This window comes from Bradyrhizobium sp. 157 (genome assembly GCF_023073815.1).
Lineage (GTDB): Bacteria > Pseudomonadota > Alphaproteobacteria > Rhizobiales > Xanthobacteraceae > Bradyrhizobium.
Genome location: NZ_JADPKF010000120.1, coordinates 110,339 through 225,681, shown reverse-complemented (window position 1 = coordinate 225,681; position 115,343 = coordinate 110,339). Strand labels below are relative to the sequence as shown.

The window sequence follows — 115,343 nt, the reverse complement described above, 5'->3', positions numbered from 1 at the left end:
CGGACTGCCCAGGATTTCGGTCGCCGAAACGCTTGCGGAAAAGATCGTTTCAGTGCGAGCGGGCGCATTACCGGAGGCGACCGCGCACAAATGCGAGGACCTGCTGATCGACGTGGTTGGCCTATGCGTGACGGCGCGGAACGAGGATTACGTCGGAAGTGCGCTGGCCGGTTGCGACGATGACGGTCCCTGCACGGCGATCGGCCACAAGCGTACGCTGAATGCAGCGGGTGCTGCCTTCGTCAACGGCACTGCCGCCCACGGCGAGGATTTCGATGATACTTTCGAGGGTGGTCCGGTGCATGCCGGCGCCGTGATCGTCCCGGCAGTGCTCGCCGCCTGTGAGCGGCACAACCCGGATAGCCGCATGGCGCTGATCGGGATTGCGGTCGGCACCGAAGTGCTGTGTCGGTTGAGTCTCGTCGTGCCCAAGGCCGTTCATAAGGCGGGCTTTCACCCGACTGCGGTCTTCGGCGCGATCGGTGCGGCCGCCGGCGTCGGTGCAGCGCTTGGCTTCAACGCCAGGCAGATCGTCGATGCGCTCGGCGTCGCCGGCAGCATGGCCGGCGGCATCATCGAATATCTCGCCGAAGGCGCCTGGACCAAGCGGCTGCATGCCGGATGGGCGGCGCAATCAGGCATCCGCGCGGCGCTGTTGGCGCGGGGAGGGTTCGTCGGTCCGCGAACGGTGTTCGAGGGCGTGCATGGCCTATTCCATGGCTTCGCGCACACCACCGATGGCGACTATGCCGCGCTGACCGGCGATTTCGGCGCGCGCTGGGTGACGGACACGCTGGCGTTCAAGCCTTATCCGTGCGGAACGATAGCGCAGCCCTATATCGACTGTGCGCGTCGTCTCGCCGCGCGCGGCGTAAAGCCGGAGGATGTCGCCGAGATCGTCTGCGAAGTAGCGGAGGGAACGGTGCACCGGCTGTGGGAGCCGCTGGCCGACAAGCAGCGTCCGCGCAACGGCTATGCCGCAAAGTTCGCAGTGCCTTATCTGCTGGCCACCGGCTTCGTGCATGGCAGCGTCGGGCTCGGTGCGTTCACCGAAAACGCGATCCGCGATCCGCGCGTGCTGGCGCTCGCCGCCAGAGTGAAATTCGTGATCGACCCTGACAATCCCTATCCGAACAACTACACCGGCCACATCCGCGTCACACTCAGAGATGGCAGCGTGGTGGAAGAGCGGCAGCCGTATCTGCGCGGCGGTGCGCAGGAGCCGCTGACGCGGCAGGACGTGACCGAGAAGTTTCTGCTCAACGTCGATCATGGCGGCTGGAGCGCCATGCAAAGTGAAGCGGCGTTGAAACTGATGGCAGGGCTGTATAATGGCCGCATCGATCTTTCCTCATTGCGCGGGTAGCGGCTCATGACCAAAGAACTCGCCGGGAAAGTCGCCATTGTCACCGGCGCCGGCCGCAATATCGGCCGCGCGATCGCGCTGACGCTGGCGGAGGGCGGTGCGTCCATTGTGGTGAATGCGCGCCGCAACCGCGCCGAGGCGGAGGCAGTCGCCCATGAGATCGAGGCTGCCGGCGGCAAGGCCCTGGTTCATATTGGCGACGTCGCCGACGCCGGCGCGGTACAAGCCATGGCCGATGCTGCCGTGAGGCAATTCGGGCGCATCGATATCCTCGTCAACAACGCGGCGCTGCGGCGCGAAAAATCGTTCGCCGAGATGGATTATGCGGCGTGGCGCGAAATCCTCGACGTGACCCTCGATGGGGCGTTCCACTGTGTAAAGGCCTGCCTGCCGGCGCTGCGGAAGTCCGGTGCGGGAACCATCGTCAATATCGGCGGCCTCAGTGCGCACACGGGGGCAAAAAATCGCGCGCATGTGGTGACGGCGAAGGCTGGCATCATCGGCTTGACCCGCGCGCTGGCGCACGACTTGGCCGACGACGGCATCACGGTAAACTGCGTGGTCCCCGGGCTGATCGGCACGCCGCGGCCGAAGGATAAGCCGGAGCCGGCGCATCACTTGACCCATCAGACCATCAGCGGCAATCGAGGCTTGCCGGAAGACGTCGCCGCAACTGTGCGTTTCCTGTGCGGGCCCGGTGCGCGCTATATCAACGGACAGGCGATCCACGCCAATGGCGGTGCTTATTTGGGCGCCTGATGCATGGCTAAAGGCTGTTTTTGCAGACGTACTGCCGGACAAACCCTCTCGGCGATCGCGGCGTTTGATGTTACGTAGAAACGCATGAACCAGCATGCCAAGGTCGACATCCGCCACTCCACCTGTCCGCACGATTGTCCGTCGGCCTGTGCGCTCGATATCGAGGTAATCGACGGGCGCTCGATCGGCCGGGTCCGCGGCTCCAAGCAGCAGACCTATACGGCGGGCGTGGTCTGCGCCAAGGTGGCGCGCTACGCCGAGCGCATTCATCATCCCGACCGGCTGCTCTACCCGATGCGCCGCACCGGACCGAAAGGCTCCGGCCAGTTTGCGCGGATTTCCTGGGATGAGGCGTTGGACGAAATCGCTGCGCGCTTCGATCAGGCCGAACGCGAATTCGGCGCTGAATCCGTCTGGCCCTATTACTATGCCGGCACCATGGGGCTCGTCATGCGCGACGGCATCAATCGCCTGGCGCATGTTAAAAAATATTCGCGCTACTACTCGACGATCTGCGCCAACATCGCCCGCGTCGGCTTCGCCATCGGCACCGGCAAGATCGCCGGCGTCGATCCGCGCGAGATGGGAGTCTCCGATCTCGTCGTGATCTGGGGCACCAATCCGGTGAACACCCAGGTCAATGTGATGACGCATGCCTCGCGCGCCCGCAAGGAGCGCGGCGCCAAAATCGCCGCGATCGACGTCTACAACAACGACACGATGAAGCAGGCCGACATCAAGATATTGCTCCGGCCGGGGACCGACGGCGCCTTCGCCTGCGGCGTTATGCACGTGCTGTTCCGCGAAGGTTACGCGGACCGCGCCTATATGGATCGTTATACCGACTGCCCGGACGAACTCGAGACGCATCTGACGACCCGCACGCCGGAATGGGCTTCGAAGATCTCGGGCGTCCCGGTCGAGGAGATCGAGGCGTTCGCGCGCCTGGTCGGCCAGACCAAGCGTACGTTCTTTCGCCTCGGCTATGGCTTTACGCGCAGCCGCAACGGTGCAACGCAGATGCATGCGGCGTTGTGCATCCCGGCAGTGACCGGTGCATGGCAGTATGAAGGTGGCGGCGCATTCTTCAACAATGCCTCGATCTGGCAGTTCAACGAATCGATCATCGAGGGTCACGACGCGATCGATCCTTCGATCCGCTGGCTCGATCAGTCCCAGATCGGGCGCATCCTGACTGGCGATACCGACGCCCTGAAGGGCGCTGGTCCGGTGAAGGCAATGTTGATCCAGAACACCAATCCGGTGACGGTCGCCCCCGAACAGGCGCTGGTGCGCCGGGGATTTGCGCGCGAGGACCTGTTCGTCGCGGTGCATGAGCAGTTCATGACTGAGACGGCGGTCATGGCCGACATCGTGCTTCCAGCCACCATGTTCATGGAGCATGACGATCTCTATTACGGCGGCGGCCACCAGCACATCTCGATCGGACCAAAGCTGATCGATCCGCCCGGCGAGTGCCGTTCCAACCACGAAGTACTGCAGGGCCTCGGCCGCCGCCTCAATGCCGTGCATCCAGGCTTTGAGATGTCGCCGCGCGAGCTGATCGACACGACGCTGAAGAAGAGCGGCCACGGCGATATCGAGACGCTGGAGGCGGATCTGTGGCGCGACATCCAGCCGGATTTTCGCACCTCGCACTACCTCGACGGGTTTGCCCACGCCGACAAGAAATTCCACTTCAAGGCCGATTGGGCGAATCCTCCGTCCGGTAAGCCCGGCCTGGGTCCGTGGGAGCAGATGCCACCGCTGCCGGACCACTGGATGGTCATCGAGGAGGCGGATGAGGCGCATCCGTTCCGGCTCGCCACCAGTCCGTCGCGCAGCTTTCTTAATACCAGCTTCAACGAAACCCCGTCGTCGATCGCGCGCGAGGGCAGTCCGACCGTCATGATTCATCCCGAGGACGCGGCGTCACTCGGGATTGCAGATGGCGATGCCGTCACGCTCGGTAACACGCGCGGCGAAACGACGTTGACCGCGCGGCTATTCGACGGCCTGCGCCGTGGCGTGTTGGTCGCGGAATCCATTCATCCCAACAAGGCCCATATCGGTGGTCACGGCATCAACATGCTGACCGGTGCCGAAACGGTCGCGCCGGTCGGCGGCGCAGCGTTTCATGACAACAAGGTCTGGGTGCAGAAGGCGACCTCAGCCAGTGGGCGCAAGAGTTAGATCGCTCTTGCAGTCCACCGTCATCCGGCCGCAAATGCGTTGCCAGCACTTGACGAAAAGGCGAGCGGGACAATGACCGACCACAAAAGCGTAATCTGCGAAAAGCGCGGGCAGGCGTACTGGATCACCATCAACCGCCCGGATAAGCGCAACGCCATCAATGCCGATGTGGTCGCCGGCATCGCCCGCGGCTATCGTGACGCGCATGACGACAAGGACGTCCGCGTCATCGTGCTGACCGGGGCGGGCGACAAGGCGTTTTGCGCCGGCGCCGATCTGCAGAACAGCGGCGCTGCCTTCGCGATGGATTATTCGCGACCGAATGTCGATTACGCCGATCTGCTGCGGCTGTCGCAAAACGCCACCAAGCCCGCGATCGCGCGGGTGGGGGGCGTCTGCATGGCGGGCGGCATGGGCTTATTGTGCATGACCGACATGGCGGTTGCCGCCGATCATGTAGTCTTCGGGCTGCCCGAGGTGAAGGTCGGCGTGTTCCCGATGCAGGTGCTGAGCCTGCTGCAGTCGATTGCGCCGAAGCGGCTGGTCAGCGAATGGGCGCTGACCGGCGAGCCGTTCGACGCACACACGGCGCAGGCCGCCGGGCTCCTGAACTACGTGGTGCCGGCTGCCGAGCTCGACGCCAAGGTCGAATGGCTGGTCAGCCGCATAGTCGACAAGTCGCCGACTGCGATCCGTCGCGGCAAATATGCGATGCGGGCGATTGCCTCGATGTCGTTCGACGAGAGCATCGCCTATACCGAAAGCCAGATTGCGCTATTGGCGATGACGGAAGACGCCAAGGAAGGCCTCAAGGCGTTCAGCGAAAAGCGCAAGCCTTCCTGGCCAGGACGGTAATCAGCCCACGCTGGCCTTCAGTCCGGCAGCCTCGATGCCTGCGACGGCGCAGATCTCGTCGTTATCAGAGGTGTCGCCGCTGACACCGACGGCGCCGAGTAGGCCGCCATCACCCTGGATCAGCACGCCGCCGGGCACCGGCACGAGGCGGCCTTGCGCCAGTGCGTTCACCGCGTTCACAAAGTAGGCCTGCTCCTGCGCGCGCTGAAACAACGCCCGCGATCCCATGCCCATCGCGAGCGCGCCGTAGGCCTTGCCGTGCGCAATCTCGGCCCGCATCAGGCTGGTGCCGTCCTGCGCCGCCGTGACCTTCACGCAGCCCCGCGCGTCCAGAATGGTGATCACCAGCGGCTTCAGTTTCTTCTCGACGCCTTTGGCAAGCGCAGCATCGAGAATCTTGCGGGCGACGTCGAGGGTGAGTTCGGCCATAAATGAATTCCTTTGCGATTAGGCGGGATTAACGGTTGGATTGCGCGCTGTCGAGGCTCATCGCAAGCAGACGGGCGACATGAAGCGGTGCACGGTTCGTGCCATCCTTGATCTGATGTCGGCATGAGGTGCCGTCGGCAACGATCAGCGTGGCGGTATCGGCGCGGCGCACCGCCGGTAGCAGCGAAAGTTCGGCCATTTCCATCGACGCCTGATAGGTGTCGGCGCCGTAACCGAAGGCGCCGGCCATGCCACAGCAGCTCGAATCGATGATTTCGACGCTAAGATCGGGAATGAGGCGAAGTGCCTTCTCGACCGGTTTGAACGCGCCGAATGATTTTTGATGGCAGTGGCCATGAACCAACGCTTTTGCCGGCATGGCGCCAAGCGGCAGCTTCAGCCGGCCGGCCTCTGCCTCGCGAACCAAAAACTCCTCGAACAGCAGTGCGTGCGTGCTGACGCTCTTGGCGTCATCATCCGAGCGTAGCGAGAGCAATTCGTCGCGCAGCGTCAGGAGGCAGCTCGGCTCCAGTCCAACAATTGGCACACTCCGCGCGGCGAACGGCGCATAGGTGGCGACCAGCCGGTTCAATTCGTTGCGCGCCTGATCGACCAGACCCGCCGAAAGGAAAGTCCGTCCGCAGCACAGCGGCCGGGCGTGATCCATCGGCCTCGGCAGGTGGACGCGGTATCCGGCTTCGACCAGAACGCGCAGCGCGGCGTCGAGATTTTCCCGCTCGTAAGCGCGATTAAACGTGTCGGCGAACAGCACGACCTCGCGGCCATCTGCCGGACCGAAGGTTTTGGCACCGGGGCGGAAAGTATCGCGGCGGAATGCGGGCAGGGCGCGCTTCGCGCTGATGCCGGCAAACTTCTCGAACAGGGCGCGCAATAGCGGACTGCTGTTGCGCCAGTTGGCCAGCGGGGCAAAGCGGGAGGCGAGATCCGCATAATGCGGCAGATAGCCAACCAGCCGGTCGCGTAGCGACAGGCCGTGCCTAGCCGCGCGTGCGGCCAGCACCTCGATCTTCATCTTGGCCATGTCGACGCCGGTCGGACACTCATGCCGGCAGGCCTTGCAGGACACGCAGAGTTTCAGCGTCTCCATCATTTCATCTGAAGCCAGCGCGTCAGGACCCAACTGTCCCGAGATAGCCAGCCGCAGCGTATTGGCGCGGCCACGCGTGACGTCCTTCTCATTTCGGGTCGCGCGGTAGGACGGGCACATCACACCGCCCTCGAGCTTCCGGCAGGCGCCGTTGTTGTTGCACATCTCGATCGCACCCTGAAAGCCGCCGCCGGCGCCGGGATAAGCCGACCAGTCGAGCGCGGTCTTTAGTTCGGCGACGCGATAGTCCGGCCGATAGCGAAACAGCGAGCGATCGTCCATCTTCGGCGGATCGACGATCTTGCCGGGATTGAGCAAATTGTCCGGGTCGAAGCGCTGCTTGACCTTCCTGAAATCGGCAACAATGCGCGAGCCAAACATCGCTTCGTGAAATTCGGAGCGAACCAGGCCGTCGCCATGCTCGCCGGAATGTGAGCCCTTGTACTCGCGCACCATCTCGAATGTCTCTTCGGCGATGGCGCGCATCGCCTTGACATCCTTCTCAAGCTTCAAATTGAGGACGGGCCGCACGTGCAGGCAGCCTTCAGACGCATGCGCATACATGGTGCCGCGCGTGCCGTGCTTGGCGAAGATGGCATTGAGCCGCTCGGTGTAGTCGGCGAGGTGCGGCAGTGGCACGGCGCAATCCTCGACGAAGGAGACCGGCTTGCCCTCCTGCTTCATCGACATCATCACGTTGAGGCCGGCGGCGCGGAAATCGGCGATGCCGGTCTGCAAGCTTGGCTCGGTGATTTCGACCACACCGCCCCATTTGCGCTGCGGCTTGTCCCAGCCAAAACCGAGATCGGTCATCAGTTCGCCAAGCTGCTTCAGGCGATGCAGGTTCTCGGCTTGATCCTCCTCGGCGAATTCCACGACCAGCACCGCATCGGGATCGCCGCGCACGGCCGTGCTGATGATCGGCTGGAACATTGCGATCTCGCGGCCAAGCGCGATCATGGTGCGATCAACCAGTTCCACCGCAATTGGCCGCAGCTTCACTAGATGCTGGGTTGCGTCCATCGCGTCATAGAAGCTGCCGAAATGGCAGACGCCGAGCACCTTGTTGCGGATCACAGGCCATAGCTTCAGCTCGACCTGTGTGGTGAAGGCCAACGTGCCTTCGGAGCCGACCAAGAGGTGCGCCATGTTATTCGGCGCATTGCGCGGCATCAGCGCATCGAGGTTGTAGCCGCCGACACGACGCTGCACCTTTGGAAACCGCTCCGATATCTCGGCGGCCTCGCGCTCGCCGAGATCGAGCATGTCCCGAAATAGCGCAAGCCCGCTCTGGGGCGAATTCACCCGCGCCAGATCCCGCGGCACCTCGCCGAAATGCAGGAGCGTGCCGTCGGCCAGTGCCGCATCCATCGACAACGTGTTGTCGCGCATGGTGCCATAGCGCAGCGAACGGCCGCCGCAGGAGTTGTTGCCGGCCATGCCGCCGATGGTGGCGCGCGAGGCGGTGGAGACGTCGACCGGAAACCAGAGCCCGTGCTTTTTGAGCTGGCGGTTGAGGTCGTCGAGCACGATGCCCGGCTCGACCACGCAGGTCCGGTTCTCGACATCTAGCGAGAGGATGCGGTTCAGGTGCTTCGAAAAGTCGACGACGATTCCCTCGTTGACCGTCTGGCCGCATTGCGAAGTGCCGCCGCCGCGCGGGGTGACGATCCGGCCCTCGTCCTGGCAAATGGCGAGCGCCCTGAGGGCCTCGTCCATGCTGCGGGGCACCACGACGCCCGCCGGCATGATCTGGTAGAACGAGGCATCGGTGGCATAGCGGCCCCGGTTGAAGGCATCGAAAAACACGTCGCCGGTCAGATTTGACCGCAGGCGTCGCTGGAGGGTCGAGGCGCTTTTCATCCCAAATCCAAAGTGACCCGAGAGGGCTGTTGCAACCCCTCAACGCGATTATGCACTTTGTCTAAGATGAATAACATTATGAATTCATAATGGGCGAGCCTAGCTGCCCGCAGCCGTCGCCGCCGTGCCATTCCGTGCCGCGGCCAAGTGTTCAATGGCTGCGCTTCGCTTGTTGCGCAAATGTTGGAACAGGATGTCGCTCAGCTCGCTTCCGGCGCGGCGCCGCAGCGCATCCAGGATCGCTTCATGCTCGCGCATGGCCTCGCCCCAGCGCTGCCGCTTGCGCGCAAAATTGGCGCAATAGCGGATGCGGCGGATCCGGCCGGCAAAACTGGCGTAGGCCACGCGCAGAGTCTCGTTGCGTGCGGCGGCAACGATGCTCTCGTGGATGCGCTGGTTGACCTGAAAATAGCCGTGCATGTCGCTGTTGAGGTAATGGCCGTACATCTCATAGTGCAGCCGCTCGATCGCGGCGATTTCCTCGTCCGTGATGGCCTCGCAGGCAAGGCGTCCGGCGAGGCTTTCCAGGCCCGCCATCACGTCGAAAAGTTCCTCCAGATCCCGCTCGCTAAGCTGGCGCACCCGTGCGCCACGGTTGGGCAGGAGTTCGATCAAGCCCTCCGCGGCCAGGACCTTGAGCGCCTCGCGCAGCGGCGTTCGGGAGATTCCAAGCATCTCGCAGAGCTGCCGCTCCGGAACGCGCGCGCCCTCTGGAATGTTGCCTTCGACGACATAATCGCGAAGCCGCAACAGGATTTCCCCGTGAAGCGAGACCTCTTGGTGGTCCGCGCCATTGTCGGTGGCTGACTGGGTGATCGGCACCCCGGCTTCGGGAATCGTGGATTTCATTTGCATAACGGTAGTTTGCGAAATCTGCGGCGTCGATGATCTAGATCGAATACCACAATTAGATTGAAAAGGCAAAAAATGAATGCAAAATAGCTTGCCTGTGATCGAGGCGGGCTGCTTTGGGAGGTTGTCATGCGGCAAGGACGGCATTTTCTGCAGATTCCAGGGCCCAGCCCGGTCCCGGACAGGATTCTTCGCGCGATGGACATGCCCGTGATCGATCATCGGAGCGCCCAGTTCGCCGAACTCGGGCGGGCGGTGCTGGAGGGCAGCCAGAAGATTTTCCAGACCTCGGGACCGGTGGTGATCTTCCCGTCGTCGGGGACAGGGGCCTGGGAAGCCGCCATCGTCAACACGCTGTCGCCCGGCGACAAGGTTCTGATGGTGGAGACCGGCCATTTCGCGACCCTGTGGCGCCAGATGGCGGGACGCTGGGGAATTGACGTCGACTTCTTGCCCGGCGACTGGCGCCGTGGCGCAGATCCGGCGGTCATCGAAGAAAGGTTGGCGCGCGACACATCGCATGCGCTCAAGGCGGTGATGGTCGTTCACAACGAAACGTCGACCGGTGCGACCAGCCGGATCGGCGAAATCCGGGCCGCGATGGACCGGGTCGGTCATCCGGCCTTGCTGATGGTCGACACCATCTCCTCGCTGGGATCGGTCGAGTACCGGCACGACGAATGGAAGGTCGACGTCAGCGTCAGCTGCTCGCAGAAAGGGTTCATGTTGCCGCCCGGTTTGGGCTTCAACGCGATCTCGGACAAGGCCCGCGCTGCAGCCAAGACCAACAAAATGCCGCGGTCGTATTGGGATTGGGAGGAAATGCTGAAGCCGAATGTGAATGGCTTCTTTCCCTATACCCCGGCGACCAACCTGCTCTACGGCCTGCGCGAGGCCATTGCGATGTTGCTTGAGGAGGGGCTCGACAAGGTCTTCGCGCGCCATCAGCGGCTCGCCGCTGCTACGCGTGCCGCCGTCAATCACTGGGGACTGGAGGTGCTTTGCGAGGAGCCAAAGGACTTTTCCCCGGTGCTTACCGCCGTGCTGATGCCGCCGGGGCATGACGCGGATCAGTTCCGCAAGGTGGTGCTCGACAACTTCAATATGTCGCTCGGCTCCGGACTGTCGAAGGTGGCAGGCAAGGTATTCCGTATCGGTCATCTCGGCGAATGCAACGAACTGACCTTGCTCGCTGCGCTGACGGGCGTGGAGATGGGATTGTCAGTCGCCGGCATTCCGTACCGGGCCGGCGGTGTCGATGCCGCGATGAAGTATCTGGAGGAGCGCCCGCAAGGCAATTCCCCGGCGCATCTCAAGGTCGTCGGCAGCTAGCTGGCCGCTGCCGCCTGCCCGAGGGCGCTGCTCCAGCCTGCTCCTTATGCATTGACGTGCTGCGTCCGGCGGGCGACAAGCCCGCCAAATGGTGATATTCGAGCGCCTCGAAACGCCTAGGCTAGACCGGGAAGGACGCCAATGACCCTGCATACTGGAAGGCATTTTCTGCAGATTCCGGGACCGACCAACGTGCCGGACCGGGTGCTGCGCGCCATGGATATGCCGACCATGGACCATCGGGGTCCCGAGTTCGCCGAGATTGGTCATGCCGTGCTGGCGGCCATGCAGCGGGTGTTTCGCACCAAGCAGCCGGTGATCATTTACCCCTCGTCAGGTACCGGCGCGTGGGAAGCGGCGCTCGTCAATACGCTGCAACCGGGCGACAAGGTGCTGATGGCGGAAACCGGGCAGTTCGCCGTGCTGTGGCACGGCATCGCCGACAAGTTCAAGCTCGACGTGGATTTCATTCCCGGCGACTGGCGCCACGGCGCCGACCTCGAGCAGATCGAGGCGCGACTGTCGGCCGACAAGGCGCACAAGATCAAGGCCGTGTGCGTGGTTCACAACGAAACCTCGACCGGTTGCGTCACCCATCTGCAGGACGTTCGCAAGATTCTCGACCGCGTCAACCATCCCGCGCTGCTGATGGTCGACACCATCTCTGGCCTTGGCTCGCTCGAATATGAGCACGACGCATGGGGCATCGACGTGTCGGTCGCCGGATCGCAAAAGGGCCTGATGCTGCCGCCGGGTCTCGGCTTCAATGCGATCTCGGAAAAGGCGCTCGCCGTGGCGAAGGCCAATCCCGCGATGCGTTCCTATTGGGACTGGCAGGAGGTCATCGCCATCAACAAGGCGGGCACCTGGCCGTACACGCCGGCAACGAACCTGCTGTTCGGGCTGCGCGAAGCCGTCAAGATGCTTGAGGAGGAGGGCCTCGAGAACGTCTTCGCCCGCCACAAGCGCCACAGCGCCGCCACGCGCGCGGCCATCAAGGTATGGGGCCTGGAAACGCAATGTCAGGAGCAGGGCGCGCATTCGCCCGCGCTGACTGGCGTCGTCATGCCGGAAGGGCATGACGCCGATAACTTCCGTAAGGTCGTGCTGGAAAACTTCGACATGTCGCTCGGCACTGGCCTCAACAAGATCAAGGGCAAGGTGTTCCGGATCGGCCATATCGGACACTTCAATGACCTGATGCTGATGGGCACGCTGTCGGGTGTCGAGATGGGTCTCGATCTCGCAAAGGTACCGCATCGTGGCGGCGGCGTGCTGGCGGCGATGGAAGTGCTCAAGGGACGGGACGTCGTGGCGATGCCCAAGGCCGCCGTCGCCTGAGCCTGTTTGACCGAAACAAAATAGAGAGAGTTGCGATGAACGCTCCGGTAGCTTCGACCGAAGACCTGATCTATTCCGTCGAGGACGGCATCGCCCGGCTGACATTCAACCGTCCGCAGGCGCGCAACGCGCTGACCTTTGCCATGTACGAGCAGATGGCGGCGATCTGCGAGACCATCAACAACGATCGCTCGATCAAGGCGATGATCCTGACCGGCGCCGGCGACAAGGCGTTTGCATCGGGCACCGACATCTCGCAGTTCCGCGCCTTCAAGACCGCGCAGGACGCGCTCGACTATGAGGCGCGGATCGATCGCGTGCTCGGTGCGCTGGAGGCATGCCGGGTGCCGACGATCGCGGCCATCGCCGGTGCCTGCACCGGCGGTGGCGCCGGAATCGCGGCGTGCTGCGATATCCGCATCGGTACCGAAACAACGCGGATGGGTTTTCCAATCGCGCGCACGCTCGGCAATTGCCTGTCGATGTCCAATATTTCCAGGCTGGTTTCGCTGGTCGGCCCCGCGCGGACCAAGGATTTGATCTTCAAGGCTCGGCTGGTCGAAGCGCCGGAAGCGCTGGCGCTCGGGCTGCTCAATGAGATCGTGCCCGATATCGCAGCGTTGCAGCGCCGCGCCGACGAGACCGCGAAGCTCGTTGCGAGCCATGCGCCGATCACGCTCGAAGTCACCAAGGAAGCGGTGCGCCGCATCCGGCGCACATTGACGCGTGACGAGGGCGAGGACCTGATCCTGCGCGCCTATATGAGCGAGGATTTCCGCGAGGGAATGGACGCGTTCCTCAACAAGCGCTCGCCGAACTGGAAGGGCAAATAGGGTATCCACGTTCAGAACCGCCCACTATGGTTTGGCGGCCTTTTTTGCCAATTCCATACCGAGGTCGAGCGCCGCGATACCTATTCTGTCTGAGGGCGTGGTGAGGCAACGTTGATCCATCCACGCGATGATCGCGTCGAAGTCGCCACCACCAACCATGTCCCGCTCGCCGCTGATGTTCAGGCCGCTGATAAATCCGACCAGCCAGGATTCAAAGCTTCCTTTGACCACCGCATTTTTCTTGCGGTTGGTCCAAGCCGTGCAGGTTTGAGAGCCCGCGCCGATTATTGAGGAACCGGCGTCCGCGGCGGTGGCAAGACAAGCCAGGAGAAAACCAATCGCGAACGCTTTCATGCTTTTTCGCCGACCATCATTCGTCGGATCGTAGCACAGCAGGGCGGCTACTTCTTGAGACAAAGACCAACGGCCGGACCGCTGCCGCACTTGGCGCCATCGGGGGCACCGCCGGACGGACAGAACACCGACACCAGGTTTTCATTTGTATCGCAGCCGACCTCGCCACTGGCCTGAACCGACCTGATGGAAGTGCCAGCCGGCCCGGGATCGCCTTTCGGACCGGGCACACCTTGCGGTCCCTGTGGCCCTTGGGGACCCTGTTGCCCTTGAGGGCCGGGCACGCCTTGCAAGCCCTGTACGCCCTGAGGCCCGGCCGGTCCCTGTGGGCCGGTATCCCCTTTCGGTCCTGGATCCCGTCCGCACCCCGCGAGGGTCAGCGCCGCACCCACGAGGGCGGTCATCACAATCCTTCTCATTCAGTATCTCCTCCTGATGCTGCTTGTAGCGGGCATTAAACGGGCCCACTCGCCGCCGCACAACGGAAAAGCGGCGAGATTGAATTCGGCTGTTCGTAGCCGCAGGCCCTCCTACTGGGAAGGATTTGCACCTCATGCGAAAGTCATGCGCGGCACATTGCGGTGCAGCTTGAACTCTGACCGGTTCGCTCGCAAGATGTGGCAACAGACAGATCTGATTTTCCAGGTCTTGCAAATACATAGGGAAGAAACTCGTGGGACAGATCCTCAAAGCTGCGGCCGCCTTGACGGCCATGATCGCAACCACCCCTGCGTTTGCCGCTTGGGAGCCGACCAAGCCGGTCGAAATCGTGGTCGCGGCCGGCGCCGGCGGTGCCTCCGACCAGATGGCGCGGATGATGCAGTCGGCGATCCAAAAGAACAACCTGATGAAGCAGCCGGTGGTTGTATCGCTCAAGGGCGGGGCGTCCGGCGCCGAGGCGCTGATGTACATGAAATCCAGCGACGGCGATCCCAACAAGGTGCTGATCGCCTATTCCCTGATCTACATGCTGCCGCTGTCGGCCAAGATCCCGTTCAACTGGCGTGACCTGACGCCGGTGTCGGTGGTCGCGCTCGACCAGTTCGTGCTGTGGGACAATGCCGACGGCCCCAAGACGGTGAAGGATTTCATCTCGGCCGCCAAGGCGGCGAGCTCGCCGTTCAAGATGGGCGGCACCGGCTCCAAGCGCGAGGACCATGTGCTCACCGTGTTCATGGAGCAGAAGACCGGCGCAAAATTCTCCTATCTGCCCTACAAGTCCGGCGGCGAGGCGGCGACGCAGCTTGTCGGCAAGCACACCGAAGCCAATGTCAATAACCCGTCCGAAAACCTCGAAGTCTGGCGCGCCGGTCAGGTCCGCGCGCTGTGCGTGTTCGACAAGGAGCGCATCTCCTACAAGACCAAGGTGACAGAGACGCAATCCTGGAACGACATCCCGACCTGCAAGGAGGAAGGGCTCGACGTGCAGTACCTGATGCTGCGCGCGATGTTCCTGCCCGGCAAGGTGACGCCGGAGCAGCAGGGGTTCTATGTCGATCTGTTCCAGAAGCTGACCCAGACGCCGGAATACAAGGACTACATGGAGAAGCAGGCGCTCAAGCCGATCTTCCTCACCGGCAAGGATATGCTGAAATTCCTCGAAGAGGATGACAAGCTGAATGCCTCGCTGATGAAGGAAGCGGGCTTCGTCGCGAAGTAACTGGCTTGGTTGTTTTTTTGACGCGTTTTCTTCACGCGAACCGGTGTCCACTTCGCTCGAAAACGCTATGGCAATCGTTACTCCTCCGCGTGGCCGTATCCGGCCATGCGGAGGCGGACCTTCTCGATTTCTTCCTTTGACAGGAGTGGCGGCGTGCCGATCTGCAGGCAGCCGTGATATTGCCGCGCCAGCGTTTCGACCTCGACCGCAAGCCACATCGCCTTTGCCAGCGATGGCCCGATCGCGATCATGCCGTGATGTTCGAGCAGGCAGGCCAGCCGTCCCTCCAGCGCGCGTACGGCGTGTTCGGAGAGCTCCTGGGTGCCGAACGTCGCGTATGGCGCACAGCGGATGGTATCGCCGCCGGCGACGGCGACCATGTAATGCACCGGCGGAATCTCCTTGCCCATGATCGCCAGCATGGTCGAATAGGGCGGATGGGCGTGGACGATCGCCTGCACCTCCGGGCGTGCCTTGAGTATGTCGCGGTGAAAGCGCCATTCGCTCGACGGCCGATGGCCGGGATCGTGGTTGCCGTCGAGATGCATGTAGACGATTTGCTCTGGCTTCATCGCTTCGTAGGGCGTGCTGGTCGGTGTGATCAGCATGCCATCGCCATGGCGCAGGCTGATATTGCCTGACGTCCCCTGATTGATGCCGAGCGCATTCATGCGCAGGCAGGCATCGATGATCGACTGGCGTTTTTCCCGGTCTTTCGTGGTCGGCATTTCGAACCCTCTTGCAGCCCGCGGACAATGCTTGAATATTGCGTCGCAGTATAGTCGAACATGTCTCTAGAATTGCTGACTGGGAGAGGTCATGACGCGCGCCGTGCTTGGCATCATCGGCGGATCCGGCATCTACGACCTGCCGGGGCTGGAGGATGTCCACGAGGAGACGATTCAGAGCCCCTGGGGCGAGCCGTCCGCGCCGCTGATGCGCGGTATCATCGCCGGGCTGCCGGTCGCGTTCCTGCCGCGCCATGGCAAGGGGCATGTACTCTCGCCCTCCGACATCAACTACCGCGCCAATATCGACGTGCTGAAACGGGCAGGGGTCACCGACCTGGTTTCGCTCTCGGCCTGCGGCTCCTTCAAGGAGGAACTGCCGCCCGGCACGTTTGTGCTGGTCGATCAGTTCGTCGACTGCACCTACCGCCGGGAGAGCTCGTTCTTCGGCAAGGGTTGCGTCGCCCATGTCTCGATGGCCCATCCGGTTTCGCCGCGGCTGCACGTGCATCTGGCTGCAGCCGCTGAGGCCGAGGGGATCGCGGCGGTGCGGGGCGGCACCTATGTCTGTATGGAGGGGCCGCAATTTTCCAGCCTCGCCGAGAGTCTGATGTATAAGGCGCAGGGTCATTCGGTGATCGGCATGACCAACATGCCCGAGGCAAAACTCGCCCGCGAGGCCGAGATCTGTTACGCCAGCGTGGCGATGGTCACCGATTACGATTGCTGGCATCCTCATCATGAGGCGGTCACCGTGCAGGACATCATTCGCGTGCTGAATTCGAATGCCGGCAAGGCCAAGGCGCTGGTTGCGCGTCTCGCCCGGGATTTCCCGCGCGAGCATGAGCCGTGCCCGATCGGCTCGGACAAGGCGCTCGACACCGCGCTGATCACGGCGCCGGAAGCGCGCGATGCAAAATTGCTCGCCAAGCTCGATGCCGTGGCCGGAAGGGTGCTACGATCGTGAGGATGTATTCCAGCGGGTGCACGACGCGAAGGGCATAGGACATGAAGGTCGATGGCCGGCATTTTCGCAGCATCTGGCTTGAGCACGACGGCTGGACGGTCGGCGCGATCGACCAGCGGCGATTGCCGCATGAATTCGTGGTGGCGCGCATCGCAAGCGCCGCGGATGCGACCGAGGCGATCCGCTCGATGCTGGTGCGGGGCGCGCCGCTGATCGGCGCGACCGCGGCTTACGGCATGGCGCTCGCCATGCGCACTGACGCTTCCGATGCGACGCTCGATCGCGCCTATGCCATGCTGCTGGCGGCCCGGCCGACGGCAATCAACCTGAAATGGGCGCTCGACGAGATGGCACGCTTGCTTCGGCCGCTGCCGGCGTCGGAACGCGTCGCGGCAGCCTACCAGCGCGCCGGCGAAATCGCCGAGGAGGACGTCGCGATCAACCAGGGGATCGGACGGCATGGTCTGGCGCTGATCGAACAGATCGCGGCAACGAAGCAGCCAGGCGAGCCGATCAATATCCTGACCCATTGCAATGCCGGCTGGCTCGCGACGGTGGACTGGGGCACGGCCACGGCGCCGATCTACCTTTCCCATGATAGCGGTCTGAAGGTCCATGTCTGGGTCGACGAGACCCGGCCGCGCAACCAGGGCGCTTCGCTGACGGCCTGGGAACTCGGGCACCACGGCGTGCCGCACACGGTGATCCCCGACAACACCGGCGGCCATCTGATGCAGCACCACATGGTCGATCTCGCGATCGTCGGCACCGACCGGGTGGCCGCCAACGGCGACGTCTGCAACAAGATCGGCACCTATCTGAAGGCGCTCGCCGCCCATGACAATGGCGTGCCGTTCTATGTTGCACTGCCGTCGCCCACCATCGACTTCAGCATCGACGATGGCATCAGGCAGATTCCGATCGAGCAGCGCAGCACCGAGGAAGTGGCGACCATGACCGGCCGCACCGCCGAGGGCCGCGTCGAGACCGTGCGCGTGGTTCCCGACGGCTCGCCAGTTGCCAATTACGCCTTCGACGTCACGCCGGCGCGGCTGGTGACGGGCTTGATCACCGAACGCGGCCTGCTGCGGCCCGAGCGTGCTGCACTTGCGAGCGCATTCCCGGAGCGCAGCGCTGGACATTGACGCCGGCAATGTCGGCACGTATCCCCGTTTAGGATTGTCGTACCGGGGGTCACCGTCTTCATGTCCAATACCGACATCGAAATCGTCGTCGAGGATCCGACCGCGCCGGAGGCGGACTCGCCCCAGGTGGTCAGCGTTCGCGTGGTCGACGTGGTCGCCTGTCTTCTGCTTCTCGCGCTGGCGCTGACGCTCGGGTACGACAACTGGCGTACCGGAGCCGGCTGGGAATCCACCGGCCCGCAGTCCGGCTACTTTCCGTTCTATCTCTCGATCATCCTCGGTGGCGCCAGCCTCTATGGCCTGGTTGCGGCGTTCCTGTCGCGCCGGGAAGCCTCCGAATCTTTCGTGACGCAAGCGCAGCTTCGCCGCGTGATGGCGGTGTTCGTGCCGACGGTTCTGTTCTGCCTCGCCACGCAATTCCTCGGGCTCTATGTCGCGAGCTTCCTTTTGATCTCCTGCTTCATGCGTCTGGTCGGCAAGATCGCATTGTGGAAGTCGCTGCTCACCGCCTTCGTGTTCACCGCTGCGATGTTCGTGACCTTCGACGTGGCCTTCGACGTCATCATGCCAAAGGGCCCGCTCGAAGCGGCGCTCGGCCGCTAGTAGCGTCGACATGGCCCGCCCCGTCATTGCGAGGAGTGAAGCGACGAAGCAATCCATGCTTCCTCTGCGGCAGCATGGATTGCTTCGCTTCGCTCGCAATGACGAAATGCTTGGGATCATCTGATGGAAGCCATCGGCCTCTTGATGCACGGTTTTGCCGTGCTGCTGACGTGGAAGACGCTGCTCCTGATGATGACCGGGCTGGTGCTCGGCATCTTTGTCGGCGTGCTGCCCGGCCTCGGCGGCCCAAACGGCGTGGCGATCCTCTTGCCGCTGACGTTCACGATGGACCCGACCTCGGCGATCGTGATGCTGTCCTGCATCTACTGGGGGGCGCTGTTCGGCGGCGCCATCACCTCGATCCTGTTCAACATCCCCGGCGAAGCCTGGTCGGTCGCGACCACCTTCGACGGTTATCCGATGGCGCAGCAGGGCAGGGCGGCGGAAGCGCTGACTGCGGCCTTCACTTCGTCGTTCATCGGCTCGTTGGTCGCGGTGATGCTGATCACGTTCCTGGCGCCGATGATCTCGTCGTTCGCACTGAGATTCGGGCCGCCTGAGTTCTTCGCGGTGTATCTGCTCACCTTCTGCTCCTTTGTCGGGCTCGGCCGCGAGGCCAAGCACAAGACCGTCATTTCGATGTCGCTCGGTCTCTTGCTCGCGGGCATCGGCATGGACACCGTGTCCGGCCAGTTGCGCATGACCTTCGGCTCGGCCGAGCTGCTGCGCGGCGTCAACTTCCTGGTCGCAGTGATCGGCCTGTTCGGCATCAGCGAGATCCTGCTCACGATGGAGGAGCGCCTGGCGCTGCGCGGCCACGCCGCCGGCATCTCCTTGCGCGTCGTGCTGTCGGTGTGGAAGGACCTGCCGAAATACTGGGTGACGCTGTTTCGCTCGTCCTTCATCGGCTGCTGGCTCGGCATCACGCCGGGCGGCGCAATTGCCGCGTCCTTTATGGGCTACAACCTCGCCAAGCGCTTCTCCAAGGACCAGGACAGTTTTGGCAAGGGCCGCATCGAGGGCGTGTTCGCTCCCGAGACGGCCGCGCACGCCTCCGGCACGGCAGCACTGCTGCCGATGCTCGCGCTCGGCATCCCGGGCTCGGGCACTGCGGCGATCCTGCTCGGCGGGCTGATGGTGTGGGGGCTCAATCCCGGACCGTTGCTGTTCGTCGAGCACAAGGACTTCGTCTGGGGGCTGATCGCGTCGATGTATCTCGGCAACGTCGTCGGCCTCGTGCTGGTGCTGACGACGGTGCCGATCTTCGCATCCATCCTGCGGGTGCCGTTCGCCGCCGTCGCACCGATGATCGTGGTGTCCTGCGCGATCGGCGCCTATGCGATCCAGAATGCGATCTTCGACATCTGGCTGATGCTGGGCTTTGGCGTCGTCGGTTACGTCTTCAAGAAGATCGGCATTCCGCTCGCGCCCTTCACGCTGGCGCTGGTGCTCGGCAACCGCGCCGAGGACGCGTTCCGCTTGTCGATGATCGGCGCCGGCGGCGATTTGAAGGTGTTCTGGTCGAACGGCCTGGTCGGTTCGATCACAACGCTGGCGATCGTGTTGCTGTTCTGGCCCGTCATCGACAAGGCGTTCGGCAGCGTCACGCGCATATTGCGGCCGGCGAAGGCGTAGGCGTTCGACGCGAAACGGATCGTCATCCCCCGCGAAGGCGGGGGATCCAGTACGCTGCGGCTTATCGGTTCGATCACTGGCGTCTCTGGGATACTGGGTCACCCGCCTTCGCGGGTGACGACAGTTGAGTGTGCGTTCGCGATCTCGCCACATCATCTGTGCGAGTTTTGCCATCAACTTCCCGCCCGCTTCTTCAGAGGGCGCAGGGAAGACCGGGTGCGCGCCGCACCCGCGGTCTCGTGTGCGATTTGCGCAAACAAAAGTGCACACGAGCATACAGGTACAGCGGGAGCATCCCGGCCTTCCCTGCGCAATGGCTTTACGGCTTACTTCGTGCTCTTCCCGGTGAACGGCTTTCTTGCCACCGTCGCCACGCGGAAAACTTCCACGTAACTTAACGCCAGCACCGCGGCGCCAGAACCACACGACTTCGCCGTACGCTTAAGGCGCCACCGTCTTGTGCGCCTTCCACGTCCATCGCATCTCACCGCACGTTCGTGACGATCGCGAGCGCCCCTCATCTGCCGTGAGACGGACGGAGTTATGCAGATGATTTGCCCTGCACGTTAAGCGAAATATTTCTGATTCTTCTTGATTCTGGGCTTGACGCGATTTCTGAAAATCAGAAGTGATTTGCCCGTCGCGTTGTCTTGTCGCAGACCGTTGCATGAAATTGCGCTTGCGCGTGCGGCAAATCAGCCCGCAGTTCGTCAGCTCGTTTCGTTACCTTCTTCAACCCGGCAGGAGCCGCTTCGGCAGGCTGAACGCCAGCCGGCAGAGCGGCAGACTGTCGATTGCACCGTGATCCTCGACCGGAAGCGTGTTGCGGAGATGATGAAGCGCGTCGCGGACGGCGGCCTCGTCCAGTCCCTCGATCAGCAGCAAAGCGGCGAAGGAGCCGTCGTTGCTTCGCATGCCTTTCTCACGGGTCTTGATCGACGTCTGTGCGATGTCGGTGAGCAGAAGCCGCGCGGCGATGATGCGGTCGAGGCCGGCAAGCTCGGCGACAAGCGTGGCGGCGTCCCAGGAGGGTGCGGTGTCGAGGCGTAGGGGAGCGATGATGCCGCCTTGGCCGGTACCGGATGAGGCTGCGACGCGGCCGCCACCGCGCGCGAAATTGCCGAGCCGGGGCATGATGCGTTGCGACCACGGCGTCGGCGCGTTCAGCCGCGCCAGATAATCAGCACCGCCGACGACGCGCTCGTCCTCGAGCTCGTAGAGGATGAAGTAGCGGTTCACCGATGCGCCCAGCGCGCGGAAGATGCGGCAGGCCAGGAAGCCGTTGATGCCGACGCGCTCGGCGGCATGTTCGCGCGTGATCCAGTGCGCCCAGTCGGTTTCGTCCTGCGGCGCCAGATCGCTCCAGATCGCGAGATAGCCGGATCCCTGCATGTCGCGCTTCCTTACTTTGGTCCGATGCGCATGGCGGCCGGAAGGGCCGCGGGCAGTTGGCCGGCCCCCTGCAGTGCGGTCTGCATCGCGATGATGTAACCATAGGGGCCGAGGCCTGCGATCACGCCTTTCACGGCTGCCGAAAGCTTGGAGTGGCGGTGCAACTCGTCACGGGCATGGATGTTGGAGATGTGCACCTCATAGATCGGCCCCTCAAAAATCTTCATGGCGTCGAACATCGCAATTGAGGTGAACGAGTAGGCGGCGGGATTGATGATGAGGGCGTCTGCCGAGGTCCGCGCCGACTGGATCAGGTCGACCAGCTCGCCCTCATGGTTGGACTGGTGAAACGCCAGTTGCGTGCCGGTGAAGGCGGCGAACTCCTCGCAGGAGGCCTTGATGGCGTCGAGCGTGGTCGAGCCGTAGATGTGCGGCTCGCGGATGCCGAGCATGTTCAGGTTCGGGCCATTGAGGATCATGATGCGCATGGAATGCCTTTCACGGGATTGGTGACAAGGCAGTGTAGCGAATCGCGGCGGCATGTCAGCCGCTGGACCGCAATCCCCCTACGGATTTCTGAAGCAGGGCACAAGCCTCACGACGTCATTGCGAGGAGCGGAAGCGACGGAGCAATTCATCTCACCGCAAGCGGATAAATGGATTGCTTCCGCTTCGCTCGTTGAGCTACGGCGGACAAGTCGCGCTCGCAATGACGGTGGAGGCCTACACCACCTTGCGCTGTCTGAGGTCCGCGATCTCGTCTTTCGCAAAGCCGAACTCTGCCAGCACTTCTTCGGTCTGCTCGCCGAATTCCGGCGGGCGAGCGGCCATCCTGCTTGGCGTGCGCGACAGCGTCACTGGCTGGCCGACGAGCTGAATGTGGCGGTTCTCGTCATTCGGCACGTGTTGAGCGATACCGAGGTGCTTGACCTGGGCGTCCTCGAACATCTGGTCGATCGAATAGATCGGGCCGCAGGGCACGCCGGCTTCGTTCAATTCCTTGACCCAGGTTTCCGTCGATTTCTTTTCGGTGAGCTTGCCGATCGCTTCGTTTAGCGCGTCGCGGTTCTTGGAGCGCGCGGGCGCGGTGGCGTAATCGGGGTTGGTGATCAGCTCGGGCGCGCCGATCGCCTGCGCGCAGCGTTCCCAGATCCGCCCGCCGGTGGTCGCGATGTTGATATAGCCGTCGGAGGTCTTGAACACGCCGGTCGGGATCGAGGTCGGATGGTTGTTGCCGGCTTGCTTGGCGACTTCCTTCTCCATCAGCCAGCGCGAGGCCTGGAAATCCAGCATGAAGATCTGCGCCTGCAACAGCGAGGTCTGCACCCACTGACCCTCGCCGGAAACGTCTCGCTCCAATAGCGCGGTGAGGATACCGAGCGCGCAGAACAGCCCGGCGGTGAGGTCGGCGACGGGGATGCCGACCCGCATCGGGCCCTGGCCCGGCGCGCCGGTGACCGACATCAGCCCGCCCATGCCTTGCGCGATCTGATCGAAGCCCGGCCGCTTGTGGTAGGGGCCATCCTGGCCGAAGCCGGAGATGCTGCCATAAACCAGGTGTGGGTTGACCTGGCGCAGGCTCTCGTAGTCGATGCCGAGTTTTGCCTTCACGTCGGGACGGAAATTTTCGACCACTACGTCGGCCTTGGCGGCGAGGCGCTTGAACACTTCGAGGCCCTTCGGGTCCTTCAGGTTCAGCGTCATGGCCCGCTTGTTGCGGTGCAAATTCTGAAAATCCGAGCCATGGCGCGGGCCGCCCGGCTGCTCGCCGCCGCCATCTTCCAGGAGTGCGTCGATCTTGATGACGTTGGCGCCCCAGTCCGCCAGTTGCCGCACGCAGGTAGGCCCGGACCGGACGCGTGTTAGATCGAGCACAGTGAAGCGGGAAAGGGCCTGCGAAGCGCGTGGGAAAGGCATTGAGAAACCTTGGTTTTTTGGGTTTTCGCGGTGGGAAGGGGCAGCCCGACCTGACTTAAACAAATCTGGCGCTGATTTCCAACTGCTTGTTCGGCGCCCCGGCGGCGGCAATCGTTGGGAGCAGCGAGGTCCTTTATTGGATCGGCGAGACGGCCAGCGCGAAGAGCCGGAATCCGACCCGCAAGACTACGGGGTGGGACCGCGGATTCTGCTTTTCGCCGTAATGCACCGTAAAGCAAGCACGCGACAAAGCCTGCTAGTAAACAACCGTTAATAAAGGCGATTCTAGCGTGTGCTTTTGCGATTCTCCCGCAACCGAACGACCTGCCGACAGGCCTGATCGATGAAGAAGAATGACCTGCTTTCCGATGAGATCTGGGCTTTCCAGCCGTTCGAGCCTGGGGCCGGCGAGGCCGCGCTCCAATCTGATCGGACGCACGACATTGAGTTTGGCGATGACGGCGATCCTTACCCGCTGGCGGTTGATGCCGCCAGCGGGTCGAGCGGCGAGGTGTATGCGGCGAAGCCGGTCGCGTCGATCGCGACGCTCGCCAATTACCTCGTCAACGGCTTTTGGCAATACAACAACAACATCGCCCATCACTGGGCTTCCAACACCATCACCTTCAATATCAACGGCCTGAATTCGGCGGAGCAGTTCCTCGCGCTGTCGGCGCTGCAGGCGTGGTCCGACGTTGCCAACATCAGCTTCGTCCAGACCTCCGGCTCCGCGAACATCACGTTCACCCACGATGGTACGATGCAGGCCTACGCCACTGGTAGCTGGTCGGGGAGCGGCGCGATCTCTTACCAGATCATCAACATCAGCACCGACTGGGTCACCACCAACGGCGGCGCCAACGACGGCAAGACCGGCATCGATAGCTACGCCTACCAGACCTACATCCACGAAATCGGCCATGCGCTCGGCCTCGGTCACCAGGGGCCGTACAACGGCAGCGCGTCGTATTCGACCAATGCGACCTACGCCAACGACACCTGGCAATATTCGATCATGTCGTATTTCGGCCAGCACAATTATTCCGGGAGCTCGTACCGCTACGTGGTCACGCCGCAGATGGCTGATATCTACGCCATCGCTTCGATCTATGGGGCGGCGACCTCGACCAGGACCGGCGATACCGTCTACGGCTTCAACAGCAATGCGGGCCCAGTCTTCAATTTCGGCAACTACACTTCGGCGCCGGCGCTGACGATCTATGACAGTGGCGGAAACGACACGCTCGATTGCTCTGCCTATTCGTCGGCCCAGATCATCGATTTGCACTCCGGCGCCTTCTCGTCGGTCGGCGGCCTCGTCAACAATATCGGGATCGCGCTCAGCGCAATCATCGAGAAAGCGATTGGCGGCAGCGGCAACGACAGGCTGACGGCAAGCGACACCGGCTGTACGCTGTCCGGCAGCGGCGGCAGCGATACGCTGATCGGCGGGGCGGGAAACGACAAGCTGATCGGCGGCTCCGGCATCGACAATCTGACGGGCGGGAGCAGCGGCGACACGTTCGTATTTCTGCTGGGCGACACATCAGCCGCGAATGGTCAGCATGACCGCGTCACCGATTTCGTTTCGGGGGCGGATCGCATCGACCTCAGCGGGTTGGATGCTATCAGCAGCACCGGCAGCTACGATCAGTTCAAGTTCATCGCCGTCGCCGCCTTCAGCGGCACGGCCGGCGAACTCAACTATTTCTATAACAGCTCCGCCGGCCTCACGACTCTGCAGGGCGATACCAACGGGGACGGGGTTGCCGATTTTGCGATCGATCTTGCGGGCAATGTTACGATCAATGCGGCCGATCTGCTCGGGATCATCGTTGGTCCTCTCGTGGTCGAATCTGCCGGCGTGACCAGCCTGGCCCAGGTTGGAAGCAACTATTATCTCTACACTTCCGGCGTAGGCCCGCAGTTGAAATACGGCGGCGCGCCTGTGGTTGTGGGGCAGATCGCGGGCTGGGCACCGATCGCGGGAGAAGAAATCTCGGGCGGTTACCAGGTCGTCTGGAAGGCGAACGGGGCCGATCAGTACACGATCTGGACCGCCGACAGCAGCGGCAATTTTGTGTCGTACATTTCGGCGATGTCGGGATCGAGCTCCGTGCTGAAATCGGCCGAGACCACCTTCCAGCAGGACTTGAACGGTGACGGCACCATCGGAATTCCGAGCGTCGTGATCGAGTCGGCCGGCATGACCAGCCTGACCCAGGTTGAAAGCAACTATTATCTCTACAATTCCGGCGTAGGTCCTCAGCTGCAATACGGCGGCGCGCCCGTGGTGGTGGGGCAGATCGCGGGCTGGGCACCGATCGCGGGAGAACAAATCTCGGGTGGTTACCAGGTCGTCTGGAAGGCGAACGGGGCCGATCAGTACACGATCTGGACCGCCGACAGCAGCGGCAATTTTGTGTCGTACATTTCGGCGGTGTCGGGATCGAGCTCCGTGCTGAAATCGGCCGAGATCACCTTCCAGCAGGACTTGAACAGTGACGGCACCATCGGAATTTCGAGCGTCGTGATCGAGTCGGCCGGCATGACCAGCCTGACCCAGGTGGGAAGCAACTACTATTTCTACAATTCCGGCGTAGGTCCTCAGCTGCAATACGGCGGCGCGCCTGTGGTTGTGGGGCAGATCGCGGGCTGGGCACCGATTGCGGGAGAACAAATCTCGGGTGGTTACCAGGTCGTCTGGAAGGCCAACGGGGCCGATCAGTACACGATCTGGACCACCGACAGCAGCGGCAACTTTGTGTCGTACATTTCGGCGATGTCGGGATCGAACTCGGTGCTGAAAAACGCCGAAACCACCTTTCAGCAGGACCTGAACGGCGACGGCGTCATCGGCAACAGCCAGAGTGGAAACGCGATCGAGTCGGCCGGTCTGACCAGCCTGACCCAGGTCGGCAACAACTACTATCTCTACAATTCGGGCATCGGTCCGCAGCTGAAGTATAGCGGCTCGGCGGTTGTCGAAGGCCAGATTTCCGGCTGGTCTCCAATTGCGGGTGAGCAGATCTCCAACGGCTATCAGGTCGTCTGGAAGGCCAATGCGCACGATCAGTATACGATCTGGACCACCGACAGCAGCGGCAACTTCGTGTCATACGTTTCCGCGATGTCGGGATCGAGCACGGTGCTGCAATCAGCTGAAACCACCTTCCAGCAGGACCTGAACAGCGACGGTTACGTCGGACTTCATGCTGCGCCGCTTTTGGCAGGCGGGGCGAGCGTTGGCGATATGTTCTTGTTCGCCTCTGACCTGAGACTTGACGTCGCGAACGTCGTAGGCATGACAGCGCCGGTCCCGGCAGTCGGTGACGAACTGGCGATGCTTCTTCAGGAGGCGCAAAGCCAACAAGCATTCCAGTGGGCCGGGCAGCACTATGCACTGATCCGCTGGGACCATCTTGACGTCGTAGCTCCGACGAAGGCTGAAATCGCCTATCTGAACGCAGACGGCTTCATCTTTCACTAGAACGACAAACAACGCGAGCAAGAATACCGGCGCCCCCTTCCAGCAGACCGGCGTCGCCGGACGTGGCCAATTGCCCCGACGAACGCTTGATTCGACTATCCCTGGTCGCCTAAACTGCCCGTGGAACAGATTCATCAGGCATCCGCCGCGGCCGTCTGTTCCTCATTCATGATGTGGGGCGCGCGCGGGAGCGGATTTTTTGCTACGTGGTCCGCGAGTTCCGACGAGATCCCGCCGCTCGCGACATCTGACAAGGAAGCTGCGTGAGACTGTCAATCGTGACGACCCTCTATCAGTCGGCATCGACGATCGATGAATTTTGCCGTCGTGCGCTGGCTGCGGCCGAGCTCATCACTGATGACATCGAGCTTGTAATGGTCAACGACGGTTCACCGGACGACAGCCTTGCTCGTGCGCTGGCGCTGCAAGGGGCGGATCCGCGCGTGGTGGTCGTGGATCTCGCCCGCAATTTCGGACATCACAAGGCCATGATGACGGGCCTTGCTCACGCAACGGGCGATCACGTGTTTCTGATCGACAGCGATCTCGAGGAGGAGCCGGAGCTTCTCACCGAGTTTCACGAGCGCTTCATGCAGGGCGACTGCGATGTTGTGTTCGGTGTTCAGGAAAGCCGGCGAGGCGGATGGCTGGACCGGGTGGCGGGCGAGCTGTTCTTCTCAATGATCGACGCGCTGAGCGATCAGAAGATTCCGCGAAATAACGTGGTGGCCCGTCTCATGACGCGCGACTATGTTCGTTCGCTCGTTCGTCATCTCGACCGCGAATTCATGATGATCCACCTGATGCAGCTGGCCGGCTACCGGCAGGTTCCCGTCGTCATCCGCAAGCTCGACAATTCGCCGTCCACATACTCGTTCCGCATGCGAACGGAGATGGCGATCAAGTTCCTCACGACCACGTCGACGAGGTTGCTTTATCTGATCCTCTACCTCGGTATCTCGATCTTCGGTCTATCGCTTGCCGTCATCGCCTACTTTGTCGGTCGTTACTTCGCCGCTGGAATAGGCGTGGACGGCTTCACGTCGCAGATTGTTTCGATCTGGTTCCTTGGCGGTCTGATCACGCTGATCCTCGGCATTTTCGGCATTTACATCGCCAACATTTTAGCCGAGACAAAGCGTCGTCCCTATTCGGTGGTCCGCCGCGTCCATCGGGCTCAATCCGAGTCGAAGGTTCGCAAGCTAGGTCAATCCCATTCAGCTGGCGGTGCGGTTGACGCCCATCATCAATCAACATTTGTTGCCGGCCAGGAGCGCAGTTGAGGATCAGAAATATGCCAATGCGCGTTACAGAAATATCCCGAGACGATTTCAACGAATTGGTTTACTCGCGGGCCAGCAAGTTCATGGAGCGCATCAATGCGCCGGAAGCGTTCGTGGTCAAAGGGTTCTATGATTCCGGCCGGATCCGCCAGCTCCGCGATGCGGCTTTTCAAACCGGCATGACGTCTGAAGCAAGCTGGCATCCGCTGCACGATGACTGTCCCGATTATCATCGGCTGCACGACAATTATCCCAAGGCGCACGTCAAGCAGAAGATGCACGCCTTCTACTATCACGGCTGGTACCCGCACAATAAGAACAAGTTCGACTTCTTCTCGGACATCTTTGCGATGAAGAATTTTCTCGCAGGCTACCCAGAGAAAGAGTTCCTCGGCAACATCCCGTCCGAGCGCTATATCGCGCGCGTCAATATTCACCACTATCCGCGGGGCGGCGGCTATCAGGCCGAACACATCGACCCCGTCGGCAAGCATGCGCAGATCCAGACTCTCGTTGCGGCATCCGAATTCGGCCGCGACTATTCGACCGGCGGCGTCTTCGGCCGATCGGCAGCGGGCGCGGAAAAGCAGTATGTCGATCCGTACATGAAGCCCGGCGACATGCTGGTGATGTCGCCCGGAATTCATCATGGCGTTGACCCCGTCGATCCGCATGTGGATTACGAGTGGCGCACCAATGACGGGCGCTGGATGATTCTGCCCATCATCGTGAGTTCGGATTATCCCAATCCGGAGGCTACGAAGCCCGTGCAGGTCGGGGCTGCCACGTGAAGCCGCCAACCGGGCCGGTGATCACCGAGCAGGACCACTTTCATGATCTGAAGAACATCTTCGAGCACGAGGATGTTCACCGCTTCGCGAAAGCCGGCATCGTGCATGTCGGCGCCGATGCTGGGCAGGAAGTGCCGCAATATTTCAGCTATGGTTTCAAGAGCATCATTCTCATCGAAGCAAATCCCGAGCGCTACCAGCTTTTACTTTCAAAGTTCGGGGGTGATCGGCGCATCAGAATCTTCAACTACGCGATTTGCGACAAGCGCGGGACCGTAGATTTTCATATCCACACGAGCCGCTCGGGAAGCACCGAGCCTGCCAGCATTCTCCCGATGAAACGGTTCAAGGAAATCGTGAAGACGCTTCACACCGCAAAAACGATTCGGGTTCCGGCGATTACTCTCGATGCCCTTTTTGAGGAAAACCAGATCGCGTTTGGCGACTACAATTTCCTCAACATCGACATTCAGGGGGCCGAACTTCTGGCGTTCCGGGGCGCCAAGCAGCTGCTCGCTTGGGTCGATGTAATCGTGTCGGAGGTGAACGTCGTGGAAATGTACGAGGATGGCGCCCTGGAGGGCGATCTGGTCAAGTTTCTGGCCCACGAGGGATTTGACAAGAAGCATGCTGTCTATCACACGCTCTATGACGAGAGCTCGACCTTTCCTGCTTGGGGAGAGGGCCTGTTCGTAAAGCGATCGAAATGACGTCGGGCGAACGATGAGCGACGCGAACTCGATCAGAAGCACGGTTGCTGCCTACTATTCGTCCAAGCTTGCAACGTTCGGAGCGACCCCGCAGGGCGTCGATTGGAACAGCGCGGGCTCGCACGCGACGCGCCATCGGCAGTTCCTTCGTCTGATCGGCGGCGAACGGGAGGCTTCCGTCCTCGATCTCGGCTGCGGCTTCGGCGACTTCCTGCGCTTTCTCCGTGCGGAAGGACACCGGGGCGCCTTCGTTGGTTATGACGTGGCACCCGACATGATTGCCGAAGCGAACCGGCTTTATGGTAGTACCCCGAACTGCCGGTGGCGGGTCGGATCTGAACCGACGGAGACGGCGGATTTTGCGATAGCAAGCGGAATCTTCAACGTCAAAGGTGACGTCCCGCTCCAGACTTGGGTTCGCTACGTCCATGACACCATGAATATCCTCGCGCGAGCGGGCCGCCTCGGGTTTGCCTTCAATGTGCTCAGCCTGTCGAGCGACCTAGATCGGCGGCGGGGTGATTTGTATTATGCCGACCCCGGCGAGATGCTGACCTACTGCACGCGCCGCTACGGCCGATCGGTTGCGCTGTTGCAGGATTACGGTCTGTACGAATTCACGATGATTGTGCGACACACCTGAGACTAGTCGCGCTCCAGCGCTGCAATGCCGAAGCCGGCGTCGCCGTAACGCCCGCCATTATACAGCATCATCCGTCCGATCTCGGTGTCGAACACGAAGGGGTAGCAGATCATCGGGCCTTCCCAGCTGTCCGGATCGCGCTCGACTCCGGCCTCGTCGTCCCGGCGCTTCCAGCTAATTCCATCATCCGAGGTCGCCATGCCGATGCGATATCCCCAATCGTCGGCGCGATACGAGTACCAGGCCCTGTAGCTTCCGTCGTTTTCCCGCAACGGACAGAAGCGCGCGATCGCGACTTCGCCGGGATGCTCGAACGTCATCGACTGAACGCCGGCGAGATTCCAGCGGATGCCGTCCGCCGATTCGGCATAACGAATGTCGTATGATGGAAGCGCCTTTTCGTCAGACCGCCGCCATGGCCGCCCGGACTGGTACCACATTCGCCACCGTCCATTTTCAATCAGGACGGCGGGATCTGCGATGAAGACCGGCTCTTGCATGCAGCGGTCGAGGATAGGTCCGTCACTGATCCGCTCGAATGGACGATCCGGATCGCCGCTGGGACGCTCGACAATGCCGATAGCGACATAGAAGCTGACGCTGACGCCACGAGTCCATCCCTGGTAATAAAGGCGCTCGACACCGCCGTGGTCGACGATCCAGCATCCCATTGCGCCGTTGTCATCGAAGCCGCCGAGCGGCCCAGGCAGCAGCAGCGGCCGCTCCGAGGATCGCAAGATCCGGGTCGGATCGCGAATGTCGATGTCAAGCCAACTGACATTCGAGCGGTTTTGCTGATCGCGCGGGCTGAAATAGATCCGGTAGCGATAATCGCCCAATGTTCGTGCGATCGGGACAATGCCGTGGCTGTGCACCCACTCCGAATGTCCTTTCGCAACGAAAATCCGTCCGAGTTTTCTCCACCGCATCAGCGGATCTTTCATATACGGCGCAGGCGCGTGCTGGGCACGGGCGAGCGCTCGGTGCCGCGTGGCGCTATGACGGAAAAATCGGGCTGGTCCTCGAGCACCAGGGCGCCGGCGCCGATCACGCATTTTTTTCCGACGGTGACGTGGTCACGGAACGTCGCGTTGACACCGACGAAGCTGCCCTGACCCACCCTAACGCCGCCGGAAACCACAACATGAGAGGCAACAAAGACATCGTCCTCAATGATCGAGTGGTGGCCGATATGGTTGCCGCTCCACAGCGTGACGTTTGCTCCGATTTGCGCGAAGGGCTGAATTGTATTGTCTTCGAGAATGAAGCAGTTCTCCTTGATCTGCAGGCCGGCAAATACGGTGGCCCGGCTACTCACATAGGACACGAGCCGATATCCGGCTTCACGCCCGGCGGCGACCTTGGCGGCACGCAAATCGTTGATTCCAGAATAGCTGACGGCGACGAACAGGCCGAATTCTTGCGGCGGGAAGGTCTCCGCCAGCCGCTCGAAGGGAATGACCGGACGCCCGCGAAATTTCGTATCCTTAATAAAGGCTTCGTCAACCGTAAAGCCGGCAACATCATATTCGCTGTCATGGGTGAAATAGAAATCGGCAAGCTCGGCGATCTCTCCGTTGCCAAACAAGACGATTTGCTGCATCGCGATACCCCTCAAGCCGACAGTGATACGGGAATCTGTGGGGTCGGGGAAGCGGTCAATGAACGTGGGTTCGCAAAATCTCGGTTGTTTAGGACGTTAATGCATAGCGCGGCGCCGCGGGGCCAGTGTGGAACAGCAAGTCGAGTATCGTAACTGCGTGCTCAAAGCCGCCATGGAGCTGCGTATATTCCGGGTAGCCGTCGTAGCTCATCCATTCCGGCGTGATACCGGCTGACGCGAACAGCGCTTCATCGAAATAGTCCTTGGCCGAGGGGCCGCTGAGATAGCGATCGGCTCCGGCGGCCTGGCATATCGCAAGAAGACGTTCCGTCTTCTCGCCTTGTGCGGGGTAGGCCGCATCGCTCACGATCCGAGTCTTAATTTCAAGCAGCCCGGCGATGCCCGCAAGGAACACGGCATTGACGTCACTCAACCGAGCAAGCTTATCCGCGCGCTCGTACCAGCCCATTACGGTCGGCGCGAACTGCTCGAAGAAGGGGGCGCGCTTATAGGCGAGTTCGATCGCCCGCCAATGCTTGTCTGCCCACGGCTTTTCGATTTCTACTTGGTCGATCGACTGATCAAACCGGCCCTTGGCCTTCACCGGAATGGTGAGCCACTGTACGCCGTTGGCGGTCTTGATCCGGTTGCGGTTGTGCCAGTGCCGCTTCACATATTGCGCACTGTCGTAAATGACATACTCGTCGCAGCGGCCGACTAGATCGAAGAAACCCTTCCACGGGATATAGCAGGACTGGATGATGCAAATGCGCAAATGATAGCTCATCGAGACTGGTGCGGGTTGTTCGAAAAGGGTCTCGACCATCGTGCTTGATCGCAGAAAATGTCGCCGGCCGTTCTATCAGTCAATCTGCAACTCCAGCCGGGCGGCCGTTTCGGGCGATCATGACGACATGGTCGTATGGAATCCGGAGCAGGTCGCTAAAAACGCGGGTTTGAACATCAAAGCCCAAGCCGTTCAACAATCCAAGGTAATCCTCTGGGGTTCTGATATTCATTCCCGAATCCAGCCAATTGAAGAGCCTCGCTACCGTGCGCTGTCCTGAAAGCCAAACGGGGTCCAGCGTGACGAGCTTTCCGTTGTCCTTCAGGAGACGCTTCAAAGACCTGAAAAGAGTGGACGCTTCGTCATCACCAAGGTGGTGAAGAACTCCCGAGACATTTATCAAGTCGAACGCACGTTCTTCCTGCTTCACATCATGGGCGACATTTCCGACGATGAAGCGGCCACGGTCGCCGTACACTTCTCGCGCATAAGCGATATGCTTTTCGTTCAGATCGATGCCGGTGTAGTCGACCGAAGGTAGGTAGGCGAGGACACTTGCGGGGCCACAGCCGACGTCCAGCACCTTCATGCCGGCCTTTGGCTGCAAGACTTCGTCGACATAGCGCGATATCGCCCGATCTGCACCCAGCGAAAACATCAACCCCTTGTAGATCGATGGCATCGTAATCAGCCGGTAAGCGCCTGAAATTCGCTGCGCCACTTCCAGAACCTCCAGTCTGTGCGCTTACTGATGCGCTGATCGATATAGGCGGTGGGCCGGTGATTTATCATCACAATGCTGGCACGAACAGCCCCGTCCCTGGTTCAACGGAACTGGCCCGACATCTGCGAAAGGCCTTGTCGCGCCTGTCTGTTTCGCTGGAATGGGCAGTGCCCGAGCTAGAATAGGACTGCGGCGGCCAAGAGCGACTTCGCCAGGGCAGTTGAGCCAGACTGCCGGGGGCGCGCGGCAGCTAAAAGCGCATTATGCCAGTTCCCTTGAAACGGGGACTATGGATCATCCGAACAGGAAGAGCGGGATGTCGCCCAAGCCCGTCGCGGCCGCATCGCCGGTAATCGCCTCATCAGGACGGCTGAGGGCAAGGCGGCCGCCAAGGCCGTTTCGGCGCCCCACCTCCCGCCAAAGCCACGGCCGGCCGCCAGTTGGTTGGGAATGACCACCCCCCGCGATTGCAGCATCAGCGCGCCCAGGAAAGCGCAGGCGGCCATCCAGCCCGAAGCGGCACGGTGGACCAGTGTCAGAAGCGCGCCTCGCAGGCTGAAGAAATAGGAGAAATGCGGTCCACGGGTCGTTCCGAGCGCGGCATCCGCCGAAGAACCGCGAATCGGGCGGGCCTCTGATTCGTTTCAGTCTAATTTTTCAGAAGCGACGTCAGCACGTCACAGACCCGCTGTTGCTGATCTTCACTCAAGCCACACCACATCGGCAACCTGATGAGCCGTAGTGATAGCGAGGTCGTCAATGCTAGCTCACCATGCGCGCGTCCATAGCGCCGGCCGGCCGGCGATGAATGCAGCGGGACGTAGTGAAATACCGCGCCGATCCCGCTTTGTTTCAGTCCGTCTAGTACAGGCTGGCGATCGATTTCGGGCGCAAGCAGGACGTAGTACATGTGCCCGTTGTGCTGACAATCCGCCGGCACGATCGGCCGGCGCAGCAAGCCTTGCCGTTCGAGCTGTTCGAGCATTTGGTGATAGCGATTCCAGACGTCCATCCGTTCGCGCGTGATGCGCTCCGCCTCCTCGAGCTGTGCCCACAGGAATGCCGCGATGAGTTCGCTCGGCAGGAACGACGAGCCGACGTCCTGCCAGGTGTATTTGTCGACCTCGCCACGGAAAAACCGGCCGCGATCGGTTCCCTTCTCGCGAATGATCTCGGCGCGCTGCGCCAGCTCCTCATCCCGCACCAGGAGGCTGCCGCCTTCGCCGGAGATGATGTTTTTGGTCTCATGAAAACTGAAGCTGCCGAGATCGCCGATCGCACCGAGCGCCCGGTTCTTGTAGCCGGCCATGATGCCCTGCGCGGCGTCTTCGACGATTCTCAGGCTATGACGCCGGGCGATCGCCGCAATCGCATCCATCTCGCAGGAGACGCCGGCATAGTGCACCGGCACGATCGCGCGTGTCCGTGTTGTGATCGCATCCTCGATCAGCCGTTCGTCGAGGTTGAGCGTGTCTTCTCTGATGTCGACGAACACCGGCACCGCGCCGCGCAACACAAATGCGTTGGCGGTCGATACGAAGGTGTAGGAGGGCAGGATCACTTCGTCGCCGCTTTCGATGTCCAAAAGCATCGCGGCCATGTCCAGCGCGGAGGTGCAGGAATGGGTCAGCAGCGCCCTGGCGCAGCCGGTTCGTTCCTCGATCCATCGATGACAGCGCTTCGTGAACGCTCCGTCGCCGGAGAGATGATAGCTGCGCTGCGCCTCGGCCGCATAGATCGTCTCCTTACCGGTGGCATGGGGCAGGTTGAAGGGAATGTAATCTGCTGTCACTGTTTCACTTTGGTGCTTGCCGGGGCGCTGGCCCCTGCTTCGAAGGTGCGCAAATTGGCGGTTTCCGCAGCAGGAATCAACGGCCGATCTCCGCCAGGCTGCGGCGGCGCGAACGCTTTGCGGGGTGAACCCTCGACATCCCGTCCTCGGGCTGATAGCTCGCTCACGATGCCCCGAGAGGTTTTCACCCTTGATCGATGAGCCCGTTGACGTACCTGGCAAAGCCAAGGCTCCGTCGAATCCTCCGGCGCCCGGTCGGGCAGGGCGGCTGTTTGCCGGGTGGTCTGCCAATCTGTTCCAGATGGTTTTGGGGGTTACCCAGCAGGTCGCTCTCATTCCGGTCTTCCTGCATTACTGGACGGGCGATACGCTGGCAGCGTGGCTTGCGATCTTTGCCATCGGGAATCTTGCTTTCATTGCGGATGCAGGCCTGCAATTCCGCGCGATCAACCGGTTTCTTCAATTCAAATCGGGCGCCGACTGCGACGGCCGCACCGCTCGCTTCTACGCCGCGATGCTGCGGATTTACCTCGGGCTGATTGCGGCGTTGACGTTGCCGCTGCTCATGGGGGCGATGTTGCTGGCTCCCTCTGCGGCATTCGGATTCGGCGCGGTTTCACATTTCGATACGGCGTTCGTCGTCATGGCTGCCGGAATGCTGTGGACGGTGCCGTCCAACCTCGTTACCGCGCTGTACCGCGCGCGAGGGCTCTATGGACGCGCGGTGAAGGTGCAGAATGCCGCCGTTCTCGTCGGGCAGCTCGGTCAGCTCGTCGCCATTGTCGCGACCGGAAGCCTGCTGGCCGTTACCCTTGCTTTCGCAGCCGCACAGGTGGTTGCCGCGATCTGGCTCTTGGCGATCGATGCTCCGCGGCAGTTTCCGTTTCTGCGCGCGGCGCATGCAATGCCTTCATGGCGCTGGATCCTCGGACAGCTTCGCAAGGCTGTGCCGTTTGCGGTGGCGGGCGCTACCGATCTGGCGCTGCTCAATCTACCGGTTCTGCTGGTCAGTGCGTTCGTGTCCGATCGCGTGGCTGTCGCGCAGTGGGGGCTTACCCGCGTGGTCGCAGGATTAATTCGTGTCCTCTGCGTTCAGACGACGCTTCCTCTGGCCGCGGAGCTTGGTCACGATCATGCCGTCGGCGATGCGCGCCGGCTGCAGAGCCTATATGCCCGCGGATCGGTGCTGGTGACGCTGCTGGCGGGCGTCGTCGTCTCCGGCCTATTGCCGTTCTGGCAGGATTTCTTCGCGCTCTGGACCCACGGTGTCGTTCCCTACGATCCGGTGCTTACGGTGACGTTGCTGGTCGGCACCGCCGCCGCCGCACCCTCGATCCTCGCGCTGGGTTACGCCAATTACAGCAATCGAGGCGATCTGCTGGTGCGGACCAAAGCACTGCAGCTCGTCATTTTCCTGGTCCTGTCGGCGATCCTGATTCCCTCGATAGGCCTGCTTGGCGCGGCCATTGCCGTCGTAGCCAGCGAGCTGTTGGTCCAGTTCGGCGTGCTGGGGCGGATCATCCTGCGGGACACGTTGCAGCACCCGCTACGGCATGTGTGTTTTCTGGCGGCGGTGATGACCGCGGTGACATTGGCCGGTTGGGCGCTGGGAGCGGTGATCAGGCCGGCGATCCCGCTGGAAGGGGCAATCCGTTTCTTCGTTGAATGCGGGTTATGGCTCGCGGTTGTCGTGGCGGTGGCCAGCCCCTTGTCGATCGAAAGCGTGCGCGTGCGACTGGCCGCGGCGATCCCGCACTGAGCAGGCCTACCTCCAACAAAAAAGCCCCGGATGTTCCGGGGCTTGTTGTCGTTGAAAACATCGCCGGCCTATTCCGGCTTGCCGATATTCACTTTCAGCGTGCCGACGCCGTCGACGCCGCACTCGATCTTGTCGCCGGGATTGAGCTGCGAGACTCCGGCCGGCGTGCCGGTCATGATGATGTCGCCGGCGGCAAGTTTCACCTGCTGCGAAAGCTGCCAGATGATTTCGGGCACGCTCCAGATCAGTTCGGTGAGGTCGCCCTTCTGCGTTTCCTTGCCGTTGACCGTCAGCCAGATCTTGCCCTTGGCGGGATGGCCGATCTTGGATGCGGGCTGGATCGCGGAGCAGGGCGCGGAATAGTCGAAGGACTTTCCGACTTCCCACGGCCGCTCCTTCTTGCGCGAGGCGATCTGCAGGTCGCGGCGGGTGAGATCGATGCCGACCGCGTAGCCGTAGACATGGTCGAGCGCCTTGTCGGCCGGGATATTGAGGCCACCGCTCTTCATCGCGACGACCAGTTCGACCTCGTGATGCAGGTCCTTGGTCAGCGGCGGATAGGGGATCGTGGCGCCGTCGGGCACCAGCATGTCGGCGTGTTTGGCGAAGAAGAACGGTGGCGCGCGCTCGTCATTGCCCATCTCTCTGATGTGCTCGAGATAGTTGCGCCCGACGCACCAGATGCGGCGGACCGGATAGGTGCCGGTCTCACCGACGACAGGAAGCGCGGGCTGCGGGGCTGCTGATATGACGTAGGAGGCTGCGGTCATGAAAAGGGTCTCGGGTTACGGTGGAAATCCGGAGTCTTCTAGTTGAGCATGATCTTTTCGGAAAACCGGTGCCCACTTTTCCGGATCATGCTCTAGCTTTTACGCGGTTGCGCTGACCGGCGCCAGACTGGGCGGACCGGCTTCACGCTGCTGCAGGCGGAAGAACGAGGCATAGCGCCCGCCGCGGCGCAGCAAATCGTCATGCTGGCCACGCTCGACGATCTCGCCGGCCTCAACCACCAGGATGGCATCGGCATGCATGATGGTGTGCAGGCGGTGGGCGATCACGATGGTGGTGCGGTTCTGGCAGAGGTGCTCGATCGCCTCCTGCACGGCTTTCTCGGATTCGGAATCGAGCGCCGCGGTGGCCTCGTCGAGCAGGATGATCGGCGCGTTCTTGATCAGCGCCCGGGCAACTGCGATGCGCTGGCGCTGGCCGCCGGATAGCTGCGTCCCGTGCTCGCCGACCGGGGTGTCGTAGCCGAGCGGAAAGCCCATGATGAAATCGTGCGCGCAGGCGGCTTTCGCCGCCGCCACGATCTCGTCCTGGCTGGCGCCTTCCTTGCCGAAGGCGATGTTGGCGCCGATCGTGTCGCGGAACAGGTAGACGTCCTGCCCGACGTATGCGGTCTGTCGCCGCAGCGATTGTCGCGATACACCGGAGATCGCCTGGCCATCGATCAGGATTTCGCCGCTGTCGACCTCATAGAGCCTCAGCAACAGCGCCAGCACGGTGGACTTGCCGCCGCCGGAAGGGCCGACCAGCGCGGTGGTCTTGCCGGGTTCGGCGACAAAGCTCACGCGTCGCAGCACCGGCTCATTCGGCCGGTAGGAGAAGGTGACGTCGCGAAACTCGACGCGCGCATCGGAGAGTTTCAGCGCAGGCTTGTCGTTGTCGGGCGGCTCGCTCGCCGGGCTGTCGACGATCTCCAGAAGCATCCTGGCACCGACGAGCTTGCTGTTGAGGTCGATGTTGAGCCGCGACAGCCGCTTGGCCGGTTCGGTCGCCAGCAAAAACGCCGTCATGAAGGAAAAGAACTGGCCGGGTGTGGCGCCGAGCGCGACCACGCTGTAGCCGCCATAGAGCAGGCACCCGGCTACTGCAAAGCCGCCGAGCATTTCCATCAGCGGATTGGCGCGGTTGGACACCCGCGCCATTTTGTTGGAGTTACGCTCGACGATCGCGATGTTCTCGTCGATCTGGCGCTGCATGGCTTGTTCCAACGTGAACGCCTTCACGGTGCGGATGCCCTGCAGCGCTTCCTGCATGGTCTCCATGATGTCGGCGCTGCCGGTGAATTGGTGGTGCGCGAGCCCCTTGATGCGCTTCACCAGCTTGCGCAGGAACAGCATCGCCGGCGGCACCACCAGAAGGCCGATCAGCGACAGGATGGGATCCTGCGCGACCATCACGGCGACGAGCGAGATCAGCAGGAGAACGTCGCGCCCCACGGCATTGATCAGGAGCTCCATCACCTCGGTGATCGAGCGGGCGCCCGATGTCAGGCGCGCCAAAAATTCGGACGAGTGCCGCTCGGAATAGAATCCGATGCTTTCGTTCATCAGCTTGGCGAACAGCCGCCGCTGGTTGTTGGCGAGGATGGCGTTGCCAATCTTCGACAGGATCACGGAATGGCCGTAGGTCGCCACGCCCTTGATGAACAGCAGGATCACCGTGACGCCCGACAGCAGCGCGATGCCGAGTACGTTCTTGTCGACATAGGCCTGGTTGATTACCTGGCCGAGGATGTAGGCCGAACCGGCGGTAGCTCCGGCCGCGAGGCCCATCAGCGCGAACGCCAGCAAATAGCGCCGCCAGTAGACGACCCCCTGTTCCATGACGAGGCGGCGAATCAGGATCGCTGCGCCATAGGGATCGTCGGTGATTTTTCTTGTCGGTTTGCTTGGAAGTTCGGTCATCCGCGTTCCATTGACGGCGCCTGGATAGCCCGGCGCGTCAGGGCTGCTGCGATGCCTCCTTGCCTGCTTAGAGGGGCTTTTTCAAGCCAAATAAGCGCTTGATTTCAAGCCGATTCCGCGTGCTGCGGAAGGCCGCCGCGTTCGCTGAACAGTTTCTTTTCCCAAGTCAGCGCGTGGCCGGCGATGGTTTCGAGATTGTCGTATTGCGGCGTCCAATCCAGCACGGAACGAATGCGGCTGGTATCGGCGACCATGGCCATGATGTCGCCGGGCCGGCGCGGGGCATATTGGACCGCGAAATTGCGCATCGAGACGCGGCGCACGGCCTCGATGGTTTCCAGCACCGAGTAGCCGCGGCCGTAGCCGCAGTTCAGCGTGATCGAGCTTCCGCCGCCTCGCAGATATGACAGCGCGGCGCGATGAGCCTCCGCGAGATCGCTGACATGGATGAAATCGCGGATGCAGCTTCCGTCCGGCGTCGGGTAGTCGGTTCCGTACACGTCCACCTTGGCGCGCTGCCCGGTGGCGGCTTCGACCGCAATCTTGAGCAGATGCGTCGCGCCGACGGTCGAGAGGCCGCAGCGGCCGTTCGGATCGGCGCCGGCGACGTTGAAATAACGCAGCACGACATACTTCATATCGTGCGCACTGGCGACGTCATGCAGCATGATTTCGGTCATCAGCTTTGAGGAGCCATAAGGCGACATCGGTCGCGTCGGCGCGTGTTCGGGCACCGGCACCTGGTCCGGATTGCCGTAGACGGCAGCCGTTGACGAAAAGATGAAGCGGCTAACACCGCCCTTCACCGCTGAATTCAAGAGGCTCCGGGTCGTCATGGTGTTGTTGCGGTAATAGCCGAGCGGATCGCGCATCGAATCCGGCACCACAACGGAGCCCGCGAAATGAATGATGCTCTCGACGCGGTGCTGGGCGATCACGCCCTCGACGAGGTTTTCGTCGCCGGCGTCGCCGATGAACAGCGGCACGGGGCGGGGCAAAAGTGAGGAAAATCCCGTGGACAGGTTGTCGATCACGACAACGCTTTCGCCGGCATCCACCAGCGCATGAACCGTATGACTTCCGATATAGCCGGCGCCACCGGTGACGAGCACGGTCATAGGCCACCTCTCCCGATTTGTTGGGACGATGCTAACGGGGCTGCGGTGAAGAGTGGGTTTCGGCGCCGGCGAACTGGCCACTATGCTTAATGTTGCGTATAGGAACTGGCCGAAACGGAGCCGGACGTGCCGATCGAGAACAACTTGGCCAGTGATCTGCAACTGATCGTGCCGAATCTGCACAGGCGCTATTCGGGCGTCACGGCGACCAACCGGATGGTGGCGCCAAAACTTGCGCAGATGTATCGGGCGGCATGGCTCGGACCGCACGCGCCCGACGGCATCGCGCGGATGGGTTTTGCGGATCTTTTGAAATTATGGCGGCGCCGCTCGCCGCTGATCTGGCACGCGCGGCGCAACGACGAGATGATCGTCGGCGTCTTGCTGCGTTCGCTCGGCTGGCCGCTGAAACTGGTCTTCACGTCGGCGGCGCAGCGACATCACACCTGGCTGACGCGCTGGCTGATCCGGCAGATGGATGCCGTGATCGCAACCTCCGAACTGTCGGCCTCGTTCCTCAAGCGCAACGCAACGGTCGTGATGCACGGCGTCGATACGATGCGCTATGCGCCGCCGGCCGACCGCGCATCGGCGTTTGCCGAAGCGAAACTGCCTGGACGCTACGCCATCGGTTGCTTCGGCCGCGTGCGCGCGCAAAAAGGCACGGACGTCTTTGTCGAGGCGATGTGCCGGCTGTTGCCGCGCTATCCCGATTTCACCGCTGTCATCGTCGGCGCGGTCGTGCCGGAGCAGCAGGGTTTTGCCGACGGCTTGAAACGGCAGATCGAGGCGGCCGGGCTGCAATCGCGCATCGTCATCACGGGCGAACTCGAAATCGAGGAAGTGCAGCGCTGGTATCAGCGGCTGACAATCTACGCCTTCACCTCGCGCAATGAAGGCTTTGGCCTGACGCTGATCGAGGCGATGGCGGCAGGCGCGGCGCTGGTGGCGGCGCGGGCAGGCGCAGCGGAGTTCGTGGTCGAGGACGGCGTGACGGGCATGCTGACGCCGCCGGGAGATACTGAGGCGCTCGTTGCTGCATTGGAGCCGCTAATGCGCGATCCGGCGGCGGCTGTTGCGATGGGCGAGCGGGCGCGTGCGCGCGTGCTGGAGAAATTCAGCCTCGACGCCGAGGCGAACGCGATTGCCGCAGTTTACCGCACGCTCGGCTGAGTCACCAGCAGGCGATGCGCGAGGTCGGCCACGTAGGGGGCTTCGATGTCGCGCATGCACCGATGGTCGTTCATGGTGCAGACGGTGCGCTGGCACGGCTGGCAGGCGAGTTCCGTCTTGGTCTGAACGACGGTTGCCGCGAGACCGTTCAACGGCGCCCAGAGGTAAGGGCTAGTAGGACCGAAAATGCCCATAGTCGGCGTGCCGATCGCTGCCGCGATGTGCATCAGGCCGGAATCGTTCGATATGGCGACGCCGGCCGCTGCCATCGCCAGAATGCCGTTGCGCAGGTCGGTGCCGGTCAGGTCGCGGACTTTGCCGCCGCCGGCGGTGACGATGTCCTGCGCCAGCCCCTTCTCGCCGGGACCGCCGACCACCCAGACGTCGAGCCCGCGCTCGATCAACAGCCGCGCGACTTGCGGATAGTACGTCCATCTCTTCGACGCGCCGACCGAGCCGGGCGCCAGCGCCACCGCAGGTCCGGTGCCGAGGCGATTGAGCTGACGCCAGCGGGCGGTTTCCTCGCGGGGCACGACGAGCTGCGGAACCGGCCATTCCGGCGGCAGCGGTGCGTCCGCGGGCAGCGCCAGCGCCGCATTCTTGTCGATAAAGCGCGGCAGGGCCTTTTCGCCCCAGCGTATCCGGTTGATCAGCCCAAGTCTCGCCTCGCCGAAAAAGCCGACGCGCTCGGGGATTCCCGCCAGCGCCGGCGCAATCGCCGCCTTCCAGGTGCGGGGCAGGACTAGGGCGGTTCCATAGCCACGGGCGCGCAGTTCGGCGGCCAGCCGCCTCTGCTTGGCCAAAGCAAGCCGGCTGCGGGGCAGGTCCCAAACAATTCCGCCGCGGACGCCCGGCATATAATCGACCAGAGGGGCACAGAGGGAGGTAACCAGCAGGTCAACCGGGCGATTCGGCCAGCGCTGCTTCAATACCCGCACCACGGTATGGCCGCGGACGAAATCGCCAATCCACATATAGGGAACGATCAGAATAGGCCTGGTGTCGGTGCCATCTTCCATTTCGATCCCGTTTGGTGAATTCAGATTCATGTCTTGGCTGTTTCGCCGCTAACCAATTGCCGGCCCGTCGGTAACCGCTCTGAAGCGACACGTAAAGCCGGTCGATTCGATCCTTATGCGCCGAAGGAGCAAAGTTGCCTGCCGCGCGGGAGTGAGGCAAAGCTTTCGCCCGAACAATCATGGCAGGGGATGGCATGTTGCTGGTGACCGGGGGCGCCGGTTTTATCGGGTCGAATGTCGTGGCTGCGTTGAATGACGCCGGCCGGGACGTCGCCGTGTGCGACGTGCTCGGCCACGACGGCAAATGGCGCAATCTGGCCAAACGCCGGCTAGCCGATTTCGTACCGCCGTCTGAACTGATGGACTGGCTGAAGGGTCGCCGGCTGGAAGCCGTCATCCATCTCGGCGCCATCTCCGAGACCACGGCAACCGACGGCGACCTGGTGATCGAGACCAATTTCCGCCTGTCGATGCGGTTGCTCGACTGGTGCACGGCCAATGCCACGCCGCTGATCTACGCGTCCTCGGCCGCGACCTATGGCGATGGCGAGCAGGGGTTTGGCGACGACCAATCAATGGACGCGCTGAAGCGGCTGCGGCCGATGAACCTCTATGGCTGGAGCAAACATTTGTTCGACATGGTGGTCGCCGAACGCTCAGCGCGCGGCGAACGGTTGCCGCCGCAATGGGCGGGATTGAAGTTCTTCAACGTGTTCGGCCCCAACGAATATCACAAGGGCACGATGATGAGCGTGCTGGCGCGGCGCTTCGACGACATCAAGGCCGGCCGTCCGGTGCAATTATTCAAGTCGCATCGGGAAGGGATCGCCGACGGAGACCAGCGGCGCGACTTCATCTATGTCGACGACGTCGTGCGCGTCACGATGTGGCTGCTCTCGATGCCATCGGTCAGCGGCATCTTCAACGTCGGAACCGGCACTGCGCGCAGCTTTCGCGATCTGATGCTGTCGGCCTATGCCGCGCTCGGCATCGCACCGAACATCAAGTATATCGACATGCCCGAGCAGATCCGCGGCAGCTATCAATACTTCACCCAGAGCGAAGTCGATCGGCTGCTGAACGCCGGGTATAATGGCGGCTTCACTGCGCTCGAAGACGCGGTCGAGACTTACGTGAAGGTTTTTCTCGATCGTCCCGATCGCTTTCGCTGATGGGCACCAGGTAGACAGATGTTCGATTTTGAAGCCCTGAGCCGGGCGATCCCAAATCAGACTGTGCTCTGCGTCGGCGATCTCATGCTCGACGAGTTCGTCTATGGGGACGTATCCCGTGTTTCGCCTGAAGCACCGGCGCCCGTCATCGCGGTCCAGCGTAGCGAGACCAATGTCGGCGGTGCCGGCAACGTCGCCCGCAACATTGCCTCGCTCGGCGCGCGCTGCATCTTTGCAGGTCTTGTCGGCGAGGACGAGGCAGGCGCGAAACTGAAGGCCGATCTGGCGCGGGAGAGCCTGGTCGAGGCCGTGCTGGTATCAGATCCTTCCCGCCCGACCACGCGCAAGGTGCGCTTCGTCTCCGAACATTTTTCTACGCATATGCTCCGCGCGGATTGGGAGCAGGCCGTGCCGGCCTCGACGGATGTCGAGCAGCGGCTGATCGATGCAATTCTGCCGCTTGTGCCGCGCGCCGATATCGTTCTGCTGTCCGACTACGCCAAGGGCGTGCTGACAGCGCGCGTCATCCGCAACATTATCGACGCCGCGAGAAAGCACGGCAAGCGCGTGATCGTCGATCCCAAGAGCGCCAATTTTGCGATCTATCGCGGCGCCACGCTGCTGACTCCCAACCGCAAGGAGTTTGCCGAAGCCACCCGCAGCCGCGCCGACACCGACCAGAACATTGCCGAGGCGGCGCAGGACGCAATGTATCTTGCCGACTGCGAGGCCATGCTGGTGACGCAAAGCGAGCACGGCATGACGCTGGTGGTGCGCGGCGGCGAAGCGATCCATGTGCCGGCGCTTCCCGTCAAGGTGCGCGACGTGTCGGGCGCGGGTGACACGGTTGTCGCGGTTCTGGCGCTGACGCTTGCGGCCCAGGCGGACTGGGAGACGGCGCTCAGGATGGCGAACGCCGCGGCGGCCGTCGCGGTCGGGAAAAAGGGCACTGCTACCGTCACGCCCGCGGAGCTGCGGCGGAAAATCCTGCCGCATGCATCGCTGGCGGCCGAAGAGAAGATCGTGCCGGCAGGCGGCGATCTCGCCGTGCATCTGGCGGAGTGGCGCAGGCAGGGGCTGCGCATCGGCTTCACCAATGGCTGCTTCGATATTTTGCATCCCGGTCACGTCAAGGTGCTGACGGCCGCGCGCGGCGCCTGCGACCGCCTGATCGTCGGCCTCAACAGCGATGCCTCGGTGAAACGATTGAAGGGCGAGGGACGCCCCGTGCAGGATGAGCGGGCGCGCGCCGAAGTGCTGGCAGCGCTGGAGGCGGTCGATCTCGTCGCGATCTTCGCCGAAGACACGCCGATCGACCTGATCACGCGGGTGAGGCCGAGCGTGCTGGTCAAGGGCGGCGATTACACCCGCGAGCAGGTCGTCGGCCACGAGATCGTCGAGGCTACCGGCGGCGAGGTCGTGCTCGTCGATATCCTGCCCGGCCACAGCACGACGTCGCTGGTCGGCCGCGCCCGGGGAGGCAAAGCGTGAGTGCAAACGCAGCTTCGTCGCCGATCGCCAAGGCGCTGCCTCTCTGGCGCGATCCTGCCGCATGGATGAAGGTGAGCGACGTCGTCGCGGTCCTGCTTGCGCTGTCGCTGCCATGGTCGACCTCGCTGGTCGGTATTTTCGGCGCTGCGCTTCTGGTCACGGTTGCGCCGACGGTTGAATTGAAGGGCTTTCTTGCCTCGCTGAAGCGCCCGATTTCCGCGCTGCCGATCGCGCTGTTTGTTCTGGCGCTTGTCGGAACCCTGTGGTCGGACGCCGCTTGGGGCGCGCGATTCTATGCCGTGGGGCCGGCCGCGAAGCTCCTGGTGCTTCCGGTCCTGCTCTATCATTTCGAGCGCTCGGCGCGCGGGTCGTGGGTGTTTGTGGCGTTCCTCGTTTCGTGCACGCTCTTGATGCTGATGTCCTGGCTGGTGTTTCTCCGCCCTGAACTTTCGTTGCGGACACCGGAGCTCGCCGCACGCGGCATCTTTGTCAAGAACTACATCGCCCAGAGCCAGGAATTCACATTGTGCGCGGTTGCGCTGGCCTATCCGGTCATCATGCTGCTGCGGGCAAAACGGATCGCGCCGGCCGTGCTGCTCACCGCCATCGCCTTCGGCTTCTTCGTCAACATGGCGTTCCTGGTGGTGTCGCGCACGGCATTAGTCACGGTGCCGATCATGTTCGCGGTGTTTGCGCTGCTACATCTGAGGTGGCGGAGCATCGTCATCATCCTGTGCGTAGCGGCCGCCTTCGCTGCGGTGGCCTGGCAGACCTCGCCGACGTTGCGCCGGACCGCCGAGACGTTTGTCCGGGACTACCAGCTCTACAAGGAACAAAACATTCCGACATCGATCGGGCTGCGGCTCGAGTTCTGGCGGAAGTCTCTCGGCTTCTTTGCCGAGGCACCGCTGATCGGCCACGGCACAGGCGCGACGCGAGGCCTGTTCGAGCGCGTCGCCACGCACGACTCATACCAGGCCAGCAGCGAGGTGATCGGAAATCCCCATAACCAGACGCTCAACGTCGCGGTGCAATGGGGCATTGTTGGTGTCGTCATACTGTACGCGATGTGGCTGTTGCATCTGCTCCTGTTCCGTGGCGACGGGCTAGCGAATTGGATCGGGCTTTTGGTCGTGGTGCAGAATATCTTCACCTCGCTGTTCAACTCCCACATCTTCGACTTCCATGAAGGCTGGATGTATGTGCTGGGTGTCGGAGTTGCCGGAGGCATGGCGCTGCGCGCCAGATCGGAGGCGGCGGAATCTTCCGGAACCGTCCGGCCATGATCGCTGGCATGCACGCCAGAGATGAGATATCAGCGGGCGAGGGACGCGCCTCGCGAATCCCCCTCGCTTTCCGCAGCCGGCCAATGGAATGACGCCTCTTTCGCAACTGACCCGTCGCAATTACCTGATCGCAGCGCATGATGCGCTGGCGACAGCGCTTGCGCTGCTGGCGAGCTTCTACCTGCGCTTCGAGGGAGGTGAGGCCTTCTATGCCCGCCTGCCGCTGCTGCTGAAGATCTTACCGCTGTTCGTCGCCTTCAGCGTCGTTATCTGCTACTTCTTCAATCTGACGACGACGAAATGGCGCTTCATTTCGCTCCCCGATGCGCTGAACATCCTGCGCGTGGCGACCATTTTGGCGGTCGCGCTCGTCGTGCTGGACTATGCCTTCATTTTCGGCGCATCAAACGGCAAGGCGCCGGTGCTGTTCGGCCGTATTACCATCGTGCTCTACTGGTTCCTTCAGGTGTTCGCGCTGAGCGCGCTCCGCTTCGGCTATCGCTATTTCCGTTACACGCGCGTTCGCCGCCATGCCCAGACCGAAGGCGCGTCGGCGACGCTGTTGATCGGCCGTGCCGCCGACGCCGAGGTGCTGTTGCGCGCGATCGAGAGCGGCGCAGTCAAGCAGCTTTGGCCGGTCGGCGTGCTGTCGCCGTCGGCCGCGGACCGCGGGCAGTCGATCCGCAACGTGCCGGTGCTAGGCGGGATCGACGACGTCGAGGACGTGGTCCGCGATTATGCCGGACGAGGAAAGCCGATTTCGCGGGTCGTGATGACGCCGTCGGCGTTCGAACCCGAGGCGCACCCTGAGGCGGTTCTGATGCGGGCCAAGCGGCTCGGGCTGTTCGTCAGCCGCCTGCCGTCGCTCGAAGGCGGCGACGTGCCGAGGCTGACCAATGTCGCCGTCGAAGATCTTTTGCTTCGGCCGAGCGAGAAGATCGATTACGCGCGGCTCGAAGCGCTGGTGAGGGGCAAGGCGGTGATCGTCACCGGCGGTGGCGGCTCGATTGGTTCGGAGATATGCGACCGCGTCGCGACCTTTGGCGCTGCGCGGCTGTTGGTGATTGAGCACTCGGAACCGGCGCTTTACGCGGTGACGGAAGCGCTGACGGCGCGCGCAGCCAATGCAGTCATCGAAGGCCGGATCGCCGACATCCGCGATCGTGACCGGATCATAAACCTGATGCGGGAGTTCAAGCCCGATATCGTGTTCCATGCCGCCGCGCTGAAGCACGTGCCGATCCTCGAGCGCGATTGGAGCGAGGGCGTCAAGACCAACATCTTCGGGTCGGTCAATGTCGCCGACGCGGCCCAGGCGGCGGGCGCCGAAGCGATGGTGATGATCTCGACCGACAAGGCGATCGAGCCGGTCTCGATGCTGGGCCTGACCAAGCGGTTCGCCGAAATGTATTGTCAGGCGCTCGACCACGACCTGATGACGCAATCGGAGGGCAAGCCGCACATGAGGCTGATCTCGGTGCGGTTCGGCAACGTACTTGCCTCGAACGGATCGGTGGTGCCGAAATTCAAGGCGCAGATCGAGGCCGGCGGTCCTGTCACGGTGACGCATCCGGACATGGTCCGGTATTTCATGACGATCCGCGAAGCCTGCGATCTCGTGCTGACCGCAGCCACGCACGCGCTAACGCCGGCGCGGCCCGACGTCTCCGTCTATGTCCTCAACATGGGACAGCCGGTCAAGATCGTGGAGCTTGCCGAGCGGATGATCCGACTGTCCGGCCTCGAACCGGGCGTCGACGTCGAGGTGGTGTTCACCGGCATGCGGCCGGGCGAGCGGCTGAACGAGATCCTGTTCGCCAACGAGGAGCCGCCAGTGGAGATCGGGGTCGCCGGCATCATGGCGGCCAAGCCGAATGAGCCGCCGATGCAGACCTTGCGCAAGTGGCTTGCGGCGCTGGAGGATGCAATCGAGCGGGATGACCGCTCAACTATCCGCGCGGTGCTCAAAGATGCCGTGCCGGAATTCGGATCGAACGCCGCCTGATTTTTCTGCCTCGCCCGGTCCGTCGCCAAGCCATTCGTGCCCTTCGGGAGCCATGATGCAGAAGTCCGGAAAAGTTGTCGTCGTCAGCCAGCATTATCCGCCCGATCCGAGCACGACGGCGGCGATCATGGCCGCGATCTCCGATCGCGTGGCGCAGGAGGCCGAGGTGCTGGTGCTGTCGGGAACGGCGGGCTCCGCGATATCGGCGCAAGCGGGCAAGCCTGAGGTCGTCGAGGTCAAGAACTGGATGCCGGGCAAGGGTGCGCTGGGGAAGCGGGCCGTGGCGGAATTGCTGTTCACGGTGCGGATGTTTTTCGTGCTGCTGGGGAAGTTGCGGCGCGGTGACGTCACGCTGACCGTGCCGGCGCCCTTCATGCTCCCCTACGCTTTTGCCGCCGCGGCCAAATTGAGAGGCGCTAGATCGGCGCTGATCGTGCACGATCTCTATCCCGACGTCCTCGTCATGGCCGGCCTGTTGAAGCCGCAGTCGATGGTGGCGAAAGCGATGCGCGCGTTGAACGGGCCGATGTTTCGCACGCTCGACGCCGTCGTTATCATCGGCCGCGACACCGAGAAGCTGCTGCTGCGCTATCGCGGAATGACAAGCGACAAGATTCGCTTCATTCCGAACTGGGCAACGCTTGCGCGTGGCGTTCGCGCGATCGACCCGGACAATCCGTACCGCCGTTCGCTTTCCGCCCGCTTCGTCGTTGGCCTCTCGGGCAATCTCGGCTTTACCCACGATCCCGTCATCGTGTTCGAAGCGGCGCGCCTGCTGCGCGACGACAACGATATCCACTTCCTGCTGTCGGGCTGGGGAATCGGCTTTGACCAGTTGAAGGCCATGCAGGCTGAGGCAAAGCTCCCGAACGTTACCCTGGTCGATCGCGTCGAGGACGAGCAGCTAGAGGCGTTTCTTTCGGCGGCGGACGTCTGGATCATTCCCTACCGCAGGAACGTCGCCGGCGTGTCGGTGCCCAGCCGCTTCTACAATCTGCTGGCGATCGGCCGTCCGGTAGTCCTGGTTTCCGAAGCGGATGCCGAGGCGGCACTGACGGTCATCGAGCACGATGTCGGCTGGGTGGTCGAGCCCGGCAACGCCGACGAACTGGCGAAAGCGGTCAGTCGCGCCGCCGGGGCCGACGACCCACAGCGGGCCGAACGCGCGGCTGAAATCTCCAGGGGATTTGATTTTGAAATCGCCATGGCCGAGTATTGCGGCCTGATCCGCGAGCTCGCGCGGAAGTAGCTGGATCAGGCGCGAGACGGTTGCCGACGTGAGAAACGGTGCATCAGGAGCGCCGTCGCGGCGCCTCCAGCGCCGAGAAGCAGGCCTGCTATCGTAGCGGACGAGGTCATGGCCGAGCCGATCGCCAGTGCAGCCAGCACGAGGTTGAGCGCGAACACTTCGCTCACCACGCGCGATACGGAAAAGCCGTTGTCGGTGGCGCGCTGATAGAAGTGGGTGCGATGCGCGGCCCAGAACGGCTCGCGCCGCGCGACGCGTCTGAGCAGCGTGACGGTCGCGTCGGCGAGGTAGTAGAGCGGCAACAGTAGCGCCGCTGCCATCTGCTGATGCCAGGCGAGCTGCAAGAGACACCAGCCGGCCAACAGGCCGATCGGCAGGCTGCCGACGTCACCGAGAAAGATCTTTGCCACCGGCCGGTTGAAGGGCGCGAAGCCGAGCATCGCGCCGAACAGCGCTGCGGCGGCGACTGTCGTCGATGCCGGAAGTCCGCCGAGCCAGCCGAGCAGAACGAGTGCGCCGGTGATGGGCACGATCTCGGCGACCGTCATCAGGTCCAGCCCGTCCATGAAGTTGACGAGGTTTACGAACCACAGGCCTGCGAGGATCAGGAGGCCGCGCTCGAGCCAGAGCGGGCAGGCGGGAACGATCCGTAAGCTTTCAGGGGCGACCAAGATCACCGCCGCGACGGCTAGTCCCTGCAGCAACAGCCGCGGTACTACGGGAAGCGAATTGACGTCATCGGCCAAGCCGACGGCCGCGATGAACAGCGTTGCGGCGAACACGGCTATGGGGATTTTCATCTCCGCCATACCGGCAAACGCGATGACCGTGACGGCCGCGATCAGCGTGGCCGCGATCACCGCGATGCCTCCACCTTGCGGCGTCGGAATCCGATGGGAAGAGCGCGCATTCGGTTTTGCCAACGCTATTCGCACGAGAAGCGGCCGGAGCGCCCAGGTCAGCACGCCCGACAACAGCACAGCCGACGCCGCGGCAGCAAACGACAGCAATAGTTGCGAATTGGCCATTCTAGTCCGTGCGGAAAGCTACTCGAAGGTTATTTGGGAACCTCGATCGGCGCCGTGCCCTGCGCGGCCTTCTCGGCGCTCAATATCCAGACCAGCCCGCCGATTGCGCCGACGATGAAGGATACCGCGCCATAGAGCAGGGAGATGTTGACGCCCTCGTTGGCCATCAGCCCGGCATAGCCGAACGCTAGCCCCATGGTGGCTTCGCGGACACCCCAGCCGGCAATCGAGATCGGCAGCATGGTGATCAGCATGACGGGCGGAACGAGCTGGAAGATCTGGCCGAACACAACGGGGGCTGCGATCGACTGCACTACGCACCAGGCGATGACGACCGCGAGCACGTGCACAAGCAGCGACAGCACCGCGACTTTCGGGCCGTGAGTGCGGCTGAACAGCACGCGATTCGCGATCACCGAGCAGGCGTGGATATGATGGGTGCCCCACCAGTGCTTCAGCCACGGCCACCGTAGCCTGCCGAGCAGGAGAAATCCGAGGCCGCCGGCAAGCGCTGCGAAATCGACGAACAACAGCGCCGACCTGCCGTGGGGATCCGTGATGAGGCGGTAGCTCCACGGCAGGCTCGCGACGATAACGACCGCGAGCGCGATCAGGCCGATGGCACGGTCGACGAAGATGGAATAGGTCGCCGCCCGCCAGCCGGCGCCGTTGCGCGCGACGAGCCATAGCCTGACCGCATCGCCGCCGATCGAGGACGGTAGCGTCTGGTTGAAGAACATCCCGATCACGTTGAAGCGCATCGCCTGCCGGGTCGGCAGCGGCGCGCCGCATTCCGCCCCGATCTCGCGCCATCGCAGGACGCCGATGAATATCTGCAGGAACGTCACGGCGATCGCGACGCCGATCCAGCCCAGGCTGGAAACGTCGAAGCGGGCTGCAAGGTCGGCGAGGTCGACCTTGCGCAACGCGAAATACAAGAGCGCCGCCGAGACTAGTATCTTCAATGTCGAAAGCAGGATTCGGCGCATCTCGCCCGTGCCGGGTTTGAGAAGAGGGTGCAAAAGCGATGCAATTCGGCGCCTTGGTATGGTTTTCGGGCCGATCTGGCAATAGCGGGGCTGGTAGGTGTTGCGGTGGCCTCGACAACGCAGGTAAAGAAGCCTCCAGCGACAGAAATCTCAGCCATTGAGCGGCGCCTTCCAAGGATACGATGCCGGATCAACCCATATTGGTAACCGGAGCTGCGGGTTTCATCGGCTTCCACGTCGCGCGCCGGCTGCTGGCCGAAGGCCGCGCCGTGATCGGTCTCGACAATCTCAACGACTATTACGATCCGGCGCTGAAGCGGGCGCGGCTGGATGTTCTGCGCCGGGAGCAGGGTTTCACATTCGAGCAGATCGATCTCGCTGATCGCACGTCAGTGGAACGCCTGTTCGCCAAGCACCGCTTTCCCAGGGTGGTGCATCTGGCGGCGCAGGCGGGCGTACGCTATTCGATCGATCATCCGCATGCCTATGTCGATGCCAATCTCGCGGGCTTCGTCAATGTGCTGGAAGGATGTCGGCATCATGGCTGCGGCCATCTGGTCTATGCGTCGTCCTCGTCAGTCTACGGCGCCAATACGAAACTACCGTTTTCGGTGGACGACAAGACCGACCATCCGATCAGCCTATATGCCGCCACCAAGAAGGCCAATGAGCTGATCGCGCATTCCTACAGCCATCTCTATCGTCTTCCGGTGACGGGCTTGCGGTTCTTTACCATCTATGGGCCGTGGGGACGGCCCGACATGGCGGTCTTCCTTTTTACCAAGGCAATCGTGGAGGGCACGCCGATCCGGCTCTTTAACCATGGCAGGATGCGGCGCGACTTTACCCATATCGATGATGCGACGCGCGCCGTGTTGCGGCTGGTCGACCAGGCGCCTGACGACGCTGGTGGGGCCGCCGGGGCGCCAGCAAAAGTTTACAATGTCGGCAACAATCATCCGGAAGAGCTGACCCATGTGGTAGCAGTTCTGGAACAGGCGCTGGGCCGCGCAGCGGTCAAGGAGATGCTGCCGATGCAGCCCGGAGATGTGACCGAGACCTTTGCCAATGTTGCGGAACTGATGCGCGACACCGGCTTCAGGCCGCAAACCTCGATCGAGGACGGGCTTGCCGATTTTGTCGCCTGGTATCGTGACTACTACAGGATTTGAGGCGCCGATGAACCGACGAATAATTCCCCTGATCATGTGCGGCGGCGCGGGAACGCGGTTGTGGCCGGCCTCGCGCGAAGTTCATCCCAAGCAGTTCCTGTCCCTGTTCGGCGCGCGCTCGACGTTCCAGGATACGCTGTTGCGGGTTTCCGATGCTGGTCTGTTCGAACGGCCCGTCATCATCACCAACAACGCCTATCGCTTCATGGTGCTCGAGCAACTGGCGGAGATCGGACTGGAAGCCGACGTGCTTCTCGAACCGATGCGGCGCGATTCCGGGCCTGCGATCGCGGCCGGCGCCGCCTTTGCACAGGCGCGCGACAAGGATGCGATCGTGCTGGCGCTTGCTGCCGACCATGTGGTGCGCGACACGCCCGCTTTCCTCGCCGCCTGCCGCGAGGGGCTGGCTGCCGCGGAAGCCGGGCACATCGTGACGTTCGGCGTGCAGCCCGAACGCGCCGCCACCGAATATGGCTACATCAATCCCGGCGAGGTCATTTCCGGCAAGGTTCGCGCAGTCGCGAAGTTCGTCGAGAAGCCCGATCCGGCAACCGCGGCTGATTACGTCAAGTCAGGCTATCTCTGGAACAGCGGCAACTTCATGTTCCGCGCCGCCGTGCTGTCGGATGAGTATGGCAAGGTTGATGCGGACAGCGTCCAAGCCGTCACTGATGCAGTGACGAAAGCGGGCACCGACCTCGGCTTCGTCAAGCTCGACGAGGCCGCATTCGGATCGGCGAAATCGATCTCGATCGACTATGCGGTGATGGAAAAGACCTCGCGTGCCGCGGTCGTGCCGGTCGCGTGCGGCTGGTCCGATGTCGGCTCCTGGCATGCGGTGTGGGAATTGTCCGGCAAGGACGGCGAGGGCAACGCGGCGCGCGGCGCAGCCGTGTTTGAGGATTCGCGCAATTGCAACGTATCGACCGATCGCGCGCTGGTCGCGCTCGAAGGCGTCGACGACCTCGTGGTGGTCGCAACCCAGGACGCCGTGCTGGTCTCCAGGCAAAAGGATGCCAACGGGCTGAAGCGGCTGGTCGCGAAACTGAAGACAGTGGCGCCGCAGGTGACGGAAGACCACATCAGGGTGCATCGTCCCTGGGGATCCTATCAGTCGGTCGACAATGGCGACCGGCATCAGGTCAAGCGCATCATCGTCAAGCCGGGCGGGCGCCTGTCGCTGCAGAAACACCACCACCGCGCCGAGCACTGGATCGTGGTGCGCGGAACGGCGCAGGTGACGGTCAACGAGCTGGTCAAGACCGTGCACGAGAACGAATCGATCTACATCCCGATCGGCGCGGTGCACCGGTTGGAAAATCCGGGCAAGATCCAACTCGAACTGATCGAGGTCCAGACCGGCAGCTATTTCGGCGAGGACGACATCATCCGCATCGAGGACGACTACCAGCGCAGTTGACCCCACCGTAGTTTTACCGGGCCGGCGGTTGTAATTCTTTGAATCAAAACGTGTCCGAAAACCGTCGATCGCGTTCGCCACATCTGTGATGGCGTGCTAGAGAACCCCCGGGGATACTACCGGCGCAGTTCTGCTTGGAATCTGCCTAGAATATCTGCTTGGGGTCGACAAATCATGAGTTCCAAAGGGGCCGCATTCGACGCGAAGGCCGGCACAAGACGCGCCTTGCGCGTCGGCGTGGTCGGCGCGGGCGTGATGGGCAGCAACCATGCCCGCGTGCTGGCTGGTCTACCCGGCGTGACGCTGGTCGGCATTGTCGATCCGTTGCCCGAACACCGCGCGCGCGCCACCGCGCTCGCCGGCTGCCGCGCCTTCGCCGAGCTCGACGAGCTGTTTGACGAGGGCGTCGATGCCGTGACGATCGCGGCGCCGACCCATCTTCATCACGAGATTGCGCTGGCCTGCATCACCCGCAATATCCACCTCCTGGTCGAGAAGCCGGTCGCTACGACGGTGGAAGAGGGGCAGGACATCGTGAATGCCGCGAAGAGCGCCGGCGTGACGCTCATGGTCGGCCATGTCGAGCGCTTCAATCCAGCAGTCGCCGCGATCAAGCAGGCGATCGCGGGCGAGGACATTCTTTCGATTGGCATCACCCGCGTCGGGCCGTTTCCGCCGCGGATGTCCAATGTCGGCGTCGTGATCGATCTCGCCGTCCACGATATCGACCTGATCCGCTGGTTCACCGAGTCCGATATCATCGAGGTGCAGCCGCAGCTTTCCAGCGCGGTTGCCGAGCGCGAGGATATCGCGCTCCTGCAATTCCGCACCGCCTCCGGCGTGCTTGCCCATATCAACACCAACTGGCTGACGCCGTTCAAGGCGCGCAGCGTTACGGTCGCAACCCGCGGCAAATATGTAATGGGCGATCTTTTGACACGGCAGGTGACCGAGTGCTTCGGCTTCAAGCCCGACGGCAGCTACTCGATGCGGCATCTGCCGGTCGGCCATGATGAGCCGCTGCGCGCCGAGCTGATTGCATTCCTCGATGCCGTCCGCACCGGCAATGTGCCGGCGGTTTCCGGCGACGAGGGCGTCGCCAGTCTCGAGATCGCGATTCGCTGCCTCGAGCAGCCCGCCAAGCCCGCGGCCTCCGCCGTGCGCAAGGGACCGCGCCGCATCGCCGGCTGAGAACCTCTCATTTTAGACTTCTGTAAGGCTCCATGAACCAGCACATGCGTCCAGAACCCGTTCCCTTCTATGATCTCGCCTCGCAGCGCCGTCGGCTCGGCACATCGATCGATGAGGCGATCTCGCGTGTGACGAGCCATTGCCTCTTCATCAATGGTCCGGAAGTCGCCGTGCTGGAGAAGGCGTTGGCCGATTTTTGCGGCGCCAAGCATGTCGTGAGCTGCGCGAGCGGCACCGACGCGCTTTTGATGGTGCTGATGGCCAAGGAAGTCGGCCCGGGGGACGCCGTCCTGTGTCCATCCTTCACGTTCTGCGCGACCGGTGAAGCCGTCGCGTTGACCGGTGCAACGCCGGTGTTCGTCGACGTCGATGAAGCAACCTTCAATATGGATGCCGCCTCGCTCAAGCGCGGCATCGCAACCGCCAGGCAGCGCGGCCTGAAGCCGCGCGCCGTGATCCCCGTCGACCTGTTCGGCCAAAGCGCCGACCACGATGCGATCGCCAAGGTCGCAGCGGCCGAAGGCCTGTTCGTGCTCGACGACGCCGCGCAGGGTTTTGGCGCGAGCTACAAGGGCCGCCGTATCGGCGCTTTGGGACTTGCGACCGCGACCAGCTTCTTCCCGACCAAGCCGCTCGGCTGTTTCGGCGATGGCGGCGCCATATTTACCGACGATGACAAACTTGCCGAGACGCTGCGCAGCATCCGCGTGCACGGCCAGGGCTCCGACAAATACGACAATGTCCGCCTTGGCCTGACCGGACGTCTCGACACCATGCAGGCGGCGGTCCTGATCGAGAAGTTGAAGATTTTCGAAGACGAGATCGCGGCCCGCAACCGCGTTGCGGAGCGCTATGCGCGCGGTCTTGGCAATTTCGTGGCGGTGCCGCGGTTGGCTTCCGGATGCACCTCAGTTTGGGCGCAGTACACCATCCGCCTGCCAAAGGGCACCGACCGCGACGGTTTTGCGGCAGCGCTGAAGGCGCAGGGCGTTCCGACGATGGTCTATTACACGAAATCGATGCATCAACAGACCGCTTACCGGGATTTTCCGATTGCGGATGGCGGGTTGCCGGCGAGCGAAAAGCTCTCGGACGATGTCCTCAGCCTGCCGATTCACGCCTATCTCGACGAGCCGACGCAGGATCGCGTCATCGAGGCGGTGCGCGGCGCGCTTCAGGCATGATGGCGACCCGAACGGCCGCGTTAGCGCAAAGTGGCCTTCCGGCTTTCGGACCGGATCATGCCTAAACGTTAGCTGCCTGATTTCCCTGTCTCGCGATATGCGCTAGAAGCGGCGCATGCTCGGACGCATCTTCACCGTCGGCGGTTACACGCTGCTTTCGCGGCTGACCGGATTCGCGCGCGATATCATGCTCGCCGCGATTCTCGGCGCGGGTCCCGTCGCGGACGCGTTCTTCGTGGCGCTGCGGCTGCCCAATCATTTTCGCGCAATCTTCGCCGAAGGCGCCTTCAACGCCGCCTTCGTGCCGGCCTATGCGCATCTGCACGGCAACAGCGAAGCATCGGCAAAACTGTTCGCCGACCGGATATTCACGCTCTTGTTCGCCGCCCAAATTATTTTGCTGGTTGTGGCCTGGGTGTTCATGCCCGAAGTGATCGCCGTTCTCGCGCCGGGGTTCAAGGACGATCCGGCGCGCGGCGAACTGGCAATATCGCTGACGCGGATCACGTTTCCGTATTTGCTGCTGATCACGCTGGTGACGCTGTACGGCGGCATGCTCAACGTGATGCATCGCTTCGCCAGCGCCGCCGCCGCGCCGATCTTCCTCAATCTGTCGATGATGGCGACCCTGGCGCTGGCGGCGTTCTTTCCGGGCGCGGGCTACGCCGCCGCATGGGGCGTTCTGCTCGCCGGCATTCTCGAATTCCTGCTGCTGGCGGGTGATGCGGCAAAGACCGGCATCCTGCCGAAATTCGCTTTGATCAAATTCGATGAAGACGTGCGCGCGTTCTTTCGGGCGCTGGGACCTGCGACCATCGGCTCGATGGGAACGCAGATAGCGCTGTTTGCCGATACGATCATCGCGACCTTTCTGCCGGCGGGCGCGCTTTCGGCGCTGTATTACGCCGACCGTCTCAACCAGTTGCCGATCGGCGTGATCGGGATCGCGATCGGCACCGTGTTGCTGCCGGAAATGTCGCGGCGCCTCACGGCGAACGATATCACTGGTGCATCCGCCGCGCAGCGGCGGGCGTTCGAATTCTCGCTGCTGTTTTCGGTACCCTTCGTCGCCGCCTTCCTGATCGTGCCTGATGTGATCATGCGCGCGATGTTTGCGCGTGGCGCGTTCTCGAACGCGGATGCGGTGGCTGCCGGCGCCACGCTGGCCGCTTACGCAATCGGACTCATCCCGTTCGTGACTATCCGCAGTGCAGTGGCGACCTTCTATGCCCGTCACGACACCGCGACGCCGGTCAAGGCGGCGCTGATCGGCGTTGCCGTCAACGTGGCGCTCAAAGTCGCATTGATGGGCGCGCTGGCGCAGATTGGCCTGGCGCTCGCCACCGCCATTGGGGCGTGGGTCAATCTTTTGCTGGTGCTCGCCTTCGCGGTGCGGGCGGGCTACCTCCAACTCGATCGCGCCTGGATGACGTCGCTCGCCAAGTTCGCCACGGCCGGTGTCGTGCTCGGCGCCGCGCTGTGGGCCACCGCGCGATTCGCGAACGTCTATTTCGCGCAGATGCACACCTTCCGCGATGAGACCGCATTGGCGTTGCTGATCGTGACCGGTGCATTCGTGTACGGGGTCGCAATCATGCTGCTGTTTGGCCGGGGGTGGATATTCGCGCTGCTGCGTGACCGGAGGTCTGGTCCTAAGCCGCTGTAGACAAAAGCGAATAATGAATAAGGCGCGTCATGGCCGTATTAGGGCATTTTTGCAACAGGCGCCCACAAAACGCCATTTGCGGCCGATCCGTAAATGATTAGGGCGCGACTCCGCGTTAAGTTGAGCTCAGATTTAATTAGTGGTTTTCAGAGGGGCACCCATGCGCGTTTCAGCTTTCAAGGCAATTGCGGCTTCGGCACTGGCTGTTATGGCTGCGACTTCAGTAGCATCCGCAGCCGATATGGCGCCGCGCTACACCAAGGCGCCGCCGCCTGTGGTCGAGGTCTGGAACTGGACCGGCTTCTATATCGGCGGTAACGCCGGCTATAGCTGGGGCCGCGGCCATTCGGACGTTTCTTATTTCAACACGCTGACCGGCCTGCCGATCGTGCCGCCCGCGGGCTCCATTCTCGGCGCCGGCTACAATATGGACGGCGCCATTGCGGGTGGCCAGATCGGCTACAACTGGCAAGCCAACAACTGGGTGTTCGGTCTGGAAGCGGACGCACAGTGGTCGGACGAGAAGGGCAGGGGCGTACTAAGCTGCGCCGCGACGGGCGTCGGCGGGCCATGTCTTCCCGGTCTGACGTTCCTGCCGCCGGGCGTGACCGGGACCAGCCTCGCCGTTGATACGCACCTCGAATGGTTCGGCACCCTGCGCGGCCGCGTCGGTGTTCTCGCAACTCCCCGGGTTCTGTTCTACGGCACCGGCGGTCTCGCCTATGGCTCGTTCAAGACCACCGGCACGATGGCTGGCGTGACGCCGGCCGGTGTTGCGGTGGCCTCGGTTTCCTCGAACGATGATATCCGCTTCGGCTGGACGGTTGGCGCTGGTGTTGAAGGCAAGATCACCACCAACTGGAGCGCCAAGCTCGAATACCTTTACATGGATTTCGACAGCTTCCGGGCAGGCTCCTTCACGCTCGCACCAGCCAGCGCGATCCGCGCCGACGTAGACACACGCTTCCACGACCACGTCCTGCGTGTCGGCCTGAACTACACCTTCGGCGGCCCGGTGGTCGCGAAGTATTGATTGCGGCGTTCTCTTCCTCCCGTAAAATCAAAGCCCCGGCATTGTCCGGGGCTTTTTTTATGTTGTGCAAGCGCGAAAAGGATTGGGCTACGCGGCGATTCCGTTGCGCCAGTGCTGTGGCTAGTCGGGCGAAAGCGGTTTGCGCTGACGCCCGAACCACTGCAATATGGAACGCTTCTAGAGCATGATCCGGAAAGGTGGTTACCGGTTTTCCGAAACGGCCATGCTCAAACCAAAAACGATGGGGCGGATGACGGTAAGAGGCGTCATCGTGCTCCAGGACAATTGGAGATACGATGGCAGCTCCCATCAAGTTCGGCGTCGGTCAAAGCGTCCTCCGCAAGGAAGACGATGCGCTCATTCGCGGCAAGGGCCGCTATACCGACGACCATTCGCCACAGCCGGCATTGCACGCGCTGATGCTGCGCTCGCCGCATGCGCACGCGAAATTCACCCTCAACATCACCAAGGCCCGCGGGATGCCGGGCGTGGCTGCGATCCTGACCGCCGACGACGTCAGGGATCTCGGCGACCTGCCGTGCCTGTTCAACTTGGAAGTCGATCCGTTCACCGGCCCGCCCTATCCGATTCTTCCCAAGGACGAGGTGCGCCATGTTGGCGACGCCGTCGCCTTCGTGGTCGCCGACACCATCGACCGGGCGCGCGACGCGATCGAGGCGATCGACGTCAAATGGACACCGCTTCCGTCGGTGGTCGGCGTCGTCAATGCCGTAAAGAAAGACGCGCCGCTGGTCTGGCCCGACAAGCCCGGCAACGTGCTATTCGACGTGTCGATCGGTGACAAGAAGGCGGCCGAGGCCGCCTTTGCCAAGGCGCATGCGATTGCCGAGATATCGATCGTCAACCCGCGCGTCATCACCAACTTTATGGAAACGCGCGCCGCGGTCGCCGAATACGACGCCAAGCGCGATCACCTGACGCTGACCATCGGCAGCCAGGGTAGCCATCGCCTGCGCGAAATCCTGTGCGGCATGGTGCTGAAGATTCCGATGGAGAAGATGCGGGTGATCTGTCCCGACGTCGGCGGCGGCTTCGGCACGAAACTGTTTCCCTATCGCGAATATGCGCTGATTTCGGTGGCGGCGCGCAAGCTGCGCAAGACCGTCAAATGGACCGCCGATCGCTCCGATCACTTCATGGGCGACGCGCAGGGCCGCGACAACGTCACGACGGCGAAGATGGCGTTGGCCGAGGACGGCAAATTCCTCGGCATGGACGTTGATCTTATGGGCGACATGGGCGCCTATCTCTCGACCTTCGGGCCCTACATCCCGCATGGCGGCGCCGGCATGTTGCCGGGGCTCTACGACATCCAGGCCTTCCACTGCCGCGTCCGCACCGTGTTCACCAACACCGTGCCGGTCGACGCCTATCGCGGCGCTGGGCGCCCCGAAGCGGCCTATGTGATTGAACGTCTGGTCGATGCGGCCGCGCGAAAGCTCGGGATGACGCCGGATGCGATCCGGCGCAAGAACTTCATTCCGCCGAAGGCGATGCCCTACAAGACCGCGACCGGAAAGGTCTACGATTCCGGCGACTTCACCGCGCATATGAAGCGCGCGATGGAAGTCGCCAACTGGAAGGAATTTCCGAAGCGCGCCAAGGCGGCGAAGAAGCAAGGTCTCGTGCGCGGCATCGGCATGTCCTGCTATGTCGAGATCTGCGGCACGATGGGCGAGGAGACCGCTAAGGTCGCGCTCGATCCCAACGGCGACATCAACATTCTGATCGGCACGCAGTCGAGCGGGCAGGGCCACCAGACTGCCTATGCGCAGCTCGTTGCCGAGCAGTTCGGCGTGCCGCCGGAGCGTGTTCATGTCTTGCAGGGCGACACCGACATGATCGCCACCGGGCTCGGCACCGGCGGCTCGGCGTCGATCCCGACCGGCGGCGTCAGCGTCGAGCGCGCCACCCGCGAACTCGGCAACAAGCTGAAGGAGATCGCGGCCGAAGCGCTGGAGACCAGCGCCGGGGACCTCGAGATCAGCAATGGCGTCGTGCGCATCGCGGGCACCGATCGCTCGATCAGCTTCGCCGATCTCGCAAAGCGCCCGGGTGTTGATCCGTCGAAACTGAATGCGAGCGCGACGTTTGCGCAGGCCGACGGCACTTACCCGAACGGCACGCATCTCGCCGAAGTCGAGATCGATCCCGCCACCGGAATCATCAGAATCGTCAACTATGTCATCGTCGACGATTTCGGGGTCACGCTCAATCCGCTGCTGCTCGCCGGCCAGGTGCATGGCGGGGCGATGCAGGGTATCGGTCAGGCCTTGATGGAGCAGGCGGTCTATAGCGCAACCGACGGCCAGCTCGTCACCGGCACCTTCATGGATTATGCGGTGCCGCGGGCTTCCGACGGTCCGTCGTTCCATTTCGAAACGCACAACGTGCCGTGCACGACCAATCCGCTCGGCGTCAAGGGTGCAGGCGAGGCGGGCGCGATAGGCTCTTGCCCCGCGGTGGTCAACGCGATCATCGAGGGCCTGTCGCGCGAGTACAAGATCGACCACATCGACATGCCGGCTACGGCCGAACGGGTTTGGATCGCAATCCGCGAGGCGCAGAAACAGCATAATCTCTGATATTTTGTCGCATGCGGAATGTTGCACCGCATGCGGTGTTTACAAACAGCCGGTCCGCACCACTTTTTGGGGCCGGTACAAACCTGAATTGAAGGGGATTTAGCCAATGAAGCGGATCGTCGTCGTCGCAGCTGTGCTTGCATTCAGTGCCGGTGCGGTCGTTGCACAGCAGGATCAGGTCAAGCGGACCCAGGCCATGATGAAGGACAATGGCAAGAACGCCGGCGCGTTGTCGGCGATGGTTAAAGGCGAAAAGCCCTACGACCAATCGACTGTCAATGCCGCGTTGGCCCAGTTCGAAGACACCGCCAAGAACCTTCCGACGTTGTTCCCCGAGAGCATGAAAGGTGTTAAGCTGGAGGGTGATTACGATCCCTCGCCGAAAATCTGGGAAGACAAGGCCGGCTTCGAGTCCCAAATTAAGAGCTTCGCCAAGGTCGTCGCCGACGCCAAAGGCAAGATCAAGAATCTCGACACGCTAAAGGCGGAACTGCCTGTCATCGGCAAGCAGTGCGGTGGCTGCCACGAGACATACCGGATCAAGAAGGGCTGATCGCATTTCTAACTTTGAGCATGATCTTCTCGGAAACCGCTACACATTTTTTTCCAGATCATGCTCTGGCCTCAAAAAGAGGGCGGACGCCGCGAAGCGTCCGCCCTTTTTGTGTTAGCCTTTTCTTGTTTTGTTTACTCGTGTTCGAACTTACCTACTTCGTCACCAAATTTACTTGGTGACGTAATTTATTTGGTCACCTGGCCGCGGATTTCGCCGCCCGGATTGGCTGCGGTGTGGATGTTGATGTAGTACCTGCCCGCCACAAGATCCGCGGCCTGCGCATCGGTCAACGTTGCGCTGCCCTCGACTGGGCTCGACGACGCATTGGGAATGGCGACAGCAACACCGGCATTCTTGCCAACTTCTGCGGGCCCGTGGAAATGTGCGGCGGTAGCTGGGCCAGACAGGCCGGAATAGGAGAGCTTCCAGCTCAGCTTCTTGCTGGCGGGATCGTAGTCGATGTCGGCGGTACCGGTGCCTGCGCTGGTGCTGGGCGGCACCTGGGACTTGCCGTCGAGTGTCGCCTTCATCTTGTCGGCAGACGCGGGTCCGGCAAAAGCAATCGCTGCCCCCAACGCAAGCGTGACAAGCATGATCTTGTTCGACATGGTGTTTCTCCCGGTGGACGTCAAAACGGCGATGTCAGCCTCAAAACAACGCCTTTCCGAATTTATTCCCGAAACGCAGATAAAGGCCCGAAATTTCGCAGAAGCCTATGGCGCAAAGTGCGTCCATACTGGTTGTTGAGTTTAGGACTCCCTGACAACGGATCAGTGAATGCTGCGACGAATTCTCCTTGGCTTGATTTTGGCTGGCGTCGCCGGCGCCGGTGTTTTCTGGTGGCTCACGATCCCGGCGGTCGTTGCCCCAGCCTCGCTTCCTCCCCGCACGCCGAACCTTGCCAACGGCGTTACAACGTTCAATGCCGGGGGCTGTTCCTCCTGCCATGCCGTTCCCAATCAGCCCGATCGGCTGAAGCTCGGTGGCGGGCTAGCAATGCCTTCGCCGTTCGGGACGTTTTACGTTCCCAACATCTCGCCTGATCCCACCTACGGTATTGGCCGGTGGAGCGAGGCTGATTTCGTGACCGCGGTGCTCAAGGGGACGTCGCCGGACGGCGCGCACTATTTTCCGGCCTTTCCATATACGTCGTACCAGCACGCGAGCGTCGACGACGTGCGCGATCTCTTTGCCTACCTGAAGACGCTTCCAGCGGTGACCGGCAAGACGCGCGATCACGACGTTCCGTTTCCATTCAACATCCGCCGCAACATCGGCGTCTGGAAATGGTTGTTCATGGACGGAAGGCCTCACGTAGCCGACGCCTCACATTCGACCTCGTGGAATCGCGGGGCTTACCTCGTCAACGGTATGGGCCATTGCGCCGAGTGTCACAGCCCGCGCAATTTCCTCGGCGGCATCGTCGAAGCGCAACGCTTCGCAGGCGGGCCCAATCCGGAGGGCGAGGGCTGGATACCCAACATCACCCAGAAGAGATTGGCCGAGTGGAGCGCGAAGGATATCGCCTACTTCCTGGAAACGGGGCAAACGCCGGATGGCGACAGCGCCGGCGGATCGATGGTGCGTGTGATCAAGAACACCTCGCAATTGCCGCCGGAAGATCGCGATGCCATCGCGGAGTATGTCAAGTCGTTGCCGCCGGTCGAAGGACCGCCGCGGCCGAAGAAGAAGGACGCAGAAAAGTCGTGACGGAAATCGTTTCGCGCCCCGTCAGGGCGTCAAGGCTGCGGTGATCGGCTCACGCCTTTCCGGCAGGGTGGGCACGATCGTCAACGGCTTGCGCGGCGCGGGCGTGGCATTTTTGGTCCGTTTCAAATCCGTGGCAGGTTTGGCCGACGCAATGTCGGCGAACGAGCGATCGAAATCGCCCATCCGGTACAGCACGACTCCACTATCGAAATGGGCGGTTGCGAAGCGCGGATAATATTGAACCCCCAAATTGTACGTGGCAAACGCCGGGACAGGCTCGAAGCGGCCGATCGGGGCGGCGCCCGATTCCTTCGCTGCGGGCACTACGGAGGCGAGCGCGACCGCTCCGCGGGTCGAAACCTCTCCACCGCGCTGGATACGCGGTTCGTCCTGCGCTGGAGCGTCGGGCTGCACGGCCGCAACTTGCTGCGCGCCGCCGGCGGTTCTGTCGGCCAGTATTTCGGCGGCGCCCGGCGGTTTTGAAAACAATCCGAACACGGTGTAGCCGCCGACCAGCACCGCGGAAATGACCGTTGCCGCCATCGTGTTAGAGGCGACCTTTCGTACGGTCTCGTATGTCTGGATTGCCTGCGTGGCAGGCGGCTGCAGCGCAATGGCGAGCAACTGATCGTAGGTCGCGCGCTGCTCGGTGTCGGTCAGGATGTCATAGGCGCGCACGAGTTCCCTAAACCTCAGCGCAGCATCGGGACTGTCGGGATTGATATCGGGATGAGTCGCTTTCGCGGCCTTGCGGAATGCCTTCCGCAATTCCTCGGCGTCATCACTCGGAAGCGCTCCGAGCAAATCGTACAGCGTCCCCATGGTGGTACTCGCGACTGTTTCCCCCTCGGAGCGTCCCCGCCGCGGAGCTTCCGATTGACGACGCTCTAGGTAATCAAAAATATCAAGGCGGTAGGATGATCCTCATATGGCAAAAGCATGCCATGGTTAACGTCGTTAACCATCCGTTGCGGTCGGGTTGCTCAATTGGCGCGGCAGGCGCGCAGCGCTGGCAGCTCCTCCGTCACAGGGTCAAGCGCGGCCCGATGGCAGGCTCCGCGAGCCTCGAAGGAATAGGCCACAGTCGGCCCGTCGTCTTTCGAGCCACCCTTCGCGCTTCCGCGGGTGAGCGTCATTGCGTTCATTCCGGGGAAGGCGGGGCCGATGCCTAACCCGTGCCGAACGCCTTGAAGGTGATGATGGTGTGGGTGTCCTGGATGCCCGGGATTACCTGCACCCTTTCGTTGACGAAGTGGCCGATATCGGTGTCCTTGTCGACGTAGAATTTGACCAGCAGGTCATAATCACCGGCGGTGGAATAGATCTCCGAGGCGATCTCGGCCTCCGCGAGCGCATTGGCGACGGCATAGGATTGGCCAAGCTTGCATTTGAACTGGACGAAGAAGGGAACCATCGCTGTCGTCTCCGAATTGGTTGGTCCCAATAGGCCAAAAACCGCTGATAATGGCAAGCCAGCTTGCTGCCCATGGCATGGCGCGGTAGGACACTCCATGGCCTTCAACCGACGACTTGCACGAGGCTTGCGATGACGACGCCGATCGCGTTGACCATCGCTGGCTCGGATTCCTCAGGGGGAGCCGGCATCCAGGCCGACCTGAAGACGCTTGCCGCGCTTGGCGTCTACGGCGCTTCCGTAATCACGGCGCTGACCGCGCAGAATACCGAAGGCGTCAGCGGTATCCACCAGGTGCCGGCCGAGTTCGTGACCGCGCAGATCGATGCGGTGTTTTCCGATCTTGACGTCGGAGCGGTCAAGATCGGCATGGTGGCGCAGCCATCGGTTATCGACGCCATCGTCGCCGGCCTCAAGCGCTGGTCGCCGAAGCATGTTGTGCTCGATCCCGTGATGGTCGCAACCTCCGGCGACCGGCTGCTGGCTGCGGAAGCGGTCGAGGCACTGCGAACAAAACTCATTCCGCTTGCTTCGGTCATTACGCCCAATTTGCCGGAGGCCGCCGCGCTGCTCGACGGACCGGTGGCTGCAGGTGAGTCCGCCGTCGAAAGCCAGGGCAGGCGATTGCTGGCGATGGGGTGCAAGGCGGTGCTGATCAAGGGCGGCCATGGGGAGGGCGCCGAGTGCGTCGACTATCTGATCGGCGCGAGCGGCACTATCGCGCTGGCCGCGCCGCGCATTGCGACGAAAAACACCCACGGCACCGGCTGCTCATTGTCCTCGGCGATTGCAGCGGAGCTCGCGAAAGGCGAGGGCATGGAAACCGCCGTGCGTAACGCCAAGGCGTGGGTCAGCGCTGCGATTGCGGCGGCAGACCGGTTCAGCGTCGGCCACGGTCACGGGCCGATCCATCATTTTTATAAGTTTTACTAGCCGCCGTCGCGTAGTCGCGTAGCCCGGATGGAGCCAACGGGTCGCGCGAATGCGCGCCCGATGACAGGCTCCGCGTAATCCGGGAACAGAATCCGCATGTGAGACTGGCCCCGGATTTCGCTGCGCTCCATCCGGGCTACGCATGCTCTTGCGCCGCGGCGCATCCGTTGAATTACGGGGATGGTTAATCTTCCACGATAATTGACGCCGTTGATGATGGGTTAATGCGCGATTACGCACGAGGCAGAGACAACGTCGAGATGTTGCCTCTCCAATGTCGCTTGTCTGTCGCATCGCGCTGCTATCCGCAAGTTGTAGGGCGCGGCATTGATTCTCGTGGAATATCGCGGCGTGAACAGTCATCGCCCTGTCACAGAAATCTGTCAGGGGACAGGTATGGGTAGTGACTCCTTGAGTGAAGAAAGCCCGGAACGGCGCTTTCGCACCTTGTTTATCTCCGACGTCCATCTCGGAGCTCGCGGCTCGCAAGCCGATCGTTTGCTGGACTTCCTCAAGAGCCACGACGCCGATACGATCTACCTCGTCGGCGATATCGTCGATGGTTGGGCGCTGAAGTCGAGCTGGTACTGGCCGCAATCGCACAACGACTTCGTGCAGAAGATGCTGCGCAAGGCGCGCAAGGGCGCCAAGATCATCTACGTGCCGGGCAATCACGACGAGTTCCTGCGCAACTATTACGGCACCCATTTCGGCGGCATCGACGTGGTAGAAAACACCATCCACACCGGCGTCGACGGCAAGCGCTATCTCATCATCCACGGCGACATCTTCGATCTCGTTGTGCAGAACGCGCGCTGGCTCGCCCATCTCGGCGACAAGGCCTACGACTTCGCCATTCAGATGAATCGCCTCGTCAACTTCTTCCGGCGCATGTTCGGTGTGCCCTATTGGTCGCTGTCGCAATGGGCGAAGCTGAAGGTCAAGAACGCCGTCAACTATATCGGTGCGTTCGAACAGACGCTGGCAGGTGAGGCGCGGCGGCACGGCGCCGACGGCGTGATCTGCGGCCACATCCACTACGCCACCATCCGCGACGAGCACGGCATCCGCTACATGAATTGCGGCGACTGGGTGGAAAGCTGCACCGCGCTCGCCGAGCATGAGGACGGCCGGTTCGAGATCATCACCTGGGCCGATCCACAGCGCCGGGCAGCACCCGTTCCCCGCGTCGCGGCGCGCGCCGCATGACGCATATCCTGGTCGCGACCGATGCGTGGCATCCCCAGGTTAACGGGGTGGTTCGGACGCTGACTATGATGGCAGAGGCGGCCAAGGGATTTGGCGTCGAGGTGAGTTTCCTGACGCCGCAATCGTTTCGCACCGTCGCGATGCCGAGCTATCCCGATCTGCGGCTGGCTCTGCCGTACCCGGCCAAAGTCGCAAAACTGATCGAGTCGGCAAAGCCCGACAGCATTCATATCGCGACCGAGGGCCCGATCGGACTCTTGGTGCGACGCTATTGCCGCAAGCATGGCGTGCCGTTCACCACGAGCTTTCATACCCGCTTTCCCGAATATGTTTCGGCGCGTTCGCCGGTGCCGGAATCCTGGGTGTGGCGGGTGTTGCGCTGGTTCCACCGGCCGAGCCAGGCAGTGATGGCAGCAACGCCGGCGCTGGCAGCCGAATTGCGCCTGCGCGGCTTTCATAACGTTGTGCTGTGGTCGCGCGGCGTCGATACCTCGCTCTTCCATCCGCGCAGCGCCGATCTCTGCCTGCCTATGCCGGTGTTCCTCAGCGTCGGTCGCATCGCGGTTGAAAAGAATCTCGAGGCGTTCCTCGACCTCGATCTGCCCGGCACCAAGCTCGTTGTCGGCGATGGGCCAGCCCGAGCGGCGCTGGAGCGGAAATATCCTGACGCCGTGTTCCTCGGCGCGCGGCATGGCGAGGAACTGGCCGAAATCTACGCGGCCTCCGATATTTTCGTCTTTCCCAGCAGGACCGACACGTTCGGCCTGGTGCTGCTGGAGGCGCTGGCCAGCGGTTTACCGGTTGCCGCCTTTCCGGTCACCGGTCCACGCGACGTGATCGGCTCGGCGCCGGTCGGCATCCTGGACGAGGACCTGCGCACGGCCTGCCTGGAGGCGCTGCAGGTTTCGCGGGAAGATTGCGTCGAATTCGCCGCCGCCCACACCTGGCAGGCCTCCACGCGGGTTTTCATCGAACATGCCCTGAACGTGCGCTCGGTCGAGCAGGAAGGCGAGGTGGCCGAATTTGGGGCTGATAATCCGCATTTCGCCGCTTAGAGTCTTTCGGTTTGAATCAGAACCGGTCTCCAGATTCTTGTTTTGACGCGTTTTCTTGACGCGAACCGGTGGCCATCCACGGATCAAGTCCGAGGGCATGCTTCGCTCGAAAACGCTATAACGTTCACGCTAAATCGTCTTGCCCGCCCGTCGGCGACCGCGATACAAATTGCGGATGCCAGAACCTGTCCAAAATCCACCCATTGGCGCGGCCGATATCGAGGCCGCCGCCAAGGTGGTCGCGCCCTTTGCGGTGCGGACGCCGCTGTTGTCGTTCCCCGTTCTCAACGAGCGCGTCGGGACCAAGGTCTTTCTGAAGCCCGAAATGCTGCAGCGGACCGGATCGTTCAAATTCCGCGGCGCCTTCAACAAGCTGGCCTCGATCCCGCAGGACAAGCGTAGCGGCGGGGTGGTCGCATTCTCTTCCGGCAACCACGCCCAGGGCGTGGCGGCGGCGGCGCAGATCCTCAACATGCAGGCCACCATCGTGATGCCGGCGGACTCTCCGGTCACCAAGCGCGAGCGCACCAAGGGCTATGGCGCGGAGGTGGTGCTCTACGACCGCGACAAGGAGGACCGCGAAGCGATCGCCAACGGCATCGCCGGTAAACGCGGTGCGACGCTGGTCCGGCCATATGACGATCCCTTCGTCATTGCAGGGCAGGGCACTGTGGGCCGGGAAATCGCCGAGGACATGACGGCGCTTGGGCTCGTGCCCGATATCGTGGTAGCGCCGGCCTCCGGCGGCGGGCTGATCGCCGGCGTCGCGACGGCTGTGAAGGCAAAGTTTCCGCAAGCGCAGGTGATCGTCGCCGAGCCCAAGGACTATGATGATCACGGCCTGTCGCTCCGCGCCGGCCATCGCGAGGCGCATCACGCCGCCGGCCGCACCATCTGCGATGCGCTGATGGCAGCGATGCCGGGCGAACTCACCTTCTCGATCAACAGCAAGCTGCTCGCAAACGGCGTGACCGCATCCGATGAGGAAGTCGGCGCGGCGGTGGCCTATGCCTACCGGGAATTGAAGCTGGTGGTCGAGCCCGGCGGGGCTGTCGGTCTCGCCGCACTGTTGGCCGGCCGCATCGATGCCAAGGGAAAGAACGTCGTCATCGTGCTTTCCGGCGGCAACGTCGACGCGGACCTGTTCGCCAAGCTGGTCGCCTGATCCGAACTGGTAGAGATGAAACCGGGCAGAGCGTGCGCTCTGCCCGGTTTTTCATTGCGCCCCGTTCCCTGAGTTAGCGCCGGAAGCTGCCCATTCCCCCGAACGAACTGCGGGACGGACTTGCGGCGAAGCGCGGGCTGAAAGTTCTGCCGCCCATGCCGCCGCTGAAATGGCGCGGCGTGTTGGTGATAACGGGTCTGTTGGTGATCGTGGGCTTGTTCACGACCCGGACCGGATTGCTGTTGATTCTGCCGGGCAGGGTCGTGACCTTGCCGGTGTTGCCGTTGTTGACAGGATTGGCGTTGATCTTGCCGGGCAGTGTCGTCACCTTGCCGGGGTTGCCGGCATTGATGGGCGCGGGTTTGATCTTGCCGGGCAGGGTAGTGATCTTGCCTGGATTGCCGTTGTTGTTGCCGCCACTGGCCGGGGTGATAGGCGACACACCCTTCGCGGGCAGCGTGACGATCTTCGACGGCACCGGCATGTGGCCATGGGCGCCGAGATGGCCATTGAGGTTGCCCTTGGAAATCCCAAGCGTGGCCGAGTTGCCGATGTTGCCCGGCTTGAACGTCTGCGACTGCTTCGCCAGATGCGTGAACTGCATCAGCGGCACGGCCTTCGGCGCGACCTGCAGCTTCAACGCGGCCTTGGCGTAGGGGCTGTGGGAATAATTGTCGTGGAACGTCTTGTAAGCGAACGGCGAGTTGGCGACCACCGCTTTATGCCACGCCGTCGCCATCCGCAAATTGCCGAGCAGCAGGCGGATGTGGTCGCACAGCGGATCATGCGGATAAAGGCGGATGAACTCCTCGTAGTACTCGGGCGAGCCTTCCGAGAGCACGTAGTCGTAAGCCTGGCGCACCGAACGCGACGGCAGATTCGCTGCGGTCTGGACAATCGGCCGGCGATCCGGCGCACGGCCTGCGGCGACCGCGGTATCGCCGAAGAAATAGAAGTCGGAAGTCAGCGACGAACTTTCCCACGGTGTCTGCTTTCCGGAGGTGGTGTTGTTCACTTCGAGCCGGACGCGCTTGAACAACTGCTCGATCGGCAGGTTCGGCTCGCGTGCGACATTCAGGAAAGCTGACGTATACGGGCTGTGATTGCCGTCGCCGTCCTGCGCTTCCATTCCTGGCGCGGTGGAGTAGCCGACGATCGAGCCTCGGGGCGCATCGACGATTGCCAGGCCCCGCCCGGCGTCGTTGATCTCTGGGAACGGATTGTTGCGGCAGGCGTCGAGCACCACGATGCGCATCCGGCTCGGGATCGATTCCAGCGTGCCCATCACGTCGACCAGCCGGACCGAATTGCCGTCAAGATCGGAGGGCGAAGCGATCTTCGCATCGACCGGAAGCAGATAGTTCTCACCTGCCACCTGCACGCCGTGACCGGCATAGTAGATCATGGCGACGGTGCCGGGGCCGCGCTCGGCGACTTTGGCGGAGAAATCCTGCACGACCTTGACCATGTCGCTGCGCGTCAGGTCGGTGGCCTGGGTGACCTCGAAGCCGGCCGAGTTCAAAAGCTGCGCCATCGATTGCGCGTCGTTGCCGGGATTGGCGAGCTTTGGCGCGATCTGGTAATTCGAATTGCCGATCACCAGCGCGACGCGCTGGTCCGCCGGCGGCGTTTGCATGCCGTTGCGGATGTCGACGTTCGGGGCTTCCGCCAACGCTGCACCGGTAACGGCGAAATTCAACAGGCCTGCCAGCAGGCCGGCACCCAATAGCAATGACTTAAAACGGGACATGGCTGCCTCCTCAGGCGAGACCTCGTTGCGAGATTTGCTGCTGGGACGCTAAGCCGGGTGCGGGCTGTCGTACGTGACCGCGATCACGGTTCAGCGCGCGGCGCTTCCGCGCTTGCCGCCGCACGATACCGCTGACAATCTCGGGTTGCTGAACGGTCGAAGGAATCCAAAATGGACTTCGGGCTAAAGACCGCCACAGGAATTATCGCGGCCGTGCTGGGCACGGCGGCGCTGGCTCAGGCGAGCACGGTGTTCGCGCCGCTTGCGGCGGCATTGTTCATCATTGCGATTGTGTGGCCGATCCAGAAGCAGTTGCAGTCCTGGATGCCAAAACTTGCCGCGCTGGCGATCACCATCATCGCCACCGTGGCAATCTGCCTCGGTTTCGCCTCGCTCGCAGCCTGGGGATTTGGTCGGGTAGGGCAATCACTGCTCGCCGACCTGGCGCGCTACCAGGCCCTTTATGCGGCGACCGTAAATTGGCTGGACGGCCACGGCGTCTCGGTTGCGGGGCTGTGGGCCGAACATTTCAACGTAAGCTGGCTGCTGCGCGCCACGCAATATGTCACTGGACGGGTGAACACGACGCTCAGCTTCTGGGTGATCGCGCTGGTTTACGTCATGCTGGGGCTTCTCGAAGTCGAGAACGCCAGGCGAAACATCGAGCGGCTGGATAACCGCACCGCAGCACGCGTGCTGCTCGACGGCGGCGAAGCGACCGCGGCGAAGTTCCGAAAGTACCTCTTGGTGCGAACGCAGATGAGCGCGGTCACCGGCCTGCTGGTCGGCAGCTTCGCCTGGATCACCGGGCTGCCATTCGCATTCGAATGGGGCGTGATCGCCTTCGTGCTGAACTATATTCCGTTCATCGGCCCGTTCGTCGCGACACTGTTTCCGACCCTGCTGGCGATGACGCAGTTCGAAAGCTGGCCGGCGGTGCTCGGCGTGTTCGTGTGCCTGAACATCATTCAATTCGCAGTCGGCAGCTACATCGAGCCGCGGGTGGCTGGCAGCCTGTTGTCGATCTCGCCAGTGGTGGTGCTGTTTGCGATCTTCTTCTGGACGTTCCTGTGGGGCCTGTTCGGAACCTTCATCGGCGTGCCCATCACGCTCGCCATACTTACCTTCTGTGCCCAGCATCCGTCGAGCCGCTGGATTGCTGATCTGCTCGGCGGACCGGAGCCGGAGAAACCCGGCAAGCTCTAGTCGTCGACCTCGCCCTCTATCTCTACCCGCTCGGGCGGCAACAGGCCCAGCCGGCCATCCTGGCCGGCGGTCAGCGAGTGAATATAGAAGTACGTCGCCGCAGCGTCGGTCGCACCCATCACGGGCGACGGAGCGGAGATGATTTTTAGCCCGCCGCATGCGCCGATCCAGTCGATATGACGGTGCCCATGCATCACGACGGCGCGATCTCCCAGCGCTTCCAATCTGCGGACGAACCAACTGCCGTTGATCAGCGCCGTTCCGATGCGCTCGGAAAATGCGCTCACCGGCATCGGATATTCCGCCAGGTGGTGGTGCAATGCGACGATCCAGCGCGCCCGCGGAAAATATCCGATGGCTGCCTCGAGGCGATGCGCCTGTTCGACGGATACCAGTCCGAGCGCGTTGGTGAAGGAAAAATGGGTCTTTGCATTCGAGTTCAGGATAGCTATTCCGAGGCCATCTTCCGCTTCTGGCGGCAGGATCATCGGAAACTGGTCGTCGAAGAGGCTGCGCAGTGCGGCGACACGGCGCAAACCTCCAAACTCCGCAACGGCCACGATCGCGTCGCGGTGCAGCGCCAGCGCTCGTTGCAGCGTAACCGCCGGTCTTCCCTTGGCATCGACGACGTGCACCCGCTCGCCTTGGACGGCCGCCATCGCCGACAGCGTCCGGATTTGCCGCAGCCGCTTGCCGGTGCTGAACGGCAGGTCGAGCCGGGCCGGATTGGCGCGGTCGACGATGTTGACGTCGTGATTGCCCGGCAACAGAATCGTGCGCGCGGCAAGCTCCGGGTGGCGTGCCAGCGCTTCGAGGATTAGCGCCCATTCGCTGGCGCGGCCGGCGTCGGTCATGTCGCCCGTGACCAGAACGTGATCGAGCGGATTACTGGCGTGGATAGCGGCCAGCCGCGCCAGGATTCGATTGAGCTGGCCATTGCCGCGCGGGCCAGCCCGTCCGCTTTCGATGCGAAAGCCATATTGCTCGCCGATCACGTGAAGATCCGACAGATGCGCAACGCGCCAGATCCTGCCTTCGGACGAGGCGGCATCGAACATTGCAAGATCGAGCGGTTGAGGCATGCCGGCATCGGCAACACCCCAAACCAGCGATGCGACCGCCAGATAGCTTGCCATCAGTACAACGGCATTCGCAAGCGTGGGCACAGCGAGCCGATGCAGCAACAGCAGATCGCTCCAGTCACCAGCCCAACGCGAGGCAGGCCAGGCGAGTATCGCGATCACCGCCGCACATGCGGATAGCATAACACCGGCGCCAACCGAATTGGCGCTGCGCAAGCGCGCCCGGCCGCCAGGAGTGAAGTTTTTCCCTACGGTCAGTTCCGTCAAATGACGCAAGGCTTCGCGCGCAAACGCATAGCCGGGCTGCACCGCGAGTGCATTGAGCGACCAGAAATTGATCTCGGCGATCCGAAGCAGCGGGCGCCATCCGATCCATCCCACCGCGACAATCGCGGCCAGCAACAGCGCCGTGCCGACTTCGGTCAGCGCTGCAAGCTGTTCCGACAAGGTAGAAAACCAAGCGGAAGCCAGCAACGGCGCCAGACCGAGCAACACCGACGGCAACAACAGCAACACCGTCCAGGCGAACAAGAGCTTCGGCAAACTGATTTCGACCAGCAGGCTTCCGGCGATTGCCAGCAGCGACCGCTGTCCCGGACTGGCGGCGTCATCCTCGATATCGCCGTTGCGCGGATCGACCAGCATATTCTCTGCGGCTTTGGTGACGTGTCGCTCGGAGATCGGCTTCGTCATTGCTCAATACCGCATCCTGCCGCTCTCGCCATCTCCGGCTAAACGCCCCAGGGCAGACCCAACAGATACCACACGACAAAAAGAAGTGTCCAAAGCGCGGACATCCAGAGCACATAGGGCAGCATCAGCGCGATGACGGTGCCGACGCCTGCCTTGCGGTCGTACTTCTGGGCAAAGCCGACGACGAGAGCGAAGTAAGGATTGAGCGGAGTGATCGAGTTCATCGGCCCGTCTCCGACCCGGTATGCAGCCAGCACCGCCGCCGGATCGACGGCCAACTGCACGAACAGCGGGACGAACACCGGCGCAAAGGTCGCCCATGTGGCGATAGCCGGCGTGAAGACCAAATCGAGTACGGCAACCACCGCAATAAGTCCCAGCAACAGCCATAGCGGGCCGATGCTCGCGTCCTTCAGGGTATCCGCCATCTTGACCGCAAGCAGCGTCGGAATGTTGCTGTAACTGAAGTAATCCACGAACTGGCTGATGACCAGGAACAGCAGGATCGTGCCGCCCATTCCGGAGACCGCCTTGGTCATAGCATCGATGACGTCGGTAGCGCGCCTGATTGTTCCCGCGCCGATGCCATAGGCGATCCCGGTCACCAGGAACAAGATCATGACGAGACCGATCAGCCCGTTCATGAACGGCGAATTGCCGACCAGCGCTCCGGTCGCGGGATCGCGGAGAGGGGCCCATAGCGGCAGCGTCAGTAGGCAGAAGACCAGCGTGACAGCCAGCAGTCCTGCGGCGGCATACCTCAAGCCGCGCGTCTCACGTGCGGAGAGGTGTCCGCCCTCGTGCGGGGGCAGCGTTGCGCTGGCCTGATCCTCGCGATACGCGCCAAGGCGCGGTTCAATGATCCGCTCCGTGATCAGGGCAATCACGATCGTCAATACGACGACAGACACAATCGAGAACCACAAATTGGCGGTTACTTCGATCGAGAGCGACGGGTTGACGATGTGAATAGCATCATTGGTCAGTTCGGTGAGGACGGCATCGAGCGGCTTGATCAGCATGTTCACGCTGAAGGCACTGGCTACCCCGGCGAAGCCTAGCGCCAGACCCGCCAGCGGATGCCGGCCGACGCTCATCAGCGCCGTGCCGGCCAGCGGGATCAGCACGAGGTAACCTGCATCGGAGGCTACGCTCGATAGGATCCCGACGAAGGCAAGAATGTAGGAAAGCGTCCAGCGCGGTGAGGCGGCGACGAGCTTGCGGATGCAGGCGTTGACCAGGCCCGATTCCTCGGCGACGCCGACGCCGATCATGGCGACGATCAGCAGTCCGACCGCGCTGAAGCCCATGAAGTTGGGCACCAGCCGCGTATAGATGTGCCTGATACCTTCCGTCGTCAGCAGGCTGTTGGCGCGGGCTGTCACGGTCTCCGTGCCGTGGGTCGCCGGGTTGATGATTTGGTAGGAAATCGACGCGTCGAGCAAATAGAGCAGGTGCGATGCGATCACAGCAATGGCGATCAGAATCAGGAAGATCAGAACCGGGTGGGGAACGCTGTTGCCGATCCGCTCGATCGCGTCGAGCATGGCCGGCCTGGTTGTCCTGGCCGTTTCAGTGTTTGCTTCGCTTGCGCGACGCATGAAAGCCGTCCTTACCGAGCGTGTCCTTCGAGGGAGGCCGGCCACGCTATCGTCAACGCCGCCGGCCGGTCCTACGGACCTCGTCCGCCAGAGCTTAGGCGGCGCTCGTCTGTGGTGACGACTCGGCACTCGCCTTTGCGAGCGCTTCGCGAAGCTTCTGCTCCTTGCTGTCATCCAGAGAGGTCTTGAGCACGGTACCGCCAGCGTCCTGGATCTCGCGCAGCACCTTGTCCGCCGTGATGTTCTTGACGAGGACAAACAGCGCAGCGTTGCCGGGCTGCAGGTTTGTCGAGAGCTCCTTCATGAAGGCGTCATTGATGCCGTAGTCGGACAGCGCGCCGCCGAGCGCGCCGGACGCCGCACCGAGAGCGACGCCCAGTATGGGATTGAGAAAGAGCACACCGATCAGCAGTCCCCAGAAGCTGCCCGATACGGCTCCGATCGCTGTCGTGTTGACGAACTGATTGAGCTTGACGGGGCCAGCTTCCGTCTTCATCGCAATCACGGCATCGCTGATCGTGATCAGGTATTCCTTCTGCAGTTTGAACAGGCGTTGCCGTACTTCTTCTGCCTTTGCTTCGGATGGATAGATGATTGCGATCAGATCTGACATCTTCGTATCCTCCAGCTCGATGTGATGGATGGTCCGAGCCATACGCGGCGCGCGAGCGATCGACACCTTCTGCGGCAACGAAGCCAACAACGCGGCTCGTCGGGAAATCGGCCGATGAGGACGATCCCGCAGGGCCGCGGTTTGCGACGGCAGGCAGCTTCGCCTTGGCCGCGCACGGCATAGTCTTGACCGTATCACAACCTGCGAGCGAGCGCATCACGGTTCGCTGATCGCTCTCATCAAACATGACAGCGCTCGGTCAAATTGGTCGCTAATTTGCGGAGGTTTGTCGATGCGGCGCCTTTGGCGTTCTCGTGATTCGTCACAAAGTTTTGTAGCGAAACACACCCGACACAAACCTCTTTAAGGTTGTGCGATTGACTCGATGCACTTTCGAGCGTTACGGTACGTGCAAGTCAGACGAAGCTGAGGCGGTCAACGCAGGCCGTCTATCAGCGTGTAACTCGTGTTGCCGAACGGCTCGATCATCTGCGCGCAGCATGTCGAGCCGAGTGGAGGAGTCCGATGGACTCACCTTCGATTTCGGAATCACCCGAACGCCCCTATATCTCGACAGGACACCTGCCAGAACCCGAACTGGTGCAAGAGCTGGTGTCGGACGCGCACCGGCGCTTCAAGTCGAACGGAGACGGACAGAATTCACAAATCTATCCGGCGCTCGCCAGGGTTCCGCGAGAGCTGTTCGGGGTCTGCGTCGTCGGTACCAGCGGGCGCGTCTACGAGGCCGGCGACACCGAATATGAATTCTCGATCATGAGCGTGTCAAAGCCGTTCGTGTTCGCGTTGGTCTGCGAGACGATCGGCCCGGAAGAGGCGCGCGCGCGGCTCGGAGCGAATGCAACCGGACTACCATTTAATTCCTTGGCAGCTATCGAGCAGGGCGGTGGCCGCACCAACCCGATGGTCAACGCGGGCGCGATCGCGACCACCAGCCTTGTCCCCGGCCTGACGATGGATGGCCAATGGCAATTCATTCACGACGGGTTGTCGCGGTTTGCCGGGCGCAAGCTCACACTCAATGAAGAGGTGTACGCCTCGGCATCGCAAACCAACTATCGCAACCGCAGTATCGCCCGGCTGCTGCAGAGCTACGACCGCATCTACTGCGACGCCAAGCAGGCGACCGATCTCTATACCAAACAGTGCTCGCTGAATGTGAGCGCGCGTGATCTGGCGGTGATGGGCGCTACGCTGGCGGACGGCGGCGTGAATCCGGTTACCCGGCAGCGCGTGGTGGATGCTTCGGTCTGCCACTATGCGCTGACCGTGATGATTACCGCCGGTTTATACGAGACTTCAGGCGACTGGCTGTACGACATCGGCCTGCCGGGCAAGAGCGGGATCGGCGGCGGCATCATCGCGGTCTCGCCGGGCAAGGGCGGCTTCGGCACCTTCGCGCCGCCGCTCGACGCGGCTGGCAATAGCGTGAAGGGGCAGCTCGCGGCAAAATTCCTGTCGCAGCGGCTGGGAATGGATCTGTTCGTATCGCAACCGGAAAACTGAAGCAGATGCAAAGAGGGACTTGATCGAGCCTACAGCTCATTGATCCGAAAACCGAGCAGCTCGGGAGGACACCATGGCGACGCACTCGATGTCGATCGGAGCAATCCGGGAGGAAGCGCGGGAGTCATGGGTACCGATGATCGCCATCGCGCTGGGCCAAATGATCATGTCCTTCAACGTTGCCTCTCTGCCGGTCGCACTGGGCGGGATGGTCAAGAGTTTTGGGGTGCCGCCGACGACAGTTGCGACCGGCATCGTGGCCTATTCCATGCTGGTGGCTGGTTTCGTGATGCTCGGCGCGAAACTCGCGCAGCGGTTCGGCGCGTTGCAGGTGTTCCGCTTTGCGGTGGTCCTGTTCTGCGCATCGCAGATATTGATGACATTCAGTCCCACGGCGACGTTGATGATCACAGCGCAAGCGCTTTGCGGCGCGGCCGGCGCCGTGATCGTGCCGTCACTGGTGGCGCTGATCGCCGAGAATTACACCGGACGGCAGCAGGCGACGGCGGTGGGTGCACTCGGCTCCGCGCGTGCGGCGGCCGGCGTCTTGGCGTTCATCATCGGCGGCGTGCTCGGCACCTATATCGGCTGGCGGCCGGCATTCGGCATCTTGATCGCGGTTTCCGCGATAGTGTTCCTTCTCAGTTTCCGTCTCAAGCGGGACTATGGCCGCCCGGATGTGCATATCGATCTTTTCGGTGTGGTTCTGGCCGCGTCGGCGATCGTTCTCATCAGTTTTGGCTTCAACAATCTGAACGGATGGGGGCTGGCGCTGGCCACCGCCAATGCGCCGTTCGACCTGCTTGGCCTTTCGCCGGCGCCGATCATGATCGTTCTCGGCGTCGTGCTCGGGCAGGCATTCCTGATGTGGACACATCGGCGTCAGGCCGTCGGGAAGACCCCGCTATTGGCGCTCGAGGTGATCGATTCGCCGGAAGAGCGCTGCGCGGTCTATGCGCTGTTTGCTGTGGTCGCGCTGGAGGCGGCACTTAACTTCTCAGTGCCGCTGTATATCCAGATCGTGCAGGGCCGCTCGCCGCTTGCGACTGCTATCGCAATGATGCCGTTCAATCTGACGGTGTTCTTCACGGCGATGCTGATCGTCAACGTCTACAACCGCCTGACGCCGCGGCAGATCGGCCGCTACGGCTTCTTGCTGTGCACGGTTGGTCTGGTGTGGCTGGCCGTTGTCGTGCGCAACGACTGGAGCGAGGTTCCTGTGCTGATCGGCCTGGTTCTGTTCGGGATCGGGCAGGGCTCGCTGGTGACGCTGTTGTTCAACGTGCTGGTCACCGCCTCGCCCAAGGAGCTCGCAGGTGACGTCGGGTCACTGCGCGGCACCACGCAAAATCTTGCCGCTGCGGTTGGAACGGCAGTGGCGGGTGCACTTCTGGTCGGTCTGTTAAGTGCGATCGCGCTCAGCAATATCGCGGCCAATCCCGTGCTGCCGAAGGAGATCCAAAGTCAGGTCGATCTCGACAACATCACCTTCGTCAGCAACGACCGGCTGCGCAGCGTGATGGAAGGAACCACCGCGACGCCGCAGCAGGTCGAGGAAGCCGTGCGCGTGAATACCGAAGCGCGCCTGCGTGCTCTGAAGATCGGACTGCTGATCATGGCGGGCCTCGCGCTGCTGGCGATCATCCCGGCGGGCCGGCTTCCGAATTACCTGCCGGGCGAGATACCGAGCGATGCGCCGACAGGTAGCCGAGTGAGATCGAACTGACTGAGACGAAAAGGCGAGGAGAGGGACGTCCCGATAAGGAGAATAACAATGGATGCAATTGATCGCCGCTCTGCGCTGCGGAGCCTTCTTTGCGGCGTTGTCGCCGCTGGATTGGGCGCGGGCTTGGTGGCAAATCCGGTCGAGGCGATGCCACTCGCGATGGAAAAGGATCTAGGAACCAAGGCGGACAATCTCAGGGAAAAGGCCGAGCCTGTGCAGATGCGCCCCCCGCCTGGGCGGCCGATCCACCGTCACCGCTGGCGCCGGCACCGGCGTCCTCGCCGCGTCTGCTGGTGGCGCCGTGGGCGGCGGGTGTGCGCGTGGCGATGACGATCATCGAGCCGGCGGGCGCGGCGGCCGAACTTCGCACGAGCGCGCTAGCCACGACTCGCCGGCTCCGCTCCAAATGAAGGAGACTGCCATGACTACAATTGACAACAGCTCGCCAATGGGCGTCACCAACCTGCCTGCGCCGCCGTTCTGGATCTGTGTTCTGCTTGGACTCGTCTTGATCTTCGCGGGCTTTCTGGTTCTTGGCGACGTCATGCTCGTCACCGTGATCAGCACCATCTTCATTGGTTGGGTTTCGATTCATCGCCGGCGCCTTCGAAATCATCCATGCATTCTGGACCAAGGGATGGGGAGGTTTCGTATGGCAGGTGCTGCTCGGCATCCTGTATATCGCCTTTGGCGTCGTGCTGATCGGCCAGCCGGTCGCCAGTGCCTTGATTCTCACCTACGTCCTCGGCCTGGTGTTGCTGATTTCCGGTTTCGTTCGTATCCTGATCGGCATCAGCCATTGGCGAGAGGCGGGCTGGATCATGCTGCTATCCGGCGCGTTCGGCGTATTGGCTGGCCTCGTCATTCTGACTGGATTTCCGATGACCGGCTTGTGGGTCCTCGGCTTCCTGCTCGGCGTCGATCTGATATCCCATGGCATCGGGTGGTTGGCTTACGCGTGGCAGCCTACCACCCGAAGCGCGTAGCTCCTCCCTGCCTACTGGAGCGAGATGGCTTTTCGTCGAATCGTTATCTCGCTCTTTTTTTCTGTTTGAGATATCCGGGCAAACATCTCGAAATCGCTCGTTACGGTGGCGATGTTTCTGGTTCTTGCCGAACCCCTGCGTTGTTCAGCCGAGGTCTTCCATGTCTTGGCATCGAGTCGTCAAAATCCTTGCAGTCGGCGCGTCGACGGCATTGAGCCTCACGGCGGGTTTACTCCCCGCACAAGCTCAGCAAGGCGCGGCTGTGTTGTTTCAAAACGTGCGCATCTTCGATGGAAGGAGCGACACGCTTTCAGCATCGTCCAATGTGCTGATCAGGGACAAAAAGATCGAGAAAATCTCGCGCGCAGCGATCACGGCGGACGCCGCGCAAACAGTCGTCATTGACGGCGGAGGACGCGTGCTGATGCCGGGACTGATCGACATGCATTGGCATGCGATGTTAATCCGCCCAACGCCGGCGGGCGCTATAGCGGGCGATGTCGGCTACAACAATCTTCTTGCGGCTGCGGAAGCGACGGACACGATCATGCGGGGCTTCACCACTGTTCGCGACGTGGGCGGGCCGAGCTTTGGGCTGAAGCAAGCCATTGACGAGGGCCTCGTCACCGGCCCTCGCATTTACCCGTCCGGTGCCATGATCACGGTCACCAGCGGCCATGGTGACTTCCGGCACCGTTCCGACCTGCCAAGAACGATCGGCGGCATGCTCACCCGCATGGAGCAGATCGGCGGCAGTATGGTCGCGGATAGTCCCGACGAGGTGCGCGTGCGCGTGCGCGAGCAGCTCATGCAGGGGGCATCTCAGATCAAGTTGACGGCGGGCGGCGGGGTCTCATCGCCCTTCAGTCCGATCGACGCCGTCACCTTCACCGAGCCCGAATTGCGAGCCGCGGTCGAAGCGGCCGAGAATTGGGGCACGTACGTCGTCGCGCATGCCTTTACGCCGGCTGCGATCCAACGGGCTGTTGCCGTTGGCGTGAAGTGTATCGAGCATGGGTTCCTGATGGACGATGCAACCGCCAAGCTGATCGCCGAGAAGGGCGTTTGGCTGAGTTTGCAGCCGCTCCCCGAGGAGTTAAGGCAAGGCTTTCCCGAGGGTTCTGTCGAGCGAGCCAAGGCGAATGAGGTCTGGCCGGGCATAGCCAGGGCATACGAGTTTGCGAAGAAGTACAAGCTCAAGACGGCGTGGGGTACCGATGTTCTGTTCTCCCGCGCGCTGGCCCAGCGCCAGGGGGCAATACTGGCCTCGCTTGTCCGTTGGTACACCCCCGCCGAAGCACTCGCCATGGCGACTGGGACGAACGGCGAATTGCTGGCGCTATCCGGCAAGCGCAATCCCTACCCAGGCAAGCTCGGCGTGGTGGAGGAAGGCGCACTGGCGGACCTGCTGTTGGTTGACGGCAATCCAATCGACAACATCGAACTGATAGAGGATCCGGCTAAGAATTTCCTGGTCATCATGAAGGACGGGAAAATTCACAAGAACCTCGTCGGGGGTGACAAGGCTAGACCAGAACAGATGTCTCGGTGAGCGCTACGTCGGAGAGCAGTCGAGGTCGGGCTAGGCTCGATTGATTGCCGCCACCTTGAGGTGGAACGGCAGCATCGTCACCGACATCGGCAATTGCCCGATGCTTTCGCCGTCGACGTCGGCGCGGACCATGCGATCGCTCTTGATGGTGATACGGCTCGCATGCCGGCGTGACACTTTCGGGTGCGCCAGATAGCTGCCGTCGCCGAGATTGGGGACGATCTTGGTCAGCGTCTCCCAATGTCCGATGTCGCCGACCATGATCAGATCGAGCTTGCGGTCGCCGGGGTCGGCGCCCGGCGCGAGCATCAGGCCTTCGCCTGCGCCGTCGAAATTGCAGAGCATCACGGACCACATCGCCAGGTTCTGTTCGGCCTCGTCGTCGATCCTGATGCGGTAGGGGGGGCGGGCTGTAGGTTGCCTGCCGATTCGGCTGGATGACCCGTCTTTTCTAAGTCCAAGAATCGTCCGCAGCGCTCATCGTGTCGCATCCGACTTGACGTCGATCTAACCCATTTGGTTGATGTCGTTGTCATCGACTCGCCACGTCTTAGCCCTGCATCTGCCGGGCGGAAGCGAGGGGGCAAGGAGGAGAGGGGCAGGCGCAAGCGAGGCCGCGCCTATCACTGGTTCGTAGGGATGGGAACGAATCGATCGTTGTCGGCTTACTAGCTGGATGAGCGACTTCACCCCAAGTAATCGCGTCTACAGCGAGCCAGCACGCCCGCGCCGCATCCTGCCGTGGATTCTACTTCTTCTCCTCGCGGTTGCCGTCGGTGCAGTGCTTTGGGCCAGCAATCGTATTGGATACGAGTCCTCGCCAGTAGCTGTTGTTCAGCCCAAGGCTGAACTGTCTGCGGCTGCGGAGATCGCCGACAAGACGGCTAGAGAAGCTGTGGCTAATCTCCAGCAAACGATCCAAGAGCTGCGGGCAGAACAGCAACGGGTCGCGGAACAGATCAGTGGTCTCCAGCGGCAGATATCAGCGGAGCAGGGCGGGCGTAAGTTGCTTTCGGAACAGCTGGGTGGGCTTTCCGCTCGCGTGGATAGCCTCCAAGGATCGAATGCGGCAGCGCCGCCCAACCCGCCGCAACCTGCCAAGAAAAGGCGCGTACAATGACTGCCGCTTCGTTTTTCTCTTTCTTGACCGACAGGTGGTGATGCGGGCTGCTCCGGCATCTAAGCCTAGCGGAATTGCTTCATTTCGATTGCCCTTCATCTCAGTCGGCTCCCGATCGGCCTTAGGCTTCCTGTTTCGGCGAAACAACAAGCCGGCAAATCCCAGCACCACCGGGACGCTCCAGCGACTATCAACCAGTGCGGATATTGGGGTAAACCCGCGCGCTCCAGGCGGCGGCGCAGAGGATCTTACGAAAAGAACGCGATCTTCTCGGCTTGGCTCATGCGCCGGATCGGCGCCAGCGGGTCGTTGGCCGCCGTGACCGGCTTTCGCAGCATCCCGCTCGCGATGAGGGTCGAGCCGAGCGACACTTCTACTGCCGCGACGGGTGCCGGTGCGGCAGCGGGCGGCGGAGGCGGTTGAACCGTCTGTTGGACCACCGGCGGCGACGGCGTGGCGACCGGTTCGGGCGCCTTGGCGACGATCTTGGGAGCAACCGGCGCCGGCTCCGCCAGACGGACCTGCTCGGCTATCGCTTCGGCGATCTCCTCGTCGCTGATCGGATCCGGCGCGCCCATCTCCATCGCGATCATGTCGAGGACCGCCTCATCCTGCGCATCAGCGTCTTGGGTGTCGGCGTCTTTGGCGTCGGCGTTCTGGACGGAGTTGTCTTGGGCGGCCGCGTGCTGGACGGTCCCGTCTTGCACAGAGGTATCTTTGGCCGAGGCCTCTGGAGCGGCGGCGGTTTCGGCAGCGAGCGGCGTTTCCGCTTCCGCCAGGACGGCTTCTGCCGCCGCAAGCACGGCCTCGGCTGACGCGGCCATCGAAGCGAACGACGTCTCGGCAGTTTCCGGTGTAAAGGCCTTTTCGGCTGGCTCCGCTGCTGGCGGCATTTCCTGCGCGGCCGGGAAAGGCGCCGCCGCCTCGGGCTCGGCAGCCGGCGCTGGCGATTGGTCGTCGTCCCCGAATTCCACAAGCCGGCCCTGGAGGGCGGCGAAGGCCGCACGCAGCGCTGCTCTCGCCTCCTCGGAGGAGAACTGTTCGGTGCCCTTTTCGATGACGGTGACTTGCGAATCGATCAGGTCGCAAATTCGTCCGTCATTGCCGATTTCCCGGAGCCGCCAGGCGATTTCGCGCAGCACCCGCGCGCCCTTGCGGACCGGTGCCAGCCGCTGCTCCAGTGCGAGGCTGTCGAGCGCCTCGACCGCGGATTCCTCGGCCGCCTCGACTGCGCCGCGGATGGCGGCAAGCGCCTCGGTCAGGCGCTCTTGCGCCGCGGCCGCCGCTGCGACGGCCTCCGCCGCCTGCTGCGCCGAAAGGCCTTCCTCCCGCTGGAAGTTTGCTTCCCGCTGAAGGGTCTCTTCCCGCTGGGCGGTGAGGCTCTGCTCGATCCGTGCCACCGCATCCAGCACCATGCGGGTGTCGGCGTTGCGGTTGCGCTTGGCGTATTCGGTCAGGAACCAGCGGCCCCGCGAGGTCTCCATGAAGGCTTCGGCGATCGCAGCATAGTCCTCCTCGCTCGGCAGCGCGGCGCGTGCTGAGATCGGCGAAAGGGCAAATGCTTCGTCGGCCATGTCAAACTCTTCGCGCAAATCGGCGCGCATTGCGATAACGAAACAACACGATATTGACCGAATCGCAATTGAATTGATGCCGAGCGAATCACAAATCCCCATCGCTTCTCAAGACACATCGAGGCGATTCGCGACCCGGGTGGCGCTGTTTTACGGCACGCTGTTCGGCATGACCGGCACCCATCTGCCGTTTTTCACGGTATGGTTGAAGGCAGTCGGGATCGATGCATTTTGGATAGGGCTGATCACGGCCGTACCTCCGGTGAGCCGATTTACCGCGCTTCCGCTGGTGACGGCTTTTGCGGAACGGCGCCAGGCTCTGCGCGGCGGCATCATCGTAACCGCCTTTGCCACCGCTTTGGGCTTTTTCGTGCTGGGCACCCAGCATTTGCCGGTGCTGGTGTTCCTGATCTACGCCCTGACCTGCTGCCTGTGGACGCCCATGGTGCCGCTCACGGATGCCTATGCGTTACGGGGAGTGAAGCGCTACGGCCTCAACTACGGACCCTTGCGGCTGTGGGGCTCGGCCGCCTTCGTCTTGGGCGCGCTGGTCTGCGGCATGCTGTTCGACCTCATCGCCGCCCGAAATCTGATTTGGATCATCGCCGGCTCGGCCGCGCTCGGGGCGCTGGCCAGCCTTGCGCTGGAGCCGCTGGATGACGTCAAGACCGTGCGCCCGGCCGCCGGCGACGCGACAGCGCTGCTGCGTGACGGCGGTTTTATCGCGATCATCGTGGCGTCGGCGCTGATCCAGGGCAGCCATGCCGCTTATTACATTTTCGCGTCGATTGCCTGGCAACAAGCGGGGTTCGACGGGCTGACGATCGCAGTTCTGTGGGTGCTCGGCGTGATCGCCGAAATCGTGCTCTTCGCCCTGTCGCCGCGATTCACCCTGCAGCCGTCGATGCTGGTGATGGTTGCGGCGCTGAGCGCGGCCGCACGCTGGGTATTAACAGCGCAGGACCTGCCGCTCGCTATTCTCGCGATCGTTCAGCTCGCGCATGCGCTGAGTTTTGGGCTGACGCAGGTCGGCATCATGGGATTGATGCTGCATCACGTGCCCGGCCACGTGATGGCGCGGGCACAGGGCTATCTGACCGCCTGCGGAGGCGTCGTCGCTGGCCTCGCCTCGGTCGCGTCAGGCACGATCTACGAGACCTGGGGACAAGGCATCTATTACGTAATGGCTGTGATGGCCGCTCTCGGCGGGCTGGTGGTCTGGTTGGCGCGAGACCGCCTCGCGCATCAGCCCCACAAGGCGGCTTCCGGCGGATAGACCAGGCTGCCGTCGTAGCGCAGGCCGCCGTCGCGGTCGCGCGCCAGCAACAGGGGGCCATCGAGGTCGACGAATCTCGCCTGCTGCGCGAGCAGCATGGCCGGTGCCATCGCCAATGAGGTCGCGACCATGCAGCCGATCATGATCTCAAAGCCGAGCGCCTGGGCGGCATCCGCCATTGCGAGCGCCTCCGTCAGCCCGCCGGTCTTGTCGAGCTTGATGTTGACGGCATCGTAGCGCGCGCGCAGGCCTTCCAGCGAGGACCGCTCGTGCACACTTTCGTCGGCGCAGACCGCGATCGGGCGCTTGATGCGCGCCAGCGCCTCATCGCATCCGGCCGGCAGCGGCTGCTCGACCAGCGTAACCCCGGCGTTGGCGCAGGCGGCGAGGTTGTTTTCGAGGTTGTCCGGCGTCCAGGCTTCGTTGGCATCGACGATCAATTCGGATTCGGGGGCCGCCTTGCGGACCGCCGCAATCCGCGCATCATCGCCATCGCCGCCGAGCTTGATCTTTAAGAGCGGCCGGTGCGCGGCTTTTGCGGTTGCCGATGCCATCGCGTCCGGCGTGCCAAGCGAAATCGTGAAGGCGGTGGTGCATGGGCGTGGCGCCGGCCGTCCGAGCAGGGTCCAGACCCGTTGGCCGGAGCTCTTGGCTTCAAGGTCCAACAGCGCGCAATCCAGCGCGTTGCGGGCGGCGCCGGCGGGCATCGCCGCCTGCAGCGCCGCTCGATCCAGCCCCTTGGCAAGGGGTTCCTGCATCGCATTAAGAGCTTCAAGCGTCGCTTCCGCTGTCTCGCCGTAACGCGGGTAGGGCACGCATTCGCCGCGCCCGGCACGGTCCCCCTGGCTCACGGTGGCGACGACGGTGACGGCTTCGGTTTTGGCGCCGCGGCTGATGGTGAAAGCGCCTGCAATAGGCCAGCGTTCGATGCTGACGGCAAGCTTTCGAGATAGGCTGGAAGTCATTTTAAAATCTGGCAATTTTCTGAACCGCAAGCTTGCCCGCCGTTACCAACTATGGCTGGTTAGGGACAGATTCGACAAGGCAATACGGCGTGCGGAACCAGGCGTTTTGCAGCGGTATCGGCCGAGGGGTGGGCATTGTGAGCGGCGACCCGACATTGGAGCGGATAGCCAGGGGCAACGGGCTGGCGCTGTGCGCGGCCGGCTCCTGGACTGCACGCTTTGCGCCGGTGCTGGAACGCATGGTAGCCGACGCCGAGAAGCTCAGCGGCACCCGCCCCGACATCTTCATCGACGTCTCGCAGGTGTCGAAGCTCGACACGTTCGGCGCCTGGCTGATCGAGCGGCTGCGCCGCAGCCTGACCCAGGGCGGCATCGAGGCCCAGATCGCCGGGCTCTCGGCCAATTATTCCAGCCTTGTCGACGAGGTGCGGCGGGTGAAGGCCGAGCCGATCGTCGAAACCGACCGGGTGACGATTACGGGGATGCTGGAGCAGATCGGCCGCGCCGTGGCCGGCATCGGCGGCACCTTGATCGGGCTGATCGATATGCTGGGCGCGGTGCTCGCCGCGGCCGCCCATGTCCTGATTCGTCCCCGTAATTTCCGCTTGACCTCGACCATCCATCACCTGGAGCAGGTATGCTGGCGCGCGGTGCCGATCGTGGTGCTGATCACGTTCCTGATCGGCTGCATCATCTCGCAGCAGGGCATTTTCCATTTCCGCAAATTCGGCGCCGACATCTTCGTAGTCGACATGCTGGGCGTACTCGTACTGCGCGAGATCGGTGTGCTCCTGGTGGCGATCATGGTGGCGGGACGCTCGGGCTCGGCCTACACCGCCGAGCTCGGCTCGATGAAGATGCGGGAAGAGATCGACGCGCTGCGCACCATGGGCTTCGATCCGATCGAGGTTTTGATCCTGCCGCGAATGCTGGCGCTGGTGCTGGCATTGCCGATATTGGCGTTCCTCGGTGCGATGGCGGCGCTTTACGGCGGCGGACTGGTGGCATGGCTCTATGGCGGGGTCGAGCCCGAGGCGTTCCTGCTGCGGCTGCGCGACGCTATCTCGATCGACCATTTCATCGTCGGCCTCATCAAGGCGCCGGTAATGGCGGCGGTCATCGGCATCGTCGCCTGCGTCGAGGGACTGGCCGTGCAGGGCAGTGCCGAGTCGCTTGGGCAGCACACGACGTCCTCTGTGGTGAAGGGAATCTTCTTCGTCATCGTGATGGATGGCGTGTTCGCCATTTTCTTCGCGTCGATCGGAATGTGACCATGGTGGGTGAGATTTCCGACGCCATCATCCGGGTTCGCGATATCACCGTGCAGTTCGGCAAGACGCGCGTGCTCGACGGGCTGAACCTCGACGTCAAGCGCGGTGAAATTCTCGGATTTGTCGGCCCGTCGGGCGCCGGAAAATCGGTGCTGACGCGCACCATCATCGGCCTCGTGCCCAAGCTCAGTGGGCGCATCGAGGTGTTCGGCGTCGATCTCGATGCGGCGAATGCCGCCGAGCGCCGCGGCGTCGAGCGCCGCTGGGGCATCCTGTTTCAGCAAGGTGCGCTGTTTTCCTCGCTCACCGTGCGGCAGAACATCCAGTTTCCGGTGCGCGAATATCTCAACGTATCGCAGCGGCTGCTCGACGAGATCACGGTGGCCAAGCTCGGAATGGTGGGCCTGCGGCCCGAAGTCGCCGACCGCTATCCGTCCGAACTGTCGGGCGGCATGATCAAGCGCGTGGCGTTGGCGCGCGCGCTCGCGCTCGATCCCGAGCTGGTGTTCCTGGATGAGCCGACCTCGGGGCTCGATCCAATCGGCGCCGGGGACTTCGACGAGCTGGTGCGCACCCTGCAGCGTACTTTGGGCCTGACGGTTTTCATGGTAACCCATGATCTCGACAGTCTTTATACGGCCTGCGATCGCATCGCGGTTTTAGGGAACGGTAAGATCATTGCCGCAGGATCGATTGCCGACATGCAGGCCTCACAGCATCCCTGGCTGAGGCAATATTTCCACGGCAAGCGTGCCCGCGCGGTCATGGGCTAGCGAGCATGATCACGAAGTGCGCACCGGTTTTTGATGAAATCATGTTCAAACAAGCGATAAACGACGGGTCTGGTCGGCGAAGCTGAACAGACCTTGATTCCGGAGTACCTTGAGTTATGGAAACGCGGGCGAATTACGTCCTGATCGGGGCCTTCACGCTGGCAGTGATTGCCGCCGCGTTCGGCTTTGTGCTGTGGTTTCAGAGCCTGCATACCACCAAGCAGCGCAGCCCCATCCGCATTGTATTCGAGGGTCCGGCGTCCGGGTTGCGCAACGGTGGCAGCGTCAACTTTAACGGTATTAGGATAGGGGAAGTTGTATCAGTCAAACTCGACAATCCGCGGCGCGTGGTCGCACTCGCGATGGTCGAGAACAACGCGCCGATTCGGAAAGACACGCTCGTCGGTCTCGAATTCCAGGGGCTGACCGGCGTCGCCGCCATCTCGCTGAAGGGCGGCGAGGAGAGCGCCCCCGCCGTGCCGCTCGATGAGGATGGCGTCCCGATGCTGACCGCCGATCCCAGCGCGCTGCAGGATGTCACGGAGTCCATCCGCGCCACGCTGCAGAACGTGAACCGGCTTGTCGCCGATAATCAGGAATCGGTGAAGAACTCGCTGCGAAATCTCGAGACCTTCACGGCAGCGCTCGCGCGCAACTCCGAGAAGATCGACAACGTCATGCTCAGGGTCGATGGCATCATGGGCAAAGCCGACAGTCTCATGCTCGGGCTGAACACGATCGCTGGCGGTGCTGCCGGCGGCGAACTGAATCTCATGGTGAAGTCGATCCGCGAACTGGCCGAGGATTTCGACAAGCGGTCGGGCGCGCTGATGGCCGATGGCCGCCGCACGCTCTCCGATATCAGCCGCGCCGTGAACAATTTCGATCGCAATCCGACCCGGGTGATTTTCGGCGGCGGCAGCAGCAACAGCCAGGCGGCGGCGCCGCCGCCGGCCGCAGCGCCGCCGGCGCGGGCGCCGAGTGGGCAGAAGCGGCAGTAACAAGGATCGCGCGACGTGCAGAGCGTTGGTGGGCGGCTACCGACGACACATGAGGCGATACGTGAGCTCGCCTCACCTGAAAATGCCGCGTCGCTTGAAATTCTTGCCGGCGTGGCTGTCGTCAACGATCAGTTCCTGCGGCGGACGGCCTTGGAAGTCATCGGATGCCACCCGCACGGGCGCAAGTTATGCACCGTCGTTTTGAATGCCCTGAGTGATCCATCAGAATACGTGGTGCGAACGGCTTGCCAGATCGTCGAAGGATGGGAGCTGCCGGAAGCCCACAGCCTCTTGATTCCCTTGTTGGCGGATGTGAAGGGAGCCACGCGACAAAGCGCGATCCGCGCACTGGGGGCCACATGGATTGATGCCGATTTTTCGCTGGCCTTCAATACGTACAGCAGGGATTTAGATGCTGACGTTCGGAGGGAAGCCGCTTGGGTCTTGCGACGGCGGGTTAGTGATTCGAACTGGCGGACGCTTTTCGATGCATTTTCTGCGGACGAGCTTGCCCGACATCGGCAATGGGCCTGCGAGCTTGCCGAGCGTTTTCGGGTCCGGAAATCTTGCCGGTGCTGTCGCGCCTGTCCTCGGACCCCGATGGTCACGTTCGAAAAGCGGCGATGCGCGCAATAGGAACGATTTCAAGCCGATCATGAGAACGTCGTCTTGGAGCCCGCGTCGGCCTTGTTACGCGATCAGCTCGCCGTCTTGAGCAAGGGCCCCGCGCCGGCTTTCATATGCTCGGCATACAGCTCAACCTTGTGCGGGCGTCCGATCAAATAGCCCTGCATATCGTCACAGCGCTCGCGCATCAGGATCGAAAGCTGTTCGTTGGTTTCGACGCCTTCGGCAAGAACCGGAACGTTGAAGCCGTGAGCGAGCCCGATCACGGCGCGCACGATGGCCAGTGAGGGTGCACTGGACCCCAGCGACATGATGAAGGAACGGTCGATCTTGATCCGGTCGAGCGGAAACGCCTGCAGGTAGGACAATGATGAGTAGCCGGTGCCGAAATCGTCGAGTGCGATCATGACGCCAAGCGATTTGAGGGATTTCAGCGTCTGGCTCGCGCGCGAGATGTCCTCGATCAGGACACCTTCCGTGATCTCCAGCTCAAGCCGCGATGGCGGCAGGCCGCTCTCGCGCAGTGCCCTGCGCACCTGGTGCTCAAGATTTTCGCGGCGAAACTGCGCGGCCGAGACGTTCACCGCAATGCGAATGGTTTCGTCCCATGCCGATGCCTGCCGGCAGGCTTCCATCAGAACCCATTCGTCGATCTTTGCAATCGAGCCGCTGTCCTCGGCGACTGGAATGAACTCGCCGGGCATCACCAGGCCGCGCAGCGGATGCTGCCAACGAACCAGCGCCTCAAATCCGGTTATCTTGCCATCGCGGTGACGCTGCGGCTGGTAGTCGAGGTATAGTTCGCCGTTCTCGACCGCGGAGCGTAGATCGTGCTCCATGGCGCGACGTTCCCGCAACTGCCGGTCCATCGCGCTGGTAAATATGCGGGTGACCCCGCGTCCTTCGTGCTTGGCGCGATAGAGCGCTGCGTCCGCGTTGGCCAGCAGAGTTGCCGGTTTGTCGCCATCGCGCGGGTAGAGCGCCACGCCGATGCTGAGGTCGATCTCCAGCGCGTGGCCGTCGATTTCGATCGGACGCCTGAAAGCTTCGCGCATTCTGGCCGCCAGCAGTTCTGCAGCTCCAGGCAAGGGTACCTGTTCCACAACCGCAATAAATTCGTCGCCGCCGACGCGCGCGACATAGGCGCCCTGGGCGGCCTGGCGCAGCCGGCGGGAGACTTCCCGCAACAGGGCGTCGCCCATCGAATGGCCGAAGAGGTCGTTGACCTCCTTGAAATGATCGAGATCGATGCAAAGCACCGCGAAGCTGCCGCCGGCTTCTTCCGGATCTTGCATCAGTGCGGAAAGGCGGGCGTCGAATGCGGCGCGATTGGGCAGATCGGTCAGGAGATCGTGCGACGCCAGATATCTGACCTTCTGTTCGGCGCGGTTGCGCTCGGTTACGTCGAACGCCACCGAAACCATGCCGGCCCTGCCCTGATACGACAGTGGTCGCGATTCAATAACGACCTCGATGAGGCTGCCGCCGCAGGTCTTGTGGATGACAGGTTCCTGCGACGTGCGGGCCGGCTCCGTCGGAGCGCAGCCGTCGGCGCTGAGGTCGTGTTCCGACATCGAGAGCAGTTCTTCGCGGGAATAGCCGTAGTGGCTGCACATCGCGGCATTGACCGCCAACAGCCGTCGCGTGTCCGCTTCCGCCACCCACATCGGCAGCGGATTCTCCTCAAACAGCAGCCGGAACGAAGCCTCGCTGCGTTTGAGGTCGGTAATATCGACACGGATCCCGATGCTGCCGCCGTCCGCTGTCCGCCGCTCCTCGATGCGGGTCCATCTGTCGCCTGGCAATTGTTGCTCGTGGGAGCTTTGCGGCAAGGCGTGACGGGCCATGCGTTCGCTGAGCCATTCCTCCTCCCTCCCGACGGCGTCGGCATATTGGTGATGCGTCAGACCGGCACGAAGAATGTCTTCGAATTGGGCGCCGTGAACGATGGCCGCCGCATTGGAAGCGTAGAGCTTGGGGTATTGCCGGTTCCACAGGACCAGCCGATCATCCTTGTCGAATATCGCCAATCCCTCTGGCACGACGTCCAGCGCTTCCGTCAAATAGGTATGCGCGGCGCGGGCTCGCTCTCCCTCTTCGGCAAGTCTGGCCTGAGTTTCGATCAGCCGGACGAAATTGCCAAAATTGGTATTGATCATCCGGACGAATAGAACCAGCAGCAGGCCGAGGTTCATACCGATCCAAACCAGCAGTGGCTCGCCGGAAGCCAGCAGCCGCACTGCCAAAGGCAGCCCCGCAATCAGCAACGTCAGGCGCGACGCAGCCGGAAAAATGCCAAGACAATAGGCAGCGCCGATGCAGCCCATGAAAACGAGAAGCGAGATCGGCGCACGAAGCGAGGGGTCCACGACTTCGATCAGCGCCAATGTCCAGATCAGAAATCCGGCGGGCAACGCGGCGGAAAGAATTCGCATCCGTGCCAGAAAGCGATAGGCCTGTTCCGGCGTGAGTTCGACTCTGCGCATCCTGATCCACTGGATCATTCTGATAACGCTGACGGTCAGAAGCGCACCCGGCAGGGCAAATCTCAGCCATCCATTGACGGAGGAGGGCAGAACGAAACCGATGCTGATGCTGTCCAGCAGCAGCACGGCATAAAGAATCGGAACCTGGTTGGTGAGGATGCGGAACTGCTCGCTCACGAGCGCGCGCCCATGCGGCGTCGTGCATTCGCCGACGGCGAACAGGCTTCGCGCAGTGGAAATCAAGTTCATGCCATCTCGTCCCGACACGAGTCGGGAAGCTAAGCCGCAATCAAGAATCTCTCGTAAATACTCTTGGTAGCAATGAACTTAATCGATGCGGAATCGTACGTTGTTTCGTGGGATGCACGTCGGAATCCGGCAAAATCTTCAGCTCGCGCGGCGGATAGCACCGTGGTTCTACGGAGACGCGTTTTGCGGATCAGATTGCGCGGATGCGGCAGCGTGCACACTGCAAGTTTGCGAGGCCGCCGGCCGTACGCTCCACCCGTGCTCAAAAAGAAAACGGAGGCATCACTGCCTCCGCTTCGCGTTCTGCAATCGGTCTGGGCCTTACCCCAGCCGCCCCGCCGCGTGCGCGAGCAGGGTGTAGACCAGCCCGGTCTCCGAGGTGAGGTGGCCGCGCAGCGCCTGCGGTCCGCGATCCTCGCGAGCAACTTCGTCCAAGAGCCGCTCGAACTCGGCGATATAGCGGTCGACCGTCTGCTTGAAGCTGCGGTCGGCGCGATATTTGCGGGCGACTTCATCGAATGCCTTCTGGCCGGCCGGCGTGTAGAGGCGTTTGCTGAACGCCTTGCTCTCGCCGCGCTGGTAGCGATCCCACATTTCGGCGGCGAGATTGCGATCCATCAGCCGGCCGATGTCGAGCGACAGCGACTCCAGCGGATTGACCGGGGCCTGCGGCGCGCGGCCACGGGGAGCCTCGCGTCCCGTACCTGCGTCGGTGCGGTGGAGCAGGTCGGACAGCCATCCGTCGCGCCCGGGGTCCTGGCTCACCGGACTGACCGGCGGGGCTTCGGCGCGGCGCGGCGCGGGCATGCCGAGATCCGGCGGCGGCAGCGTCGATGCGCTGCCGGCGTCGCGCATCCGCACTTCGTTGCGGCCGCCGGCGGCTGCTGCCATCACCGGCTCTTCCTGGCGTTGCACGCTGGCGCGGCCGGAAGTCACGACGTCTAGACCGCGGCCGTGATGCGCGACAATCCGGTTGAGCTCGGCAAGCGCCTCGATCTGGTCGACGATCACCTTGCGCATCTGCGCGGTGTTGTCGGCCGCCTCCTGCGGCATCTCGAGTACGCCGCGGCGCAGCTCGTTGCGCGTTGCCTCGAGCTCCTGATGCATCTCGGCCGCCATCTGCTTCATGGACTGCACCATCGCAGCGAACTTCTCCGTCGATTGCTTGAACATCGCATCGGTTTCATGCGTGCTCTGCTGGTACAGATCATTCATCGCATCGAGGGTCTGCTGCCGTTCGTTTTCGGCCGCAGCGCGCACTGCTTCGAACTGGCGGCTGATCGCGGCCGATCCCGCGCCGGCGGTTTCCGCCACGACGCGCGCGATATCGCGGGCGCGTTCTTCCGCCGCGGCGAGCGATTCGTCGAGCAGGCCGGTGAAGCGCGACAGCCGCTGGTCGAGGTCGGTGGTGCGCAGGTCGATGGTAGTTACCAGCGATTCAAGCTGCGACTTGCGGTCGGCGACCGACGTCGAGGTCGAGCGGTTGGCCTGTTCGACCACGCTGGCGGCTTCGACCAGCTCCTTGCCGTGTTTCTCGAACTCGCTCGACAGCGCGCCGAGATCCTCCAGCGCTTTCGTCGTCTTGGAGTTGAACACGGTCAATTGGTCTTCCAGCGTCTGCGTCGCGACGCCGTTGCGCGCGGTGACGTCGTTCATCGCGGATACGAAGTCGGCCACGCGGGTCACCAGCGCGCGTTCCAGCGAGTTGAGATTGTCGTGGGCGCCGGTCAGCACTTCCTGCAGCAGGATGTTGCCTTCGCGCAGCCGCTCGAACAGCGCGACCGTGTCGGTGCGCAGGATCTTGCTGGTCTCCTGCATTTCGGTGACGGCGGCGATCGATACCTGGCGCGACTGGTCGATGGCCGAGCGTGACGCCTGCTCGAGGTCTTTCAGCGACTTGGCCACCGCGCCGGTGGCGAGGTCGCCTGCGGTGGTAATCGTGCGCGCGACTTCCGAACCGTGCGTCGACATCGATTGCGAGAACGCCTGGCCGCGCGTTTCGATCGATTTCAGGGCGTCGGCAGTGACACGGTCGATGTCTGTCGTCAGCTGCGTGGTTCTGGTGCTGAGCGCCTCAACCAGCGAACCGCGGCGGCTGTCGACGATCTGCGCTAGACGATCGGTCTGCTGCTGGACGTAGGTGACGATTTCGTCGGTCTTGCCGGTCATCGTCGAGCCGAAATTGCTGCTCGCGGCGAGCACCGAACGCTCGATATCGGCCGAAGTCGATTTGACCTTGGAACTGACCTCGTTCGCTGCCGCGACCAGCACGCTCTGCGCGTTCTGCGCGGTAGTCTGGATGGTATCGGTCGTGCTGGCGGTGACGCTGCCGAGTGAACGCTCCATGTCGGCGGCGATCGCCTTGATCTGGTTGGCGGCCTCGGCAGAGGTCGCAGCGAACGAGTTCTGGGCCTCGCGCGCTGTGCCGAGGATGGAGGCCGCGGTGTCAGAGCCGACGGCAGTCAGCGTGCGTTCGACGTCGATCGCCAGCGACTTGACGTGGTTGGCGGCTTCCGTGGACGCCGTGATCAACGTGTTCTGGGCTTCGCGGGCGCCCGTCGTGATCGACTCGGCGGTTGCATTGCCGGCCATCGAGAGCGAACGCTCCATGTCGGCGGCGAGCGCCTTGACCTGGGTCGATGCCTCGGCGGACGCGTTCATCAGGGTATTCTGGGCCTCGCGGGCGCCTGCCGTGATCGCTTCGGCGGTCGCCGTTCCGGCGATCGACAGCGAACGCTGCACGTCGGCCGCAAGCGACTTGACCTGATTGGCGGCCTCGGTGGAGGCGGCGACCAGCGTGCTCTGCGCCTCGCGGGCACCTGCGGTGACGGCCTCGGCAGTTGCGGTGCCGGCGACCGACAGCGAACGCTCGACGTCGATGGCAAGCGACTTGACCTGGCTTGCGGCCTCAGTGGACGCGGTCACGAGTGTGGTCTGCGCCTCGCGCGCGCCGGCGAGAACCGATGCGGCCGTGGCGTCGCCTGCGGCCGAGAGGGTGCGCTCGACGTCGGCGGCGAGAGATTTGATTTGGGCGGCGGCCTCAGAGGACGCGGACACCAGCGTGGTCTGGGCATCTTTGGCGCTGGTCAGGATCGAATTGGCCGCGCCGGTGCCCACGGCGGTGAGGGCGGCTTCGACCTCGGCCGAGGTCAGCTTGAGCTGCGCGCCGACATCGGAGGAAACCGTCAGCAGCGCCTGCTGCGCGCTGCGTGCGCCGGTCTGGATGGTCTCGGAGGTGTTGACCACGAGGTTGGTCAGGGAACGCTCGGCATCCTCGACATGCGACTTGATGCCGGAGGACAGCATTTCGGCGCGCGACATCAGATCTTCGCTGGCCTGGCGGCCGCTGCTTTCGATCCGGCCGGCCACGGCCTCGATGCGCGAACCGAGCAGATCCTCAAACTGCGCCACGCGGGTGTCGATGTCGCTGGCGATGACGCCGACCCGGGTTTCGATGCCGCTAGCGAGATCGCCGACCCGGGTCTCGATACCGCTGGTGAGATTGCCGACCCGGGTCTCAATGCCGGTGGCGATTTCGCCGACCCGCGTCTCCATGCCCTGGTGAATTTCCTGGAACCGCGCCTGGATGGTGTCGGTCAGATGCGCGCTGCGGCCGTCGATGGTTTCGGTGACGTTGCTAATCCGATGGTCGACCGCTGCAATGGCTTGCGCGGTACCCTCGGTCAGCGAGGAGGTGAGCAGGCTGAGCCGCTGGTCGATCGACTGGATCGCCTGCGCCGCACCGTCGGTCAGCGAGCCCGACAGCGTGCTGAGGCGGTTGTCGATGGTTTCGGTGACGGACCTGGCACGGGTATCGAAGGTCGTTTCCAGCGATCTCAGGCGGCTGTCGACGGCCTCGTCGAACCATCTGATCTTGCTATCGAGCGAGGTGTCGAGGTTATTGACCCGGGTGCCTAGCTGGGTTTCGAACTGCAGCAGCCGCTGATCGAGGGAAGCGGTGATCTCGCCGCTGTTCGAGACCAGGCGGGTATCGAAGGTGTCGACATAGTTCTTCAGGTTGTCTGATATTTCCTGGGTCCGCTGGCCCATGCGCTCAACGATCTCGCCGCCGAAGGTTTTGACGGTGCGGTCGAATTCGGAGATGTGCCGCGTGATCAGCGCGCCCAGCGTGCCGCTGTCGCGGGCGAACTTTTCCGCAAGCTCCGAGCCCTGGTTCTTCACCAGCTCCTCGAAGGCGCTCATCTGCAGGGCGAGGCTGTCGTGCGCGTTCTCGGTCTGGCTGATCACCTTGGCGACCAGCGTGTTCACGGTCACGTCCAGCGCGTCACTGGCCTTGTCGCCGGAGGTGAGAATGCGGCTCGCCAGCCGGTTGCCCGCTTCGTCGATCTTGCCGACGAGATCACCTGAGCGCAGCTCGAGTTCGAGCAAGAGCGAGTCGGAGGAATTCTTCAGGGAGTCGTGGACCTGCTCGGTGCGGTCCGAGATGCCGTCGACGATGGTCGAGGAACGCTGCTCGAATTCGCTGGTGATGCGGTCGAGGCGCTCGTTCAGCATCTCGTGGACGCGATCGGCCAGATCGACGAACTCGTCATGGACGTGCCCAGTCTTGAAGTTGAGGCTGGTGGTCAGCCGCTCGGAAGCGTCGAGCACTGCACGCGTGGTCTCGGCGCTGGCCTCTTCCAGACGATCAAGCAAGTCGCCGCCGCGCTCGCCGAGCGCGAGGATCATGTTGTCACCGGCATGGCTCAACGCGCTCGTGATGTGCTGGCCGCGCTCTTCCAGTGCGCCGGTGATGCTCTTTGCGACCTCGTCGACCCGTGAGGCGATCGCGTCCGAGATCAGCGCGATGTCGTGGCGCAAGTCGATCTGAACGCCGGAGATGGCACTGCGAACCTGCTCGGCCTGACCGACCAGATTGTCGCGCTGATGGGCGATGTCCTGCAGCAGCGCGCGAATGCGCACTTCGTTGTCGCTATAGGCGCGCTCCAGCGCTGCGACTTCATTGGCGACCAGCGTTTCGAGCTCGCCGGCGCGCGCGATCGCGCGCTCGACGCCGTCGCCCATCGCGGCGACTTCGCGGCGGATTGCCTGACCGACAGTCACCATCGAATCGGCGGCGGCCCCCTCGGGTTCGGAGAAGCGGATCGCGACCTGCGCCATCGACTGCGCGATCATCCGCATTTCCTGGCCGCGCCAGGCAAGGCTGGCGAGGAAGTAGAACAAGAGCACCGGCGCAAAGAACAACGCCGCAAGCCCGGCGAGCACCAGCACGCCGCCGCTCTGTCCGATCGCCGCCTGCAGCGAGGGCAGGAAGCTGACGGTCAGAAGGGCGCAGCCGAGCACCCAGACGCCGCCAAACACGGTGGCAAGCGTGTAGACGCTGCGGGCCGGATGGTTCTTCTGGATCGCCTGCAGAATCTGTCCGATGGTTTCGCGATCGTCATTGGCGGCGCGGCGGGGGCTGCGCGGCTCGTCGATCGGATCAAACGCCGACCGCTCGGCGCCTGCGCGCGTGTCGAACTGCGTTTCTGAATAGGGCGGCGCGGCGGAGGGCATGATCGGCGGCGTGAGTTCACCGCCAATCGAATTTCGGCTGGGGTCGACGGTGGTATCGCTGATGTTGAGCGCTTCCTGAATGGCGGAGAGCGCGACTTCAGTGGGATCTTTGACCTTCTTGGGATTGTTCGCCATCAGTCCGAGCCCTCTTAACTTTTACGCGTCCAGCCGTTCTTGCAAAAACGCCGCAAGCTCGAAGCTGGATTCATAACCCCCCGCGGACCGCAAGCGTGCCCGCCGGCAGCTTGTCCGCACACGTCCGCAAACATCCTATTGGTTGAGCGATACGAATGAAATGGCCGCGATTAAGACATTCTTAATCATCGTTAACAGCTTTGTTTCTTAAAGCCTTACGGATACACAGATTTTTGGAACCGAATCTTGGATCGAGGCGGATTGCCGGCGAAAACAAGGCAAAGTTGCGGCGTATTCCGAGAACGTTCCGTTAACTGCTGTCGTGATTGGCTGACCAAAATGCCCCTCCGGGAATCAACGCGGCGGGGCGATCCGGATCTTGCCATGTCGCTTCATCTCGAACGGGTAGAATGGATGCCATCGCCACCGCTGGCTCCCGGCGACGGGCCGATCGATTTCGAACATCTCGACCGCATGACGTTCGGCGATGCTGGACTCGAGCGGGAGGTATTGACGATGTTCTCGGCCCAATCGGCGAGACTCGTCCACACGCTCGCTGCCATACCTGCGGATGCCAGCGCGCTGGCGCACACGCTCAAGGGTTCGGCCCGCGCGATCGGCGCCTTTGCCGTCGCTGATGCCGCAGACCGGCTGGAGGCGGCTATCGCCAGTGGCTTCGATGCATCAGCGCCGCTCGCCGAACTTGATGAGGCGGTTGCACAGGCGCAGGCAGCGATCGAAGCGATTCTGCATCGTTCCTGAGCGGAAAGCGGTCCGGATCGGCCAAAATCCCGGTAAAATGCTGCCTCAGGTTTTCGTCCCGACCGCTGGCGCTGCGTGGATCGACCCGTTATAGGACTGCCGGGACTCCTTCCTATTCCGGCAGCACGAGCGATCATGGCCAAAATCCACTTTATCGACCACACGGGCGAAAAACGAACCATTGAAGTCGAGAACGGCGCGACCGTGATGGAAGCCGCGATCCGCAACGCCATTCCAGGCATCGAAGCCGAATGCGGCGGAGCCTGCGCCTGCGCAACCTGTCACGTCTATGTCGACGAGGCCTGGCGCGAGAAGGTCGGCGCTCCGACCCCGATGGAAGAAGACATGCTGGATTTCGGCTTCGACGTGCGGCCGAACTCGCGCCTGTCGTGCCAGATCAAGGTGAGCGACGACCTCGACGGCCTCGTGGTGTCGACGCCGGAACGACAGGCCTGAACTCCGGAAGACGTTCAGTGCTATCAGGCGTTCGCGGTCTTCGCGAGATAGTGGCCGACCGCCTATAGCGCGCAATCGGCCGCGTACTCCGCGCAGGCGGCGAGGGCAGCCTCCACCGATTGGCTTCAAGTCCGCGTGGGCCCGCGGCCTGCATCGGAATACGCAGGTCCTCGCGATGGAACGGCTCGGCAGCGACAGGCTGCATCGCGATGCCGACGATCAGGGGCCGCCAACATCGCCGCGCGCATCATGTCGGCTTTGCTCCGCGGCGAATCCAGCGCTGAAAATTGGCCAGAATCTCCGGCGTCAATGGCGTTGGCTTGCGCGTGGCTTCGTCCAGCAGCACCGAAACCGATTGCGCCGACGCAACGCATTTGCCTTCGGAGAAAACCACCTGATCGAAGGTGACCGAAGTTCGGCCGAACTTGACCACGCCCAGTCCCATTTCAATCGTACCAGGCCAGCACAATTCGGCGCGGAAATGCATGTCGAGCCGGACCATGATCCAGGTCACGCCGTCTGGCATCAGTCCGTAGCTGCGGTCCTTCATCAGCGTGACGCGGCCGGTTTCGAAATAGGTCGCGTAGACTGCGTTATTGACATGCTGGTTGGGGTCGAGGTCGGCAAATCTCACATTGTCCGACAAGCGGTACGGAAAATCTTCCGGACGCGGGGTCGCGTCGGGACGCAAGTGGGCGTTCACAGGGCCATCTCCGAAAGTCTCGTTTCCTTACAGCCCACTTGTCGAGTGACGGCAAGGGGTTGCCGCGGCCAGGAGTGCGATATTTGGCTTTCCTGTTGCCGCTGGCTTGGCTAGACAGATGCGGCATTTCGCCAGGTTCAACCGAAAAGAAGCTGATATGAGCGAAGCGATCAAGACCGATGTGCTGATTATCGGCGCGGGTCCGTGCGGCCTGTTCGCCGTCTTCGAATTGGGCCTGTTGGACATGAAGGTGCATCTGGTCGACATCCTCGACAAGATCGGCGGCCAGTGTGCCGAACTCTACCCGGAGAAACCGATCTACGACATTCCCGGCATTCCCTTCGTCACCGGGCAGGGCCTCACAGACGCGCTGCTGCAGCAGATCAAACCGTTCGGTCCGATCTTCCATCTCAACGAGATGGTGGAGACGATCGAGAAGATCGGCGATCCGCTGTTCCGCGTGACCACCGATGCCGGCAAGGTGTTCGAGTGCAAGGTGGTGGTGATTTCCGCGGGCGGCGGTTCGTTCCAGCCGAAGCGTCCTCCGGTGCCGGGCATCGAGGCCTATGAAGGCACCTCGGTGTTTTATGCCGTACGCAAGATGGAGCAGTTCCGCGACAAGAGTATCCTGATCGTCGGCGGCGGCGATTCCGCGCTCGACTGGACGCTCAATTTGCATCCGATCGCGAAGCGCGTGACGCTTTTGCACCGGCGCGACGATTTCCGCGCCGCGCCGCACAGCGTCGAGCAAATGCGTGCGCTGGTCGCGAGCGGCAAGATGGACCTGAAGATCGGTCAGGTGACGTCGCTCGAAGGCGAGGGCGGCAAGCTGTCCGCGGCGATGATGAAGGGCAACGACAACGCGGTCTCGAAGATCGAGTGCGATACAATGCTGCCGTTCTTCGGGCTGACGATGAAGCTCGGCCCGGTTGCGAATTGGGGCGTCGCGCTCGAGAACAATCTGGTTCCGGTCGATACCGCGGCCTTCGAAACCAATGTTCCCGCCATCTTCGCGATCGGCGACATCAACACCTATCCCGGCAAGCTCAAGTTGATCCTGTCCGGATTCCATGAGGGCGCGCTGATGGCGCAGAAGGCGCACCGCTATGTCTATCCGGACAAGCGGCTGGTGTTCCAGTACACCACCTCGTCATCGAGCCTGCAGAAGAAGCTCGGGGTCAGCTGATTCCAAAAAAATGACAGTTGGGCCCGCGGAGCTTTATCGGGCTCGCGGCGATCGTTGCTGGAACCGTCCGCGAAATGGCCTTAGTCTGGGGCCATTCCTTTAGCGAATTGCAGGTGATGACGATGCGCAAGCTGGCTGGATTTCAACTGATACTCCCGATCGTGATCGGGCTCGCGTTGGCTGGTGAACTCGCCGCGCAGCCGGCGGAACCTTCTGCAGCCGGGCTGTGGGAGAAGGTCGAGAAGGGCAAGCCGGTCGGGTGGTTTCTCGTCGTAGACCGCAATGGCGCCTTCGAGGGCGTGTTCGCCAAGCTCTTTTCCGAACCCGGCGATGCTCCCAATCCGACTTGCTCGAAATGCACTGACGATCGCAAGGATGCGCCGTGGCTCGGGCTCTCGTTCATCCGGGACATGAAGCGCGACGGATTGAAATACGAGAACGGCAACGTGCTCGATCCGCGCGATGGCAAGATCTACAAAGCCAAGATGACGCTCAGTCCCGATGGGCAGACGTTGACGATGCGCGGCTATCTCGGCATTTCGCTGCTGGGCAGGGATGAGGTCTGGACCCGCCTGCCGGATACGGCGCTGGCGCAGGTCGATCCCGCGATCATCGCAAAATATTTGCCGGCGCAGGCCGCTGCGATCAAGCAACCCGCCGGTGCGGCAAAGACCCCCGCAGCGCCCAAGAAGACCACTGCGCCGGCACCGGTTCCTGCACCTGCGCGCTAGAGCCTTTTCGGTTCTGATTGAATAGAACCGGCTCTAGATTCTTGTTTTGACGCGTTTTCTTGACGCGAACCGGTGTCCACTTCGCTTGAAAACGCTCTAATTCAATCCGGTTCTGCCTGGTGGGCGCGGCACATCCGGCAAAACCGGTATCGGCTGCATTGGCTGCGACGTGACTTCAGGCACCGCCGCATCGAGCTGCAGCACGGCGGCGGCGGCCGGCACGGCGGCATCCGCCATCGCGGCGTGGCCCTCGGCGCTCGGATGCACCGCGCCGCCATAGACTGCGGACAAGACCCCCCATGTCGCATCATGGATATCGGATGGCTGCTGCGATGCCGGCAGGCCTTGCGGGTAGGTCATCGCCGCGAAGTAGCTGTCGTTGGCGTCGCGGATCCAGCGCGCGCGCGGCAGATAGGCGCGGTACTCACCGGCGCTGCGGCCGCACAGCATCGGCTGGCTGGCGGCCGTGACGATATCCGGATCGAAGCTGTCGCCGGTCGCCGAGAAACACTGCCGGTCGAATTCGGGATCGTTCTCGGCGCGTGCGCAGAAGCCGTGGTTGGCGAAGCTGGCTTGATGGCTGTCAACGAAGGTCATGCGGTCGGCGCGGGGATTGCGGCACAGGATGCCGCCCTCACAGAGCGCCAGTGCCCGCAACTGCGGCAGGAATTCGCTTTCGACGAAGTTCGATACGGCGGCCAGCCGCTGCGGCTGGGCGTTGAAGGAGGGATGGATATCGAAGCCGGCGCGTCCGCCGGGGCAGGGCGCGCCGCCATTCGACAACGTCGGATTGGCGTAGGCGGTGTAGACCACCCGCGACAGGTCGCCGCCGAGAAGCGGCTTCAGCGCCTCGCGCAGCTTGGCAAAGCCCTGCGGCAGGTCCCGCGTCATCGCGCCACGTGCGTCGTCTACTGAGGCCATCACGCCGCTGCGCCGAAACAGTGCGCGTTCGGTTGCCGTGTCCACGATGACGTCGGCGACGAGGCCGGAAAAATAGATGTCGTTGGCGCCGATTGATAGCAGCACCAGGTCGAGTTGGCGGTCCGGCTGGCGGCGTTTCGCGGCGGCGAGGGCTTCACGCAGCTCGGCCAGTTGCCCGTTGACGGTGCCCTGGCACGCACCGCCCGATTTCGACGGCAGGCAGTCGCGGGCGCGCTGCGAGCCGAACAGCCCGTCGGCAATGGTGGCGCCCGTGCAGGCCAGCGGCAGGTAGGTCACCGCGATATGCGGATATCGCACGGCGAGCGCCAGTGCGGTTCGCGTCTGATAGCTGTAGAGCGAACGGTGGCAGGCGGGGTTAAACCAGAGCGCACTCTGCCGCTGCCAGACGGCGAGGGAATCGGGCGCCTCGCAGGCCCGTCCGCCTTTATATCCCGCGCGGCTCGGCCGGTAATATTGCGAGGCCGCTGTGCCGAGATAGGAGCGGAAGCAGAAGCCTTCATCGGCGAGCGCAATTGGGCGGTCTGGATTTCCCTCGCCGGACGCGATGCTGTCGCCGAGACCCGCTATGAAGATGTCGCGTACCGCGATCTCGGTGAAAGCGCGCTGAGTGCCCTCCGAGCTGGATATGTCGGCGGTCACGACCGTGGTGCGGCCGTAGCGGACGCGGAGATTGACTGGTTCGGCGCAGTCGAAAGTGGAAGTTTGCGGGCCGTCGCCGTCGTCGACCGTCCAGGCGCAGGTCGCGCCCACCGGCACCGGGCCCGTCAGTCGGATCACGACCGGATGATCGATCGGTGTCAGATAGCTTTCTTTGACGTTGTCGCGCGTGCAGGGCTCGCTGACGCGGCCGGCGAGATCGATGCAGAGCCGGTTCACGGTATTGCGTGCCCAGCCGCGGCCGTCGCTCTGGATCGCCAGCACCTGCTCTGAAGCCAGCACGCTGCGGCCGCGTCCGCTTTCGGCATGCAGCAGGAAATCCCGCTCCTCGCGGAACAGGCGGAAGCGGTTGCGTACTTCCCAAGAAATCTGCAGCGGCCCGTAGCCCCCGGCGGTCTGGGCTTCCGCCGCGGACGTGATTATTCCAATCAGCACGCCGGCAAGCAGCGCGACCGACATCATCGAACGTGAGAGAATTCCAGCCATGGCGTCGTTTGACGTTAGCGGTAAGGCAGAAATAAGAGAATGAGGCAGCTCTGCCTCAAAAGACCAGACGGTGCAGATAACGACGCCGTTACCGGCCTCGGGATTGCCGGCCCTCGACCGGTTGCCGCACCCGGGCCTTGGCGGTGCACGCTTCGCCGAGCCGACGGCGGTCCAGCCAAGGCTGCACCACGCTGAGCCAGAGTTCGCGCGTGCCCATGATCCAAATCGAGATGCCGAAGGGAATCAGGAAGTACAGGATTCGGAATACCACCAGCGTCGCCAGTAATTGTTCCTTGCCGAACTGCGGCAGCGCCACCAGCATCGCGGCATCGAATACCCCGATGCTACCGGGTGCATGGCTGGCAAAACCGAGCAGCGTTGCCAGGATGAATACCACCGCCAACGAAATGAAATCGATGTGCGGCGCGATCGGCATCAGCAAATACATCGCCAGCGCGCAGAAGCCGAGATCGACGACGCCGATTAGGACTTGCAGCAACGTCAGCCTCGCCGAGGGCAGCACCACTTTCCAGCCGTTCTGGCCGAGTTCGCGGCGCCCTTCGCCCAAGAGCAGCCAGATGAAATAAACGGCGATGCCGGCAAGGCAGCCGATCGCGATCAGCCGGTTCATTGCCGGCGGCAGCAGGTCCATCGCCGACGCCGCCTCAGGATGCCAGGCCATGCCGATGCCGAGCACAAACAGATTGCCGAGCCAGAAGGTCAGGCCGGAGAGGAAGCAGATCTTGGCGACATCGATCGCAGTCAGGCCGTAGTCAGAATAGATCCGAAACCGGATCGCGCCGCCGGTGAAGACGGTGGCGCCGACGTTGTGACCGATGGTGTAGCTGGTGAAGCTCGACATCGCCGCGATGCGGTAGGGGACGTGCGTCTTGCCAATCGTTCGCAATGCGAAGAAATCATAGAAGGTCAGCGTGAAGAACGCGCCTACTACGCACAGTGCCGCCAGCGCGATCCGATGCGGGGCGATTTCGGTCAGGGCCGTCAAAACAACCCCGGTGTCGACGCCCTTCAGGGTGCGAACCAGATGGGTGATCGCAAGAATGATGATGAGAAGACTCGCAGCGATCCCCAGCCGTTTCCAGCCGATCTTCTCCTTGAAGCCACGCCTGAGCGCGGTCAGCAGCCGATGCATTCATCCTCCCGGCGGGCGCAATACGTAAAGATGGGCCTGTCACGACGGGTGACAGTCGACGGTCAGAGGCACCGTGCGCGAAACCCATAAGCCAAAACCGGGCCGTTGTGCAGCCCTTGACAAGCATGCCTTTTGGCGTCGTTCGTCGCCTTTGTCATACGCCATACATATGTCGCCGCGTTAACGATTTTGAGTCGCAACGAGGTCCGTTCCGCGGGCTCTTTTTGCCGCGCCGTTCCATCCGTTCCATCGCGGCGTTTTCGCGGCCTTCAGGAACGTCCTTTTCGCGAGCAAGTTAGCCTCTAATCAATGTCGAACATGAAGCGTGCGCCCGGCCAGCATGAGGCCTGCGCCTGCGTGTTCCCAAATGGAGGAGAACCGCAATGGGACTGTTCACCAAAGACATCAAGACGATGAACGACCTGTTCATCCACCAATTGCAGGATATCTACTATGCCGAGAAGCAACTCGTGAAAGCACTGCCGAAAATGGCCGAAAAGGCCACTGACAAGCAGCTCAAACAGGGCTTCTTGGGCCATCTCGACGAAACCAAGACGCATGTGCAGCGTCTCGAAGAGATATTCCGCATGCACGGCGCAGAGGTGAAGGCGGTCGATTGCCCAGCGATCGACGGCATCATCGAGGAAGCGGACGACGTCGCAGGCGAGATCGAGGACAAGGACGTGTTGGACGCGGCCCTCATTAATGCCGCCCAGGCTGCCGAGCACTATGAAATCACCCGTTACGGCAGCCTGATCGCCTGGGCGCGGCAGCTTGGCCGCAACGATTGCGCCAGCATCCTGCAGAAGACGCTCGACGAGGAAAAGACGGTCGACAAGAAGCTGACCTCGCTGGCGGAAGGCAAGGTCAACCTGCGAGCCGCAAGCTGATTTATCGCGCCATTGAGGCAAAACGCCGCGCGGGCGAGTAGCTCGCGCGGCGTTTCCGCGCCGGCATGCCTGGCATGCCAAAAAGCGTTTGTTTACCATCCGCGTAACCGCACCGCGGCGGTTACGCCAAATATACGAATAGGGCTGCAGTTACAGGCCTTCGGGGGTCTGTATGTATCGCGTCCTAACTTGCCTCACTTCCGAGCACGACTGGCGCCTGGTCGTGCTTGCCGGTGCCATTTGCTGGCTTGCCAGCGCAGTCGCCATCAGCCTGTTTCATCGTGCTAGGGCCTCGCGCGACCGTACGCGCGCGATCTGGATTGGCCTCGATGCAGCGGTCGGCGGCTGCGGAATCTGGGCCACCCATTTCGTCGCGATGCTGGCCTACGATCCCGGCGCCGGAGCCGGATACAGCATTCCCGTTACGCTGTTGTCGCTGGTCTTCGCGATAGGCATCGTCGCCGTCGGTCTGTGCATTGCGCTGTCGAGCGCACGGTGGCCGGTGGTTGCGATTGGCGGCGCCGTGATTGGCGCGGGCGTCGCAGCGATGCACTACACCGGCATGGCGGCACTCGAGCTTCCGGCGTTCATTGTGTGGTCGCCCGGCATCGTTGTGGCCTCGATCGTGTTTGGCAGCGTGTTTGCGGCCATGGCGCTTCTTGTTGCCGCGCGTCGCGACAATCCCGCCCATACCGTGGGCGCCACCGGGCTGCTGACGGTTGCCATCGTTTCGCATCATTTCACCGCGATGGGCGCCGTCACGTTGATTCCCGACCCGACGCTCGGGACGGACGGGCTGTCGATTTCACCGACCGCACTTTCCTTCCTGACGGCGGTGGCAGCGTTCGCCATCCTCGGGCTATCGCTGCTGGCGGCCATGATCGACCGCCGCGCCAAGGGCGAACTGCATCAGCAGAAAGTCCTGCTCGATACCGCGCTCGACAACATGTCGCAGGGACTTTGCATGTTCGATGCGGATGGTCGCATCCTGCTCAATAACCAACGCTACGCCGAAATGATGGGACGGACCGCCATGACTCTCCAGGGTCGTTTGCTGCTCGATGTCCTTCGGCAGCAGAAGGCGCTTGATCGATGGGACGGCGATCCCGATCAGTTCGTCGCCAACGTGATCGCTGCTGCCAAGGCCGGCAACAGCGTGACCAGAACGGTGAGCCGCAACGGACGTTCGCTCCGCGTCGTCGACCAGCCGATGAAGGGCGGCGGATGGGTCGCGACCTTCGAGGACATCACCGAATGGCAGGCTGCCCAGGAACAGATTTCCCACATGGCGCGCCATGACGCACTGACCAATCTGCCGAACCGGACGTTGTTCCGCGAGCAACTCGAGAAGGCGTTGCGGCTCGCCAAGCGCAGCGATCAGCTTGCGGTGCTCTGTCTCGACCTCGACCACTTCAAGGATATCAACGATTCGCTCGGCCATCCGGTCGGCGACGCGCTCTTGAAAGAAGTCGCCCGCCGTCTCGGCGAATGCATCACCGAGAACGACACGGTGGCGAGGCTGGGTGGGGACGAGTTCGTGATCGTGCAGTTCTGCAACGATTGCGACCCGTCCGCTGTTGCCTTGCTCGCCAGCCACGTGGTCGAGAAGGTTTCGGCGCCCTATGAAATCGCCGGTCACCAGCTCGTCATCGGGGTCAGCATCGGCATTTCGCTGGCGCCGGAGGACGGCAAGAATCCCGATGAACTCCTCAAGAAGGCCGACCTCGCGCTCTATCGCGCCAAGGAGGATGGCCGCGGCACCTACCGCTTCTTTGAGACCGGAATGGACGCCCGCGCGCAGGCAAGGCGGCTCTTGGAGCTCGACTTACGCGCGGCGCTGCAGCGCGGGGAATTCGAAGTTTACTACCAGCCGATCCGCGATATAGCCAAAGACGTCGTTGTTGGCTTCGAAGCCCTGGTGCGGTGGAATCACTCGCTGCGCGGCATGATCTCTCCGGCCAACTTCATTCCGCTGGCGGAGGAAACCGGCCTGATTGTGCCGATCGGCGACTGGGTGTTGCGTCGAGCCTGCATCGACGCGGCCCAGTGGTCGCAGGACGTCGGCGTCGCCGTCAATCTGTCGCCGGTGCAGTTCAAGAATCCCAGTCTGGTATCGACGGTGAAGGAGGCGCTGAAAGCCTCGGGTCTTCCGGCGCACCGGCTCGAGCTCGAGATCACGGAATCGGTGCTGCTGCAGAACAGCGAGGCAACGCTTTCGGTTCTGCACGAGCTTCGCGCCTTTGGCGTCCGGATCTCGCTCGACGACTTCGGAACCGGATATTCGTCCCTGAGTTACCTGCGCAGCTTTCCGTTCGACAAAATCAAGATCGATCGCTCTTTCGTCACCGAACTGGCGACGCGCGATGATTCGATGGCGATCGTCCGCGCCGTGACCGGCCTCGGCAAGAGCCTGGGTATCGTCACCACGGCTGAAGGCGTCGAGACCGACGCGCAGTTCGACCTTTTGCGCCAGGAGGGCTGCACGCAGGCGCAAGGCTATCTGTTCAGCCCGCCGCGTCCCGCTTCCGAGGTGGAAACGATGCTATCGAAGCCACGGGCGCGGGTCGTCGCTTAGTTTCTCAAGTCTTGTTCCTTTAAGCCTTGCGCAACGCGAAATGCGCGCCGCAGAATGCCATCACGGCGCCGAGGCATAAGGCCGCAAGGCCGGCGAGCACGCCAGACACGGTCGGGACCGGGCTCGGCGCGGAGGCGGCCTGGCCGGCGCCGGCAAGGATCAGCACACCGACTGCGATCAGGAACTGTCGCATCCGCTGCGGAATTTGGCCCGCGGCCGCGCTGTGCATGAGGTTGGCGGTAAAATAGCCGCCGGAAAAGCCCACGGTCGCGATCAGCCACCACGCGATTGCCGCGCCCGCGGGCATGAATTCGCCTGTATCGGATCGCCACAGGCGGCCGAGATCGAGACCGTAGCGCGCCCCCAGCATGTGGACGGCGAGCGCCAGCAGCACTCCTGAAACAATGGCGCCGGCCAGGATGAGACGGCGCGGAAAATAGGTCGTCTCGGGCATGTCCCGCTTGTAAGGTAAAGCCGGCTCGCCGCGCAACTGGCAGCGCTCACGCCACAACGGGATTTTGAACTTGTCCACCTCACTACCGCAACAGGCCGCGACAGCAGGGGAGGGAGCGACCGGGACCCGCTACGTTTACAAGGCATCGCTGGTCGGGGCAGCGCATGAGTTCGAACTGACGGACGAAGGGCTATCGTGGCAGGCGAGGGGAAGGTCCGGGATCTGGCCCTATGCCGATATTGCTGCGGTGCGTCTGTCCTATCGGCCGGCGTCGATGCAGTCGCGCCGCTATCGCGCCGACATCGAACACAAGAGCGGCCAGCGCATCACGGCTTACTCGACGAGTTGGCACACCGTCGTATTGATGACGCCGCAGGACCGCGATTACCGCGCCTTCATCGAGCAATTGCATGTGCGTCTGAAGGCGGCAGGGAGCAGTGCTGCGCTGATCGGAGGCATCGGGCCGGTAATCTATGCCACCGGCTGTCTGCTGCTGGCGCTGGTCGCGATTGCGATCACCGGACTGTTCGCGCGCGCGATCGCTACCGGAGAGTTCGCGGGTGCATTGTTTCTGGTTGGATTCGTCGCCTTGTTCGGATGGCAGATGGGCGGCTTCATCTGGCGCAACAAGCCGCGGCTTTACACGTTCGATAAGTTGCCCGAGACATTGTTGCCGGCGATGCCTCGCAATCCGGCGAAATGAAATGTGACTTCGCCGGACGCGTGACGCGCGGCATGATGGTCGGACCGTTTTCGCTATCAGACGAACTGCCGTGACAGATCGAAATAGGCGATCGCCAACCGAGGCCGAGATTGCCGCGATCAACGCGCGGCATCTGATCGAGACGCCGTTACGGCCGGCCGATCTGCTGTTCGTATTCGGAACGCGCGAGGACGTCGAGGAGCGCGTCGATGAAGCCTGCAAGCTGTGGCGCGACGGATATTTTCGCCGGGCGATCGTGAGCGGCGGCGTGACGCCGGGATCGGATCTGTCGGAATGCGAGATCATCGCGGGTGCAATGATCGCGCGGGGCGTTCCGGTCGACATCATCCTGAGAGAGGATCGCGCGATGAACACCGGCGAGAACGTGATCTTTTCGCTGCCGATCATCGATGCTGCGCTCGGCCTCGCCAACATCGGCAGCGTGATCTGTCTCGGCAATACCTGGACGGCGCGCCGCTATCCGATGACGCTGCACCGGCATTGGCCGGAAGTGGAGAAGATGCTGGTCATGGTCGATAGTTTCAAGACGCCGCGGGAGCTCTGGTACACCGACGCCGAATTCAGCCGCCGCATGCTCCATGAATGGGACAAGATCGAGCCGTACAAGGCGAGGGGCTTTATCGCGGAGTGGCCGGCGCGCGAAACGTCCGATTGATAGCGCTACTCGGTCGTATCGACGTCTTCTTTCGCCGTCAGCATTCCCGACAACGTTCGCAGCGCCAGATCGAGTTGTTCAGTGCTGGGGGCGCCGAGCGCCAGGCGGACGGCGTTGGGGGCGTGGCCTGGACTTACGGCGAAGGTGGTCGACGGGGTCAATGCGATGTCGCGCCGGGCCGCGGCCGCGACGAATGTCTGCGAGCGCCAGTGCTGGGGCAAGGTCAACCAGAGATGATAGGATTTGATGTTGGCTTGAACTTCGAAGCCGGCGAGGTATTTGGCCGCCATCTGCTGGCGCCGTGCCGCATCGATCCGTTTCAGGCGTGACAGCTCGGCAACGGTGCCATCTGCCATCAACCGCTGTCCGGCCGCAAACGCAAATCCCGAAGCTGTCCACCCGCCCGACCGAACCGCGGACATGACGCGTTCGCGCAGCCGCGGCGGCGAAACGATAAAGCCGAGGGCAAGGCCGGGCGCCACCTTCTTCGACAGGCTATCGAGCGTGATGCAGCTATCCGGCGCGAGCGCGGCCATCGGGGTTTCTTCGTCAAGAAAGCCGTAGACCGTATCCTCGATGACGGTGAGGCCGAGCTTCTCGACCACGCGCAGCAAATCGGCGCGGCGCGCCGAAGGCATAGTCATGCCGAGCGGGTTTTGAATCGTCGGCTGAACGTACAGCGCCGATAAATGCGCTTCGCGGTGAGCCTTCTGCACTGCGTCCGGGCGAACGCCGTTCTCGTCCATCGCAAGCGGCACCAGCGTCACGCCAAGCCTGACGGCGATGTCTTTGATGAACGGATAAGTCAGCGCCTCGACGCCGCAGCGGCCGCCGCTCGGCACCACCGCCGCGAGTGCGGCGGCGATGCATTGCCGCCCGTTCGCCGTGAAGACGAGTTGATCGGGAGCCGGAGACCAGTCTTCGCGGGAAAGAAACTCGGCGGAGATGGTCCGCGCCGCCAATGTGCCGGTCGTGGTCGAGTGCCGCAACGCGAGATCAAGCATTTCGGGGCGTTCCAGCCCTGCAAGGCTTCTCGCGATCATCGCCGATTGCGTCGGCAGTATCGGATAGTTCACTTCCAGATCGATGCGCGCGCCGCGCGGCTCTGCCGGCATGGCGATACCGCGGCGCGTCTCGCCAGACACGAACGTGCCGCGTCCGACTTCACCGACCACGAGGCCGCGGCGCAGGAGCTCGGTATAGACGCGGCTCGCGGTCGAAACCGCGATCTTGCGCTGATAGGCGAAGCTGCGCTGCGGCGGCAGGCGATCGCCGGGCTTGAGCGCGCCGTTGGCGATCTCGGCGGCGACGGTATCGGCAAGCTTCAGGTACTCGAACTTCGACATTATTGCACCGAGAGCAATGTTTTCCTTGCACCGAGAAATGTATCGGATCATTTTGAACCAATCAAGCCCGAGATTGCACTGAGAGGGGTGCAAGCAATCAGAACTCAATAGGTGCAGGCGCTCTCCGCGGCGTTTGCGCCAGTGGCACCGCTTTGCCGCTCGCAAGCAAGGAGAAGAACGATGACGACGATATCCCAGACGGCAGGTCAGCCTGCTTCACGGAAAGGCCCGGTCGGATTTTTCGGCCTGCTCGGACGCTGGGTGAACGGCGTCGTCACTTATTTTGCGCATCGCGAAGCCATCAAAACGCTGAGTGAACTGGACGACCGCGCGCTCCGCGACATCGGTGTCGAGCGTAGCCAGATCGAGGTGGCCGTGCGCGGCATGATCGATCCAATGTACGGGCGGATGATGTGAGGCGCATTCGGCGTCGCCGTTCGGCGGCGCCGCTACGTCTCAGTGCCGGACCACCAGCACTGAGCACTTGGCATAGCGCACCACATGACCGGCGTTGGAGCCGAGAAAATAGGTCCGCATCGCCGGCCGGTGCGAGGTCATCACGATCAGGTCGGCCTTGATCGCCGCTGCCTCTTCGAGGATCTCGTGATAGATGCCGCCTTTCCGTACTGCGGTGGAAATGCGCGGTGCCTCGATGCCGGATTCCTGCGCCACGATCGCGAGCGCTTCCTCCGAGGTCGCGCGCTGCTGGGCGTCGAAATCGGCCGGCACGTATTCCGCCAGCATCACCGGCGTCATCGGCAACACATTGAGCAATCGTACCGAGCCGCTCCAGGTTTGCGACAGCGTTGCAGCGGTCGCGATCGCGGGCTTGGCCAGATCGGTATCAGCCAGATCGATCGGCACGAGAATCGACTTGAACATCTGAGCCTCCCGCTGCAGCCGGTCCGGTTCTGATTTGTCAGGACCCGGCCACAGCCCTTTGTTTTGACGCGTTTTCTTTTACGCGAACTTATTCTTAATTCGCTCGAAAACAGCGTCGTGGCGAGCTTAGCACGGGAGAGCCTGGATGTCCGCGCGCCTCAATCGTCCAGCGCCTGCTTCAGCAATTTCGGACTGGTGAAGCGCACGAGCTTGCCGCGGCGGAATGCCACCTCGCTCCAGTCCTCGGTGGCAAAGTCGAGGATCGCCAGTCCCGCGGTCGGCAGATTGTGCTCCAGTGCCTTCTTCGCCGCCGCGTCGCCGCTGCCGGCGAGCATCAGCGCCAGCTCATGCATGCCGGGATTGTGGCCGATCAGCATCAGGCGTGCGGGGTCGGAGACCTCGGCCATGCGGATGATCCGCAGGAGCTGCGTCGGCTCGGCGCCGTAGAGTTCGTCGAGCAGTTCGACATGCGGCCGCGGCCGCCGTTCCCGCAATGAATCCTTCATCGCGTCGCGTGCGATTTCCCAGGTCTGTTGCGCCCGCACTGCGGTCGAAACCAGAACGGC

Annotated in this window: 95 protein-coding genes (2 of these 95 running past the window's edge); 57 read left to right on the top strand and 38 right to left on the bottom strand. The window is 62.6% G+C overall.

Annotation, left to right across the window (positions count from 1 at the left end; translation table 11 throughout):
* The 4 genes from IVA95_RS36665 to IVA95_RS36650 all read left to right on the top strand — a co-directional run.
* Positions 1–1,366 carry the 3' portion of an MmgE/PrpD family protein gene (locus IVA95_RS36665; RefSeq protein WP_247514937.1) on the top strand. It extends 8 nt beyond the left edge of the window, so 1,366 of the gene's 1,374 nt are visible here — the last part of the coding sequence; its start codon lies beyond the left edge, outside the window; the stop codon is at positions 1,364–1,366.
* Positions 1,367–1,372: 6 nt separating this feature from the next.
* Positions 1,373–2,125, top strand: a complete 753-nt coding sequence (locus tag IVA95_RS36660) for a 3-oxoacyl-ACP reductase family protein (protein ID WP_247514936.1) — start codon at positions 1,373–1,375, stop codon at positions 2,123–2,125.
* Between the two features lie 84 nt (positions 2,126–2,209).
* The gene (locus IVA95_RS36655; protein ID WP_247514935.1) at positions 2,210–4,318 is read left to right on the top strand and encodes a molybdopterin oxidoreductase family protein; all 2,109 of its coding nucleotides are present in this window, start codon (positions 2,210–2,212) and stop codon (positions 4,316–4,318) included.
* Between the two features lie 72 nt (positions 4,319–4,390).
* Entirely contained in the window at positions 4,391–5,173 is a 783-nt protein-coding gene (locus IVA95_RS36650) for an enoyl-CoA hydratase/isomerase family protein (protein ID WP_247514934.1), read from the top strand.
* Here IVA95_RS36650 and IVA95_RS36645 read toward each other — a convergent pair whose 3' ends face one another.
* The 3 genes from IVA95_RS36645 to IVA95_RS36635 all read right to left on the bottom strand — a co-directional run bounded on the left by IVA95_RS36645 (position 5,174) and on the right by IVA95_RS36635 (position 9,422).
* The gene (locus tag IVA95_RS36645; RefSeq protein ID WP_247514933.1) at positions 5,174–5,602 is read right to left on the bottom strand and encodes a heme-binding protein; all 429 of its coding nucleotides are present in this window, start codon (positions 5,600–5,602) and stop codon (positions 5,174–5,176) included.
* 28 nt (positions 5,603–5,630) lie between these two features.
* On the bottom strand, positions 5,631–8,573 hold the full coding sequence (locus IVA95_RS36640; RefSeq protein WP_247514932.1) for an FAD-binding and (Fe-S)-binding domain-containing protein: 2,943 nt from the start codon (positions 8,571–8,573) through the stop codon (positions 5,631–5,633).
* Positions 8,574–8,672: 99 nt separating this feature from the next.
* Positions 8,673–9,422, bottom strand: coding sequence for a GntR family transcriptional regulator (locus IVA95_RS36635; protein WP_247514931.1), 750 nt, complete (start codon positions 9,420–9,422; stop codon positions 8,673–8,675).
* Between the two features lie 132 nt (positions 9,423–9,554).
* On the opposite strand from IVA95_RS36635, the gene IVA95_RS36630 reads away from it, so the two are divergent.
* The 3 genes from IVA95_RS36630 to IVA95_RS36620 all read left to right on the top strand — a co-directional run bounded on the left by IVA95_RS36630 (position 9,555) and on the right by IVA95_RS36620 (position 12,931).
* A complete protein-coding gene (locus IVA95_RS36630; protein WP_247514930.1) occupies positions 9,555–10,757 on the top strand; it encodes an alanine--glyoxylate aminotransferase family protein in 1,203 nt (400 codons plus the stop codon).
* Positions 10,758–10,898: 141 nt separating this feature from the next.
* A complete protein-coding gene (locus tag IVA95_RS36625) occupies positions 10,899–12,098 on the top strand; it encodes an aminotransferase class V-fold PLP-dependent enzyme (RefSeq protein WP_247514929.1) in 1,200 nt (399 codons plus the stop codon).
* 35 nt (positions 12,099–12,133) lie between these two features.
* Positions 12,134–12,931, top strand: coding sequence for an enoyl-CoA hydratase/isomerase family protein (locus IVA95_RS36620; protein WP_247514928.1), 798 nt, complete (start codon positions 12,134–12,136; stop codon positions 12,929–12,931).
* A gap of 24 nt (positions 12,932–12,955) precedes the next feature.
* Here IVA95_RS36620 and IVA95_RS36615 read toward each other — a convergent pair whose 3' ends face one another.
* Positions 12,956–13,285: a hypothetical protein gene (locus tag IVA95_RS36615; RefSeq protein ID WP_213284856.1), complete on the bottom strand. Its 330-nt coding sequence runs from the start codon at positions 13,283–13,285 to the stop codon at positions 12,956–12,958.
* 673 nt (positions 13,286–13,958) lie between these two features.
* Between IVA95_RS36615 and IVA95_RS36610 the strand changes: the two genes are divergently transcribed.
* Positions 13,959–14,945: a tripartite tricarboxylate transporter substrate-binding protein gene (locus tag IVA95_RS36610; RefSeq protein WP_247514927.1), complete on the top strand. Its 987-nt coding sequence runs from the start codon at positions 13,959–13,961 to the stop codon at positions 14,943–14,945.
* A gap of 77 nt (positions 14,946–15,022) precedes the next feature.
* Here IVA95_RS36610 and IVA95_RS36605 read toward each other — a convergent pair whose 3' ends face one another.
* On the bottom strand, positions 15,023–15,673 hold the full coding sequence (locus tag IVA95_RS36605; protein WP_247514926.1) for a class II aldolase/adducin family protein: 651 nt from the start codon (positions 15,671–15,673) through the stop codon (positions 15,023–15,025).
* 91 nt (positions 15,674–15,764) lie between these two features.
* On the opposite strand from IVA95_RS36605, the gene IVA95_RS36600 reads away from it, so the two are divergent.
* The 4 genes from IVA95_RS36600 to IVA95_RS36585 all read left to right on the top strand — a co-directional run bounded on the left by IVA95_RS36600 (position 15,765) and on the right by IVA95_RS36585 (position 20,023).
* Complete coding sequence (locus tag IVA95_RS36600) at positions 15,765–16,640, top strand: S-methyl-5'-thioadenosine phosphorylase (protein ID WP_247514925.1); 876 nt, start codon at positions 15,765–15,767, stop codon at positions 16,638–16,640.
* Positions 16,641–16,681: 41 nt separating this feature from the next.
* Entirely contained in the window at positions 16,682–17,785 is a 1,104-nt protein-coding gene (gene mtnA / locus IVA95_RS36595) for an S-methyl-5-thioribose-1-phosphate isomerase (protein WP_247514924.1), read from the top strand.
* A gap of 60 nt (positions 17,786–17,845) precedes the next feature.
* Positions 17,846–18,388, top strand: a complete 543-nt coding sequence (locus IVA95_RS36590; protein ID WP_247514923.1) for a tripartite tricarboxylate transporter TctB family protein — start codon at positions 17,846–17,848, stop codon at positions 18,386–18,388.
* Positions 18,389–18,511: 123 nt separating this feature from the next.
* Positions 18,512–20,023: a tripartite tricarboxylate transporter permease gene (locus IVA95_RS36585; RefSeq protein ID WP_247514922.1), complete on the top strand. Its 1,512-nt coding sequence runs from the start codon at positions 18,512–18,514 to the stop codon at positions 20,021–20,023.
* Positions 20,024–20,755: 732 nt separating this feature from the next.
* Here IVA95_RS36585 and IVA95_RS36580 read toward each other — a convergent pair.
* From IVA95_RS36580 to IVA95_RS36570, 3 genes are all read right to left on the bottom strand, one after another.
* Positions 20,756–21,415, bottom strand: coding sequence for a hypothetical protein (locus IVA95_RS36580; RefSeq protein WP_247514921.1), 660 nt, complete (start codon positions 21,413–21,415; stop codon positions 20,756–20,758).
* Between the two features lie 11 nt (positions 21,416–21,426).
* On the bottom strand, positions 21,427–21,903 hold the full coding sequence (locus IVA95_RS36575; RefSeq protein WP_247514920.1) for a type II 3-dehydroquinate dehydratase: 477 nt from the start codon (positions 21,901–21,903) through the stop codon (positions 21,427–21,429).
* Between the two features lie 235 nt (positions 21,904–22,138).
* Positions 22,139–23,332, bottom strand: a complete 1,194-nt coding sequence (locus tag IVA95_RS36570) for a CoA transferase (RefSeq protein WP_247514919.1) — start codon at positions 23,330–23,332, stop codon at positions 22,139–22,141.
* Between the two features lie 343 nt (positions 23,333–23,675).
* On the opposite strand from IVA95_RS36570, the gene IVA95_RS36565 reads away from it, so the two are divergent.
* From IVA95_RS36565 to IVA95_RS36545, 5 genes are all read left to right on the top strand, one after another.
* On the top strand, positions 23,676–26,822 hold the full coding sequence (locus IVA95_RS36565) for a M10 family metallopeptidase C-terminal domain-containing protein (protein ID WP_247514918.1): 3,147 nt from the start codon (positions 23,676–23,678) through the stop codon (positions 26,820–26,822).
* 278 nt (positions 26,823–27,100) lie between these two features.
* On the top strand, positions 27,101–28,105 hold the full coding sequence (locus IVA95_RS36560) for a glycosyltransferase family 2 protein (protein WP_247514917.1): 1,005 nt from the start codon (positions 27,101–27,103) through the stop codon (positions 28,103–28,105).
* 17 nt (positions 28,106–28,122) lie between these two features.
* Positions 28,123–28,896: a hypothetical protein gene (locus tag IVA95_RS36555; RefSeq protein ID WP_247514916.1), complete on the top strand. Its 774-nt coding sequence runs from the start codon at positions 28,123–28,125 to the stop codon at positions 28,894–28,896.
* 17 nt (positions 28,897–28,913) lie between these two features.
* Positions 28,914–29,606, top strand: a complete 693-nt coding sequence (locus IVA95_RS36550; RefSeq protein WP_247514915.1) for an FkbM family methyltransferase — start codon at positions 28,914–28,916, stop codon at positions 29,604–29,606.
* Between the two features lie 13 nt (positions 29,607–29,619).
* Positions 29,620–30,249 (top strand): class I SAM-dependent methyltransferase, encoded by a 630-nt coding sequence (locus IVA95_RS36545; RefSeq protein WP_247514914.1) that lies wholly within the window; start codon positions 29,620–29,622, stop codon positions 30,247–30,249.
* A gap of 2 nt (positions 30,250–30,251) precedes the next feature.
* Here the strand turns inward: IVA95_RS36545 and IVA95_RS36540 are convergent, their stop codons facing one another.
* From IVA95_RS36540 to rffA, 5 genes are all read right to left on the bottom strand, one after another.
* Positions 30,252–31,178, bottom strand: a complete 927-nt coding sequence (locus IVA95_RS36540) for a hypothetical protein (protein WP_247514913.1) — start codon at positions 31,176–31,178, stop codon at positions 30,252–30,254.
* 11 nt (positions 31,179–31,189) lie between these two features.
* Positions 31,190–31,852 carry an acetyltransferase gene (locus IVA95_RS36535; RefSeq protein WP_247514912.1) on the bottom strand — a complete coding sequence of 221 codons (663 nt, stop codon included), beginning with the start codon at positions 31,850–31,852 and terminating at the stop codon, positions 31,190–31,192.
* An 88-nt stretch (positions 31,853–31,940) separates the two neighbouring features.
* Positions 31,941–32,678, bottom strand: a complete 738-nt coding sequence (locus IVA95_RS36530; protein ID WP_247514911.1) for a WbqC family protein — start codon at positions 32,676–32,678, stop codon at positions 31,941–31,943.
* A 40-nt stretch (positions 32,679–32,718) separates the two neighbouring features.
* Positions 32,719–33,360, bottom strand: a complete 642-nt coding sequence (locus IVA95_RS36525) for a class I SAM-dependent methyltransferase (protein WP_247514910.1) — start codon at positions 33,358–33,360, stop codon at positions 32,719–32,721.
* A 652-nt stretch (positions 33,361–34,012) separates the two neighbouring features.
* Positions 34,013–35,155, bottom strand: coding sequence for a dTDP-4-amino-4,6-dideoxygalactose transaminase (gene rffA, locus IVA95_RS36520; RefSeq protein ID WP_247514909.1), 1,143 nt, complete (start codon positions 35,153–35,155; stop codon positions 34,013–34,015).
* A gap of 190 nt (positions 35,156–35,345) precedes the next feature.
* Here rffA and IVA95_RS36515 point away from each other — a divergent pair, with 190 nt between their 5' ends.
* A complete protein-coding gene (locus tag IVA95_RS36515; protein WP_247514908.1) occupies positions 35,346–36,914 on the top strand; it encodes a hypothetical protein in 1,569 nt (522 codons plus the stop codon).
* Positions 36,915–36,982: 68 nt separating this feature from the next.
* Here IVA95_RS36515 and IVA95_RS36510 read toward each other — a convergent pair whose 3' ends face one another.
* The 3 genes from IVA95_RS36510 to galE all read right to left on the bottom strand — a co-directional run bounded on the left by IVA95_RS36510 (position 36,983) and on the right by galE (position 40,722).
* Positions 36,983–37,684, bottom strand: a complete 702-nt coding sequence (locus IVA95_RS36510) for a fumarylacetoacetate hydrolase family protein (RefSeq protein ID WP_247514907.1) — start codon at positions 37,682–37,684, stop codon at positions 36,983–36,985.
* Positions 37,685–37,783: 99 nt separating this feature from the next.
* The gene (locus IVA95_RS36505) at positions 37,784–39,604 is read right to left on the bottom strand and encodes an ABC transporter ATP-binding protein (RefSeq protein WP_213254832.1); all 1,821 of its coding nucleotides are present in this window, start codon (positions 39,602–39,604) and stop codon (positions 37,784–37,786) included.
* Between the two features lie 104 nt (positions 39,605–39,708).
* Positions 39,709–40,722, bottom strand: a complete 1,014-nt coding sequence (gene galE, locus IVA95_RS36500; protein ID WP_247514906.1) for a UDP-glucose 4-epimerase GalE — start codon at positions 40,720–40,722, stop codon at positions 39,709–39,711.
* Between the two features lie 126 nt (positions 40,723–40,848).
* Here galE and IVA95_RS36495 point away from each other — a divergent pair, with 126 nt between their 5' ends.
* Positions 40,849–41,895: a glycosyltransferase family 4 protein gene (locus IVA95_RS36495; protein ID WP_247514905.1), complete on the top strand. Its 1,047-nt coding sequence runs from the start codon at positions 40,849–40,851 to the stop codon at positions 41,893–41,895.
* Here the strand turns inward: IVA95_RS36495 and waaF are convergent.
* The gene (gene waaF / locus IVA95_RS36490) at positions 41,877–42,944 is read right to left on the bottom strand and encodes a lipopolysaccharide heptosyltransferase II (RefSeq protein WP_247514904.1); all 1,068 of its coding nucleotides are present in this window, start codon (positions 42,942–42,944) and stop codon (positions 41,877–41,879) included. The genes IVA95_RS36495 and waaF overlap by 19 nt on opposite strands.
* A gap of 164 nt (positions 42,945–43,108) precedes the next feature.
* Between waaF and rfaD the strand changes: the two genes are divergently transcribed.
* The 5 genes from rfaD to IVA95_RS36465 all read left to right on the top strand — a co-directional run bounded on the left by rfaD (position 43,109) and on the right by IVA95_RS36465 (position 50,117).
* Positions 43,109–44,086, top strand: coding sequence for an ADP-glyceromanno-heptose 6-epimerase (gene rfaD, locus IVA95_RS36485; protein ID WP_247514903.1), 978 nt, complete (start codon positions 43,109–43,111; stop codon positions 44,084–44,086).
* 18 nt (positions 44,087–44,104) lie between these two features.
* Complete coding sequence (gene rfaE1, locus IVA95_RS36480) at positions 44,105–45,577, top strand: D-glycero-beta-D-manno-heptose-7-phosphate kinase (RefSeq protein ID WP_247514902.1); 1,473 nt, start codon at positions 44,105–44,107, stop codon at positions 45,575–45,577.
* A 65-nt stretch (positions 45,578–45,642) separates the two neighbouring features.
* On the top strand, positions 45,643–46,863 hold the full coding sequence (locus IVA95_RS36475; RefSeq protein ID WP_247515139.1) for an O-antigen ligase family protein: 1,221 nt from the start codon (positions 45,643–45,645) through the stop codon (positions 46,861–46,863).
* 88 nt (positions 46,864–46,951) lie between these two features.
* Positions 46,952–48,868, top strand: a complete 1,917-nt coding sequence (locus IVA95_RS36470) for an SDR family NAD(P)-dependent oxidoreductase (protein WP_247514901.1) — start codon at positions 46,952–46,954, stop codon at positions 48,866–48,868.
* A 55-nt stretch (positions 48,869–48,923) separates the two neighbouring features.
* On the top strand, positions 48,924–50,117 hold the full coding sequence (locus IVA95_RS36465) for a glycosyltransferase family 4 protein (protein WP_247514900.1): 1,194 nt from the start codon (positions 48,924–48,926) through the stop codon (positions 50,115–50,117).
* 5 nt (positions 50,118–50,122) lie between these two features.
* On the opposite strand, the gene IVA95_RS36460 is transcribed toward IVA95_RS36465, so the two are convergent.
* Together IVA95_RS36460 and IVA95_RS36455 are read right to left on the bottom strand one after the other, a co-directional pair.
* The gene (locus IVA95_RS36460) at positions 50,123–51,145 is read right to left on the bottom strand and encodes a glycosyltransferase family 4 protein (RefSeq protein ID WP_247514899.1); all 1,023 of its coding nucleotides are present in this window, start codon (positions 51,143–51,145) and stop codon (positions 50,123–50,125) included.
* Positions 51,146–51,174: 29 nt separating this feature from the next.
* Positions 51,175–52,134: a lysylphosphatidylglycerol synthase transmembrane domain-containing protein gene (locus tag IVA95_RS36455; RefSeq protein ID WP_213256781.1), complete on the bottom strand. Its 960-nt coding sequence runs from the start codon at positions 52,132–52,134 to the stop codon at positions 51,175–51,177.
* A gap of 182 nt (positions 52,135–52,316) precedes the next feature.
* On the opposite strand from IVA95_RS36455, the gene IVA95_RS36450 reads away from it, so the two are divergent.
* From IVA95_RS36450 to IVA95_RS36415, 8 genes are all read left to right on the top strand, one after another.
* Entirely contained in the window at positions 52,317–53,306 is a 990-nt protein-coding gene (locus IVA95_RS36450; RefSeq protein ID WP_247514898.1) for an NAD-dependent epimerase, read from the top strand.
* 7 nt (positions 53,307–53,313) lie between these two features.
* Positions 53,314–54,726, top strand: coding sequence for a mannose-1-phosphate guanylyltransferase/mannose-6-phosphate isomerase (locus IVA95_RS36445; RefSeq protein WP_247514897.1), 1,413 nt, complete (start codon positions 53,314–53,316; stop codon positions 54,724–54,726).
* A 174-nt stretch (positions 54,727–54,900) separates the two neighbouring features.
* Entirely contained in the window at positions 54,901–55,917 is a 1,017-nt protein-coding gene (locus IVA95_RS36440) for a Gfo/Idh/MocA family oxidoreductase (protein ID WP_247514896.1), read from the top strand.
* 32 nt (positions 55,918–55,949) lie between these two features.
* A complete protein-coding gene (locus IVA95_RS36435; protein ID WP_247514895.1) occupies positions 55,950–57,101 on the top strand; it encodes a DegT/DnrJ/EryC1/StrS family aminotransferase in 1,152 nt (383 codons plus the stop codon).
* Between the two features lie 115 nt (positions 57,102–57,216).
* Positions 57,217–58,767, top strand: coding sequence for a murein biosynthesis integral membrane protein MurJ (gene murJ, locus IVA95_RS36430; RefSeq protein ID WP_247514894.1), 1,551 nt, complete (start codon positions 57,217–57,219; stop codon positions 58,765–58,767).
* A gap of 160 nt (positions 58,768–58,927) precedes the next feature.
* Positions 58,928–59,800, top strand: a complete 873-nt coding sequence (locus IVA95_RS36425) for an outer membrane protein (RefSeq protein WP_247514893.1) — start codon at positions 58,928–58,930, stop codon at positions 59,798–59,800.
* A gap of 296 nt (positions 59,801–60,096) precedes the next feature.
* Positions 60,097–62,406, top strand: a complete 2,310-nt coding sequence (locus IVA95_RS36420; RefSeq protein WP_247514892.1) for a xanthine dehydrogenase family protein molybdopterin-binding subunit — start codon at positions 60,097–60,099, stop codon at positions 62,404–62,406.
* Positions 62,407–62,512: 106 nt separating this feature from the next.
* A complete protein-coding gene (locus IVA95_RS36415; RefSeq protein WP_213256795.1) occupies positions 62,513–62,959 on the top strand; it encodes a cytochrome c in 447 nt (148 codons plus the stop codon).
* 188 nt (positions 62,960–63,147) lie between these two features.
* Here the strand turns inward: IVA95_RS36415 and IVA95_RS36410 are convergent, their stop codons facing one another.
* Entirely contained in the window at positions 63,148–63,570 is a 423-nt protein-coding gene (locus tag IVA95_RS36410; protein ID WP_247514891.1) for a CHRD domain-containing protein, read from the bottom strand.
* A 169-nt stretch (positions 63,571–63,739) separates the two neighbouring features.
* Between IVA95_RS36410 and IVA95_RS36405 the strand changes: the two genes are divergently transcribed.
* Positions 63,740–64,672 (top strand): cytochrome c, encoded by a 933-nt coding sequence (locus tag IVA95_RS36405; RefSeq protein ID WP_247514890.1) that lies wholly within the window; start codon positions 63,740–63,742, stop codon positions 64,670–64,672.
* 21 nt (positions 64,673–64,693) lie between these two features.
* Here IVA95_RS36405 and IVA95_RS36400 read toward each other — a convergent pair whose 3' ends face one another.
* Entirely contained in the window at positions 64,694–65,494 is an 801-nt protein-coding gene (locus tag IVA95_RS36400; protein ID WP_247514889.1) for a J domain-containing protein, read from the bottom strand.
* Between the two features lie 346 nt (positions 65,495–65,840).
* On the bottom strand, positions 65,841–66,086 hold the full coding sequence (locus IVA95_RS36395) for an Lrp/AsnC ligand binding domain-containing protein (protein ID WP_213256806.1): 246 nt from the start codon (positions 66,084–66,086) through the stop codon (positions 65,841–65,843).
* 132 nt (positions 66,087–66,218) lie between these two features.
* On the opposite strand from IVA95_RS36395, the gene thiD reads away from it, so the two are divergent.
* The 4 genes from thiD (at position 66,219) to IVA95_RS36375 (ending at position 70,448) form a co-directional block, all read left to right on the top strand.
* Positions 66,219–67,019, top strand: coding sequence for a bifunctional hydroxymethylpyrimidine kinase/phosphomethylpyrimidine kinase (gene thiD, locus IVA95_RS36390; RefSeq protein ID WP_247514888.1), 801 nt, complete (start codon positions 66,219–66,221; stop codon positions 67,017–67,019).
* A gap of 396 nt (positions 67,020–67,415) precedes the next feature.
* Positions 67,416–68,228, top strand: coding sequence for a UDP-2,3-diacylglucosamine diphosphatase (locus IVA95_RS36385; RefSeq protein ID WP_247514887.1), 813 nt, complete (start codon positions 67,416–67,418; stop codon positions 68,226–68,228).
* Positions 68,225–69,283 (top strand): glycosyltransferase family 1 protein, encoded by a 1,059-nt coding sequence (locus IVA95_RS36380; RefSeq protein ID WP_247514886.1) that lies wholly within the window; start codon positions 68,225–68,227, stop codon positions 69,281–69,283. Before IVA95_RS36385 ends, IVA95_RS36380 begins: the two co-directional genes overlap by 4 nt.
* Positions 69,284–69,458: 175 nt before the next feature.
* Positions 69,459–70,448: a threonine/serine dehydratase gene (locus IVA95_RS36375; RefSeq protein ID WP_247514885.1), complete on the top strand. Its 990-nt coding sequence runs from the start codon at positions 69,459–69,461 to the stop codon at positions 70,446–70,448.
* Positions 70,449–70,521: 73 nt separating this feature from the next.
* Here the strand turns inward: IVA95_RS36375 and IVA95_RS36370 are convergent, their stop codons facing one another.
* Entirely contained in the window at positions 70,522–72,198 is a 1,677-nt protein-coding gene (locus IVA95_RS36370; RefSeq protein ID WP_247514884.1) for a caspase family protein, read from the bottom strand.
* 171 nt (positions 72,199–72,369) lie between these two features.
* Between IVA95_RS36370 and IVA95_RS36365 the strand changes: the two genes are divergently transcribed.
* On the top strand, positions 72,370–73,404 hold the full coding sequence (locus IVA95_RS36365; RefSeq protein ID WP_247514883.1) for an AI-2E family transporter: 1,035 nt from the start codon (positions 72,370–72,372) through the stop codon (positions 73,402–73,404).
* On the opposite strand, the gene IVA95_RS36360 is transcribed toward IVA95_RS36365, so the two are convergent.
* The 3 genes from IVA95_RS36360 to IVA95_RS36350 form a co-directional block, all read right to left on the bottom strand.
* Positions 73,401–75,179, bottom strand: a complete 1,779-nt coding sequence (locus tag IVA95_RS36360; RefSeq protein WP_247514882.1) for a metallophosphoesterase — start codon at positions 75,177–75,179, stop codon at positions 73,401–73,403. The two genes, IVA95_RS36365 and IVA95_RS36360, sit on opposite strands and share 4 nt — an antisense overlap.
* Positions 75,180–75,217: 38 nt before the next feature.
* Positions 75,218–76,726: an AbgT family transporter gene (locus tag IVA95_RS36355; RefSeq protein ID WP_247514881.1), complete on the bottom strand. Its 1,509-nt coding sequence runs from the start codon at positions 76,724–76,726 to the stop codon at positions 75,218–75,220.
* Positions 76,727–76,874: 148 nt separating this feature from the next.
* Positions 76,875–77,393, bottom strand: a complete 519-nt coding sequence (locus IVA95_RS36350) for a DUF1269 domain-containing protein (RefSeq protein ID WP_247514880.1) — start codon at positions 77,391–77,393, stop codon at positions 76,875–76,877.
* 525 nt (positions 77,394–77,918) lie between these two features.
* Between IVA95_RS36350 and glsA the strand changes: the two genes are divergently transcribed.
* The 4 genes from glsA (at position 77,919) to IVA95_RS36330 (ending at position 83,181) form a co-directional block, all read left to right on the top strand.
* A complete protein-coding gene (gene glsA / locus IVA95_RS36345; RefSeq protein WP_247514879.1) occupies positions 77,919–78,917 on the top strand; it encodes a glutaminase A in 999 nt (332 codons plus the stop codon).
* Between the two features lie 73 nt (positions 78,918–78,990).
* Entirely contained in the window at positions 78,991–80,643 is a 1,653-nt protein-coding gene (locus IVA95_RS36340; RefSeq protein WP_247514878.1) for an MFS transporter, read from the top strand.
* Positions 80,644–81,218: 575 nt separating this feature from the next.
* On the top strand, positions 81,219–81,629 hold the full coding sequence (locus IVA95_RS36335) for a DUF308 domain-containing protein (protein ID WP_346658096.1): 411 nt from the start codon (positions 81,219–81,221) through the stop codon (positions 81,627–81,629).
* 211 nt (positions 81,630–81,840) lie between these two features.
* Positions 81,841–83,181 carry an amidohydrolase family protein gene (locus IVA95_RS36330; RefSeq protein WP_247514877.1) on the top strand — a complete coding sequence of 447 codons (1,341 nt, stop codon included), beginning with the start codon at positions 81,841–81,843 and terminating at the stop codon, positions 83,179–83,181.
* Between the two features lie 30 nt (positions 83,182–83,211).
* Here IVA95_RS36330 and IVA95_RS36325 read toward each other — a convergent pair whose 3' ends face one another.
* Positions 83,212–83,574, bottom strand: coding sequence for a hypothetical protein (locus IVA95_RS36325; protein ID WP_346658099.1), 363 nt, complete (start codon positions 83,572–83,574; stop codon positions 83,212–83,214).
* A 283-nt stretch (positions 83,575–83,857) separates the two neighbouring features.
* On the opposite strand from IVA95_RS36325, the gene IVA95_RS36320 reads away from it, so the two are divergent.
* Positions 83,858–84,301 carry a hypothetical protein gene (locus IVA95_RS36320; protein WP_247514875.1) on the top strand — a complete coding sequence of 148 codons (444 nt, stop codon included), beginning with the start codon at positions 83,858–83,860 and terminating at the stop codon, positions 84,299–84,301.
* Positions 84,302–84,549: 248 nt separating this feature from the next.
* Here the strand turns inward: IVA95_RS36320 and IVA95_RS36315 are convergent, their stop codons facing one another.
* Positions 84,550–85,875, bottom strand: a complete 1,326-nt coding sequence (locus IVA95_RS36315) for a hypothetical protein (protein WP_247514874.1) — start codon at positions 85,873–85,875, stop codon at positions 84,550–84,552.
* Positions 85,876–85,951: 76 nt separating this feature from the next.
* Here IVA95_RS36315 and IVA95_RS36310 point away from each other — a divergent pair, with 76 nt between their 5' ends.
* Entirely contained in the window at positions 85,952–87,151 is a 1,200-nt protein-coding gene (locus tag IVA95_RS36310; RefSeq protein ID WP_247514873.1) for an MFS transporter, read from the top strand.
* Here the strand turns inward: IVA95_RS36310 and dgcA are convergent.
* On the bottom strand, positions 87,121–88,116 hold the full coding sequence (gene dgcA, locus IVA95_RS36305; protein WP_247514872.1) for an N-acetyl-D-Glu racemase DgcA: 996 nt from the start codon (positions 88,114–88,116) through the stop codon (positions 87,121–87,123). The two genes, IVA95_RS36310 and dgcA, sit on opposite strands and share 31 nt — an antisense overlap.
* 137 nt (positions 88,117–88,253) lie before the next feature.
* On the opposite strand from dgcA, the gene IVA95_RS36300 reads away from it, so the two are divergent.
* The 4 genes from IVA95_RS36300 to IVA95_RS36285 all read left to right on the top strand — a co-directional run bounded on the left by IVA95_RS36300 (position 88,254) and on the right by IVA95_RS36285 (position 91,797).
* A complete protein-coding gene (locus tag IVA95_RS36300; protein WP_247514871.1) occupies positions 88,254–89,387 on the top strand; it encodes an MlaE family lipid ABC transporter permease subunit in 1,134 nt (377 codons plus the stop codon).
* 2 nt (positions 89,388–89,389) lie between these two features.
* The gene (locus IVA95_RS36295; protein WP_247514870.1) at positions 89,390–90,160 is read left to right on the top strand and encodes an ABC transporter ATP-binding protein; all 771 of its coding nucleotides are present in this window, start codon (positions 89,390–89,392) and stop codon (positions 90,158–90,160) included.
* A 116-nt stretch (positions 90,161–90,276) separates the two neighbouring features.
* Complete coding sequence (locus IVA95_RS36290; protein WP_247514869.1) at positions 90,277–91,161, top strand: MlaD family protein; 885 nt, start codon at positions 90,277–90,279, stop codon at positions 91,159–91,161.
* A gap of 15 nt (positions 91,162–91,176) precedes the next feature.
* The gene (locus tag IVA95_RS36285; protein WP_247514868.1) at positions 91,177–91,797 is read left to right on the top strand and encodes a hypothetical protein; all 621 of its coding nucleotides are present in this window, start codon (positions 91,177–91,179) and stop codon (positions 91,795–91,797) included.
* Positions 91,798–91,859: 62 nt separating this feature from the next.
* Here IVA95_RS36285 and IVA95_RS36280 read toward each other — a convergent pair whose 3' ends face one another.
* The gene (locus IVA95_RS36280; protein WP_247514867.1) at positions 91,860–94,523 is read right to left on the bottom strand and encodes an EAL domain-containing protein; all 2,664 of its coding nucleotides are present in this window, start codon (positions 94,521–94,523) and stop codon (positions 91,860–91,862) included.
* Positions 94,524–94,844: 321 nt separating this feature from the next.
* Positions 94,845–100,175: a negative regulator of septation ring formation gene (locus tag IVA95_RS36275; protein WP_247514866.1), complete on the bottom strand. Its 5,331-nt coding sequence runs from the start codon at positions 100,173–100,175 to the stop codon at positions 94,845–94,847.
* 384 nt (positions 100,176–100,559) lie between these two features.
* On the opposite strand from IVA95_RS36275, the gene IVA95_RS36270 reads away from it, so the two are divergent.
* Positions 100,560–100,937 (top strand): Hpt domain-containing protein, encoded by a 378-nt coding sequence (locus tag IVA95_RS36270; protein WP_247514865.1) that lies wholly within the window; start codon positions 100,560–100,562, stop codon positions 100,935–100,937.
* Positions 100,938–101,072: 135 nt separating this feature from the next.
* Positions 101,073–101,393 carry a 2Fe-2S iron-sulfur cluster-binding protein gene (locus IVA95_RS36265; RefSeq protein ID WP_028348595.1) on the top strand — a complete coding sequence of 107 codons (321 nt, stop codon included), beginning with the start codon at positions 101,073–101,075 and terminating at the stop codon, positions 101,391–101,393.
* A gap of 247 nt (positions 101,394–101,640) precedes the next feature.
* Here IVA95_RS36265 and IVA95_RS36260 read toward each other — a convergent pair whose 3' ends face one another.
* Positions 101,641–102,096, bottom strand: a complete 456-nt coding sequence (locus IVA95_RS36260) for a thioesterase family protein (protein ID WP_247514864.1) — start codon at positions 102,094–102,096, stop codon at positions 101,641–101,643.
* Positions 102,097–102,253: 157 nt separating this feature from the next.
* Between IVA95_RS36260 and IVA95_RS36255 the strand changes: the two genes are divergently transcribed.
* Together IVA95_RS36255 and IVA95_RS36250 are read left to right on the top strand one after the other, a co-directional pair.
* Positions 102,254–103,282 (top strand): NAD(P)/FAD-dependent oxidoreductase, encoded by a 1,029-nt coding sequence (locus IVA95_RS36255; protein ID WP_247514863.1) that lies wholly within the window; start codon positions 102,254–102,256, stop codon positions 103,280–103,282.
* Positions 103,283–103,404: 122 nt separating this feature from the next.
* Positions 103,405–104,013: a DUF2147 domain-containing protein gene (locus IVA95_RS36250; protein ID WP_247515138.1), complete on the top strand. Its 609-nt coding sequence runs from the start codon at positions 103,405–103,407 to the stop codon at positions 104,011–104,013.
* A 96-nt stretch (positions 104,014–104,109) separates the two neighbouring features.
* Here the strand turns inward: IVA95_RS36250 and IVA95_RS36245 are convergent, their stop codons facing one another.
* Positions 104,110–106,098, bottom strand: coding sequence for a hypothetical protein (locus IVA95_RS36245; RefSeq protein ID WP_247514862.1), 1,989 nt, complete (start codon positions 106,096–106,098; stop codon positions 104,110–104,112).
* 88 nt (positions 106,099–106,186) lie between these two features.
* Entirely contained in the window at positions 106,187–107,251 is a 1,065-nt protein-coding gene (locus IVA95_RS36240) for a YbhN family protein (RefSeq protein WP_247514861.1), read from the bottom strand.
* Positions 107,252–107,634: 383 nt separating this feature from the next.
* Between IVA95_RS36240 and IVA95_RS36235 the strand changes: the two genes are divergently transcribed.
* A complete protein-coding gene (locus tag IVA95_RS36235; RefSeq protein ID WP_247514860.1) occupies positions 107,635–108,141 on the top strand; it encodes a ferritin-like domain-containing protein in 507 nt (168 codons plus the stop codon).
* 172 nt (positions 108,142–108,313) lie between these two features.
* Complete coding sequence (locus IVA95_RS36230) at positions 108,314–110,716, top strand: EAL domain-containing protein (RefSeq protein WP_247514859.1); 2,403 nt, start codon at positions 108,314–108,316, stop codon at positions 110,714–110,716.
* Positions 110,717–110,735: 19 nt separating this feature from the next.
* Here the strand turns inward: IVA95_RS36230 and IVA95_RS36225 are convergent, their stop codons facing one another.
* Entirely contained in the window at positions 110,736–111,170 is a 435-nt protein-coding gene (locus IVA95_RS36225) for a hypothetical protein (RefSeq protein ID WP_247515137.1), read from the bottom strand.
* A 70-nt stretch (positions 111,171–111,240) separates the two neighbouring features.
* Here IVA95_RS36225 and IVA95_RS36220 point away from each other — a divergent pair, with 70 nt between their 5' ends.
* Together IVA95_RS36220 and IVA95_RS36215 are read left to right on the top strand one after the other, a co-directional pair.
* Positions 111,241–111,873 carry a hypothetical protein gene (locus tag IVA95_RS36220; protein ID WP_247514858.1) on the top strand — a complete coding sequence of 211 codons (633 nt, stop codon included), beginning with the start codon at positions 111,241–111,243 and terminating at the stop codon, positions 111,871–111,873.
* A gap of 70 nt (positions 111,874–111,943) precedes the next feature.
* A complete protein-coding gene (locus tag IVA95_RS36215) occupies positions 111,944–112,549 on the top strand; it encodes a YdcF family protein (protein WP_247514857.1) in 606 nt (201 codons plus the stop codon).
* Positions 112,550–112,554: 5 nt separating this feature from the next.
* On the opposite strand, the gene IVA95_RS36210 is transcribed toward IVA95_RS36215, so the two are convergent.
* The gene (locus tag IVA95_RS36210; RefSeq protein WP_247514856.1) at positions 112,555–113,895 is read right to left on the bottom strand and encodes a PLP-dependent aminotransferase family protein; all 1,341 of its coding nucleotides are present in this window, start codon (positions 113,893–113,895) and stop codon (positions 112,555–112,557) included.
* A gap of 180 nt (positions 113,896–114,075) precedes the next feature.
* Between IVA95_RS36210 and IVA95_RS36205 the strand changes: the two genes are divergently transcribed.
* The gene (locus IVA95_RS36205) at positions 114,076–114,312 is read left to right on the top strand and encodes a DUF1127 domain-containing protein (protein ID WP_247514855.1); all 237 of its coding nucleotides are present in this window, start codon (positions 114,076–114,078) and stop codon (positions 114,310–114,312) included.
* A gap of 39 nt (positions 114,313–114,351) precedes the next feature.
* On the opposite strand, the gene IVA95_RS36200 is transcribed toward IVA95_RS36205, so the two are convergent.
* Together IVA95_RS36200 and IVA95_RS36195 are read right to left on the bottom strand one after the other, a co-directional pair.
* Positions 114,352–114,777: a universal stress protein gene (locus tag IVA95_RS36200; RefSeq protein WP_213246225.1), complete on the bottom strand. Its 426-nt coding sequence runs from the start codon at positions 114,775–114,777 to the stop codon at positions 114,352–114,354.
* 158 nt (positions 114,778–114,935) lie between these two features.
* A protein-coding gene (locus tag IVA95_RS36195; protein WP_247514854.1) for a histidine phosphatase family protein crosses the window boundary here: on the bottom strand, positions 114,936–115,343 show its 3' portion. It continues 147 nt past the right edge of the window; only the last 408 of its 555 coding nucleotides appear in the window; the start codon falls outside the window, past its right edge; it ends in the stop codon at positions 114,936–114,938.

Excerpts from the sequence above, each read along its gene's own strand:
- IVA95_RS36445 (WP_247514897.1), top strand. The coding sequence starts at position 53,314 with ATGAACCGACGAATAATTCCCCTGATCATGTGCGGCGGCGCGGGAACG.
- IVA95_RS36370 (WP_247514884.1), bottom strand. The coding sequence starts at position 72,198 with ATGTCCCGTTTTAAGTCATTGCTATTGGGTGCCGGCCTGCTGGCAGGC.
- IVA95_RS36355 (WP_247514881.1), bottom strand. The coding sequence starts at position 76,726 with ATGCTCGACGCGATCGAGCGGATCGGCAACAGCGTTCCCCACCCGGTT.
- IVA95_RS36255 (WP_247514863.1), top strand. The coding sequence starts at position 102,254 with ATGAGCGAAGCGATCAAGACCGATGTGCTGATTATCGGCGCGGGTCCG.
- rfaD (WP_247514903.1), top strand. The coding sequence starts at position 43,109 with ATGTTGCTGGTGACCGGGGGCGCCGGTTTTATCGGGTCGAATGTCGTG.
- IVA95_RS36605 (WP_247514926.1), bottom strand. The coding sequence starts at position 15,673 with ATGCCGACCACGAAAGACCGGGAAAAACGCCAGTCGATCATCGATGCC.
- IVA95_RS36315 (WP_247514874.1), bottom strand. The coding sequence starts at position 85,875 with ATGGCCGACGAAGCATTTGCCCTTTCGCCGATCTCAGCACGCGCCGCG.
- IVA95_RS36365 (WP_247514883.1), top strand. The coding sequence starts at position 72,370 with ATGGACTTCGGGCTAAAGACCGCCACAGGAATTATCGCGGCCGTGCTG.
- IVA95_RS36575 (WP_247514920.1), bottom strand. The coding sequence starts at position 21,903 with ATGCGCATCATGATCCTCAATGGCCCGAACCTGAACATGCTCGGCATC.
- IVA95_RS36225 (WP_247515137.1), bottom strand. The coding sequence starts at position 111,170 with ATGCCCGAGACGACCTATTTTCCGCGCCGTCTCATCCTGGCCGGCGCC.
- dgcA (WP_247514872.1), bottom strand. The coding sequence starts at position 88,116 with ATGACTTCCAGCCTATCTCGAAAGCTTGCCGTCAGCATCGAACGCTGG.
- IVA95_RS36400 (WP_247514889.1), bottom strand. The coding sequence starts at position 65,494 with ATGGGGACGCTGTACGATTTGCTCGGAGCGCTTCCGAGTGATGACGCC.
- IVA95_RS36205 (WP_247514855.1), top strand. The coding sequence starts at position 114,076 with ATGACGACGATATCCCAGACGGCAGGTCAGCCTGCTTCACGGAAAGGC.
- IVA95_RS36580 (WP_247514921.1), bottom strand. The coding sequence starts at position 21,415 with ATGCAGGGATCCGGCTATCTCGCGATCTGGAGCGATCTGGCGCCGCAG.
- mtnA (WP_247514924.1), top strand. The coding sequence starts at position 16,682 with ATGAAGGTCGATGGCCGGCATTTTCGCAGCATCTGGCTTGAGCACGAC.
- IVA95_RS36380 (WP_247514886.1), top strand. The coding sequence starts at position 68,225 with ATGACGCATATCCTGGTCGCGACCGATGCGTGGCATCCCCAGGTTAAC.
- galE (WP_247514906.1), bottom strand. The coding sequence starts at position 40,722 with ATGACCGTGCTCGTCACCGGTGGCGCCGGCTATATCGGAAGTCATACG.
- IVA95_RS36280 (WP_247514867.1), bottom strand. The coding sequence starts at position 94,523 with ATGAACTTGATTTCCACTGCGCGAAGCCTGTTCGCCGTCGGCGAATGC.
- IVA95_RS36340 (WP_247514878.1), top strand. The coding sequence starts at position 78,991 with ATGGCGACGCACTCGATGTCGATCGGAGCAATCCGGGAGGAAGCGCGG.
- IVA95_RS36230 (WP_247514859.1), top strand. The coding sequence starts at position 108,314 with ATGTATCGCGTCCTAACTTGCCTCACTTCCGAGCACGACTGGCGCCTG.
- IVA95_RS36650 (WP_247514934.1), top strand. The coding sequence starts at position 4,391 with ATGACCGACCACAAAAGCGTAATCTGCGAAAAGCGCGGGCAGGCGTAC.
- IVA95_RS36240 (WP_247514861.1), bottom strand. The coding sequence starts at position 107,251 with ATGCATCGGCTGCTGACCGCGCTCAGGCGTGGCTTCAAGGAGAAGATC.
- IVA95_RS36505 (WP_213254832.1), bottom strand. The coding sequence starts at position 39,604 with ATGACCGAACTTCCAAGCAAACCGACAAGAAAAATCACCGACGATCCC.
- IVA95_RS36385 (WP_247514887.1), top strand. The coding sequence starts at position 67,416 with ATGGGTAGTGACTCCTTGAGTGAAGAAAGCCCGGAACGGCGCTTTCGC.
- IVA95_RS36320 (WP_247514875.1), top strand. The coding sequence starts at position 83,858 with ATGAGCGACTTCACCCCAAGTAATCGCGTCTACAGCGAGCCAGCACGC.
- IVA95_RS36465 (WP_247514900.1), top strand. The coding sequence starts at position 48,924 with ATGCAGAAGTCCGGAAAAGTTGTCGTCGTCAGCCAGCATTATCCGCCC.
- IVA95_RS36635 (WP_247514931.1), bottom strand. The coding sequence starts at position 9,422 with ATGAAATCCACGATTCCCGAAGCCGGGGTGCCGATCACCCAGTCAGCC.
- IVA95_RS36625 (WP_247514929.1), top strand. The coding sequence starts at position 10,899 with ATGACCCTGCATACTGGAAGGCATTTTCTGCAGATTCCGGGACCGACC.
- IVA95_RS36645 (WP_247514933.1), bottom strand. The coding sequence starts at position 5,602 with ATGGCCGAACTCACCCTCGACGTCGCCCGCAAGATTCTCGATGCTGCG.
- IVA95_RS36350 (WP_247514880.1), bottom strand. The coding sequence starts at position 77,393 with ATGTCAGATCTGATCGCAATCATCTATCCATCCGAAGCAAAGGCAGAA.
- IVA95_RS36545 (WP_247514914.1), top strand. The coding sequence starts at position 29,620 with ATGAGCGACGCGAACTCGATCAGAAGCACGGTTGCTGCCTACTATTCG.
- thiD (WP_247514888.1), top strand. The coding sequence starts at position 66,219 with ATGACGACGCCGATCGCGTTGACCATCGCTGGCTCGGATTCCTCAGGG.
- rfaE1 (WP_247514902.1), top strand. The coding sequence starts at position 44,105 with ATGTTCGATTTTGAAGCCCTGAGCCGGGCGATCCCAAATCAGACTGTG.
- IVA95_RS36250 (WP_247515138.1), top strand. The coding sequence starts at position 103,405 with ATGCGCAAGCTGGCTGGATTTCAACTGATACTCCCGATCGTGATCGGG.
- IVA95_RS36655 (WP_247514935.1), top strand. The coding sequence starts at position 2,210 with ATGAACCAGCATGCCAAGGTCGACATCCGCCACTCCACCTGTCCGCAC.
- IVA95_RS36210 (WP_247514856.1), bottom strand. The coding sequence starts at position 113,895 with ATGTCGAAGTTCGAGTACCTGAAGCTTGCCGATACCGTCGCCGCCGAG.
- IVA95_RS36405 (WP_247514890.1), top strand. The coding sequence starts at position 63,740 with ATGCTGCGACGAATTCTCCTTGGCTTGATTTTGGCTGGCGTCGCCGGC.
- IVA95_RS36555 (WP_247514916.1), top strand. The coding sequence starts at position 28,123 with ATGCGCGTTACAGAAATATCCCGAGACGATTTCAACGAATTGGTTTAC.
- IVA95_RS36535 (WP_247514912.1), bottom strand. The coding sequence starts at position 31,852 with ATGCAGCAAATCGTCTTGTTTGGCAACGGAGAGATCGCCGAGCTTGCC.
- IVA95_RS36435 (WP_247514895.1), top strand. The coding sequence starts at position 55,950 with ATGAACCAGCACATGCGTCCAGAACCCGTTCCCTTCTATGATCTCGCC.
- IVA95_RS36295 (WP_247514870.1), top strand. The coding sequence starts at position 89,390 with ATGGTGGGTGAGATTTCCGACGCCATCATCCGGGTTCGCGATATCACC.
- IVA95_RS36265 (WP_028348595.1), top strand. The coding sequence starts at position 101,073 with ATGGCCAAAATCCACTTTATCGACCACACGGGCGAAAAACGAACCATT.
- waaF (WP_247514904.1), bottom strand. The coding sequence starts at position 42,944 with ATGAATCTGAATTCACCAAACGGGATCGAAATGGAAGATGGCACCGAC.
- IVA95_RS36420 (WP_247514892.1), top strand. The coding sequence starts at position 60,097 with ATGGCAGCTCCCATCAAGTTCGGCGTCGGTCAAAGCGTCCTCCGCAAG.
- IVA95_RS36360 (WP_247514882.1), bottom strand. The coding sequence starts at position 75,179 with ATGACGAAGCCGATCTCCGAGCGACACGTCACCAAAGCCGCAGAGAAT.
- IVA95_RS36585 (WP_247514922.1), top strand. The coding sequence starts at position 18,512 with ATGGAAGCCATCGGCCTCTTGATGCACGGTTTTGCCGTGCTGCTGACG.
- IVA95_RS36310 (WP_247514873.1), top strand. The coding sequence starts at position 85,952 with ATGCCGAGCGAATCACAAATCCCCATCGCTTCTCAAGACACATCGAGG.
- IVA95_RS36640 (WP_247514932.1), bottom strand. The coding sequence starts at position 8,573 with ATGAAAAGCGCCTCGACCCTCCAGCGACGCCTGCGGTCAAATCTGACC.
- IVA95_RS36200 (WP_213246225.1), bottom strand. The coding sequence starts at position 114,777 with ATGTTCAAGTCGATTCTCGTGCCGATCGATCTGGCTGATACCGATCTG.
- IVA95_RS36460 (WP_247514899.1), bottom strand. The coding sequence starts at position 51,145 with ATGGCCAATTCGCAACTATTGCTGTCGTTTGCTGCCGCGGCGTCGGCT.
- IVA95_RS36450 (WP_247514898.1), top strand. The coding sequence starts at position 52,317 with ATGCCGGATCAACCCATATTGGTAACCGGAGCTGCGGGTTTCATCGGC.
- IVA95_RS36235 (WP_247514860.1), top strand. The coding sequence starts at position 107,635 with ATGGGACTGTTCACCAAAGACATCAAGACGATGAACGACCTGTTCATC.
- murJ (WP_247514894.1), top strand. The coding sequence starts at position 57,217 with ATGCTCGGACGCATCTTCACCGTCGGCGGTTACACGCTGCTTTCGCGG.
- IVA95_RS36600 (WP_247514925.1), top strand. The coding sequence starts at position 15,765 with ATGACGCGCGCCGTGCTTGGCATCATCGGCGGATCCGGCATCTACGAC.
- IVA95_RS36540 (WP_247514913.1), bottom strand. The coding sequence starts at position 31,178 with ATGCGGTGGAGAAAACTCGGACGGATTTTCGTTGCGAAAGGACATTCG.
- IVA95_RS36270 (WP_247514865.1), top strand. The coding sequence starts at position 100,560 with ATGTCGCTTCATCTCGAACGGGTAGAATGGATGCCATCGCCACCGCTG.
- IVA95_RS36410 (WP_247514891.1), bottom strand. The coding sequence starts at position 63,570 with ATGTCGAACAAGATCATGCTTGTCACGCTTGCGTTGGGGGCAGCGATT.
- IVA95_RS36570 (WP_247514919.1), bottom strand. The coding sequence starts at position 23,332 with ATGCCTTTCCCACGCGCTTCGCAGGCCCTTTCCCGCTTCACTGTGCTC.
- IVA95_RS36620 (WP_247514928.1), top strand. The coding sequence starts at position 12,134 with ATGAACGCTCCGGTAGCTTCGACCGAAGACCTGATCTATTCCGTCGAG.
- glsA (WP_247514879.1), top strand. The coding sequence starts at position 77,919 with ATGGACTCACCTTCGATTTCGGAATCACCCGAACGCCCCTATATCTCG.
- IVA95_RS36440 (WP_247514896.1), top strand. The coding sequence starts at position 54,901 with ATGAGTTCCAAAGGGGCCGCATTCGACGCGAAGGCCGGCACAAGACGC.
- IVA95_RS36455 (WP_213256781.1), bottom strand. The coding sequence starts at position 52,134 with ATGCGCCGAATCCTGCTTTCGACATTGAAGATACTAGTCTCGGCGGCG.
- IVA95_RS36630 (WP_247514930.1), top strand. The coding sequence starts at position 9,555 with ATGCGGCAAGGACGGCATTTTCTGCAGATTCCAGGGCCCAGCCCGGTC.
- IVA95_RS36590 (WP_247514923.1), top strand. The coding sequence starts at position 17,846 with ATGTCCAATACCGACATCGAAATCGTCGTCGAGGATCCGACCGCGCCG.
- IVA95_RS36425 (WP_247514893.1), top strand. The coding sequence starts at position 58,928 with ATGCGCGTTTCAGCTTTCAAGGCAATTGCGGCTTCGGCACTGGCTGTT.
- IVA95_RS36530 (WP_247514911.1), bottom strand. The coding sequence starts at position 32,678 with ATGGTCGAGACCCTTTTCGAACAACCCGCACCAGTCTCGATGAGCTAT.
- IVA95_RS36395 (WP_213256806.1), bottom strand. The coding sequence starts at position 66,086 with ATGGTTCCCTTCTTCGTCCAGTTCAAATGCAAGCTTGGCCAATCCTAT.
- IVA95_RS36475 (WP_247515139.1), top strand. The coding sequence starts at position 45,643 with ATGAAGGTGAGCGACGTCGTCGCGGTCCTGCTTGCGCTGTCGCTGCCA.
- IVA95_RS36470 (WP_247514901.1), top strand. The coding sequence starts at position 46,952 with ATGACGCCTCTTTCGCAACTGACCCGTCGCAATTACCTGATCGCAGCG.
- IVA95_RS36290 (WP_247514869.1), top strand. The coding sequence starts at position 90,277 with ATGGAAACGCGGGCGAATTACGTCCTGATCGGGGCCTTCACGCTGGCA.
- IVA95_RS36375 (WP_247514885.1), top strand. The coding sequence starts at position 69,459 with ATGCCAGAACCTGTCCAAAATCCACCCATTGGCGCGGCCGATATCGAG.
- IVA95_RS36615 (WP_213284856.1), bottom strand. The coding sequence starts at position 13,285 with ATGAAAGCGTTCGCGATTGGTTTTCTCCTGGCTTGTCTTGCCACCGCC.
- IVA95_RS36245 (WP_247514862.1), bottom strand. The coding sequence starts at position 106,098 with ATGGCTGGAATTCTCTCACGTTCGATGATGTCGGTCGCGCTGCTTGCC.
- IVA95_RS36660 (WP_247514936.1), top strand. The coding sequence starts at position 1,373 with ATGACCAAAGAACTCGCCGGGAAAGTCGCCATTGTCACCGGCGCCGGC.
- IVA95_RS36275 (WP_247514866.1), bottom strand. The coding sequence starts at position 100,175 with ATGGCGAACAATCCCAAGAAGGTCAAAGATCCCACTGAAGTCGCGCTC.
- IVA95_RS36415 (WP_213256795.1), top strand. The coding sequence starts at position 62,513 with ATGAAGCGGATCGTCGTCGTCGCAGCTGTGCTTGCATTCAGTGCCGGT.
- IVA95_RS36510 (WP_247514907.1), bottom strand. The coding sequence starts at position 37,684 with ATGACCGCAGCCTCCTACGTCATATCAGCAGCCCCGCAGCCCGCGCTT.
- IVA95_RS36565 (WP_247514918.1), top strand. The coding sequence starts at position 23,676 with ATGAAGAAGAATGACCTGCTTTCCGATGAGATCTGGGCTTTCCAGCCG.